This window comes from Pedobacter sp., from assembly GCF_031119335.1.
GTDB lineage: Bacteria > Bacteroidota > Bacteroidia > Sphingobacteriales > Sphingobacteriaceae > Pedobacter.
Map to the genome: position 1 here is coordinate 1 of NZ_JAVHXT010000005.1, position 115,343 is coordinate 115,343.

Here is a 115,343-nt window from a genome sequence, read left to right on the forward strand (position 1 = left end):
TGGATTAAATATTACGCGTTTTGGCTTGGTAGCTACAATATAATCGAAATATTCTGGTTGTGTGGCTGGACCTATATATAATGTAATCGTATCAACATCATTATATATAGCTGATGGTTTTTCGATAGACACACCCGCAACCTCGCCTTTCTTAATACCTACATTTACGATTTGGTGACCTCGTCCTGTTAACATGTGCGCTGCTTTGTAAGCATATCTGCTTGGATCTGGACTTGCTCCTATGATTAATGTCTTTTTCATTTTTCTTTGTATTGATTACACAGATTTTTGGATTATCTTCGATGAGCTCGCAAGCTTGGCTGCACAGATTAAACGAATTTGAAGAACTAATGTTTATGCTGATTTAGAATTGCATTTGCACAGTTGATCCCATCTATTGCTGCAGATACAATTCCGCCTGCATAGCCTGCGCCCTCAGCACATGGATAAAGGCCTTTGATTTGAGGATGTTGATAGGTTTCTTTATCGCGAGGAATACGGACTGGCGATGAAGTTCTGCTTTCTACTCCAACCAAAATAGCTTCGTTGGTGTAATAACCTCTCATTTTGCGACCAAATACGGGCAGTGCACCACGTAAACTCTCGGAAACAAACTCAGGAAGTACGTTATCTAGCATTGCACTTTTTGTTCCTGGCAGGTAAGAATTTTTAGGTAAATCTAACGACAGACGGTTTTCTACAAAGTCGACCATACGCTGGGCGGGCGCTACCAAGTTGCCTCCGCCTGCTTCGAAAGCTTTTTGCTCTATTTCTGCTTGAAAACGTAGCATCCGTAGTGGATCGTAACCCTGAACGTCATCTAAAGTTACCTGAACTACAGTACCTGAATTTGCGTAAGGGTTATTTCGCTTTGAGGGCGACCAACCATTGACTACGATTTCGTCTAAGCCTGTAGCGCAGGGAGCAATAATACCTCCAGGACACATACAGAATGAAAATACGCCACGACTTTTAACCTGCTCTACCAAACTATAGTATGCTGGCGGAAGGTATTCGCTCCTAATATCACAATGGTATTGCGCTTGATCGATGATATCTTGAGGGTGTTCTATCCTTACACCGAGGGCAAAAGGTTTGGCCTCTATTAAAATATTTTTACGATGTAAAAGTTCGTAGATATCTCTTGCCGAGTGCCCAGTGGCTAAAACAACTGACTTTGCGAATATTTTTTGATCGTTATTGACGATAATCCCTTGAACACTTCCATCTTTAATAATTAAATCGGTTAGTTTGGAATCGAAGAGCACCTCACCCCCCGCTTGGAGAATGGTTTCCCGAATGGCGGTAATGATATGCGGTAGTTTATTCGTGCCAATGTGTGGACGTGCATCGATAGTGATATCTTCGTCGGCGCCGTGTTGCACAAAAATTTGCAGTACCTTATTGATATCACCACGTTTATTTGACCGGGTATATAATTTACCGTCTGAGTAGGTTCCGGCGCCACCTTCGCCATAACAATAATTAGATTCTGTATTTACAACGCCTTGCTTATTTATGGCAGCCAAATCTCTACGACGTTGCTTTACGTCCTTTCCACGTTCTACTACTATTGGCTTTAAACCATTCTCTAGACACTGCAATGCAGCAAATAGCCCGGCTGGACCAGCACCTACAATGATTACTTTTTTGTCATCGCTTACTTTGGGATATCTGAATGTTTGTTGTTCCGAGGTGTAAGCTTCATCGATAAAAGCTCGAACTTGCATGCGATAAACAACTTTCCTAGAACGGGCGTCGATGGAGCGTTTTAGGATCTTGAAACTTGTGATTTTATTGGCACTTATGTTAAGTGCTTTGGCTAAGCTTTCTGTAATTGCCGTCTGGTTATCTACATTGTGAGGTACAATGGTTATTTCAATGTCTTTCTGCATATCATAGTCAAGTTTTTATCTCGAACAATACAAAATTAGGAATATTGTTGGATTGTTTTATTGTTAAATTGTCTGATTGTTGTACTAACAGATATTAGATGCTCTTATTTTATTTCTTATCTTGTGGTTAAATATGGCAAGTTGTCAGTTTTTTATCTGTTTTAGTAACAAGGAACGGATATTGATATCTAATCATCAAAATAAAAAACCTAAAAAGAAATAACATGAAAAAAGTTTTAATTGGAATTGTTGCGATTGTTGCAATAGTAGCTTTGTTTAGTGGCTGTGGATATAACAGTTTGGTAAAGCTAGATGAAGATGTTAAAACAAAATGGGGGGCTGTTGAAGCACAGTACCAACGTAGAGCGGATTTAATACCAAATTTAGTAAGTACCGTAAAGGGTGCTGCAAAATTTGAGGAATCAACTTTGACGGCTGTAATTGAAGCTCGTAGCAAAGCAAGCCAGATTACTGTAGACCCTAATAAGCTTACTGAAGAAAATATGCAAAAGTATCAACAAGCTCAAGGACAGATCACACAGGCTTTGGGTCGTTTGATGGTATTAACTGAAAATTACCCACAATTGAAAGCTACAGATCAATTTAGAGATCTGTCTGCACAATTGGAAGGAACCGAAAACAGAATTACTGTTGCCCGTACAGATTACAACAACTCTGTACAAACTTACAACACCAAAGTAAGATCGTTTCCTAATAACCTAACAGCTGGAATGTTCGGTTTTTCACAAAAAGCGGCATTTAAAGCTGACGCTGGTTCTCAAAATGCTCCTAAGGTAGAATTTTAGTTATAAAACCAACTTTTAATGGGGTAATGTATAAGTTCGCATTTGAATTATACATTACCCTTTACTTTTTAATTTATACTTATGTCTATTTTCACTACCCAAGAACAGGAGCAAATTGCCCATGCTATTACAGAAGCTGAAAAAGCGACTTCTGGAGAAATTAGGATTGCCGTTGAGAAATACTGCAAGGGAGATGCTTATGAGAGAGCGACGATTTATTTTCATGAATTAGGAATGGATCAGACTTCGCAACATAATGGTGTACTGATTTATTTAGCCACAGAAGATCATAAGTTTGCTATTATTGGTGACAGGGGGATTAATAAATTAGTTCCATCTGATTTTTGGGATACGACTAAAACGGCAATGAGAGCTCATTTTATGGCTGGAAATTTATGCGAAGGGGTTATTGCCGGAATTGCTTTAGCTGGAGAAAAACTATCGACTTTTTTCCCGAATAAAAATGATGATGTGAACGAACTTCCGAATGACATCTATTTTATAGACCAACACAAAAGCTAATTCAATTATTGCTATTTACTAATCATCACTTATTATATATACGGATGAAAAAAATATTTTTGCTATTCACGTTACTGCTCACCTATGCTTTTGGATTTTCTCAGGATTTCCCGAAGAAATCTAATACGCTCGTAAATGATTTTACCAATACCTTATCTGCCGATCAAGTAGCTAACTTGGAGAGAAAACTTGTAGCGTTTGACGATTCGACCTCAAACCAGATTGCTGTGGTGATCATGAAATCTGTTGGCGATTACGATATTAATGAATATGCCTACAAGCTGGGAAGAAATTGGGGCGTTGGCGGTAAAGAAAAGAACAACGGTGTGGTTTTGCTAGTTGCACTTGGCGACCGCAAACTATCGATACAGACCGGATATGGTCTAGAGGGTGCACTACCAGATATTTACACTAAACGAATTATAGAAAATGATATCAAACCCTTTTTTAAAGAAGGAAATTATTATGCAGGCATTGATGCTGGAACTAATGCTATCATTTCTTTAGTAAAGGGAGAATATAAAAACGATAAACCGAGAGCGAAAAAAAGTGTTGGTGGTGCTGGTTCTGGCATCATTATATTGATCATCATTATTGTGATTATCATTATCATGAAACGAGGTGGCGGTGGTAATGGCGGTGAAGTGATTGGTAGTCGTGGTGTTTCTGATGCTATTTTCTGGGGAATGCTACTTGGCAGCGGTCGTAGTTCTAGAGGTGGTTTTGGTGGCGGCTTCGGAGGTGGGAGCGGCGGCGGCGGTTTCGGAGGCTTTGGCGGTGGAAGTTTTGGCGGCGGCGGAAGCAGTGGAAGTTGGTAACTGGAGTTACGATTTAGAAACAAACGCCCAACGCTAAACGCAAAAACGATAAAAATGTACAGAAGAGATTTACTTACAGCAGAAATTGAAAGGCTTGCGCAAGTTTTAGCTAGAATTATGGGTTTGAAATTAGAGGGAGATTTAGCGCAAGCTGGTTTACTGTTAAACGAAACTTTAGAGACTTCTTTCAATTTACCGCCTTCTGTTCTAGAAAATAGCGAGCTATCTGTTTTTGAAAAATGGCTTAACGAAACTGGTATGCCAGCCGAAAAACTGGATACGCTGAGTGAGTTTCTATATTACGAACTAGGGATTAGTCCAGAGCGAAATGCCTTGATTGCCACAAAACTAAATCTTATCTATAAAGTTTTAGCAGAGAAACATAAAATTGTGCATTTGACAAACTTTCATAGACAGGAAATTATACAGCAGTATTTACCCTCTGCCCCCTAAAGGGGGTATCAGCAAAATGCACAAAAGCATACAACTTTACAACAATCTACATGGAAATAAAAAAATGGCAGAAACTTGCCTCAAAATATTTAGTACAAGAAAAATGGGCAACTTTAAGAGTAGACACCTGCGAATTACAAAATGGAACTGTTAAGGATGATTATTACGTGCTGGAGTACCCTAACTGGGTAAACGCCGTGGCTTTAACAAAAGACAACCAAATTATTATGGTACGTCAATATCGCTTTGCGGGAGATATCATTTCTTTGGAAATTCCTGGTGGCGTAATTGATGGCGATGAACTGCCTGAAGTTGCAGTTAAACGAGAGTTACTTGAAGAAACTGGCTATAGCTTTGACAGTTGCGAGCTCATTGCAACTTTGTACCCAAATCCGGCGACGGCAACTAACCAAACCTTTACTTACTTACTAAAAGGCGGCGTAAAAACTCATGAACAACATTTAGATGAGCATGAGATTTTAAATGTAGAACTTTATAGTATTGATGAAGTAAGGCAATTGCTTAAAGACAATAAGATTGACCAAGCACTGCATGTGGCTGGTTTGTTTTATGGGTTGGCGAGGTTGTAGAGAATACAAATTTTCTCGTCATTGCGAGGCAAGAAGCAATTTTAAAGCGATATATAGCCCTTCTAAAGTCGTAAGATTGCTTCGTACCTCGCAATGACGACTCTCTAATATCCACTCAACAATGAACATAAAAAAAGCTGAGCAAATTTGCTCAGCTTTTTTTTATGCGTTTGAAATAAATATTAACTCATTTTCAGCTTTTTCTGAATATCGTTTACGTATGCTTTAAACTTCTTGTCAGTTTCTATTAAATCTTCCACCGTTTGGCAAGCATAAATTACGGTTGAGTGATCTCTACCACCAAAGAATGCACCAATTGTCTTCAATGAAGATTTGGTATGGCTCTTAGACAAATACATTGAGATTTGACGAGCTTGTACAATTTCACGTTTACGTGTTTGCGATTTCACCATGTCTACTGGCACCTCAAAATATTCGCAAACCAATTTCTGTATATATTCCATCGAAATTTCTTTCGAAGTATTTTTGATAAAATTCTTTAACATCTGCTTAGCTAACGCTAAATCGATGTCTTTCTTATTCAGAGTAGACTGCGCAAGTAATGAAACCATTGCTCCTTCTAGCTCACGAACGTTATTATCAATATTGTGTGCCACGTATTCAACCACCTCGCCTGGCAATTCAATACCATCAGCATACATTTTCTTTTTAAGGATAGCTACACGAGTTTCTAAATCTGGCACCTGCAAATCAGCAGATAAACCCCATTTGAAACGGCTTAACAATCTTTCTTCTAAACCAGCTAAATCTTTAGGTGCTTTATCTGATGTTAAAATTACTTGCTTACCTGATTGATGTAGGTGGTTAAAAATGTGGAAGAAGATATCCTGAGTTTTTTCTTTACCTGCAAAGTTGTGCACATCATCCATAATGATTACATCCATTGCTTGGTAGAAGTTCACAAAATCATTAATGGTATTGTTCTTTAAAGAATCTACAAATTGTTGGCAGAATTTTTCGCAAGACACATAAATCACCAGTTTGTCTGGCATGTTGCGTTTAATCTCGTTACCAATAGCTTGGGCCAAGTGGGTTTTACCTAAACCAACTCCACCATATATCATTAAAGGATTAAAAGAAGTACCTCCCGGCTTTGCTGCTACTGCATAACCCGCAGAGCGGGCCAAACGGTTGCAATCTCCTTCTATGTAATTATCAAAGGTGTAATTAGCGTTTAATTGAGGGTCTACATTCAGCTTTTTTAAACCTGGAATAATAAACGGATTTTTAATGTCTTTATTAATTGAAACAGGTATAGGCATAGACTGTGTTTTAGCCTCTGCGCCATTTCCGTTAGACGGCATGTTTGTAGTATACGGAGAACCCGTGCTAGACGACTTGTCTACCACAATGTTGTACTCCAATCTACCCTCGTCTCCTAACTGCTTTTTTACCGTTTTTCTAAGCAAACCAACATAGTGTTCCTCAAGCCATTCGTAAAAAAATAAACTAGGCACCTGTATGGTCAAAACTTTGCCTTCTAGCTTAAGGGCAGATATTGGTTCGAACCAAGTTTTGAAACTTTGATTCGGAATATTATCCTTAATGATTTGAAGACAGCTATTCCACACTTCGGTACAAGTTTTTTCCATATCGTTTTCTATAATTTATTGGTTTTCAGCTCTAAATGGTACAGTTTGATACTGCACATTTGGGACTTCGAATATTCAAAAAATTATCAACATTCCGAATATTTTTTTGAATTATTTTGTAACTCCTTAATCAGCAACAGCATAAACAAGCCCACCTAAATAATTGATGTTAATAACTATTTTTCCACATCACTTTTAGGAGTGTTTTAGTACTCTCCAAACACTTCACGCATACAATTTGCTATTTCTCCTAAGGTAGCATATTCTTCTACAGCAAGCAATATAAAAGGCATTAAATTTTCAGTTCCTTTTGCTGCCCTTTTCAAATTTAAAAGTGCAGTTTCAACAGCTTCATTATTTCTATCTGCTTTTAATTTTTTCAGCTTATCTATTTGTATAGCTCTAATAGATTCATCTATATTAAAAACCTCATCAAAGTTCTCTTCTTTTTGAGTGAATTTATTTACTCCTACAATAACCCTATCGCCACTTTCTATTTCCTTTTGATATTGGTATGCCGCATTGGCAATCTCCTGCTGAATGTAACCATTCTCTATCGCATTAACCGAACCGCCCATCGCTTCTATCTTATCTATATATATAGTAGCAGCAGTTTCTATTTCATCAGTCAGTGTTTCTATAAAGTAAGAACCAGCCAATGGATCAACCGTATCAGTAACGCCACTTTCAAACGCAATAATTTGTTGTGTGCGCAAAGCGATTTTGGCTGCTGCCTCCGTTGGTAGCGACAAGGCCTCGTCATAACCATTGGTATGTAAAGATTGCGTACCACCTAAAACTGCAGCGAGTGCTTGGTTAGAAACCCGCATCACGTTGTTAAGCGGCTGTTGTGCCGTAAGCGTAGAACCGCCAGTTTGTGTGTGGAAACGTAGCATCATTGCTTTTTCGTCTGTTGCGCCCAAGTTTTTAACGATGTTTGCCCACATCCGCCTTGCGGCCCTGAATTTGGCAATTTCTTCAAAGAAATTATTATGGCAGTTAAAGAAGAATGATAATCGCTTGGCAAATACGTTTATATCCAAACCTTTTTGCAGTGCCGCATTTAAATATGCTTTCCCGTTGGATAGTGTAAAAGCCAATTCCTGAACTGCTGTAGAACCTGCCTCTCGAATATGATAGCCTGAAATAGAAATCGTGTTCCACTTTGGCAATTCTGTGCTGCAATACTCAAAAATATCTGTAATGATGCGCATTGAGGGTTTTGGCGGATAAATATAGGTACCCCTAGCTGCGTACTCTTTTAAAATGTCATTCTGAATTGTTCCTGAAATTTGAGATAGATCTGCGCCCTGCTTTTTTGCCAATGCAATGTACATCGCCAGCAAGATAGAAGCAGTAGCATTAATCGTCATCGAAGTGGTAATTTTCTGCAGCTCTATACCGTCAAACAAAATCTCGATATCCTTCAACGAATCTATTGCCACACCAACCTTTCCAACCTCGCCTTCGGCCATATCATCATCCGAATCGTAGCCAATTTGTGTAGGCAAATCGAAAGCTACGGATAAGCCCATCGTGCCTTGTGCCAATAGATAATGATATCTCTTATTGGATTCTTCGGCAGTGGAGAAGCCTGCATATTGGCGCATGGTCCACAATCTACCACGATACATATCTTTCTGTATCCCTCTTGTAAAAGGAAACTCCCCTGGTAATTCTTCCGGTTTGGAAACGGCCGGATATACATCCTTAATTTCTATTCCAGAAGTGGTTGTATGTTTCTTGTCCATATTTATTTTTGGTTAACTGGTTAATTGTTTGAATTGGTTAATTGCTGAAATTGGGCAACCGGTTAATTATCTAATCGGTTAACTTGCAACCTACCAATTGCTAATTGAAACCTCTATCGATTAACTAATTAAACAGTTTAAACGATTAACCTTTTTAAACAACCTAAAATAGTTGATGTATATCTTGCTTAATTAAGCCGATTGTTAGCTCGTAAGGATTTTCGGCTATCTCGCTCATGTGGTTCAGCACTCTCTTGCTCAATTCTACTCCAGAACTGTCTGAAGGTAAGTTTTTCACTGCATTGTTGATCATTGCAATGGTATCGTCCTTCAATTTTTGGATGACTTTCCAAGTAGCTGGTTCTAAGTAAAGCTGCTGCGTAATATTATGTTGAAATTCAGTTTTAATTTCGTTTACTGCTATGATTTGTAAGGCTGCAGTTTCAATTCCAGATTGATGCAAGCGCAATAATAAGTTCGATGGATTTATCCTATCTACAAAAATGATCATGCGTTCATGAGCTTGCAAGCGAAGGCTTAAAAAATCTGCTTTACTATCAGACTGCACTGGTTCTTTTCTGCCCTTTAAAAACGACATTATATCATTCCTTACCATGTAATAAGCTACTACCACAATGATAGTACCACCCAATGCTAGTGTTGCCGAGTTTAAAAGAAATTTGCTTAAATCCATTTTAGTTTTGTTTATACATCGTAATATTAGCCATAACGACAGGCAAAAATGTACATAAATATTTATATTTGTTTATCATAATTTTAAAATAAAGATGAGTAATCCTGTTGAAACAACTTTTGCACCTGTAACCTTTACTTTGGGTGCAGTTGCCGAATTAAATAAGCTTAAAGACCAACAAGAAATTGCTGACGACTTTGGGCTACGTGTTGGCGTTGAAGGTGGTGGCTGTTCTGGCATGAACTACGTTTTAGGTTTTGATCAAAAAAAAGAAGGCGATCAAGAATTTGTGATAGATGGCATCAAAGTATTTATGCACAAAGCACACCAAATGTATTTGATGGGCATGCAGATTGACTGGCAAGACGGCTTAAACTCAAGGGGTTTTACTTTTAACAACCCTAATGCGGCTAGTACTTGCGGCTGTGGCACAAGTTTCTCTGTTTAGAGGCCTCCCCCAACCCCTCCAAAGGAGGGGAGCGATAAAATCGGCATATAGTATTAAAAGTATACCATACTTTGTAACATTTTGCGATGTCTCGTTGTCTTAACAGCGAGACTTTTTATTTTTACATAGGCGTATTTTAAAAAGAAAGTGTAGCTTTCCTGCCTATTTAACATCCAATTACCAGCAATGAACTATAAAGAAAACGTACGATTAGCGATGCAATCTATTAAAAGTAACCGTTTACGTACTTTTCTTACAGCTCTCATTATTGCCATTGGTATTTCTGCGCTAGTAGGCATTCTAACCACTATAGATGCCATAGAGTATAAAATGACTGATGCTTTTTCTAGCATGGGTGCCAACTCTTTCACCATTAGAAACCGAGGTACAGGTATTAGAATTGGGGGTTCTGGAGAACGACCGAAAAGTTTTAAACCCATTAGATATGAGGATGCCCTTAAATTTAAAGAAAGGCTAAATTCACCAGCAGGCGTATCTGTCAGTGTTTTTGCTAGTGGAGGGTCTACCGTTAAATATGGACAAGAAAAAACCAACCCAAACGTTAATATTCGCGGTATAGATGAAAATGGGCTGCCTGCGCAAGGTTTGGAGTTAGCCCAAGGCAGAAGTTTCAACAATGCGGAGGCTTTGGGCGGACCAAATATTTGCATTATTGGTTCGGAAATAGCAAAAACACTTTTTAAAGGCGCAGATCCGCTAGATAAAGTTATCACTGCAGGTAACAATAGACTGAGGGTGATTGGCGTGCTTGCCGCAAAGGGTTCTAGTATGGGCGCAAGTATAGATCGTGCAGTTTATGTGCCTTTGTTTAAAGCCAAGCTAATCAATTCAAATGCTAACCCGTCTTACACCATTACCGTGTCGGTGCAAACGCAAGATTTAATAGATAACATTATTGGCGAATCTACCTCTACTTTTAGAGCTATCCGCAAGTTGAAAATTGGCGAAGCCAATAACTTCGAAATTACCAAAAGTGATGCTGTAGCCCAAACACTTTTCGAGAATTTAAAATTGGTAAGGTGGGGCGGTATCGCTATTGGTATCATCACCTTATTGGGTGCATCAATTGCATTAATGAACATTATGCTAGTATCGGTAACCGAACGCACCCGCGAAATTGGTATCAGAAAAGCCATTGGTGCCAACCCAGTGGTTATCAGGAAACAATTTCTTATAGAAGCTATTGTAATTTGCCTTTTAGGTGGTGTTATGGGTATTTTACTCGGAATAGCACTGGGCAATATTGTCTCTATGATGATGGGTGGCGGTTTCCTTATCCCATGGGCATTTATAGCTGGTGGTTTAGCGCTTTGTATTGTAGTGGGCATTCTTTCTGGTTATTACCCAGCACAAAAGGCATCCAAGTTAGATCCGGTAGAGGCGTTACGTTACGAGTAATAGTTCCTGTCGATTTTTTTGAAAAACAGGTGTTGGCAATGCTTGGCTTATGTAGCCCTTCTTTCCGCTGCAATCTTTTTGTTTGCTCCTGCACTGTCATTCTGAGCGCAGCGAAGAATCTGTTTGTTCAGTGCTTTATACTTTCAGATTCTTCGCTGCGCTCAGAATGACAAAAAACAAAAAGTATTTCCGCTACAATAAGGTTTATATTTTAAAGAGAGATGTTCTTGGCAAGTAAATTTCAGACTTACGAAGTTTTGAAACGGCGAAGCCCTCAGCTAACAATTGAATAACAATAATATTAAATTTAAACTTCGTAAGTCTAAAATATCTACAGCAACAAGTTATTCAACTGTCCTTGCGCTATCAACTTTTCTACCCTCGATGTATTTAAACTATCTTTTAATGCCCGTGCATGGCGCAAATGATGCATATCGCTCCCTAAAAAAGAAATGCAATTGTGATCTACCAAGTTTTCCGCAGTACTTTTTACACCTTTACCGTAATATCCGGTAAGCGAAATAGTGTTCAATTGCAAAAAGCATCCGTACTCTCTAATTTGCAGATAGTTTTCTATACTACCGTGATAATACGGATAGCGCTCCGGATGCGCCAATACCGGATAAAACCCAGCGTCTTGTATTTTAAACAATACGTCCAGCAAATTTGGGGGCTGATTGATGTAAGAAAGCTCAAATAACAAATATTTGTCACCAAAACCCAACACTTCCTTTCTATCCAGTTTATTAATAAAAGTTTCGTCAAAGTAGTATTCTGCAGCTGCTTCAACTTCTAAGTCAATTTCATTTTTCAGGAGGCCTTCTCGTAAAATATCTAACCCCCTATTGATGCTATCAGGCGTATTTCTATAAAAATCTGCCATCACGTGCGGTGTAGCAATCAGCTTTTTAAAACCAAGCGATACAAATTTTCTCGCCATTGCCAAAGAGGCTTCTAAATTTGGTGCGCCGTCATCAATACCAGGAATAATATGAGAGTGCATATCAGTACCTATCGAAGAAAAATCGATACTAGGTTCTTTACTGCGCTTTTTGAATAGACCAAACACTTGATGAAGTTAAAAGTAAAAATTTGAAATTTGTAGATGTAGCATCAAAATCAATCAATGTTTTTTGCTAGTCCTAAGTCTACAGCAATTTTGCCTATATAGCTTTCATGAACTTTACTTAGCAATTCGTTCACTAGTCCTTTTAAATCGAACTGCAAATCTTCATGGAGCTTTTGGAACTTACGCAATACAATTTGTATGGATTTCACCACGTAATTCGCCAATAATTGTTCGTGATTTTTTGAGAGAGAGTATACTTTGTACCTAAATTTCATGGGCGAAGCATTGAACAACAAGAGTTTTAATTCTATCTCCTCAAAATCTGCCTTAGTAACTTTATAGAAATGATTGATTTGCTTTGTTAATTTACGAAGCACCAACAAGGTATCTTTTGCACTAGTTTTTGGAGTGGTTTGCAGATCTTCCAAAACCGTTTCTATCTCATTTTTAATAAAAGCAACCCTATCTCTAAGGTTGCTTTCATCTTCAAGTAATAAGAAATGTAAATGTTCGGTAAGCACTTTATCTTTAGCCACCAAGCGTAAAAGCAATTTATCCTTTTCTTTTACAGGCAGCGCCAAGATTTCCTTTTTCAGATCTTTATGCTCACTTAATTTCATCTACAAAGGATTGTCTTTGATATATTTTTCCCACTCCCAAGCAGAACGCATCATTTCATTTAAATCTAGTTCTGTTTGCCAGCCCAATACATTTTTAGATTTGGTAACATCACCATAAATTTTTTCGATATCGCCTTCTCTTCTTGGTGCAATTTTATAATTCAACTTTTCACCGGTAGATTGCTCAAAAGCATTGACAATTTCTAAAACCGAAGAACCTTTTCCAGTTCCTAAGTTGAAAACATCATAGCCATCAACCTTTCCGTCTTCCAATCTTTTCACCGCAGCAACGTGAGCTTTTGCCAAATCCACTACGTGTATATAATCGCGAATGGCAGAACCATCGGTTGTATCATAATCATCACCAAAAACCTGAATTGGACCTCTTTTACCAATAGCAGACTGTGTAATGAAAGGTACCAAATTCTGCGGAACACCGTTTGGCAACTCGCCAATTAAAGCTGTTTTATGTGCACCTACTGGGTTAAAATAACGCAAAGCGATCACATTTAAACCTGCAGTAGCTTTAGCTGTTTCTACCAAAATTTCCTCAGCTATTTGCTTGGTATTTCCGTAAGGAGATTCTGCTTTTTTTACCGGGCTATCTTCCGTTACCGGCAATTGATCTGGCTGACCATAAACCGTACAAGAAGAAGAAAACACAAAATTAGTTTTCGGATAGGCCGTTAAAAGATTAATCAGTGTATAAAAGTTATTTTTGTAATATTTTAACGGTTGTTCTACAGATTCGCCTACCGCTTTGTAAGCCGCAAAATGAATAATACCAGTAATATCTTGGTTATCTGCGGCGAATTTATCTACAGCATTCGTATCCTGTAGGTCAAGTTCAACGAACTGAAAACGCTTTCCTGTGATTTTTTCCAATTGATCTAAAACTTTGATATTGGAATTAGAAAGGTTATCAACAATGATCACTTCGTAGCCTGCATTGTGCAATTCTACAACTGTGTGCGAACCGATGTAGCCGGTTCCGCCTGTTACTAAAATTTTCGACATATTATTTGTTATAGGTAGTAAAATCTTTATGGTCTATCTTCGCTAACGCTTCTGGCGATAACGATTTGAAATATTCGTAAGTAATTTTCAATCCCTCTGCCCTATTCACTTTTGGCTCCCATTTCAAAAGCTCTTTCGCTTTAGTGATATCCGGTCTACGCTGTTTGGGATCGTCTTGTGGCAAAGGTTTATACACAATTTTTTGATCTGTGCCGGTCAACTTGATGATTTCTTCACAGAACTGTTTAATCGTGATTTCATCTGGATTACCGATATTCACCGGACTAGCATAGTCAGAATGCAGCAAACGATAGATACCTTCGATCAAATCGTCTACGTAGCAGAAAGAACGTGTTTGGCTACCATCACCGAAAACCGTTAAATCTTCGCCCCTCAATGCCTGACCTATGAAGGCTGGCAACACTCTTCCGTCATTTAGTCGCATACGCGGGCCATAAGTATTGAAAATACGTACAATGCGGGTTTCCACTCCATGAAAAGTGTGATAAGCCATAGTTATCGCTTCTTGAAAACGCTTTGCCTCATCATAAACGCCACGTGGGCCAACTGGGTTTACGTTTCCCCAATATTCTTCTGGCTGTGGATTGATGTTTGGATCGCCATATACCTCCGAAGTTGATGCAATGAGCATCCTAGCGCCTTTAGCTTTTGCCAAACCTAATAAATTATGTGTTCCCAAAGAACCTACTTTTAAGGTTTGGATAGGAATTTTCAGATAGTCGATAGGACTTGCAGGTGAAGCAAAATGCAGGATATAATCCAACTTTCCGGGAACGTGGACAAACTTAGAAACATCGTGGTTATAGAACTCGAAATTCTCCAGCTTAAAAAGATGTTCGATATTGGCCAGATCACCTGTAATCAGGTTATCCATACCGATAACATGGTATCCTTCCTTGATAAATCTATCGCAAAGGTGCGAACCCAAAAATCCGGCTGCACCAGTTATTAATACCCTTTTACGCTCTCTACGCTCTTTACTTTCCATTTTAGCTAATGATTTTACGGCCGATACTGTTGTAATAATAACCCAAGTCTATCATTTTTTGAAGATCGAATAAGTTACGTCCATCAAAAACTACTTTGTTTTTCAATACCTCGTCCATTTTTTCAAAATCAGGATTACGGAAAACAGGCCATTCAGTTGCAATTAACAAAGCATCTGCACCTCCTAAGGCTTCATACTGATCTTTAGCATAGCTAATTTTATCACCCAATAATGCTTTCACATTCTCCATTGCTTCCGGATCGAATACAGTAATTTCTGCTCCAGCAGCTAACAAATCTTTAATGATATATAATGCTGGTGCCTCTCTAATGTCATCGGTTTCTGGCTTAAAAGCCAAACCCCAAAGTGCAAATTTCTTGCCTTTTATATCATCTTTGTAATACTTCAAGACTTTATCGGTTAGAACAACTTTTTGTTTTTCGTTTACGTCCATTACGGCCTTCAATATCTTGAAATCATATTTATGCTCTACCGCAGCTTTTTCTAGAGCCTGTACATCTTTAGGGAAACAGCTTCCACCGTAACCAATGCCCGGGAACAAAAATCTTTTACCAATCCTATCGTCTGATCCAATTCCCTTACGCACCGCATCAACATCGGCACCAACAATTTCGCAAAGGTTGGCTATTTCGTTCATGAAAGTGATTTTGGTAGCCAAGAAAGAATTGGCGGCATATTTTGTCAGTTCCGAAGAACGCTCGTCCATATAATAGATTGGGTTTCCCTGGCGTACGTACGGTGCATAAAGTTCACCCATTAATTTCTTTGCTTTTTCGCTTCTTGTACCAATCACGACACGGTCTGGCTTCATGAAATCATCAACCGCTACACCCTCACGTAAGAATTCTGGGTTAGAAACAACATCGACTTCAATGTTGGTGTGCTCTGCAAAAACCGCAGCAACTTTATCGGCAGTGCCAACAGGTACCGTAGATTTATTTACAATCACCTTATATTCGGTAATTAGCTTTGATATGTCTTTAGCTGCACCTAGAATATACGATAGATCAGCAGCACCGTCACCACCTGGAGGAGTAGGCAACGCCATAAAAATAATTTGCGCTTCTTTAATGCCCTCTGCCAAATTAGTTGTGAACGACAAACGACCTTGGGCAATATTGCGATGAAAAAGTACATCTAAGCCGGGCTCGTAAATTGGCAATTGCCCTGCTTTCATTTTATTTACCTTTTCTTCAACAATATCTACGCAAATTACATTGTTTCCTGTTTCGGCTAAACAAGTACCAGTTACCAAACCTACGTAACCAGTACCAATTACTGCTATCTTCATAAATTAATTCTAGATTTAATAGCAGCGAATATACTAAAACTTAGTAATAAGATGAGGCTGGAAAGAACCTACTTCTATAAAATTAATGTTGATCCTTTACGTCTGCTAGTGTCAGTAGTTTATCTAATTCGGCAATACGCTTGTCTTCGAAATAAGTAAGCTTGTGCATATTGACTTTTTTTAATAGGTCTGCTAAAGGCATGTAATCATTACCATCTACCAATACTCGTAAAACATGGGGCAAAGTATCTGATACAACCGTACATTTTAAGTTTTTCAATTCACCGTTCACCAATTCATCGTATAGTATTTGGAAGAAAAAGTAGTTGATGATTTGATCCTGTGTTTTCCAATAATGCAGAATTAGATCGACCATTGTAGCTATCAGCACGCTACCTTTTTTCGCAAAAATGATACTGTTTAACATTTTTACTCTGTATCTCGGATCCCAACTCCAATAGCTGGTATGAGGACCTGCCCAGAATGATTTATTTGGTTCATCATCACTACGCTGAAAAACAAAATAATCTTGATTGCTGAACTTTTCTGGCAGTGGGGCAGTAAGCAAAATAGTTGCATCTAGCCAAACACCACCGTAAACGTGAAGCAGCGCAAGCCTAAGTAGATCCGAAAAAAACACTTTCGAGAACTTGGTTTCGTCTTCTGTTTTCCAAACAAAGTCTGGGAAATCTAGATATTCTCGTATATTGCTATCATTTAGGCGAACAACCTGATAATCGCCTTTATATTTATCTACAGAATCAAAGCACCGCTGTACAACCGCTGGCAGCGGAGATCCATCGTTTAATTGTCCCCAATATTGCCAAATGACTTTTTTGCTAATTTGTTGCTTTGCTCTTAAAGAATTCTTTTTGATTTTTCCTTCGAAGTAATCTGTTATAAGAGGTTGCCAGAACTTAACAACTCGACCATGTTTACGGGCTACTATTTGATTGCGGATTAATCCCCAAACTTTATTAGGTATTGATTTAAGATCGAAATGGCTCTGCTGTTTACTCATATTCTTTCTGTTACTGCCATTACGCCAACTGCGCAACACAGTCTGAATGACCATTATGTTATCACAAACGTAGATAATTTTCTTTTATTTGTGCCGAAACAGTATGTAATTTATGTAGTTTTATCGCTGCAAAATACAGAAATAAGAGATAAACCACTTCATGTCAAGAAACGAATTTAAGGGCAAAACTATTCTCATTGCGGTTCCAGACTACATTGGACTTCCAAACAGGTTTAGGAAAAACCTAGAGGCATTAGGCTTTGTTGTTTTTAATATCTCAAGTGATGTAAATTTAAAAATTGGCTTAAAAAACACTCTTATTCATCTTTACAAGAAAATAGTTCTTGGAATAAAAACATATAAAAGAGAAAGAAAACAATTATTAGATTTTTTTGGGCAGTTGGAAAAATTAAAACAGCAAAATATCAATCAATTTGATTTTGCACTTTTCATTCGTCCTGATAACTTTTCTGATAAGCTAATAGAAACTGTGAGAGGACATTCTTCTAAGTTAGTTGCCTATCAGTGGGATGGTATGAACGTTTATCCCGAGGCTCACAAAAAGATCAAATTTTTCGAGCGATTTTTTGTTTTTGATTTTAACGATCTGAAAAATGAAAAGTTGTTACCTCTTACAAATTTTTATTTTGACGACATTAATCCGAAAGAAAATAAAAATGACGCTTATTTTATAGGAAATTATAAAGCAGATAGAATAGAACTGCTACTAAATATATCTAGGAAACTGAAAGATTTAGGATTGAAAACATCCATTAATCTATATGTTTATTCCGAAGATCAAGCTAATCAAGTGAGAGAAGAACCGATAAATATATTGAGTAATGAACTCACCTTTTCGGAAAATGTGCAGAATGTTTCTCAATCTAAAATAATTATTGATTTTGCGAATAATGTACATTCCGGACTTTCTATGAGACCTTTCGAAGCATTAGGTTATAAGAAAAAATTGATCACCAATAACGCTTTGATAAAAGAGTATGATTTTTATCGCCCAGAAAACATTTTTGTAATAGAAAACGGTAATCTTGATGGATTGGAAAAATTCATCTCTACTCCTTATAAAGATTTGCCAGAGGAAATTTACGAGAAATATAGTTTTACAAACTGGATAAAATATGTGATGGATGTTAAACCTCACCTACCTATAAATTTCCCTAAAAAATTATAAACTACTGATAGTAAAGACAATCTAATAATGAAATTTAAACTTAACCATCGACTAAGGCTTTACTTTGGCGTCTTGAGGCAGAGCACACCACGTTTTGATGGAAAGGTAAAACATTTCGTTTGGGGGTCTGGAGAAAAATCTAACACCACTGATAGCATACCTAAAGTCATTTGGCTTTACTGGAATGATGAAATCCTCAACTCGGCAACTGTTCAATTGTGTATAGATATTATCAACAACCTGCATGCAGACTATGAAGTTCATTTTATAAATAAAGCTAACCTCTTTGATTATCTTCCTAATTTTCCAAAGAAACTACTTGAGAAACCTTCCAATTTTGTTTCGGACATGGTTCGACTGATGCTTTTAGAGCAACATGGTGGAATTTACCTCGATGCCACAGTTCTGCTATCAAAACGGCTTGACTGGGCTTTAGGGCTTCAACAAACAGACCATTCTGAAGTTGTACTTTATTATACCGACGAAAATACTCGGGAAGAAAAATTCCCAATGATAGAAACCTGGTTTATTGCCGCACTACCCAAATCAGCTTTCATCAAGGCATGGCGGGAAGAATATCAGAACTGTATACTAAGTGCAAATTCGGATACTTACTACGAAAATAACGACGTATTACCTTTAGCTGATTTCCCCTTGGATGCCACATACTATGCCTCATATATGGCTGGACAAATTGTAATGCGCAAAAACCAACAATATAGACTTAGTTTGTTGAGGGCAGAAGATGATGCCTTTAGTTACGGCCTGGGCTTCAAGAAAAAGTGGGATGAAGTTGCAATGGCAGATGTGCTATTATTCAATAAAAAAGTAAATCTACTTCCTAACCTTATTAAGTTGATCCGCTTTGACAGACGACGCTTAGATTACTATATTGAACGGAAGTTTTACAAGAAACATTCTTGGCTAGGAGAGCTACTGTACACGCAAAATGCTAACGATTAGCCCAAAGATTTTTAACTTTCCACAACTTGTATGCTAACATGCCTGAGTTGACACCCGGAATGGAGAAATTATGTTTCTGGGCAAAATCAAGCATACGAGCCTTTGCATGAAGCCAATCTTGATGCACCTTTTCGCGGTGCGCCTTACTAGCTTTAGTCATAATGGAGTTCTCACGTTCGTAGTAGGTATAATCAGCGTCTGGAACCACTACCATCTTCTCTGCAAAATAAACCGCTGGCACAGAAAATACTAAATCCTCTATAAATCGCCCCTCTTCGAAATGCAAATTATGCTTTTGCAGAAATTCAGCACGGAATAGATACCTCCAAACGTAACCCCACCTGCCTACGTAGGTAACCTTTAGCTTTTCTTCGGTATTAGAATAGACTTTGCGTTGTTTAAATCGAATAGTTTTATGACGAAACTTTTGATTAACCATACCTCCGCAAGCTAGGTCGGCACCAGTTAGCACCAATGCCTCGGCCATATTCTTGTAGTAATCGATATTTATTGTGTCATCTACATCCATAAAATGGATATACTCTCCAGCGGCTGCTTTAACACCTACATTTCGAGCTGCAGAAAGGCCTCTATTTTGTTCTAAACGGATAATTTTAATGGGATATTTTTCGGCAATAATTCCAGACTGATCTTTAGACCCATCATCCACTACTATGACTTCGAGCTTCTTGTAAGACTGGCTCAATAGCATATCCAGGCAAGATTTCACATATTGCTCACCGTTGTATATAGGAACAATAACTGATACCAAAGGTTGGTTGCTTACTTCCATATCAATTTTACGATTTTACGTAAAACATAGGCTGCACGACCGGTATCCAAACCTGGAATTTTAATGTTATGCTGTTGGGCAAATGCTTTTCGATAAGCTTTTGCATGATTATGATCGTCACGACGTTTTTTACGATGCGCTTCGTCTTTTCTAGTCATAATAGAGTTCTCACGTTGGTAATACAAGTATTCTGCACCTGGAACCACCACTACCTTCTGAGCATAAAAAACCGCTGGTAAAGAAAACATCAAATCTTCAATAAAACGACCTTCCTCGAAACGAAGGTTATGCTGTTTTAGAAAATCCAATTTGAACAAATAACGCCAAACATAACCCCATTTGCCAACAAATGTAGCTTTCAATTTATCATTAGTAGATGTAAATACCTCCCGCTTTTTAAACAACCAAGTTTTGTAATTCTTCTTCTCATTTATCATTCCGCCACAGGCGATATCCGATCCAGTCTCTGTAATTGCATCAACCAGCGCCTTGTAATAATCTGTATTGATTTCATCATCTACATCCATAAAATGGATAAACTCACCTTTTGCAACATCTATTCCGGTATTTCTTGCAGCAGATAGTCCGCGGTTTTGCTCATGATTGATCAATTTTACCTGATAACCTTGTGTCATAGCGGCAGAATTATCAGCCGAACCGTCATTAACAACAATTATTTCCAGATTTTTGTAAGACTGCTTCATCATCATATCCAGACAAGGCTTTACATATTGCTCACCGTTATACACTGGAATTATTACAGAAACCAAAGGTTCGCTATTCATAGTTAAAATGTTTAAAGCTCGAAATTAGATTTTTCAGGTAATATACTCTCAAACGCATCTTCTACCCTTGCCATAGTTTGTTCATAATTTCTCATGTGCTCATTATCATTAATACAAACCAATGAGTAGCGCTGCTCCCTTATGGCTTTCATCGCTTTTTCTGCCTTAAACAATAGCGGGAACATTTTAGTATTTTGATAAGTATTGTAGGAATTGAAATTAGACCTACAAATTTGCCAAGTTCTAAAAAGCTCTTGCGTATAATCATTGGGGCTACGAAACCTGTTATGAGACATTTTTTTTAGCTCCTCACCTTCCTTTTCCCAAACTTCTTCAAAGGTAGCCTTTAGATAAGGCTGCGCATTATGTGGAGTTCTCAAAGTAATGAACTTATCATAAAATGATAATTGCTTGGTTAATCTACCTCTGCTGCCATAACTTTCATCATACCATTTATCACGATCTCTTTTCAACACTTCCTTCTTATCGAAATGCTTGTTGATTATTCTGATGTTATTTTTAAGACACTTACTCCACAAAGACAAACCAAAGTTCAGCCTGAAAGCAGCAATATCGTTAGGCAATCCGTTCTTAAAAAAACGTTCTGGCGTAATGTGATTAGTAATGAAAAAGTCATCATTAAAATAAACAAAGTGCTCAGAAAGATTTGGGATTTTATGAAGGTAAATTTCGATTAGACTAGAATTAAAAACAGGTAGAAACTCTTTGGGAATATAATCTTCATGATTTACCAAACGCAACTTCGGATGGTCGATGTTCATCCATTCGGGATGCTGACCGCAAGTTACAAAATGGATGTTTCTTACCCAAGGCGCAAACTTCTCAACACCTCTAAACCAATATTTAAGCAAACCATGATCACGGAAACGGGCTTGAGAGACCTCATTCTTAGTATTATCTATTTTACCTGAATATTTAGCGAAGTCCTGCTGCCATTTTGGATCGTTCATATCTACCCAGGTAATTACAAAATCTATTTCCATATCTGCCTTGCCTTGATTTAGTCAAATTTATAGCATGTAAAGATAGATAAATTCGTTAATAATGGCTTGCAAACACATCTTGTGCTATTAATTTATTAAACATTACCTCCGCGTCGTACTACTTACTATCAGTTAAATGGAACAAATTCTTTAGCCGTTTTCTTATCTTTGTAGCGAGTTCTAGGTAGTGTATGCAAATGGTGATCATTAAAATTAGCATAAACATCTATGACTTAAAGTACAAATAAATGAATAAGACAATTGTAAGTTTCTTAACATCATTCATTCCTAATAAAGCTAGAAAGGAAAAGTGGCATCAAATATTAACAAAAATTAATTTAGCTGATGTTACCAAAAAAGGATTTGCGGAAGTAATTGCAGGACTTATTCCTCATAAAATGACTAGAAATAGGTGGCGTGGAATTTTACGCTACGGACCATTTAACGCAATTAGTTTAAAATCCAAAATGCAGCGCAATAAAGAGGTTGCAACGCAGCATTATCTAGCAGTTTGTGCAATAGCAAAAAACGAAGGTCCTTATTTTGAAGAATGGATAGAATGGCATCGCAGCGTGGGTGTAGAAAAGTTTTATATCTATGATAATGAAAGCACCGACAATACCAAAGAAATTTTAACCCCCTATATAGAAACTGGTATTGTTGAATATACATTTTGGCCTGGAATGAAGCAACAGCTCCCGGCTTATGACGATTGTTTAGAAAAGCATCGATTGGATACACATTGGATTGCGGTTATTGACCTAGACGAATTTATTAAACCCGTTAAAGACAAGTCTATCCCAGATTTTTTAAAACGATTTGAAAGTTTCGCTGCCGTAGAAATTAACTGGCTAGTGTACGGAAGTGGTGGTGCTAAAACAAAAGAAAATGGAGGAGTGATGGAACGTTTTAGGAAACATTCATTGGCAAGTCATGGGGCAAATAGACATGTAAAAAGTATTGTCAACCCTCGCCGTGTGTTCTCATTTATTGGTTGCCATGAAGTGGCTAGATTAGACGGAAAAACTGCCGATTCGCACGGAAACATTGTAGAAAAACATTTTCGTGATAGAGAACCACAGCATGACGTTATTCGAATTAACCACTATGCTGTAAAATCTTACGAGGAGTTTCTGCAAAAGCGTGCTCGTGGGCGTGCCAGAGCATTGGAACAACGTGATTTGGGTTATTTTACTTGGCTTGACCTTAATGATGTTGAAGAAGCCACCGAAGTTGAAAAAGACTAATTGAGGAAGTTTACCTTACTAAATTTTATCTACCCTGACCCAATCCATTCCTGCAGCAATAGCTCCCTGAACACCTAAATCTGCATCTTCAAAAACAATACACTTTTTTGGATCTACGCCTAGAGCTTCAGCAGCTGCTAAAAAAGGATCTGGAGCGGGTTTACCTTTAGGGGTTTCGCCAGCGCAAACCATTACATCTATCAGATCGATTAAACCTAGTACAGTAAGCGTTTTGGTGACGGTTTTTCTGCTTCCGCCAGATACTACAGCTATTTTAACTTTACCAACATGATTTTTAAGATGTTCGGCAACATAAGAAATGGGTTGTGTTTTTTCGATGTATTTATCAATAAAGATTTGTGATTTTTCACTCGCAAAGGTGTCTGGCAGCGCTATTCCATATCTTTTTGTGATTTCGTTGGCAAAAATTGCAGTTGGCATACCTGCAAATTCATCAACCATGTTTAGATCCAAACCAACTCCGTAATTGGCGGCAACTTCTTCGTAGGCCAATTTATGAGCCATCATATTATCGGCAAGCGTACCATCGCAATCGTATAAAAAAGCTTTGTATTCGCCTTCGGTTCTTTTAGTTAAAAGCTCTAGTTTTTCTAAGTGTTTAGTATCCATTATTTAGACATTTCTGCAAGTGCATCAATAAATCTTGGGTCGTCGTTTAAGCTTTCTACCAACTGTACGTGCTCACCTCCCAGCTCCTTAAATTCTTCGTGGTATTCTACGGTAATTTCATATAGGGTTTCCAAGCAATCGGCCACAAAAGCCGGACTGAAAACCAGCAAGCGTTTTTTACCTTCTGAAGCTAATTTCTTAAGTGTATCGGTAGTATAAGGTTGTATCCAAGGTTCTTTACCTAAGCGAGACTGGTAGCAAACAGAGTAATTTTCTCTTGTTATTCCCAATTTTGCAGCTAAAAGTTTTGCCGTGTTGTGGCATTGTGCAGAGTAGCAAAATTTGTTCGCATTATTATAGTTATCACAACAGTTAGTAACCTTTAAGCAATATTTACCTGTATGATCCGATTTAGACATTTGTCTTTCTGGCAAGCCGTGGAAACTGAACAACACGTGATCGTAATTTTCTAAGCCGTGCTTTCTTGCATTGTCTGCAAAAATTTCCAACATCAAATCGTTATCGTGAAACGAATTAACAAAAGAAACTGGAGGTATAGTTGGCCATTTGCTAATTAGCTCCATTACCAGCTGCAAAACTGAACCTGTACTTGCCGAAGCATATTGAGGAAACAAAGGAATTACTTTGATACTGCTAACCAAACCAGCTTTTAACTTTTCTAAAGCGTTTTCGATAGATGGACTTTGGTAGCGCATTGCCAATTCTACCTGATATTCTTTACCAAGTTTTTCTTGCAACATTTTAGCTTGCAACTCGCTGTAATAGAGTAAAGGTGAGCCATTTTCGTTCCAAATTTCTTTGTAAAGCTTAGAAGTTTTTGGACTGCGGAAAGGTACGATGATACCTTTAACCAATAGTGTTCTATTTAATTTAGGGATATCGATTACCCGTTCGTCCATCAAAAATTGATCAAGATATTTTCTTACATCTTTAACTTCCGGACTATCTGGAGTACCCAGATTAACTAGCAGTATACCTTTCTTGGCCATTAATTTCTTATTTGCGGCAAATATAAGTCGATTTACGGTTTTAGAGGTACGATTTTAGATTTTAAGACAGAAAGCAGACAGAACAGTTGGCAGTTAGCAGTTGGCAGTTAGCAGTTTACAGTTTGCGACAAAATTTACGTAAATCAACTATTACCAACTTTCTAACTGCGACTTTACTTGCTCCATGAGCCACATTGGTGTAGATGTTGCTCCGCAGATGCCAATTTTATCGTTGGGTTTAAACCACGATTGATCCAACTCTTCTACGTTAGAAATGAAGTAAGAATTGTCGTTATGCTTCTTACAAACATCGTAAAGTACTTTTCCGTTAGAAGATTTTTTACCAGAAACAAAGACGATTTTATCAAAATCAGCAACAAATTTTTCTAAATCTTCGTAGCGATTAGAAACCTGCCTACATATCGTATCATTTGCTTTTACTTCGTAACCTCTGCTAATTAACTCGTCTTTGATTTGATAGAATTTATCAACGCTTTTTGTTGTTTGACTATAAAGCGTGAATTTACTTGGAAGCTCCACATTATCTAGCTCGGCGATATCCATAAAAACCGTTGCCTTGCCATCAGTTTGACCTTGCAAGCCAATAACTTCGGCATGCCCGTGTTTACCAAAAATTAGGATATGCTCTCCATCATCGTGTGTACTTTTGATGCGATTTTGCAATTTCAGTACTACGGGACAAGATGCGTCGATAAGTGTAAGATTGTTCGCCAAAGCCAACTCGTAAGTAGAAGGAGCTTCACCATGTGCCCTGATCAACACTTTTTCATTGCGCAGCTCTTTCAGATTTTCGTGATCTATAATCCGAAGGCCCTTAGCTCTTAAACGCTCTACCTCTTCGTCGTTGTGTACGATATCACCAAGACAATATAAATATTCTTCCTGGTCTAAGATATCTTCGGCCATATCGATGGCGTAAACTACCCCGAAACAAAAACCGGAAGATTTATCTATCGTAACTTTTAAATTATAGCTCATAGCGAATACAGAACAAAGGTACATAGAAGAAGTTTAAATTGATGAAAAATTTTTAATATCGGATAAAATAAATATATTTGTTAACGATATTAAAGGAGATGTGGAATTTTAATTTAGAAGACCTAGTAGAGTTACAGCCTCACGTAGATAGGCTGTACGAAAAAAAAGCAAAGATTGACCAATCAAGACCTTTGCCCAACTCGGTATTGTATAAAATTAAAGAACAACTAAATCTAGAATGGACATACAACTCTAATAGTATCGAAGGAAACACACTTAATCTAAGAGAAACGCAGCTTATTTTAGAAGAAGGCATTACCGTAGGCGGTAAATCTTTAAGAGAGCATTTTGAAGTTGTGAACCACGAAAAAGCGATAGACTATCTGTACAGCTTGGTAAATACTAGTTACACTTTAAGGAGTATTGATGTTTTAAATTTGCATAGTTATATCTTAAAAAATATAGAAGATGAATATGCAGGCAGGTTAAGAAATGGAGGCGTACGTATTGTTGGTGCAAATTTCACACCGCCTAGTGCCAAAAAAGTTCCAGATTTATTAGATGAGCTAGTTGCATTTGTAAACGATAATCCATTAAACGCAAATGATCTTGTGCTGGCAACACTATTTCACCACAAATTGGTTTGGATACATCCATTCTTTGATGGCAATGGCCGTACAGTTCGTTTAGCTATGAATTTAATTTTAATGCGAAAAGGTTTTCCGCCAGCTATCATCTTAAAAAACGATAGGAAGAAATATTATGATGCACTTAACCAAGCCAATAATGGCAATTACCATAAACTTTGTTTATTGATGCTACAAGCTACCGAGCGATCTTTAAATATGTACATTAATGCCATGCCGGGCAACAGCTACGATGATTACGAACCAATCTCCACCATTGTAGAAGAACCTAATTTCCCTTATGGGCAAGAATACATTAGCTTATTGGCCAGGCAAGGGAAAATTGATGCTTATAAAGAAGGTAAAAACTGGCTGACTACCAAAGAGGCAATAGAAAAATACGTGGTAAATAGAAAAAGAAAAAGGTAGGTTTTTGGAGCCTATCTTTTTCTTCAAAACATAATTTCACCCCTTTTCGGGGTTTTGAAATTTACAAAACCCAAGGCTATAACAATATCAGCCCTTCGGGCTTTAAACTACTTAATAAAAGCGCACCTAAGAGAGCTCGGTGTAACGCAGAAATCCAAATTTAACTCAAATAAACTCTATCCTCTTCTCCTTCCACATCCATAATTACATCTACATGCTCTTTAAGAACTGTAGCCAATTCAAGTCCGACAAAATCTGTTGCAATAGGGAATATTTTGTGACTTCTATCTACCAAAACCACTGTTCTTATTTTTTTGTGAGGAGTATTCAAGAACACGCCCAAACCATAAGCCAAAGTTTTACCGCTGTTCAGCACATCATCTACCAAAATAATTACTTTGTTTTTCCAATTGTTTTCTGGCAGGTCTGTTTTAGCAACAAGCTTACTGCTTTGCTTTTCAATATCAACACGCAACATCGTAATTTTAAGCTCCGAAATTTCTTTAAGCGTTTTTTCTAAACGCACGGCAAGTTTGTAGCCTCTATCCCAAATTCCGGCTATTACTATTTCTTTCTCATCTATATTATCTTCTAATATCTGATAGGCAATTCTGTTGATTTTTTGCTGTATTTGTTTCTTATCTAAAATAAGTACTTGATTTTGGGGCATCTTTCTGAGATTTATTACTACAAAAGAACGACTTTAAGCCTCAATATCAAACATTGATTTTTTTTTAATCGTTAGTGCAACGTTTTAACAGTACCGAACGTCTAATAGTTAAACCAATTATCGAAATATCATGAGAAATTCTTTCCTTTTAAAAATTAGCAGCTTGTTTATTGCTTGCTTTATAACTTTAAACGTAGCGGCCCAAAGCTCCAGAAGCGTAAGCGCAAAGAACTTTACCAGTATAGGCGTAAGTAGCGGAATAGACCTTTTCATTACCCAAGGGAACACAGAAAGCGTAGTAATACAGGGAAGAGAAGATGTAATTAAAGATGTGGTAGTGGAGCAAGATGGAAATAACCTTACCATTAAGTACAAAGAAGGCGTTAATTGGAGCCGCCTGTTTAGAAACACAGAAATCCACGTTCATGTTACTGTTAAAAAATTAACGGCTCTTTCGGCTTCTGGTGGTAGTGATGTAGAAACTAAAAACACTATCAACACTGAAAAAATTACTCTTAGATCTTCGGGAGGTGCCGATATGGATTTAAGTATTGTTTGTAAGGATATTACCATTTCTTCTAGCGGCGGTAGCGATATCAATTTAAAAGGCTCTGCAGAAAATATGATTTTAAATACGAGCGGTGGTAGCGATGTAGATGCTTTTGAGTTTAAAGTGAATTACGCCCAGGTTAATAGTAGCGGCGGTTCTGATGCAAACATCTATGTAAATAAAGGATTGACAGCGAACGCTACAGGCGGTAGCGATATCCACTATAAAGGAAATGCGGCACTAAAGAAAGTTTCAAATTCAAAAAGTGCAGACATTACCCATGTAAATTAAAGCCCCACCAACCTCCACAAAGGGGAGGCTTTGACAGAAGCCCAAAACTGGATTAGGCCTATGGTCAATAAAATATAAAAATAAATTTAGTTTAGTTAATAGTTAAAGCCAATACCGTGGATGCGATATTGGCTTTTTTGTTTGAATGGGTTCTTCACAAACCAGCAAACCCAAATTTATTTCTTTGAATAAGGATAATAAATGAAATTAGCTCCCTCTGGTACAATCACAAAAACGCACATAAAATCTTCAGGTTTTTTGTAGTTCTTAAGAAAATGCTCTTTCTTTTCTGGCTTTATAATGCCTTTCTCAATAAACTCTTCTAGGGTTGAAGCTTGTATCGTCCAATTGGTGTTTAGCTCTTCTCTATTTAAAATCATTTCTCCCAATTTAACTTCATGTTGGTGCGCAATAAAAATAGGCGTTGCAGAAATTCCCTCAACCATAATCTCTACGGCAACCTCTTTAATCGACTCGGCGTAAAACGATAAATCCTTTTCTAAACTTAACAAAGGGCTTTGTTTTTTCTCTTCCTTTTGCTCTCCTCCGTTCGGATTTATTCCACCTAATAGCTCTTCCGATTCCATTTCTTAAAACTTGATTTCTTTTTTATTAATTACAAACTTATCATCTGTCAAACTATCCGTAAGCAGATAATATTTATCATTATTTTTTTCTATACGTTTGGATAAAGGGTATTCATCAGCACAAAAATACATACTTCCATTTTTAACCATTTTCCAAGCGCCATCTTTCATGCTGAACAGGTTGACACTTGCCCAGCAACTGCTAAACCATTCTGGACGCAGCAACAATTCAGGTTTATTATCTCCATCTACATCCTCAACAAGAAACAAATCTGCACCAATAGCCTGCTTGAAATTTAACGTTGGCCATTTTTTATCGTTAAATAGAATATTTATTTCGAATACTTTCTTTTCCTGCAAGGTAGGGTCATCTGTTATCTTTGGCTTAATCACAAATGCAGTATCTTTTTCACTCAGCAATACGGTATCTACCACGGTTGTATCGGCATCAACCATAAATGTTTTTATAGTCACCTCTACTTCCTTTGTTTGCTTGTTTCTACAAGCGAAAATGACGCTTGCCAAGAACAGTAAAAAAAAATACTTCTTCATCTGCATATTAAAGCTATTGATAATCAATTCCTAACAGCGTCGAATTATTTAAGTTTTAGCAAAACCACATTTTCTACATGCTGCGTATGCGGAAACATATCGACAGGCTTGATGCGAACCACTTCGTATTTTTCGGTTAACAAAGCTAAATCTCTAGCCTGTGTAGCTGCATTACAACTTACGTAAACAATCTTTTCGGCTTCCATTTCCAACAATCTGTCAACCACATCTTGGTGCATTCCGGCTCTTGGCGGGTCTGTAATTACCACATCTGGTTTTCCGTGCACTGCAATGAAATCTCTTGTCAGGATATCTTTCATATCACCAGCGTAGAAAATGGTATTATCAATTCCGTTAAGCTTCGAATTGAATTTCGCATCTTCGATAGCAGATGGCACATATTCTACACCAACCACCTGTTTGGCACTATGAGCTACAAAATTGGCTATGGTTCCAGCTCCGGTGTATAAATCGTAAACCAGCTCATCACCTTTTAAATCGGCAAATTCTTTAGTAATACGATACAACTCGTAAGCTTGGTCGGAATTAGTTTGATAAAACGATTTGATACCGATTTTATACTTCACACTTTTGCCATTACCCAAAGACATTTCTTCAAAAATATGGTCGCGGCCTGCGTAGGTAATTACATCTTGGTCGAAAATAGTATCGTTCTTTTTGTGGTTTACAATATACTGCAACGAAGTAATTTCAGGGAAAGTGGCTTCCAAAAACTCCATCAAACCATCTATCTGCTCTTGTTCAGCGTAAGCAAAGACAACGCCCACCATAATTTCTCCAGTACTCGAAGTACGGATAATCAGGTTACGCATTTCACCTTCGTGGTTACGCAAATCGTAAAAACTAAGGTTGTGCTGCAGTGCGTAATCACGAACCTTTAAACGAATTTGGTTACTTGGATCGGCCTGCAAATAGCAATGATCAATTCCCAAAATCTTGTCAAAGCGACCTGGAACGTGAAAACCGAGAGCGTTTAGCGCATTCATTTCTCTACCTTCGGCTTGGTCTACCATATCAGCCGCATCTAACCAACGCTTATTTGAAAATGTATATTCTAATTTATTACGATAGTATTGATTTTGACCTGAACCTAAAATTGGTTCGATATTGCTCACATCTACCTTACCTAAACGCTGTAAAGCAGACTCTACACTTTTTTGTTTGTAAGTTAATTGCGCACTGTACTGCATGTGCTGCCACTTGCAACCGCCACAAGTACCAAAATGGCTGCAAAAAGCATCTTGGCGCAAAGCGGATGGCGTATGTAAGGTTTCGATTACAGCCTCTGCAAAGTTTTTCTTTTTCTTCACTAACCTCACGTCAACTACATCACCAGGAACTGCTTTATCCACAAAGATTACCAATTCATCGGCTTTGCCCACCCCTTTGCCTTCTTCGGCAATATCAATAATACTTAAACCAGAAATCCTGATAGGTTCAGTATTTTTTCTTTTTCTGCTCATTGCCGCAAATATACGACGTTTATTTAATGATTGAGTTTTGAATGATTGAATGAGTAAATGGAGAAGCAACAACTAAAGTTTAGGCAAAGCAATAGCTGGCAGGCGGTAGACCTGTGCTGTAGAATGAATTTCAGCTATGTAAATTAACCTTCAAAAATGCTTAGAATTAAACCCAAAACACCATCAGCAAGATTAAAATTTACGTCGAACTGCTCGTCTACCATTACAGAAATCTCTAACACTTCTTGACTCATAATTATAATGCTATCATTACAAATATAATATTTTTGAACCAAAAACCAAATCAGTATAATGTTATAATTTTGTTAATTATAAGTTACCCACAGTACTTGTCCCGAAAGTCGGGACAAGTACTGTGGGTAAAAACATATAAATGTTCTAAGGAATGATGTAACACATCTTCTAACATTCAAAGGTAATTTTGTGTTATAAAACAACAAGTCATGAAAGCCGAGACGCCAATATATATCCCATTAGAAAATGTAGACAGCGAACATTGTGCGCTTATTGTTGATAAAGGCTTGGCAGAAATCAAGGAAATCAGTTCTCACAAAATAGAATTGAATAATCGTAGAGCAATTGTTACGGCTAAGAAATATCCAGAAGAGGCGGTACAAGCGACAGTAAAACAGATTAGGGATTTAGGTTACGAGGTTACTACCGTTAAACAAACTTTTCCTGTAACCAATATGTCTTGTGCTTCTTGTGCAGCTAATACAGAGGCTACTTTAAACAATCAAATTGGCGTGGTAAAGGCGGAAGTAAATTACGCCAATACTTCGGCAAAAGTAGAATATATTCCTAGTTTAGTAACAGCGCAGCAATTAAAAGAAGCCGTGCAAGCAGCTGGTTATGATTTGCTGATTAACGACAACAACGAAGCCAAAGAGACGCTGTCTAATATTAAAGAAAAACAATATCAGGCATTAAGAAAAAGAGCAGTTGGTGCGCTAATTTTAGCTGCTCCATTATTTGTAATTGGGATGTTTTTTATGGATATCCCTTATGGAAATTACATCATGTGGATTTTATCTACCCCTATGGTTTTTATTTACGGTAGGCAGTTTTTTGTAGGTGCTTGGAAACAGGCGAAACATCGCTCTGCGAACATGGATACCTTGGTGGCAATTAGTACCGGAACAGCCTACATTTACAGTGTGCTGGTTACACTTTTCCCAGATTTTATGCTTCGCATAGGCATCCATTCTCATGTGTATTTTGAAGCGGCGGGAATTGTAATTGCCTTCATCCTTTTAGGAAAGTTATTAGAGGAAAAAGCGAAAGGTAATACCTCATCTGCTATTAAAAAACTGATGGGCTTGCAACCGAAACATGTAACTGTTGTACATGAAGGTGGGCATCAAATGCAAAGTGTTATTAGTGATGTTAAGGTAGGCGATGTTCTTTTGGTAAAACCTGGCGAGCGTATTGCTGTAGATGGCTCTGTGGTTAGCGGCAGCTCTTACATAGACGAAAGCATGATTAGCGGTGAGCCAATTCCTATCTCGAAAACTGAAGGATCTGCTGTATTTGCTGGCACGATTAACCAAAAAGGAAGTTTTCAGTTTAAAGCTGAAAAAGTAGGGAGTGATACTATTCTAGCCCATATTATTAAAATGGTGGAAGATGCACAAGGCAGTAAAGCGCCTGTGCAGAAATTAGTGGACAAAATTGCGGCTGTATTTGTACCAATAGTAATAGGAATTGCTATTTTCAGCTTACTGCTTTGGATAATTTCAGGAGGTCAAAATGGTTTGAGCCAAGGCATTGTTGCTTTTGTAACCGTATTGGTTATTGCTTGTCCGTGTGCTTTAGGATTGGCAACACCTACCGCAATTATGGTTGGTGTGGGCAAAGGTGCCGAAAAAGGCATCTTAATTAAGGATGCGGAAAGTCTAGAGCTAGCCAAAAAAGTGGATGCAATTATCTTGGATAAAACAGGAACTATTACCGAAGGCAAACCCAAAGTAACTGCCATTAAATGGTTCGAGGAATTTAATGAGCAATACCAAAACATTCTTTATAGCGTTGAAAAATCTTCCGAGCATCCACTTGCAGATGCAGTTACAGCACACTTAAAAGATAATTCGGCGTTTTTAAACGGAATTGTCATAGAAAATATCAGCGGACAAGGTATTGAAGGAAAATTTGAGCAACGTACTTACATTATCGGAAACGAGCTGCTGGCAAAAGATCGAAACATAGAAATATCTGCGGTAGCTAGAAAATGGGTTGACCAACAATTGTATGCGGCGCAAACCGTAGTTCTCTTCTGTGACGAAAAAAGTGTTTTAGCGGCTATCGCTATCGCCGACCAAATTAAGCCCACTTCGAAACAAGCAATACAACAACTTCAAAAAGAAGGCATTAAAGTTTATATGCTTACTGGAGATAATGAACAAACTGCCAATGCTGTAGTTAATGAACTTGATATTGACGAATATAGGGCTAACGTATTGCCTGCCGACAAAGCGGCTTTCGTTAAACAATTACAAGAAAAAGGTAATGTAGTGGCAATGGTAGGCGATGGCATTAACGATAGCACAGCACTTGCTCAGGCAGATGTAAGCATTGCAATGGGCAAGGGAAGTGACATTGCAATGGATGTGGCTAAAATGACTATCATTTCTTCTGACTTAGCTAAAATTCTTGAGGCAATACACTTATCAAAAAATACCGTAAAGGCTATTAAACAGAACCTATTTTGGGCTTTTATTTATAATGTTATTGGTATTCCAATTGCGGCTGGCATATTATTTCCAATTAACGGATTTTTATTAGACCCTATGTGGGCCGGAGCAGCAATGGCATTAAGCTCGGTTAGCGTAGTAAGCAACAGCTTGAGGCTGAAATGGACGGATTAATTGGTCGTTAATCGGTTAATTGTTTGAACTGATTAATCGGTTAATTGGCTAGATGTTAGATTCTATTCACTCATTCAAAATTCAAAATTCAATTATCATATAAAATGAATACATTAAAATTTAAAACAACAATAAACTGCGACGCCTGTGTTGCCAAAGTTACACCTGTACTTAACGAACAAGAAAACGTAAATAACTGGTCAGTAGATACAGAAAATCTTGATAAGGTTTTAACCGTTGAAGGAGAGCGCATTGACGAAGCAGATTTGGTGAAGTCCTTATCGAAAATTGGCTACAAGGCGGAGAGAATTTAGGAACAATTCCCGTCATTTCGACCGCAGCGAAGCGAGTGGAGAAATCTTTTGAGATATTGTTAAAATTCAAAGATCTCTCCACTTCGGTCGAGATGACGATTAGCACAAGGTCAGTCTGGCAGGGAATTTCTATTTAATCTCGGCTATCAAATTTGGATAATCAGTCACAATACCATCAACTCCTAAGTTTTTAGCGTAGTTGATATCTTTGACCGTGTTAACTGTCCAAGGAATAATTTTTATTCCGGCTGCGTGGCATTTATCTACCAAACCTTTACCAACCAAAGGAAAGTACGGACTGTAGATGGTAGGCTTAAAACCAAGGGCCTTGATGTTATTCTCAAAATCTTCCTTTTCATCAATCCCCAAAGAAGTTTGAATATGAGGATATTTTTCATGTAGATATTGTAAACTGCGGATATCAAAAGAATGTATCGTTACTCGATTTTCAATTTTCTTCGCTTTCACAATTTCCATAATTAGCTCTACATATTCTGCCGGGCTCGGTTGAAACTCTCCATCACCTTTACGGATCAGTTTAGTTTCTATATTGTAGTGCGGCTTGGCCATTTTCTTTTTCTTCGAAACAAAAAACTCAACTTTATCTATCAAATTCTCCAACAATGGTTTTTCTATGCGAAATTTTTCTTGGTAAGGAAAACGAGAATTTGGTTTGGAACCTACATCGAACTGCTTGATTTCCTCGTAGTTCATTTTATAGATATTGAACTTTTTTTCGTTCTTCAACGTAATAGCTTCGCCATTGGGCGACAAGCTGATGGAATGGTTAAAATAAGGTTCCTGAGAAACTACTACCTTTTTGTCTTTGGAAATCACTACTTCCATTTTCAATGTAGTTGCTCCAAGTTCTAAGGCTTTAATCATTCCAGGAATAGTATTCTCAGGCATTAAACCTCTTGCACCGCGGTTGCCCTGCACCTCGAAAACAACAGCTGTTTTTTTCTGAGCAAATGTTTGAGGAATAACCGCAGCCAACAATAAAAAGGAAAGGATAATTTTTTTCATATTCATCTTTAACAATAACGAAAAATGTGACAAATGCTTACAAGTATAGTGGTTTTAGTCTAAAATGGCTCACCTTAAAAACTAAAAAAGGATTTCAACAACTGTCGAAATCCTTAATTTATATTTGATACTTGGTTTCTAGTAAATGTCTTCGCTTCTTATCTTTCGGCAACAGTAAACACTTGAGCTATGATATTCCAATTTGCATCTGCTTGGCGCTCCCAAATAAAAACGTAGTTGAAGCTCTCACGCAAATCGGCTTTGTAATCTATGGTAGCTAAACCGTAAGTGTAAGCAAAATCTCCACCCAAAGCTTTATCCGCTTGCGTAGTTTTAAGGTTGATTTTATCAATCACTCGGTTGTTGAACGCCAAAATTCCGTCTTTACCGATAATTGCTTCCGTTCCGGGAAACAACAAACGAGCATCTGGATTAATGAAACCAGCGAAAGCCTGTACACCATGAGTTTTAAGCATGGTATTTAAGGTTTTTTCGGTGCTGTAAATAATTTCAGTAGCAGCTTTTAAATCTTTCGCAGAAGCAAATTTTGGACTGTAAGTTTCTTTAGGCTCAACAAAAAGCGCTTTAGGTTCTTTTCCTTTAATCGGTTTAATAGCTTCAGCTCCCAAATCAATCACCAATTCCCAATTTCCATCTTTTCCTCTCCAAATAGAAAGGTAATGTCCGAACGTCTTTTTATCGCTACCAGCAACATAACTACCCGATGTAAATCCCCAATCTCTGCTCTTAGAAAGACGAGCATAATTTGGCTCCCAACTCAACTCTTTAGTGTCGTTTGCGGTAGAAAAGAATTTTTTAGCATTAATAGGGTTAGGTCTAAAAACGATGCCATCTGGCGCAGAAAATTCTGTAAATGCAGCGTTAACACCATCTTTTCCTGCTTTCTGAGCAAATGCCTTTTCTGCATTTACTAATGATTTTACTGTGCCATCCGATTTTTGGGCATATACATTGGCACCAATTGCTAAAGCTAATATTGAAAGATATATCTTTTTCATTGTATAAATTGTTTAACGGGCTAAACCCTTTTCGTTTTTCTAGGTGTAAGTTGCGAATTTAAGGCTTGAACTGCTTTTGGCACAAAAAAGTATTCAACAATTGCACATTTGGTTGGGCTTCTTAGTTGATAGTTCATGGAAAATGGTTGATGATGGACCATAGCTGATGGCAGAGGGATTTATAGCTAATAGTTCATGACTATCAACTATCGACCATTCTACTATTGACTGCTAAATACCAATTATCCATTCAAATTATTGCGTGGGCTTTTCTCTATATATCGCTTCCAGCATCGTTTGTCCTACGGCTTTAAGTGTATTTCTGTCGATGTTGTTGAGGTTATCTAGCTGCGTGTGCCAATTGCTATAGAAGCCTGCAGCATCCGAATAATGAATTACATCTATTGCCGGAACACCTGCCTGGTTAATCCAATAATGATCATCAATAAGTTCACCCGAAGTTACATTAATGAAATAATTGCCATAACCAATTTCGCTGGCAATACTCCAAACCTTGCTTACCACACTTGGTGCGTATTGTCTAGATACTGCATCTTGCGTAAACTGTGCATTTGCACCACCTACCATATCTAAATTAATGGCATATAGCGGCTTGCTGCCTTTGATAGTCGGATTTTTAGCCCAATACTGTGACCCCAAACACCATGTAGTTTCACGAGGTGTTTCATCATTGGCACTGCCGTAATCTTCCAAATCCCAAAGAATAAAGTCCACACCAATATCTGGTGCCTTTTGCTGAATTTGTCGAGCCATTTCTAGAATGACCGCTACCCCACTTGCCCCATCGTTGGCTGCATCAAAAGGTTTATTTCTCATTCCCATGTTGGGATCTTCATCCGAAAACGGACGGGCATCCCAATGGGCAGTAATTAAAACCCGTTGTTTCTTCTCTGGATAAAAAGCAGCGATGATATTCTTCAACTGGTGAGTTTTTCCATCGTAGGTTTTCATTGGCGCTTGCTGTACAGAAACCTCTCCACCAAAAGATTTCAGCTTTGCTACCAAGTAATCTGCAGTTTTTGCATGTGCAGGTGTTGATGGAATACGCGGACCAAAATCTACCTGCGCTTTAGTGTAGGCATAGGCGCTATCAGCATCAAAATTTGGCGATTGCAGTTTTACTTCCGCAACGGTATTGCCTTCTGTTGGTTTATTTTGCTGGCAGGATTGGAGTAGTGCCAATACAAAAAAAGGGATAACTAACGTATGTTTTAATTTCATTTTTAGAATTATATAAAGATTAAACGGTTCGTCATTGCGAGGAACGAAGCAATCTTAAAGCAATTCGGATTTGTAAACCGTTGTAAGATTGCTTCGTTCCTCGCAATGACGACAAAACTCTAAAACTACGCCTTACTCCAAGTCGTACCTTCTTTGCTATCTTTTAATTGGATACCAATTTTCTGCAAACCCAAACGTATAGAATCCGAAGTAGCGTAGTCTTTATTCTCCTTTGCTGATTTACGAAGATCAATCACCATTTCCAAAATCTCATTCAGTTCCAAGTTAGAACTTTCTTCATCCTTCAAACCGAAAATCTCAAACACAAAATCATTGATCAAAGCTTTTAACTTCTCCAATTCCTGTGCAGTAATTTTAGCGGAACCATCGTAAACTGTATTAATAATTCTAGCAGCTTCAAATAATTCTGCAATAGCTACCGGACTGTTAAAATCGTCGTTCATGGCATTTACACACTTTTCACGAAGCGGCTCAATAGCAATGTTTCCATCAGCAGAAGCCACTAATTTCGGCAACAGCGCCACAGCATTCATCAGCCTTCTAAAACCTTTTTCCGAAGCATCTAAAGCATCATTACTAAAATCTAAAGTACTTCGATAATGCGCCTGCAACATAAAAAACTTCACCGTCATTGGGCTATAACCCTTACGCAATAGCGGATGTTCGCCAGTAAACAATTCACCAGGCAAAAAGCCATTACCTGCCGATTTAGACATACGTGTGCCATTTACCGTTAGCATGTTGGTATGCATCCAATATTTTGCTGGCTGATGACTAGAACAAGCCTCAGATTGTGCAATTTCGTTGGTATGGTGCGTTGCTGCCAAATCCATACCACCACCATGAATGTCAAACTCGGCACCTAAATACTTCTCGCTCATGGCAGAACATTCAATGTGCCAACCCGGAAAACCCATGCCCCATGGCGATTGCCACTGCATCAAAGTTTCTGGTTTCGCCTTAATCCAAAGCGCAAAATCTAAACGCCCCTTTTTATCATCCTGTCCGCTCAACTCTCTCGTGTTTTCCAACAAATCTTCGAGTTTACGATTGGTTAAAACAGTGTAATTATACTCCTTACTGTATTTCTCTACATCAAAATAAATCGTACCATCTATTTCATAAGCATAACCATTGGCAATAATCTGTTTCACCATTTCAATTTGCTCAATAATGTGTCCCGTTGCCGTTGGCTCAATGCTAGGCGGCAAAGTATTAAACATTCTCAGCACCTCATGGAAACCCAAAGTATACTTCTGTACAATTTCCATTGGCTCCAATTGTTCCAATTTAGCACGCTTTGCAAATTTATCATCACCCTCATCCCTATCACCTTCTAAGTGCCCAGCATCGGTAATATTGCGCACATAACGCACTTTGTATCCACTGTATTTAAGGTAACGGAAAATTAAATCGAACGAGATAAAAGTACGACAGTTACCCAAATGCACATCACTGTAAACGGTCGGACCGCACACGTACATACCAACGTGTGGTGCATTCAAAGGTTCAAAAACTTCCTTTTTACGTGTTAATGTGTTGTATAACTGTAAGTCTTGTATCATGTTGCAAATGTAAAATATTTACGCTGTATTAAATGTTAAGATACTGTCTAAATTTAAATCTTGAAAGGATGCGGAGATATGTCTTTAAATAGGGCATTACCTCTAACAATTTTCATACTTTTGTGCCTATGAAAAAAATGATTGATTTATTCGCTGGGTGCGGAGGGCTTAGCTTAGGAATGGAACAAGCTGGTTTCACTACAGTTTTTGCAAATGAAATCAACACATCTCTTTTCGAAACATACCTATACAACAGAGATTTACCTAAAGAATCTTATTTTACAGGAGATATAAATGAATTAAATAAAAACATCAAGAAATACAAATCGAAGTTTAATGATGTAGATTTAGTTTGTGGAGGGCCGCCCTGTCAAGGTTTTTCTATGGCAAATAGACAGAGAATGCTCGATGACCCAAGAAATACACTTTATAAAGCATTTTTAGAGTTTCTAAAAGAAGTAAAACCTAAGTTCTTTGTGATGGAGAACGTAAAAGGTATGTCTAAAAAAATTGATGAAATAATTATCGACTTCAAAGAATACCTCGGAGAAGAATATTCTTTTTCTCATTCTCTTTTAAATGCCAAAAATTTTGGATTACCTCAAAATAGAGAACGATTTTTTATTATTGGCAATAGGCTAAATGTCGATACCAATAATCTATTTGCAGAAATCAAAAATAACAAATTGAGAAACTCGTTTGTACTAAAAGATGCGATTAGCGATTTGCCCGAGCTTAAGCCTAATAGCACAAAAAACAATACTCGAATTGAAAATAAAGAAATTGGTTTTTTTGAAACAGATTATTTTTACCCAAAATCTACTTACGCAGATTTTATAAATAATAGAAAAAAGGTAGACAAACTTTACAACCACAAAAATCGGTATAATAACGATAGAGATATTCAAATTTTTTCCCTGCTTCCACAAGGTGCAAATTCATTACATAAAAGTATAGAAGATATTATGCCATATAAAAGCAGAAATCATATCTTTAAGGATAAATACTTTAAACTCGACGAAAACGAAGTTTGTAAAACAATCACTTCGCATATGAAACACGATTGTAATATGTATATTCATCCTAACCAAGCTAGAGGTCTATCTCCCAGAGAAGCTGCAAGGGTTCAGACATTTCCTGATTATTATATATTTAAGGGAACACCTAATTATTGGTATGCACAAATAGGTAATGCTGTCCCTGTAAAACTTGCAGAATTTATTGGTAAAGAAATTATCAAATACTTGTAAACATGAAACATCTTGAATTATTTGCAGGTATTGGGGGATTTAGAAAGGCCTTTGACATCTTTGGAGAAGACCTCAATCTGACCATGAATTGCGTGGGCTATTCTGAGCTAGATGTCTATGCAAACAAAACATACACTGCAAACTACAATACCGAAAATGAAACTATTTTGGGAGATATAGTTGAGTTCACCTCCCATAAAAAAAATATTGAAAAACTTGAAGATTTTGACATTTTGACTGGCGGATTTCCTTGCCAATCGTTCAGCATGATGGGAAAACAAAAAGGCTTTAACGATGTAAGGGGAAATGTTTTTTTCAATATCATTAAAATTCTTAAAGTAAAAAAACCTAAATTCATTTTACTTGAGAATGTAAAAAACATCATTACTCACGATAAAGGAAACACCATTAAAGTTATAGAGGAAGAAATTAAAAAGGCTGGATATAAAAATGTTTTTTTCAATGTTTTTAATACAGAGAATTTCGGTTTAGCTCAAAAAAGAAACAGAGTATTCATTTTTGCAACAACTGAAGACTTACCAAAAGATTTTGTTTTCAATGAGAAGGTAGTTATAGAAAATTTTAAAAACATCAAGAAAAGTAGTTTGCTAAAACAAAAAAACACACTTGATGTACTTGCAAAGGAAGTTGAAGAAAAATATTATCTCTCTGAAACCTTAAAACCAACCATTTTATCTAACGGTTCTAAAAATTTCAAATCGAAATCTGAAATAAATCAACTTGTTGCAAGACCTTTAACAGCAACTATGGTTAAAATGCACAGAGCTTGTCAAGACAATTACTTCTCTCACGAATTTTTAAACTCGGAAAAACCCTTAGAATATTTAAAAACAGAATATTCTAAAGAAGAACAAGCCAAACACAGAATAAGAAAGCTTACGCCACACGAAGCATTTTTATTACAGGGTTTCAACGGAAGCTTTGTTTCAAATGCAAAGGAGAAAGGCGTAAGTAACCACCAGCTTTATAAACAAGCAGGAAACGCAGTAAGCGTAAATACCGTTTATGCAGTATTGCACTATCTTTTCATCAAAAAAGACCTTATTAAATATGTTCTTTAAATTACATAGTGAAGGAAAAATCGGTTATAAAAAACTAACTAATCCAGATTTGGGGTTAAAGGGCTCTAGTCATCAATCCCACATAGGATTATATGATGACATTCTAACCTTTCTTCCTAATCAAAATTTCGAAGATTTGGGAATGTTTATATATAACAATAAAGTTGAAACATTAGGTTTTACTTTTGGTAGAATTCAAAATCCAAATGGAACATTTAGAAGTCCAAATTTAAAAACGGGCGGACGGGATGTCGTATCTATTGTATCTGTAATTAGGCAAAGTGCAAAAGAAGTAAATCAAGATCTTGATTGGCACCTAATTTGGTTTGGCTTACAAAGTGAAGAGGTAGTATTTTATCTTTTTAATGAACAGTCTTCCGATTTTGTGGATATTTCAAACATTATAGATTTAACAAAAAGTGGAAGAATTGAAAAAGGAGAACATAGTTTCGACCAGCTATTAATTTATTTAGAACAAAAAGTAAATGTAAGTGGAAAACCAATAATTGAAGATCTAGAAATTGCTTCTCAACTTGGGATTTCAAAAAAATATAGGCCTTTTGATTTAGAAAATGCGAACACATTATTTAAAGAAACAGGAAAAAGAGGAGAAGAAATAATTGCAAATTTTCTAGACTATCAAAAATCAAGAAATCAAATTTTCAATTACATTTGGTACAACAAAAGCATGGAAACGGGGCTTCCTTATGATTTTAGCATTCAACAAAATAATCAAAACGTTATTTTTATTGATGTAAAATCGACAAACTTTAAATTTGAACAACCTTTAATCTTTAGTAATCAAGAAATCGACTGTATTGCGCAAAATCAAAATTATCACATTTATAGAGTATTTGATTTACTAGGGGACGAAACGCCTAAATTAAGAATTTGCGAAAATAGCAGAACATTAGCCTCATTAATACAACCGCATATTTTACATTTTAACTCTTCACTAAACCAACAACAAGTTTTATTGCAAATGGCAAAAATGGTAATAAAACCAACTAATGAACTACTTGCCTTCAACAATGAAATTTCATTAATAAATAACACCTAAACTAATACCCTCATTACTAATAATCCTCATCACCTTCTCCCGCAAAATTCAACCTTAAATCGCTCCTAACTGGAAAATGGTCTGACAATTTATCGGTTGAAATATGATGATTGATCACATCAAAATCTTTAGTAACAGCAATATAATCTATCTGAAAATTAGGGAAGGCACCGTTGTAAGTTTTACCAAAACCGCTGCCTTTTTCTCTGAATGTACTTTTTAGCGAACTCGTGATTTGCGTAACACAATAAGACGCAGGTGTATCGTTAAAATCTCCAGCAATAATGAAAGGCAATTTACATTCCTGCATTTCGCTCTTCATTATTTTTACCTGCTCACTTCTGCGCTGAAAAGCCGCTTTCAACATTCCAGCTATTCTCCTCGACGATTTCATTTCTGGTCCCATCTTTTTCGCCACTTTATCTATGTAATCGTAATCTTCCTTTTGGAATGAAATAGATTGCAAATGCACATTATATACCCTAAAAATTTGCCCTTTTACATCTAGGTCTGTATAAATACTACCATTACCAGCTTGCTCGCCAAAGGAAACCGTTCCCTTATTTTTAATTGGATAACGAGAAAACACAGCTAAACCTGCAGCCTCGTAGTTATTATCTACCGATGGCACAAAGTAATAATGCTTTAATTTTAAGCGCTTCTTAATGCTATCGATAAGATCGTACTCACCTTTGCGTCTGGTAAAAAATTCCTGAAAACAAATTACATCTGGGTTTTGATCTTCAATTACTTTAATGATTTGGTCTTTGGTAGAAACATCGTTGTTTTCACCATACTTCTTAAACTGATGAACATTGTAAGTCATCATCCTTACGTAATGCTCGCTATCTTTAACGGTTGTACCTTCATCCCCAAAAAATTGATAAGTAGCATTCAAAGGTTTCCATCCTAGCGCAACAAAAACCAAAGTAGCCAACGCGAATACAAACTTTTTACGAAGTAGCCACAACACCGCAAAAACCACATTCCCAATCAGAAAAAATGGATAAGCTAAGCCAGCAAAGGCAATCCAAATGTTATTTTTCGGATCAGATTGCCCAGCCAACATTCCTAAACCTAGTGCAAAAGCCAACAGCACTGCAAAAAAAAGCAGCAATTTATCTAAAAAAGGAAGCTTTTCTTTTTTACTCATTAGTTCTTACTTGCGTCGAATAAAATCTGTTTTTCTTTTGTGGTCAACTTGTCATATCCGGTTTTAGAAATTTTATCTAAAATCGCATCAATTTCCGCTTGGTTTACTTGTTCGTTTCTTTTTTTAGGTTGCGCATTTCTCACCACCTTAAGTTTAGGTTTTTTAATTAGAAAACTACTTAAATCGGTACCGTTTTGCAACAATTTGATATAAGCAAAACCAAACAGCGCCCCACCTAAATGCGCAAAATTTCCGCCTATGTTTCCAGCTCCTTTAGAAACACCAATAATATCGATGACGATATAAACTAACACTAAGTATTTGAGCCTAACATCGCCAAAAAGCAATAACCTAATACTATAATTTGGGATTAAAGTTGCAATAGCACTAAAAACAGCCATCACCGCAGCACTTGCTCCAATCACCGTTGCGCCACCAGCATTTAAGTTAGGGCTTAAGTTAAAAATCAGTGTAAAAGCTAATGCTCCTACCATTGCTCCACCCCAATAAACCACTTGAAACTGTCTTGGTTTCAAGAAATCTAGAAACAAGTTGCCCATCCAATATAACCACAGCATATTGAAAAGGATATGGAAAACATCCTGATGAAGAAAAGCGTAGGTTACCAAGGTATAAAAACGGGTTGGCCATTGCATCACATCGGCAGGAAAACCCAAGTATGGCCTAACTGTTCCATTGATAAAATTACCCAAGCTTCCATTAACAGCAACGCCAGCAATTAACACCACCAAAAATACAATGATGTTAATGCCCAAGTAAAGCATTGCCGGGTTTCCCGACTTGAAAACCCTATTAAAGATATCTTTGAAACTGCTGTTATTCATAGTAATCGTAAAACCTGTCCTTATCTTTCCAAATCTTCACCAAAATAAATCCTATTAAAGCACCACCCAAATGTGCAAAGTGTGCGATAGAATCTCCTGGTATGCGGGCTACACCCAAAAACAATTCTATAACGATGTAAATAGGAATAAAATATTTCGCTTTTACCGGAAAAGGAATGAACATCAGCATTAATTCCATATTTGGGTAAAGCACTGCAAATGCAGTCATGATGCCGAAAACAGCGCCAGACGCACCAACCATTGGAAAGAAATAATTTGAATACAAGGTAGTCGCATCGTTTGTAGAAAATATAGCTGTATTGTATTCTCTATTGGCAAGAGCCTCTATAAATGGTTCGTTTTTATTTAAAAATGATCCTGTAATTTGATAAATCTCGATGCCCTGAACCAACCATTGTAACGCTAAAGCACCTAAACCAGTAATAAAGTAGAAATTGATAAACCTTTTTGGTCCCCATTTGTGTTCTAAAATACCACCGAACATAAATAATCCAAACATATTGAAGAACAGGTGCATAAAATCACCATGCATAAACATGTAGGTAATGGGCTGCCAAACTTGAAATCTAGGCGAATCGAAATAATGTGCACCTAAATATTCGGATAATCGTAAACCTTGCTGTTGGAATATCCAAGTTGCGAAAAAGAATATTGCGTTGATAATTAACAGATTCTTAACTACTGGAGGTATGTTGATTCCGTTCATCATTATTTTTCAAATTTTTGTGCCAACTCTGCCAAAGTAATGGTTTGTATAGCTGGCTTTCCGTTAATACTAAAATTAGGTGTTTTGCAGGCAAATAGCTCGTCAATAAGGGTGTTCATTTCCTGCTGACTTAAAGCCGTACCTGCCTTTATTGCACTGTTACGTGCCATGCTTCGTGCTAGCGCATCACGCTTAGTTAATTTCAATTCTTGCTGCGAGTTTTTAAAACCCTCAATTAAATGCTCAAAAAGTTGAGTTTCGTTGATATTGGTACTGCCCAAATCAACCGGAATACCTTCAATTACCAAAGTGTTTTTACCAAACTCACGAACATCGAAACCTAAACTCTTGATATCATCTAACAAACTTTTCGCCAATTCGAAATCACCGGGACTTAAACTTACCGTTTGCGGAAACAGACTTTGTTGCGACGCTCCTTTCCTATCTTCCAAATGCAGCAAGAAACGTTCGTACAAAATACGTTCGTGTGCAGCTTGTTGGTCTATCACCATTACGCCAGATTTGATCTGCGAAACAATGTAACGGTTATGAATTTGCATGTACTGCTTGTTCATTACCGCTGGCGCTTCTTCTTCCTTCTCATCATCGAGAGCAATAGTTGTTTGTTCAGGCTGCTGATAGTTGGCAATTTCATAAAGCGAACCCCAATTTTGGGCTACTTCCTTAGGCTTGTAGCTGTCCTTGAAATAACCTGAACTTTCGCTCTGCACTCTTGGTGCTGCTGCCGTTTTCGGTGTTCCAAAAGGATTAAAATCTGGATTAAATGCAATACTTGGCGGCACAATATCTTCATGCGCTTTTGGCGTAATCATATTACTAAAAGCCGTTTCTTGGTTAAAATCTAAAGTTGGACTGATATTGAACCTGCCCAAACTTCTCTTCACCGCCGAGTGGATAATAGCATAGATAGACTTTTCGTCCAAGTATTTGATTTCCGTTTTAGTTGGATGTACGTTCACATCAATCTTTGCAGGATCGATATCTATAAACAACACATACAGCGGAAAATTATCATCGGGCAGCAACTCTGCATAAGCTTTGTTAACTGCGTGATTTAGGTAGTTATCCTTAATAAATCTATCGTTCACAAAAAAGAACTGTTCGCCACGAGTTTTCTTTGCAAACTCTGGTTTTCCGATGTATCCTTTTAGGTTAATGATGGTCGTTTCTTCCTCTACCGGAATTAAACGTTCGTTATAATTGTTGCCAAATAAATGCACAACACGTTGTTTAATGGTTGCTGCCGGCAAACGATAAATTTCGTTACCATCGTGGTGTAAGCTAAAAGCGATGTGCGGTTTTGCCAGAGCTACCCGCTGAAATTCGTCGATAATGTAACGCATTTCTGTTGGATTGCTCTTGAGAAAATTGCGTCTGGCAGGTGTATTGTAAAATAGATTTTTAACAGAAATACTTGTGCCATTTGGTGCGGCAGTAGGTTCTTGCTTTACAATTACCGAACCTTCTATCTCTACTAAAGTTCCTACTTCGTCTTCGTAGCGTTTGGTTTTCATTTCAACCTGCGCAATAGCAGCTATAGAAGCCATCGCTTCACCCCTAAAACCCATGGTACGAATAGCAAATAAATCTTCCGCTTTGCGCACTTTTGACGTGGCATGGCGCTCAAAACACATTCGGGCATCGGTTACGCTCATACCACAGCCATTGTCTATCACTTGGATCAAAGCTTTTCCAGCATCTTTAACAATGAGCTGTATCTTATCCGCACCAGCGTCTAAAGCGTTTTCCAACAACTCTTTTACCGCCGAAGCTGGCCGCTGCACTACTTCTCCTGCCGCTATTTGGTTGGCTACGCTATCGGGTAAAAGTTGGATGATATCTGACATTTAATTCGCTTTGTAAAGCCGCTAATTTAAGGATTTTATTGTTGTATTGCCTTATTGCTTCATTGCTACAAAACATAATTCCTCACTTTATAACTTACACTGGAAGCTTTAAACAACATATATTCAAACCATTAACAGAACAATAAAACAATTCAGTAATTTAAAATACATCAACACGGTTTTGTAAAATCTTAACATACATCAATACAAACTCATTTTAAAATTAGATACCTTTACTTCAAAATAAATATTCAACAATGAAATTAAAAATCACCTCTATTTTAATGTTAGCTCTTGTAGCTAGCTTTTCTTTCTTTGCATTTAAGCCAAAGGCTGATGTTTACACTGTCGATGTAACAAAATCTACCATCAACTGGGAAGGCAAAAAATTCTCTGGTTCACATACTGGTACTGTTGCATTAACTTCTGGCAACTTACAATTTAATGGTAAAAAATTAGTAGAAGGCGGCTTTATTGCTGATATGACAACCGTTAAAACAATGGATGGTGATAAACCAAGCCCGAACTTAGACAAGCACTTGAAAAACGACGATTTTTTTGGTGTAGATAAATTCCCTGCTGCTAACTTCGTAATTAAAAAAGTTGAAGGCAATGGTACCGATGTAAAAATTACTGGCGATTTAACCATCAAAGGAAAAACCAACTCAGTTTCTTTCCCTGCAAAACTTACTTGGAATGCAGACAAAACTGTAACTGCTGTTGCCGAAAAAATCACTATCGATAGAACTAAATATGGTATCGAGTACAAATCTAAATCAATTTTTAGCAGCATTGGTGATAATTTCATTTACGATGATTTCACAATTGCCGTTAAATTGGTAGCAAAAAAATAATTCCTTATTAAATAGGTGTTTAGAAATCCGAGTTATACTCGGATTTTTTTTGTAAAAAATTTAGCGTACCTTTAGTAATCCACTTATGAAATATATACTTTCGCAGCGGTTAACTAAGTATTTCATAAAAGCAAGATGCAACGTACACCCTCTTCTAAAATTAACCTCTTGGTCATCGATGATGACGACATCAACATTTTCATCATAAGTAAAATCGTTGAAAAGACGGGGTATGATGTAGAAATTGTGGCAAAGCATAATGGTCAACTAGCCATTGATTACATCAAGGAATTAACGGCAAACAACGAAGCGCTACCGCACTTGGTTTTAATTGACATCAATATGCCTATCTTAAATGGATGGGAATTTATAGAAGCTTTCGAAGCGCTTAAACTTGATATAGACAACGATATGTATATGCTATCTTCATCGGTTTATGAAAATGATATCGAAAAAGCAAAAAGTTACAAATCGGTAAAAGGGTTTATTTCCAAACCGTTATCAATAGATAGGTTGAAGGAATTGCTAGCGGCAATTAATTAGAATTAGAATAACTTAAGGAATTGGATTATTAAGGTTTTTCTTCACTAATCTTCACTTCTTAATGTTTAATAAAAATGCTGCTGCTAAGAAAACTTGGAACTTAACTGGTTTACAAATTTAATCCCGCCGCCATTTCGACGAACGAAGGAGGAGAACCGAAGCTCTACAAAATAAATTAAAAATCAACGAAGTTAAATCCAACGACTTCAGTTAAACAAGACAAACATCCGCTTTAAGATTGCTTCGTAAACTCGCAATGACGACCGTTTTATTCTTTGCTCGTATCAACGTAAGTAATCCTATATAATCTTAAACTTATCATCATCTAACTCTACAAAAGCTTGTGTTTTTGATTTAGAATGATAAAAAAGGCACTTCCATTTTTCTGCAGCTGCCCTGCGCCCAAATTCGTCCCTTAATTCCATCGCTTTGCGGCCATCGTAATCGTATTTGGCTACAAACTTTCTAATCAGTTCTTCGGGTTCTGGCAAAACATCGCCGCCAAAAAATACTTTATCTTCTCCATCATCAATTAAAAATACTTGATGATACGGACAATGTGCTCCAGTAAATTCATAGCTGATTTCGTTGGTTAAAGTGCCGCTATCTTCTATCAAATGAATTTGTGCATTGCGCTGTATAAAATCGAAAATTTCTGTGTGGTAAGATGATGATTTGCTCGAAAAAGCAGTTTCCCATTCACCACGCTGCATTGCATAAGTAGCATTAGGGAAACTCAGTTCCATTTTGCCATCATGGTGATGCACCATCCCACCCGAGTGGTCAAAATGAAGATGTGACATCAATACCAATTCTACATCATCAGGTTCGAAACCTGCTTTTTTGATGTTCTCATGCAAGTGCAATTTGCCTTCATCATTGCTATATCCTAAACCTGTATCAAACAGTACCAAGCTATTTTCCAATTTTACCAGAAACGGCTGAACGTGAATAAATAACGAAGCGGGTCTATCCTTTGGATTGTCTTTGGCAGGGTCGAAAGGAATAAACTTCTTGCTTGCATCTACTGAATACGAACCTTCTGATAAGGTAAAAACTTGTATCGCCATCTCTTTTTACGTAGGAATTTTTATGATATATTTACGGGTTACAAATATACAACTATGGAGAAAAGATGGGTACATAATCAGAATGCAAATCGTGAAACAATTGCAGAACTTGCCCATCAGTTAACTATAGACAAAAGTTTAGCTGAAATTTTGGTGCAAAGAGGCATCAATACTTTTGAAGAAGCTAGGCATTTTTTCAGACCTCAAATTGAGCATCTTCACGACCCTTTTTTAATGAAGGATATGGAGACTGCTATCAACAGGATTGATTTAGCAATTACCAGTGGTCAGAAGATTTTAATTTATGGCGATTACGATGTAGATGGTACAACAGCTGTGGCTTTGGCCTATCAGTTCTTTCATCAGTTTACCGAAAATATCGCTTACTACATTCCCGACAGACATAGCGAAGGTTACGGAATTTCTACACAAGGAATTGATTACGCACACACCAATAGTTTCGACTTAATTATTGCTTTAGACTGCGGCATTCGTTCTAACGATAAAGTTACCTATGCCAGTGCTTTAGGTATCGATTTTATTATTTGCGACCACCATTTACCTGGCGTAGAAATCCCAAATGCAGTAGCGGTTTTAGACCCGAAACGTGATGATTGCGAATATCCGTTTAAGGAACTATCTGGCTGTGGCATTGGTTTTAAATTGGCGCAGGCTTACTGCATTGCCAAAGATTTACCAGACGAACTTTACGAACGATATCTGGATTTGTGCATGGTAAGCATTGCTGCAGATATTGTTCCCGTTGTAGATGAAAATCGGGTAATGGCTTATTATGGTTTGCTGAAACTGAACGAAAATCCATCTACAGGACTAAAGGCATTGATGCAGATTTCGGGCAAAACCGAAAACTACTCGATTATGGATGTGGTATTCATGTTAGCACCCCGCATTAATGCCGCAGGGCGGATGGCCCACGCCAACGAAGCAGTAAAAATGCTTTTGAGCGACGAGGATTTTATTGCCGATGAACAAAGTGCGCTAATTAATTTGCAAAATACCGAACGTAAAAGCTTCGATAAAGATATTACCTTAGAAGCATTGGCTATTATTGAGCAAGATGAAGTTTTAATTAACCGCAAAACTACCGTGGTGTTTCAAGAAAGCTGGAATAAAGGTGTAATTGGTATCGTTGCTTCTCGATTAACGGAAAAATATTATCGCCCAACTATTGTTTTAACTCACTCTAACGGAAATTACACTGGCTCGGCACGCTCTGTGGCAGGCTACGATTTGTACGAAGCTTTAGTTGAATGCAGTGATTTGCTCATCCAATTTGGTGGGCATAAGTTTGCTGCAGGATTAACCATTGCTCCAGAAAATTTGCAAATATTTGCAGATAAATTTGAACAAGTTGTATCAGGAAACATTGACCCAGCGTTATTAATCCCAGAAATTAATATAGACGCCAACATAGATTTTGTGCAAATAGATGGAAAGTTTTTTAGGGTATTATCGCAAATGGCACCTTTTGGCCCACAAAACATGGCACCTATATTTTGCACTAAAAATGTAAGCCTTGCTGGTACTGCACAAATTGTAGGTACAAATCATCTAAAAATAAATGTAAAACAACAAAATTCGACTATTTTTGAAGCTATAGGTTTCAACCTTGGCGAATTTGAAAAATTGTTAAAACCAAACCAGCTTTTTTCTATTTGTTATACGATAGAAGAAAACAACTGGAAAGACAAAAAGCGTCTACAACTTAATATAAAAGGAATAAAATTGTTGGAAGGTTAGAAATTGAAATGTTGAAATGTTACTATACATTGTGCTAAATATTTACTCATTCAAAATTCAATCATTCAATCATTAATTAGAAATAATGATTTTAAAAGCAGAGCATCTCATTAAAAAATACAAGCAGCGTACCGTTGTTAACGATGTTTCGTTTGAAGTTAGTCAGGGAGAGATTGTGGGTTTATTGGGGCCAAATGGTGCTGGTAAAACTACATCGTTCTACATGATTGTGGGACTGATTAAACCAAACGAAGGCAATATTTTTTTAGATGGCGAAGACATTACCAAAGACCCAATGTATCGTCGTGCTCAAAAAGGCATTGGTTATTTGGCGCAAGAAGCTAGCGTTTTCCGTAAGCTAACGGTAGAAGATAACATTATGGCCATTCTGGAAATGACCAAACTTAACAAAGAAGAACGCAAAGAGAAGCTAGAAGAACTAATTAACGAATTTAGCTTGCATAAGGTTCGTAAAAATCGTGGCGATTTACTTTCTGGTGGCGAACGTAGGCGTACCGAAATTGCAAGGGCGTTGGCTGCCAATCCGAATTTTATTTTGTTAGATGAACCTTTTGCCGGAGTTGACCCTATTGCAGTAGAAGAAATTCAAAGCATCGTGGCTAAGCTTAAAAAGAAAAATATTGGCATCTTAATTACCGACCACAACGTACAAGAAACGCTATCTATTACCGATAGGGCATATTTACTTTTTGAAGGAAAAATTCTAGAGTCTGGTACACCAGAAGTTTTAGCAGCCAACGAAATGGTGAGAAAAGTATATCTGGGAGCCAACTTCGTTCTACGTAAGAAAAACCTATAAAAACAATCGATGGCGATAGTAAATTCAATTTTTACATGGTATATGAAAAAGCGCATTCATCAGATTGAGCTTTTCATGAAATACCCACTAGATGTTCAGGACGAGTGGCTACACACCCTTATTTCTAGTGCCGAAAATACCGAATGGGGGAAATTATACGACTATAAATCGATTTTAACTGTCCAGCAATTTAAAGAGCGGGTACCTATACAAAATTACGATACGCTAAAGCCTTACATCGAGCGGATGTTGCAGGGCGAACAAAATATCTTGTGGCCCTCAGAAATTAAGTGGTTTGCAAAATCATCGGGTACTACGAGCGATAGAAGCAAGTTTATCCCAGTTTCTGAAGAAGCTCTGGAAGAATGCCACTTTAAAGGCGGCAAAGACATGCTTTCTATCTACTGTAACAATAGGCCAGATGCGCAAATGTTTACCGGCAAAGGCTTGGTTTTGGGGGGGAGCCATCAAATCAATCAGCTTTGCGAAGACATCCACTACGGAGATTTATCAGCCGTGCTAATCAAAAACCTACCCGTTTGGGCAGAATACTACCGAACGCCAGATATGTCTATTGCTCTAATGGATAATTACGAGGAGAAGATAGACCGCATGGCGGAGGCTACCATCAAGGAGAATGTGACCAACATCTCGGGTGTGCCTACTTGGACCATCGTTCTAGCAAAAAAAGTAATGGAAATTACTGGCACCAAAAATCTGTTAGAAGTTTGGCCAAACCTCGAAGCTTATTTCCACGGTGCGGTTAATTTTACACCTTACCGCCAGCAATTTAAGGAGCTTATACCGTCTGAAGACATGTACTACTTGGAGACTTATAATGCTTCGGAAGGTTTTTTTGGTATCCAAGATCAATCCTACTCAGACGAATTATTGTTGATGTTGGATTACGGCATTTACTATGAATTTTTACCACTAGAGCATATCGACGATGAAAATCCGAAAACACTATCGCTAGATCAGGTAGAACTGAATAAGAACTACGCTATTATCATCAGCACCAACGGCGGTTTATGGCGTTACATGATTGGAGATACCGTTCATTTTACTTCTCTATCTCCTTTTAGGGTAAAAATTACCGGAAGAACCAAACACTTTATCAATGCTTTTGGTGAGGAAGTGATTATAGACAACGCAGAAAACGCTTTAACAAAAGCTTGCGCACTTACCAACGCAAAAATTAAGGATTACACCGCCTGCCCTATTTACTTTAGTGGTGAAGAGGCTGGTGGTCACGAGTGGATTATTGAGTTTGAGCAACAGCCTACTGACTTTGAAAAATTCATTGATGTAATGGATGATACTTTACGCGAAGTAAATTCTGATTACGATGCCAAGCGTTTTAAAGACATAGCTTTGCGTAGGCCGAAAGTTCATAATGCACCAAAAGATACTTTCTACAAATGGTTAAAGGAAAAAGGCAAATTGGGTGGGCAGCATAAAGTACCTCGTTTAGCTAATAACCGAGAGTATGTGGATGATATTTTGAAGTTGCTTTAGTTTAGGTATACTTATTGATAGCCATTGTGATAAACATCGCAGATGAACATCAAAAAACTAATGTTTAGCTATTTTGCTTTTAGTAAAATTGCAGGAACTTTAATCAAAGATAAAGGCAAAACCTTAAGTAAAATTCAAGAAGGCTTTGCTAAAGCAAACGAAAACAAGGACGCTCTGGCTAATGTATGGGAACAATTACAACTGCTTTTTTCGCTAGCCAAAGACTACGCCAGTGGAGCTTACACAGCCATTCCCAAAACTACAATGATATCTGTTTTGGCGGCACTTCTTTATTTTATTTCTCCTTTAGATTTAGTCCCCGATTTTTTAGTTGGCCTAGGATTTTTAGACGATGCCTTCATTTTAGGTTTTGTTTTTAAAAAGGTAACCACCGAATTAGAAAAGTATCAAGCTTGGAAAGCGTTGAGCACTTCGAAAGACGACCCAAATAAAATCATACATATCTAGAAATCGCAAGAAAGCTGCTTTTAAAATTTCAAAGCCCGAAGGGCTGATATGATTTTAGCTAGCATCCCTTCGGGATTTCCACTTTTCCTTTAAATGCGATTTCTCTTGTAAGTTGGCGTAATAGTTTGGATGTGGATTTATTTTATTAAATTTAAGTAACTAAACAACAGAAGACTATGAAAACAGTTCAACAAATCTTCAACACCAAACCTTTAGAGATTTTTAGTGTAACCTCAAATACTTCAGTTTTGGATGCGCTAAAGCTAATGACAGAAAAAAACATTAGTGCATTGCTAATCATAGAAAATGAGCAATTACTTGGCATTTTTACGGAGCGTGATTATGCCCGTAAGATTGTTTTACAAGGTAAAGCTTCCAAAGATACGCCAATTAGCGAAGCAATGACAGCTAATCCAATTACAGTAACTACTTCTGACAGTATTGATTTGTGTATGCAAATTATGACCGACAAACACATCAGACATTTACCGGTTGTAGCAGAGAACAAAGCCATTGGTATGGTTTCTATCGGCGATGTGGTAAAATTCATCATCGCCGATCAAAAGCAAACCATCTCACAGTTAGAAAGTTATATTAATAGTTAATCGCCTTAAAGCTTATATATCTTTTTAGCCTCCGAATTCTTTTAGACTTATTTTTAGTGACTTTTACAACTGATGCTGAAATAAATTCAGCATGACGATGCATAAACGGATCCTCGCTCAAGTGACATGCTGCGAGATTTAACGTATGGCTTCCAACAGCTTAAGATAGCACTCTTTATAATCTTTCAATGTTGGCGCCTTACTTTCGTACATAAAAGGCCCTTTATATTTTACTTTGTCTAGGGCTTTCATAATTGCTTTCCAATCATTATCGCCTTTGGCATCGCAAGGGAAAAAGTGCTTTTCGGCTTTGCCATCACCATCTGCTACGTGGATAGTTTTTAACCGTTTGCCCATTGCCAACACCAATTTCTCTGGAGCAACAATATGGTTCAAATCAATTGCTGAATAAACGTCTTTTGGTAAGCGATTGAAAATCTCCACAGTTTCCTCTACAGTGCGCATTAAAGGTCGCTCACGTTTCCCATCTGCCATTACCAATTCAAAACCGGTCATGTTCTCAATTACCATGGTAGCACCCATTTTTTTAACAGAACGATTAAGTGCCACTGCCGATTTCAGCAACTGCTTTGTACGTAACTCACGCTCATTCAATCCTAAAAAATAACTGGGATGAAACAAGATAATTTTTGGCGAAATCAGTTCGCAAAAACGCAGTACCTTTTGATGCAATGCAATCACTGCTAAACGCTTATCTTCATCAGCAAGTGAAAGATCTATGTCTTTACTAAAAGGCATGTGCACCGACCAAATTTCTACGCCAGCTTCCAAAGCTGCTTTGTTTGCTGCTCTGCATGCCGTTTCAATTTCCTTATCAGATTTTAAAAAAGTAAGTTTCTCTTTATCCACAAATTGGCTTAAAGAAACCTCAATACAATCTATCCCCGCAGCTTTGGCTTCTTTCATACGTACTGAAGTAACATTGGTAATAGCTACCGAATAGCCTACTTTTAAAACATCAGATGCATTAGCAACGCTTAGCGTGATAGCGAATAATAGAATCAATAAATAAGTTTTCATATCTTAATTTTTTCAAGCTTTTTGGTCTTTCTACTTTTCTCTGCCATAAATCCCATGATATGGCTTTCTATAGAATCATCTATGGTAGAAGTAAGCATTTTTGGGTCCTGATGCGCCACCGCTTGTACAAAATCTTTTACCAAAAGCCAATCGCCACCACCGTGACCAGAGTTTTTATAGCCTTCTACATCTTCTGCCTGTGGTTTAAACTTCGTCTGTTTACCTGTTTTAAAATCAGTTACTACCAATTCTTCCATATCGCCAACCATATCGCCCATGGCGCCAAAAACACGGGTACGGCGACCATGATAAGCAGTAAAAGCTTCCATCGAAAAACTTGCCGTAACTGCATCTTCAAACTGGATATTTGCGATGTAGTGGTCTGGCTGGTCGTTATCCATTCGGTACACACAACGCCCATAATCAGATGTTTTTAGCTTTTCTAGAATGTATTTTTGTTTTTCACTTTTCTCCGTTAACTCATTTGGCACATCTAGTACGCTTATCCTTCCCATCTTATCATGATACTGCCTAATTGCTGAGTATGGGCATTCACGTTCTACCTTACAACCATCAGTACATCTATTTGTACTACCTGCGGGAGCATTTTCCGCTTTGAACCATGTTAAACCGCCCATGGCCACAATCTCTTTACTTGGCTTGTCTATCACCCATTTAATAATATCTAAATCGTGACAAGATTTTGCCAGAAGTATTGGTGTAGTTTTCTTGGAATTATGCCAATTACCACGTACGTAAGAATGCGCCATATGGGTGTGCTCAATAGGCTCTAAATGTTGCACGCTCATTATCCTACCAACTGCGCCTTTCGCAAGCAGCTCTTTCATTTTCACGAAATACGGAGCATAACGCAATACGTGACAAACCGCTACGATACGACCTTGTTTCTTTGCCAAAGCCAAAATATCTCTGCATTCCTTTTCAGTCGGCGCAATTGGTTTTTCTAAAAGGATGTCGTAGCCCATTTCCAACGCTTTCATACATGGATAGTAGTGCATATCGTCTGGTGTAGAAATGATGATAGCATCCGCAAACTTTGGACGCTTAAAAACATCCTCCCAAGTATTGAAACGATTATCTTGGGAAATGTTATGAGTTTTTGTGTACTTATCGTTCCTAAAAGTGTTAGGTTCTGCAACACCAACAATTTTTAGGTCGCTTGGAAATTTCACAGCATAATTGCTATACACAGTGCCTCGGTTTCCTGCGCCAAGCGTAATTGCAGTTACCGTTTTTTTTAATGGCTGATGTCTTGGATTTGCAGGCAATTTGTACAAAAACGTATCATCTGCAATTTTACCCAAGGTTTCGGTACTGATGATAGCACCTCCCAAACTGAGCGTTAAGGTTTTGATCAAATTTCTACGGTTCATCTGTGTTCTCAGTTATGTTAGTTTTTTTGTTGATTTGCTTTTTAGCAGTTTTATAAAAATCGGTCAGCATGGCACCATACTTTTGGTGTAGCTGCTTGGCTATGGTGATTGAGTTTCCACTAGGTTGCGTTGGAAAAGGATTGGTTTGGTTTACCCAGTTCCATTCCCAATCTTTCATGGTATTTTCAAAAGCTTTTTGGTCTATGTTTTTACCAGCTTGATGTTGTTGATTGGCATATTCGAAAAATCTTTGCCAACGTGGCTTGTAAAATGATGAAATTAGTCCAGACCATTGACGACAAGAATATTCATTCAATGTGCTGTTTTTATCGCCCCAAAGCGTAATTAAGTTTCTTGCATTTTTCTCGTAAAGATTTGCCTCCTCCGTGTTTGTTCCCATTCTACGGGCATCAGCTAACCATTTACCTAGCAAGAAGTCTTCTCGTGTAGCCAACAACTTGTCCAAATCATCCATAACGGTGATGAATTTTGCACCCAGTTGGTTAAACCTATCCATCTCCTTTTTTTGATGGGCATCTGCAAATTGGCGTTGTAAAGTATCTGCGTAATTGGCGAGCACTTGGCGAGTTACATCCACCAAATCATATTTAAAGCCTTCGGTATTTAATTGATCAGAGGCTTTAACCAATGCTGTCCAAGCCGGAATTAACTCTGACGGATTGTAGTTCTTCTTAGGCCTTGTACCTCTTGTCGTTTCCGCTAATGTCGGCCTGCCGGTAATCATCGATTCGGGACCACCAGGCAAAACTCCGCCAGTGTAAACAGTTCTATGCAAAATTTCCCAAGCTTTTTCAGCATTTTCATTTTTGGCTCCGTAGCGTTGTTTAGCATAGCTTTTTAACCAGCTGCTTACATCGATGGGTTGGTCTGTCCATACATTATCTAGCATGAGCTGATATAAAGCTGGATTTTGTTCTATCGCTTCTGGCGTTAATCCAATGCCTACCATTTTACCTGCATTTGGATCTTTCAAGCTTTTTGTTGGCGATGTAGCCACTTCGTCCATACGACCGTAAAGGCTAATATTACCGCCGAAGTTGTGCAGCATGTTCCAAATCCATGGTTTGCCATAATAAGCTTCTGTTCTTTGCCAAACAGGATGGTTTTCGCTCCACAAATCCAGAATAATCATTTTATCGTTAGGCACTGCGTTTAATAATGCTTTAATTTGGGTAGGTTTCCAGAACTTTGCACCGTGATGAAATAGCCAGCCCTGCATAATCCAAGTTGCTTTAGGATCTGCCATTGCCATAGATTGATAAACTTTTTTACTTACGTCACTTAGATATGTAGAATCGTTAGTTGGCGGTGTATTCTCGTTAAAAGTATCGGCGGTATAATAATGATCTGTACCAAAAGTTTTAGTTTGTTCTTCTATGAATTTCCTGCCAATGGTGGTAAACAATTCATCATTCGGATCTAAAATATAAACCGATGGAAAAGTAGTCCAGTTAGTTTTTTTTAATGATGCCTTAGGAAATTTATCCTTAAAAGCGGGAGGGACATGGCCAGTAAATGCAGGCAAAATCGGCTTCATGCCAAAAGACCTTTCACGCTCTAAAATTTTCTTCTGCAAAGCTTCGTGCCCTAATATTTGATTTTTAGGTAACGGACCTCCCCAGCCATCTATATTCCCCATGTAGAACCAATTGAAATAAGCAGGCCCCGAGAAGAACGTTTCCAAATCTTTATCAGTAAATCCTAAACTTTTGTAAACACGAGACCAAACCGCATTTTGTCCGGTAATGGCTAGCGGCATATTAATACCGTTAAGTGCCATAAAGTCTATTTCCCATTGCCAGCGCTCCCAATCCCACCAACTCATAGAATAATTGAAAGTGCAATAGTTAAGGTAATAGCGATATTTATAAGGTGTAGTTTTACTTATTTTGCTTGGTACTTTAGGCAATTTAGTAGGCAATTTCAAATTAGAGCCATTCCAAGAAATCAAGCAGTTGGCGTAATTTCTTAAGTAATGATTTAAAGCACTTGCTAAGGATACGTTGTTGTTTCCACTCAATACAATCTTTCCATTCTTACTTTCCAGTTCGAAAATATCGTTATCATTTGCGGCGCTTGCGATGTAATTAATTTCGAAGTTAGCGGCATGATTTTTTACGATGCGCTTAACGAAAGCTTCCGCAGCACTCTTGTCATTATTTTGAGCTGCAACATTTAAGGTAAAGCATAAAAACGAGAGGATTAGCAGATAATATTTAAAGATATGTCGCATAAATTTTAGTTGATTTTGAAGGTAGCAGTAATTGGTCTATGGTCAGAGGCGTAGGTTTCCGCAATAACATTGTAAGCTAATACTGGCCAATTCGCATTTTTAATAGCAATGTAGTCGATGGTTCTTTTAGGTTGGTCATGCGGAATAGTGCCTGGGCAATTATCAATGCAAGTGCGCTTAAACTGTTTGTCGAGCATATTGATGGCTTCAGAGCCTGCTACACTGTTTAAATCGCCACAAAGTATCACTGGCAGTTTAAAATCTTCGAAGTATTTAAGAATATACTCCATCTGTACGTTTCTGTTATCGTGTGTACGTGAAGCATCTAAGTGCGTATTTGCTAAAACAAATTCTTTGCCCTGTACAGTTAAAGTTACGTGCGAAAGAATACGTTTTTCGGCTACGTTTTTCTGCGGCAACGGAACTAATTTCGCCTCTTTTAATTCATGGCGGCTCAATATTGCCAATCCATATTCACCTCCATCATGATCTATTGCTCTGAAGAAATGATAATTCAATCCTATTTTCTCGGCTATCACTTTTGCTTCATCTACACCACTGCGTTTGGTCAATTTATCTACCTCTTGCAATGCAACCACATCGGCATCGGCATTTTTTATCACATTAACTATTGCATCAATATCAATAAGCCCAGTTTTTGAAGGAGGATTTGCATGATGTATATTATAGCACAATATCTTTAACTGACCAGAAGAGCTGGCAACGGTTGAGTTTTTCTTGACTGAGCAGCCAAAAAAAACTATTATAAAAATCAGGGCTATTGCTTTTGTATGCTTCATTTTTATCTTTTACTTAAGAAATCGGAAAAGCAAGGCAGCAAAAAGCCACCTTGCTTCTTTATTTTTGGATTACTCTACAACCTTTGTAGGCAATGTACCTGTTGGAAATTCTTTTTCCAATTCGTCTAATACAGAAGTTACGGTTAAGTCTACCCGGTTTTGTGCCCTAGCACTTACCCAACGACCTAAACGTATATTATACTCTCCACCAAGTTTATAGAAGAACCCTGCATTAGTTGGCGCTGGGCGAGTTAAACAAATGGTATTAGAACCTTGTTTGTAAAACGGCTGTGGCTCTAGGGTTACCGGATTTACAATATCGTACCAATCTGTATTTGCAATTCGCAAACCAGCTTCTTGGGCGATGTTTAATATGGCACCATTAAAACCAGTAATGATCACATCCATCGGGATCGTGGTTTTAGTTACAGTAGTTCCTTCGAACACGGCAATACCATCGGTAAAAGCACTTGTTCCGTTCAAAAGCAAATCTGCATTGGCATCGCCTATACCATCGCCAGCCACACTACCAGTGTTTCTAGCTACTATCCATTTTGCATTTGCAATGCTTGTAGAACCTACACCGTTTATCAGTTTGTTCGAGTTTCCTCCAATATAAAAGTACTGGCCTTTAGTAACCGTACCAGAAGTTAGGTTAAATTTATACGAACGTCTACCTGTGGTTGCCCAACCATTAAGCGGTACACCAGTTGGCAAATAAGCCGAATTGGTATTGTGTGTAACAATAGAAAATGGTGTAACTGAGAAGTCAATATCTCTTGTGGCTAGTAGCTGAATGTATTCGCCATTGGTGTTTGGCGTTCCTTCTGGCATAGGTAAATATCCAGAGATAATGATGGCGGCCCTGGTAACCGTAGAGCTTAAAACTGTTACATCTTCTGGCCTGCGCACACGTAAATGCGGCACATATTTACCACTGTTATCTTTAGTGTATTGCACTACACCAAAAAAGTTTGCCATTCCTGGCAGTGGCGTATTAGCAAAAGTAGCGGCAGCTTCGGTGTGCAGTGTAAAATTACCAAAGCCATCGTTCACCAATCTATCTCCGCTATAGGTATCGGTTGGAGCAGGGATTGGATCGAACCCTCCTTTCACAATTACCAATTCTGTACTTTCATATTTATCAGGATCGGCCAGCAAAAAACTACTTGGTACTCTATTTACGGGGATATTCTTACCTGATGCTACCTTGTTAACTACGCTTCCTGTTAAACCTGTAACTTGTAGTAAGCCATCAACACGTTTCATGGTACCTCCTACTAAATTTACAGTTACCGAATCGCCAGGAACGTATTTTTCTGCATCGGCACCTATGTTGATAGAAATACCTCTTAACTCATTTAGACGCATTTTATCTTGTACCATTAACAAACCCGATGTAAGGTTTTTACCTCTGTGATCAGAAACTACTACTCCCGTAACACTTGTGTAACCTAACATCGATTTTTCTGTCAATGCAAAATCGGCACCTTTATAAAAACTCCTTAAATCGTAAATGGCGATATATGGGCTTACGCTCGCTCCTGGAAAATTCCCGTTCTTATCGCAGCTCACCAGCACGGTTAATGCCGAGAATAGCCAAATGATATTTAGTATGAACCTTTTCATTTCTATTAATATTTCTTGATATGAACTTTTCTGTTAATTAGGGTTTTTGCCACCAAACCTGTGTATTGATATTATCGGCGCCCATGTTTGCTACAGCTTTGCTATAATTCGTTGGATTAGCAGCCTGCACATACACTGGGTAGTTTAATCTGGCAGGCATTCTTCCCCCATTTCTTAATCCAGTACCTTTAGGCAATATTGGATGTCCAGTACGCCTATATTCAAACCACTGCTGAAAATCTGTTTGGAACAAACTGAAGTACTTCTGCAAATGAATGCGCTCCATTTTACTGTCGCCTGTAGCAGATTCCAGTGGCAAAGCATCATTCCAAGACAAGCCCGCAGCAGCAATGTAATCTGTAAATTCTTGCCCAGAAATATTTGTACTAAAAGCCGGCACCCAATAGTTTATAGCATTGGCAATACCATTGTAGTAATGATTAGCTGCAGTACCTGCTATCCACCCTTTGGCTGTTGCTTCTGCCAAAATGAATTCTACTTCGGCATAGGTCATCATAATTCCAGTAAGCGGATTTTTTTGTAACGAAAAATCTGAAGCCCCCGAAGAATAGAAGTACGACTGTTTATTTTCTCGGTTACCAATTTCGTAACCACTTTCTACACCTACAAAACCTCCTGAACCTGCTGCTATGCCTAATCTGTTACGAGAGTTGGCTCCATATTTTGCGCTAATATCTATACGTGGATCGGTCCAAAAATTTAATTTAAGCATAAAGAAATTACAAAGTGATGTAATGGTAAAATCTGCCTCTCTAAGTGCGTTTACATATGGGCTGGTAAAAGGATCAGTAGTAACTGTTAGGCCCGTCCACTTTAACACTGCCGATTCAGCATTTGAATTAAATATGGGATACTTGGTTGGGTTGGTTTCGGCAATTTCCTTAATTTTTGCAATCATGGAACTGGCTACCTCAGCCTTGCCCGACAAGCGTAATAATAAGCGTAGATGTAAACTATTGCAGAACTTACGCCATAGGGTGATATTTCCTTTATAAACCGGGTCGCTTGCTACATCAATAGCTACGTTTTCCGAAAGCAAATTATTTGCTTCTTCTAGTTTTGCAAATAAAGCTTGATAAATATCTTTTTGCGGATCAAATGCCGGCTCAACCAAACCAGTCTTACCAAGATTTGCCTCTTTAAACGGCACATCACCATAAGTATCGGTTAAAAGAGAGAAAACCCAAGCTTCACACACCAATGAAATGCCTTTATAAGAATTATTTTGATATTGTGGCTGCGATGCTACTTCGTAGATATCTTTAAAATTCGTTAGTTCGCTGTACCAATTATTCCAAGTATAATCGGCTATATTAGGCCTAAAATCGTATCTAAATACAGCAAATTCATCTTCACTTTGCGCCACCGTTACTTGCATCAGTTCGTTATTAAAATTACGGTTACGCACCATGTTCGCTGTCAGCGTGTTCACCAATGCAGGCGCTAAAAGCTTATCTGGTGAGGTATTAATGATACGAATTGGATCGGTATTCTCCTTTTCAAAACCTTTGTCGCAAGCATTAAAGCCCAACATCACGAACAAAAGCGTAGTTATATATATGATCTTTTTCATGTTTTTCCTTAATTAATGCTTACCACTAAATTAAACCCATAGGTTCTGGTTGATGGGAATTGTCCTACCTCAAAACCTTGTACAATGTCGGTTCCGCTAAGTGTTCCAAATTCAGGATCGAAAACCGGCCATGTTGACCAAATGAATAGGTTACGTCCGTATACACCGATGGTAGCCCTAGATATTCGCAAAGATTTGGTTACCGAACTTGGGATGGTGTAATCTATTCTAGCTTCCCTAAGTTTTATGAAATCTGTTTTGTAAGTGGCTCCCTCGGCATTTGCTGTACCTAACATGTTACTGTAAAAAGTGGTAATGTCTTTTGCAATAATCGTATTTGGACTGTACGAACCATCAGCATTTTGTACTACACCGTTGCCAATAATACCGCTGTACCTACCAGGAAGCGTTACTGAAAGTTTCCCGAAATCGGCCAACCTACCATGCGTATAAGAATGTGCTACACCACCCTTTTGAGCATCAAACAACACATTCAATCGAAATTGCTTATACTTAAATTCGTTGCCAATACTGCCCCTATATTTTGGAATACTATTGCCCAAATAAACTGGTGTAGTGGTTAATTTTGGTAAGCCTGCATCGTTATAAACCACTTGTCCGTCAGGAGATCGCTCATAACCAATACCATACATATCGCCCATACTGCCGCCAACTTTAGCTACAATTTGAGCGCCACCTACTGCGCTAGAACGTAATAACACTGTTGTGTCGTTATTAGCCAATGCAACTATTTTGTTTTTGTTAGTAGAGAAAGTCATGAACGTAGTCCATTTAAATCCTTTACTAACATTTACAGGAGTTGCATTAATGGCCAACTCAACGCCTGAATTATTCACTTGCCCAGCATTAATAATTTGTCGGGTAAAGCCCGAAGATCTATCCACAATACGTTCTAAGATCTGGTTTCTGGTTTTACCAGTGTAATAAGCAAGGTCAAATCCTAAACGATTTTTAAACAACTTCACATCTGCACCAATCTCGTAGGTGGTTGTTTTTAATGGCTTAAGATCCGGATTAGGAATTGTAGTTGGATTTTGCAACGAACCATTTGGATAAGTTCCGTTAGAAGCTAAACCATATAAATAAGCCGTACGATATGGTGTTGTACCACCGCTACCCACTTGCGAAGCTGACAATCTCAATTTAGCAAAGCTGATGGTTTTTGGCAATTTGAAATAATCAGAAGCAATAAAACTCAAATTAGCCGATGGATAGAAAAATCCAACATTATCTGTACGGAAAGGTGTAGCTAAAGTACTGTTCCAATCGTTACGAGCAGTTATATCTAAGTATAAATAGTTTTTGTAAGATGTAGACAATAATCCATAAAAACTATTGATAGAGAAGCGAGCTGTATCCGGTACATAAACCAGTTGATTTGCAGCATTTTCTAAAGTGTAGACATTAGGCTCTGTTAAACCGTCAGCCCTAACTTCGTTTTTATAATATCTATTTTTTAACATACTGCCACCTACAGAAGCGGTAACATTAAAATCTTTATTAAGCTTTTTATCATATTTCAACAAGAAATCTCCAGTATACTCTCTCGATTCGATATCTTGTGTACGATAAGAGCCTGTTGCAAAACGTGCAGCTGTCCACGGTCTTTTTTGCTCACGTTTATCGTCAGTTTGATCAATTGTTGCTCTCAATTGCAAACTTAATTCTTTGGTAAAACTGTAATTTAGCTGTGCGTTTGCTGTAATTCCATCACGTTTAGAACCATTTATAAATTCATAAGAAATAGCATAAGGATTTTCTGGAGAAGTAGTGAAAATATCCTTCAATTCTCTAAACTCTTTACCGTTAACCCAGTAATTCCTTAACCAATTGATGTCTGCGTTGGGCAACCAAAACACATACCAATACATCACCGATTGGTTACCATAACCCATGCCAGGTAAGTTATCGCTTCGTCTGTTGGTGTAGTTTGCTTTTACAGATAGATTTAACTTTGGCGTAATTTTGGTGTTGGCAGAAAAAGACAAGTTTGTACGTTTGTAACCCGTGTTTGGGATAATCCACTCGTTATCTCCATGCGATGCAGATACACGATAAGTAGTATTTTTCTTGATATTTCCGTCTAAACTGATAGAATTAGTAAAAGTTTTCCCAGTTTCGAAAAATTCCCTTGCCTGGTTAACATAAGGTACCCAAGGTGTAGGCGTTGTTGCAGCTGCCTGCGTTACGGGATCATATTGAATGAACGATTGTCCGTTAAATCTAGGCCCCCAAGATAAACTGGTGTTGTTGGCACCATAGCTATAAGTAGCTGCACCATTTAATCCAAGTCCGTATTCGTACTGTAAATCTGGCCAACGATTAGCACTTTCCATTGCACCATTTGATGTCACTGTTACGCCAAATTTACGCTTAACACTTCCCGATTTAGTGGTGATGATGATAGCACCATTGGCACCACGCTGTCCGTACAAAGCAGATGCTCCCGGCCCTTTCAACACCGTAACACTTTCAATATCTTCTGGATTGATATCGTTAATTCCACTTCCGAAATCAGTAGGCTGTATTCCGTCAGAAGGAGCCGCTGCAGAACCTCCTGTGGCCGTACGTCTTCCACTACCAGTGCTTATCACCACACCGTCAACAACTACTAAAGCCTCGTTATCTCCAGTTAAATTGTTCTCACCCCTTAAGATAATCTTATTTGAACCTGCCGGACCGCCGTTCGAGCGAACCATATTTAAACCGGCAACCTTTCCAGAAAGAGCGTCTAACCAGTTGCCAGAAGGCGCATCGGTAAGCTGGTTGCTATCAATCTTGGTAACGGCATAACCTAATGCACGTTCTTCGCGTTTTATACCAAGCGCCGTAACCACTATCTGATTTAGGTCTTGCTGCTGTTCTAAAAGTGTAATATTAAAATTAGTTTTTGTGCCTACAGCTACTTCTTGGGTAACAAAACCTATAAATGAAAATACCAGAATACTCTTTGTATCAGGCACTCGAATGCTGAATGCCCCTTCTTGATCCGATGTAGCTCCTCCAGGTCTACCTTTAATTCTTACGTTAACGCCCTGTATGCCTACCCCTTTGTCGTCTGTAACCTTGCCCCTAATTTGAATTTCTTGGTAAGGCTTGCTTTTTAAGGTAACTGTTTTACCGTTAATTACGTAAGTGAGTGGCTCGTTCTCTAACAGTTTATCCATCACATCGGTAATAGATGCATTTTTAACCCCGATAGAAACTGGCTTAACTTTCTTTAGCAAATCTGCATTGTAAAGAAAATCGTATCCGCTTTGTTGTCTGATACTAATAAACACCTCTTCTATGGCTACGTCTTTTGTCTTAAGACTGATTTGAGCATAGCTTGATGCGCTCACTTGTAGCATCGAGGCAAGGATTATGACCACTATTAGTTTCATGGCACGAAAAATTTTCGAATAAACAAGGCGGTTCCTGCTGCAACTGAATGCAGTAATTTTTTTATACATTTGAATGTTAGGTTTAAATTTTAATGGTTGCGATATCAATTCGATTTATCCTGACTTAATTGCCCTGGGACGCTGCGAACGTTTCAGGGTTCTTTTTTTCAGGCAATCATTGTAGATTTTACTCCATAACGACTACCCTCCTTTCTTCTGACGAATTTCCTTCTTCTACTTTAAATCTAACTAAACCAGTAGCTTCCAAGCCTTTCAATAGCTCTTCTAATTTTTTAGATTTATCGTAAATACCTCCGAAGTGTTTACCATCAATTTTATCTTGATAAACTACCTGTAATTTGTACCACCGTGCTACTTGGCTCATTACTTCTCTAATGCTGTTATCCTTAAATAAGAAATAACCATTTTTCCAAGCCAACACTTCTTGCGCTCCTGCTTTTTTTATCAAAATGTCTGATGACTGTTCTTTAGCAATGGCCTGTTGCCCCGGCACTAATAATTTTTCTGTACCCAAATGCCTTAATTTCACGGACCCTTCCATAAGCGTAGTTTTAATATCATTATCATCCTCATAAGCCGAGATATTAAAATGAGTACCAAGCACTTGCACTTCAGTATCGTTCATTTTTACTTTGAAAGGTTTTTTAGCATTCTTTGCTACTTCAAAATATGCTTCTCCAACTAGAGAAACCACTCTTTCTGAGCCGTTAAACGCTGATGGATAGCTTAGAGATGAAGCAGCATTTAACCAAACTTTGGTGCCATCGGCAAGGGTAACTTTATAGGTGCTTCCCCTAGGGATAGAGATTTTATTTAACGAATTGGTGTTGTTAGCTAATTGTTCAGGAGTATCGTAGGCTAATTCGCCATTGGTAACTTTTCGTATTTCGGTACCTGCTTCGTTGGTAAGCAAGCCGCTACCTTTTTCATCTAGCGCAATGGTAGAACCGTCTGCCAATGTAAGTATCGGTGCATTAGAATTTGCATCAATAGACTTGCCATCGGCATTCGCTAACGTTTTATCACTTACAGATGGTTGCGAATTATAATTATTAGCGAAGAAAAACAAACCAGCAGTAACCAAAATGATAGCAGCTGCCGCATAAGCATACCACATTTTTACGGAGCGCTTCCTTACTGGATGTAGCTCGTCTTGTATACGCGACTGTATTTTAGCTTTTAGTTCTTCATCTCCAAGCTCTTCTTTTACCGACACCAACTTAAAATCATCCTTATAATCAAACAGTTGTCTTACTTCATCAGCATTGCATTTACCTTCTAAAAATTTTTGGTAGAGTTTGATGTATTCTTCTGACGTCATAAATTGTGTTGGTCTTTATTATATAGAGGTATTTAATTGGAGGCAACACACATCAAAATTTAATTTTTTTTAAATTATTGCAACTTTACTTTAGTTTCACATCAAATTAACATGCCGCATATAATTTTGTTGAACTTAGATTTTTGATTATCAGGAGTAAATATTTAATTTTAACTTAACCAACGAAATATATAGCCCTAAAATGTCCGAATGCCAGCAAAGTGACGAGGTTTTGTGGATTGCTGTTCAAAATAGCGATGATAAGGCATTCAATACCTTATACAATCGTTATTGGAAAAAGCTCTACGCTACCGTTTTGCACTATATTAATGATGCAGAAATTGCTGAACGAGTGGTGCAGGACGTGTTTGTGGTACTGTGGAAACGCAGGGCGCACTTAACAATCGAGAGTTTTGCTAAATACATTCACGCTACCGCACGTTATCATGTTTTTAAGGAAGTTAAGGCTAAAAAGAAAACCTTAGTAGAGTACACAGATAGCTATTTGCTGTATGACGATGCTGCTACCCAAAACAGCGGCGAGCTAAAATTAAGTTATCACGATTTCCAAAACCAGATTAGCAGTTATCTTTCTCCCCTACCTAAGCGTTGCAAAGAAATTTTTTGGCTGAGTAGAATGGAAAATCTAAGCAACGATGAAATTGCTGAAAGGTTTTGCATCTCTAAACGTTCAGTAGAAAATCAGATTACCATTGCATTAAAGCATATTAGAAGTTCTAATTTAGATATCGCTTCAATAGCGTTGGCAATTGCATTAATTACATTTACATAAGAATGGGGAGATTAATCTCCCCACTTCCATTCGCCAGCTATTTTTAGTGGCTCTTTTAATTTCTGGCTTTCTAAGAATGCTTTCAGTTCTGCATCAGAAAATCTGTTGACAGGAATTTTTGGTGTATTTGCTAAAGCGTAAATTAACATTGAAGAATAACGTACTGTATTTTTTAATCCTTGCTCGTCTACCAAATGGAAGCCATCGCCATCCGAATGGTAAAAAGGACCCGAGTTATTAGGCAATTTACTGCCAGCTCCAGTTCCAGTAGGAATGCCCTCTAACATAAACGGCTGATGGTCGCTGTGTAATCCGGCACCAGCGTGGAATAGATTTTTAAAACCTGTATCAATTTTCATCACTTCTGCACCCCAGCTCTTAAACAAAGGCTCCATTTCTTTTCTGGTTGCGGCATAACCTTTTTGGTCGTTGTTCATATCGTAGTTGAGCATAAAACGCACCTGATTTATGGTTTTGTCTTTCAAACCTTGCGCAACATAAGCTTTTGAGCCTAATAAGCCTTGCTCCTCACCCATAAACATCACAAACTCTACCGTACGTTTGGTTTGTAATTTCAGTTTTTTGAAGGTTCTAGCCATATCGATGATTGAAAAAGAGCCTATGCCATTATCGATAGCGCCAGTAGCTAAATCCCAGCTATCTAAGTGACCGCCAACTACAATTTTTTCGTTAGGCAAGGCTGTGCCTTTTAGTGTAGCAATTACGTTTCTGGCCTTAATCATTCCCGAGAAATTGGTCATATCGATCTGTGCAAATTGCGATGCTGATTTTAGTTTTTCCTTTAAAGCCATACCGTCTTCCAAACCAATACATACTGCAGGAATTGGAATTAACTTTCCAGTTACCGAAGCTGTTCCAGTAAGCAATACACCGCCTTCAACTTTGTTAATGATAACTACCCCAATTGCACCGTATTTAGTGGCGATGGCAGTTTTTTCTGAACGATGTAAAGAAGCTGTTCCAGTAGGAGAACCTGGCAGCACACCTAAGTAAATCAATGCAATTTTGCCTTTAACTTTTTCCTTTAGAGGCTGATAATCCACTTCTAAGCCATTACCAACATCTACCAATTCTCCTGTTACATTTGCTTTTACCGGCGAATGCGCTAAGGTTACCGCTTTAACAGTAGATAAATTTCCCTTATCACCTCCAATCTTTACCGCCAAAGTTTTTCTATCCCAACTTTCTACTTCAAATGGTTGATATCTTACATCAAAACCATAAGATTTGAAGAGATTGTAAGCTTGTTCTTCTGCCTTTGCACCGTTTGCAGAGCCTGTTAAACGATGTCCAATTTTTTCGGTAGACTCTTTTAAGTTTTGATATGCTTGAGAGTTAGATTGAACTTCAGTATTGATCTGTTTAAATGCTTCCGAAAAATTGTCTTGAGCTTTTACATTTAGCATCAAGGTAACAAGCGCAGCGGAAAGGATTAGTTTCTTCATTTATGGTTATAGTTTAGCTAGATTGAAGTTAGCAATTTAACGCAGGAACTAATCTGTATAGTTTAAATTTTACAATCACTTTCGTCATTTCGACCTTGTGGAGAAATCTTTTAAGTTCAATTCAAAGATTTTACTTTGTAGAGCCAGGTTCTCGGCTTCAATGCGTTGCGTTCGAGATGACGAGCACCTATCTTAATTACTTGGTTTGATAGCATTCATTGTAAGATTGCTTCGTCGTTCCTCCTCGCAATGACGAAACCACGAGCGTCATTGCGAGCTTTGCGAAGCAATCTATCTAGAAAGATACCTTTAATTACTTGGCGGCGGTAAAAAAGTTTTTTCACTTTGTTTCTTGGCATAATATCTAATCACAAAGAAAGCAACTACACCAGCCAAAACGAACATCCACAATCTAGATAAAAACAAAATAAACTCTTTGAAATACATCCAGCCATCAACTAAGTTTAAGCCTAGCCTTCTAAAGAAATCTGGTTTGTAATCGTAGATATTGTCATTAGCTACAATCATCGTTTTAATGGTATTGTCTTGATAGAAGCTTAAAGAAATAGTGCTGTACTTCACTCGTTTGTCGATGCTCAAATTCTCAATTTTTCTATCCACATAATCATCTTTGATATTAAGCGAAGTTTCTACATTGGCGCTTTTCTTTGTAGCAACTTTGTTGATTCGTTCCACCGCTTCTATCCTATTTTCAGCCTTCAGCTTGTTTTCTAGGTAATCCATACTCTTGTCTTCCATCTTTAGCGATTGATTATCTACGAAAACAGCCATGCCAGCAACCTGATTAGTAAAATTATCCAGTTGATCTGATGGAACACGAGCAACCATGTAACCATCCGTTCTATATGAAGTAATTTCTTTTAAGGAATCAGCACTAAATCTAACTTTCTCCGAATTTCGAATAGTACTGTTGATGTTGAACTCCATCACCAAACCGCCTTGCTTTTTGATGGTAGTACTTAAATCTTCTTTGGTGCGTTGCACATCTTTCACTCTAAACCGCATATCAGCAGTTTTGGTCATTTTTTCTACTAATTCTCCATTAGCAATAGCTTCAGCAGTGATGGTGTCGGTAGAAGCATAGTCTACGTTTTCAGCTTTATGTTCGGCATTACAGCCAGCAAATATGATTGCGGCCAAAGCCACAATGGCAAAATGTCTTTTCATCATCTTGTTAAAGGTTTTTAAGTTGTAAACTCATCCTTAACAACATTGTCTTAAGCATGCTAATTCCTTAAGGAAGACAATTTGTATAGAGGTTTTATGCTTAATGCTAAAAATCGTTTAAGGTAACCCATGACAGTTTTCAGTTGACGGTTTTCAATCGGCAATTTCAAAATCCTTAAGCATAAAAAAATCCCTTCACAACTAACTGCAAAGGGATTTTTCTTTTATAATTTGATTAAATTATTTTGCGTTCAAAATTTTGAAGGCAGTTACACAGCACATGATGAAACCTACCGCCAAAATTGCCCAAGATATGTACGAAAACAATACAGTATCGATAACGAAACGTAAAAATACGCCAATTACAGTAACTACTGTCCATAAAGCAAGTGAAGAATAGATAGCCGAATTATTGGCTGTTTTCATGCTGTTTTCTCTTTCTTTAGCATCCATGTTTTCTAATTTTTATTTTGTTGTGGCAAAAATAGTATTTCTTTGAGAAAAACCACTATGTTTTAATAACTTTTCAGCTTTTCTAAACGTTGTTTTGCTCTCTCCTGCTCGTCAAACTTTCCTTCTTTGTAAAGTAGCTTTTCCCAATCGCCGTACATAGGATTAGGCAGCACGATAAATTTAGTACCGAATAGATGTTGGTGCGCATCAACTTGCTCTTTGGTATCCTTTCCTTCACGATAGAAAACGTTAGAAAAATCACTCAAATTATCGCCACAAAGTAACAATACATTGTATTTCTCCAATATCTTATTTCTACGTTCCTGCTTATCAGATGTGGTACTTTTCAACAAAATATGTGCTTCATCCACATTAGGGAACCCCAAGCGTTTTAAATTCTCTACAGTACCTTTTCTATCTGCCTCATCACGATTGGTTACATAGAAAGTTTCTACGTTTTTACTAGCAGCAAATTTCAAAAAAGACAAAGCGCCCGGTACGGTATCAGCCATTGCTTTAGCAGTCCATTCGGTCCAGTGTGCAGGCACATAACTCACACCATGCTGAATTTCGTAGCCTTGAAACCGTGAATTATCTATAATGGTTTCATCAGCATCTACAATAATGCAGTTAGGTTTACCATTTTGGTTTTCCCATAAGGCCTCTTTTAAGGATAGCCGAGCGAAGTTATAAGCTTGAAAAGCCAAAGCTCTGTACTCGCCACTATATTGTTGCCATAACACGGCATTTGTCCAATCTCTTTCTGGCTTTACTTTCTGTGCTGAAGCTAAAGTGGGAATAGCCAACAAGGCGACGATTAAAAATCTAAATTTCATACCTGATAAATAAAATTCAAAAGTATAAAGTTAAATATTAAAACCCATACCTATATTCAAATGAATTGATAGTCAATTTGAAATAATTTTGGTTTACAAAAACTATGATTTCAAGAACAAACCCCTATCAACTTTTGAAACAAACATACTTGTTATGTTTTGATACGCTTGTGTAAATGTCACAGGAATTTTTGCCTTTTTATTTTCGTTCCATTTAAATTCTACAACAAATAGTTTATCTCCCTGCTGTTCAATATAATCTATCTCTTGTTGTTGTGTGGTGCGCCAAAAAAAGCATTTCGCTTCTATCTGATTTTGATGTAGATACTTTATCCTTTCCGAAATCATATAATTTTCGAAAAGAGCTCCCACATCATTTCTATTTGACATTGAATTAAAATTTCTGGTAATGGCGTTGATTATTCCAGTATCGTAAAAATAAATTTTCCTTCCTTTTTTGATTTCATTACGCACATTCCCAGAAAATGCCGGTAAAGAAAAAATCACAAATGTTTTTTCCAACAAATCAATGTAACGCTCAACTGTTTTTTGGTCTGCTTTTACCAACTGCGCCAGTTCCGAAAAATTAACTTCACTGCCTACTTGTAGTGCCAAAGCCTTCACTATCTTTTCAAAAAGTAATGGTTTCTTAACATCCTCCAAAGCAAATAAATCTTTATACAAATAACTATCTGCTAATAACTTCAAATGTTCTTCGGCATTTGGCATATCATTAATTACTTCTGGGTAAGAACCATATCGTAGTCTCTGCTCCAATAAACGGTCTTCGGTTAAAAAATCCGTCTCTTCAACGAGTTCTGCATAAGAAAAAGGCAACAGCATCATTTCGTACTTACGTCCTGTTAACGGCTCATTGATTTTTCCAACCAGTTCAAATGCTGATGAACCCGTCGCTATCACTTGTACATGCTTAAACCTATCTACAATAATCTTGATGAGCAATCCAACCTCGTTAATACGTTGGGCTTCATCTATAAAAAGTATTTCGAAACCTTCAAGCAACTGCGCTAATTGTGCTGCATTTGGTTTAGCTAAACTATCTCTTACATCGGCATCATCGCCATTAAGGAATAATGTTTTTTTATTAACCTTAGCCAATAATTGTTCTACAAATGTAGTTTTACCAGTTTGCCTAGGGCCAAATACAATAAAAGCTTTGCCCTTAAAAAGGCGTGCCATGGCATATTCTAGCTGTTTCCTTACAATCATTTTAAATCATCTAACATACAAAAGTATAATAATTTTGGATTACAATCCAAAAAAAACATAATAATTTTGGATTACAATCCAAAAAAAACATAATAATTTTGGATTTAAAAAAATCAACACATTAAAAAACCCTTACCGAAAAACGATAAGGGTCAGTATTTTTCAAGTCCCCTTTAGGGGATTTAGGGGTTTACCCATTCAATGCAGCCGCACCACTTACAATCTCAGTTAACTCAGTTGTAATTGCCGCCTGACGTGCTTGGTTATAAGACAATTTCAATGCTTTCAATAAATCACCAGCATTTTCAGTTGCTTTATCCATTGAAGTCATACGAGCACCATGCTCAGAAGCATGAGAATCTAATACCGCTTTATACAGCTGAATTTTGATTGACTTAGGGATCAATTGAGAAACAATCTCTTCTTGATTTGGCTCTAAAATATAATCAACATTAGAAGCCTTAACTTCTACCACTCCTTCTGTTTTAGGCAATGGCAACAATTGCTCGGTAGTGATAATTTGTACAGCAGCATTTTTAAACTGATTGTACACCAACTCTACCTTGTCAAACTCGCCTTTTTCGAAACCAGCCATAATAGCCTCGGTAATTTTAGTTACATTTTCGAAAGTAAGTGCTTGGTAAACATCGTTATTATTACCTATTACTTTGTAATTACGTTTCTCGTAAAAATCTTGAGTTTTCTTTCCAATAGAAACGATACTTACATTACCATTTTTAAGCTGCTCGCTATATTTTTCGGCAATTAAGTTATTTGTGGCCTTAATCACGTTCATGTTAAAAGCACCAGCTAATCCTCTGTTAGAAGATACAGCAACAATCAACACTTTATTAGGCACTCTTTCGTCAGTAAACGGAGAGGTAGAACCTTCTAAACTCGCAGAAAGATTTCCTAAAATCTCTTTCAACTTGGTTGCATAAGGACGTAATTGAATGATTGCATTAGTAGCACGCTTCAACTTCGCTGCCGATACCATTTTCATTGCTTTGGTAATCTGCTGAGTTGACTGCACAGAGGCAATACGATTTCTTACTTCTTTTAAATTGGCCATCTTTTAGTATAGTGTAATGAGTATTGCGTATTGCGGCTGATTTCTCAATACGCAATACGCTGTTCTCAATACTAAATTTTAGTATTTACTTGAAATTTCTTTTGCTACAGTTTCCAATACACCTGTAATTGTGTCATCAAATTTACCAGCTTTTAATGCTGCTAAAGTTTCTGGATGACGCAATTCTAATGCTTGTAAGTAGTCGTTTTCAAATTCTTTCACTTTGCTTGTAGGTACGCTACGCATCAAGTTTTTAGTACCAGCGTAAACAATAGCTACTTGTTTCTCTACTGTAAATGGAGAGAATTGAGCTTGTTTCAACATTTCTACGTTACGAGCACCTTTATCAAGTACAGATTTAGTAGCAGCATCTAAATCAGAACCGAATTTAGAGAAAGCCTCTAACTCACGGTATTGTGCTTGGTCTAACTTTAAAGTACCAGCAACTTTTTTCATTGATTTAATTTGTGCGTTACCACCTACACGTGATACCGAGATACCTACGTTAATTGCCGGACGGATACCAGAGTTAAACAAGTTAGACTCTAAGAAGATCTGACCATCAGTAATCGAAATTACGTTAGTAGGGATATATGCAGAAACGTCACCAGCTTGAGTTTCGATAATTGGCAATGCAGTTAATGAACCACCACCTTTAACGATACCTTTGATAGACTCTGGCAAATCGTTCATGTTTCTAGCGATATCATCGTTAGCGTTGATTTTCGCAGCTCTTTCTAACAAACGACTGTGTAAGTAGAATACGTCACCTGGATAAGCCTCACGACCTGGAGGACGTTTCAATAATAAAGAAACCTCACGGTAAGCCACAGCTTGTTTAGATAAATCATCATAAACAATTAAAGCTGGACGTCCAGTATCACGGAAGAACTCACCAATTGCAGCACCCGCAAACGGAGAGTAGAACTGTAATGGAGCAGGCTCAGCCGCAGATGCAGAAACAACTACTGTATATGGCATTGCACCATTCTCTTCTAAAGTACGTACAATATTTGCTACGGTACTTGCTTTCTGTCCGCAAGCAACATAGATACAGAAAACTGGCTGACCAGCCTCATAAAATTCTTTTTGGTTGATGATCGTATCGATACAAACCGCAGTTTTACCAATTTGACGGTCACCAATAACCAACTCACGCTGACCACGACCAATTGGAATCATCGCATCAATAGCTTTGATACCAGTTTGCAACGGCTCGTTTACTGGCTGACGATAGATTACCCCAGGAGCTTTACGCTCTAAAGGCATTTCGTAAGTAGCACCAGCGATAGGTCCTTTACCATCAATTGGCTCACCTAATGTGTTTACTACACGACCAAGCATACCTTCGCCAACTTTAATCGAAGCAATTTTCTTAGTACGTTTAATGGTATCACCTTCTTTGATCTCATCAGATGGGCCCAATAATACCACACCCACGTTATCTTCTTCAAGGTTTAATACAATTCCTTGCAAACCGTTTGCAAACTCAACAAGCTCACCACTTTGAACTTTAGTTAAGCCGTAAACACGAGCAATACCATCGCCCACTTGCAATACAGTACCAACTTCTTCAAGTTCAGCTTCTGATTTGAAGCCGGCCAATTGCTGTCTGATAATTGCCGAAACTTCGTCTGGTCTTACCTCTACCATAATTTTATGTTATTTTGATATCTTTTTGTAAATGTTTATTGTTTGGCGTTAAGCGTTTGGCGTTTTATCGCAATTCGCTCATCGCAATACGCAATACTTCTATTGCGCAAATTCCTTTTTCAACTTTGTTAAACCACTTGCAATGCTGGCATCAAATTGCTTATCGCCAACTTTCAAGATAAAGCCACCAATTAATGCTGGATCTACTTTTTCTTTTAATACAACCTCACTAGCAGCTAATTCTTTCTTCACTAATGCAACCACTTCTGCCCTATTAGCCTCAGTTAGTTCACCTGCCGAAGTTACCTCTGCAGTAACAATACCTTTAATAGCATTGTATTGTGCAATAAATTGCTCCGATGTATCATACAAGATAGAACTACGACCTTTGCTTACTACCAGTTTAAAGAAACTAGCGGTAATGGCGTGTACTTTACCTCCAAAAATCCCTTGCAAAATACCTTGCTTTTTATCCAAAGGCACAATAGGGTTTTTAAGGATAGCTTCCAACTCAGAATTATCGTCTACTATCTTTTCAAAAAACACCATATCATTCTTCACTTCCTCTACAGCGTTTTGCTCTTTAGAAAGATCTAACAATGATTTTGCGTACCTAGCTCCTGCTTTACTTGACATATATTTTTCGTTTAGCGTTGGGCGCATTGCGTATGGCGTTCAAAACGCTTATCGCTTATCGCCTATCGCAAGACTTTTAATTTAATTCAACGTCTTTTAACAAATTGTTAACCAACTCTTGTTGCTTAGCTTTATCATCTAACTGCGTACGTAAAACACGCTCAGCAATATCTAAAGACAAAGCAGAAACCTGACCTTTTAATTCTGCCAAAGCAGCTTTCTTTTGGTTCTCGATTTCGATACGAGCTTTCTCAATTAATTTAGCACCTTCTGCTTGAGCTTGATTTTTAGCTTCGTTCACAATGCTATCTTTTAAAGATTTAGCTTCTTTCAAGATTTGGTCACGTTCTTCACGAGCTTGCTTCATCAAATCCTCATTTTGAGCACTTAAACGAGCCATTTCTTGTCTAGCTAATTCAGCTTTGTTTAAAGCCTCATCAATGCTTTGCTCACGATCGTGGATACCTTTCATGATTGGTTTCCAAGCGAATTTGCCTAACAAAAACACTAATACTAAAAACGCAATAGTATTCCAAACTAACAGACCAACTTCAGGAATTAATAAATCCATCTTATATAATTAATAATATCTTTTAATGTTAAACTTTCTTTAAACAAGCACCTTAGCGGCAACCCCGAAAAGGTGCTTATTTAAAAATTTCTCTTTGATTATTTTGCGATCAAAGAAACTACTACTGCGAATAACGCAACAGCCTCGATGAAGGCAGCAGCGATAAGCATAGCAGTTTGAATTTTTGAAGCGGCTTCTGGTTGACGAGCAATAGATTCCATTGCAGATCCACCGATTTTACCGATACCTAATCCAGCGCCAATTGCAGCTAAGCCTGCGCCGATTGCAGCTAATGTTCCAGTCATTTTTCTGATTTATTTATTATTGTTTAACAATTATGTTCTAATTAATGGTGCTCTTCTACTGCCATACCAATAAACAGGGCAGAAAGAATAGTGAATATAAACGCTTGAATAAATGCTACCAAGAACTCAATTAAGCCAATGAACACTGCAAAGAAAATTGAAGCAGGTGCAACAGCGTAAGAGTTAAAGATGAAAATCAAGCATAGTAGCGACATTACCAAAATGTGACCCGCTGTAATGTTTGCGAACAAACGAATAGCTAGAGCGATAGGCTTTGTAAACATACCGAAAATCTCTACAGGGATCATCAATGGTTTTAACCACCAAGGCACTGGAGGGTTTAAAATGTGTCCCCAGTAATATTTATTTGCTTTAAAAGTTGTAATTAAGAAAGTAGCAGCCGCTAAAACCACCGTTAAAGCAATGTTACCAGTTACGTTAGCACCTCCCGGGAAGAAAGGAACCAAACCTAACATATTGTTTAACCAGATAAAGAAAAACACAGATAACAAATAAGGCATGAAAGCCGCATACTTATGACCTAAGTTTGGTCTAGCAATATCATCACGTACAAAAAGGATAATCGGCTCTAAAAAAGATTGAATTCCTTTTGGAGCTTTACCAGCTCTTTTCTTGTAACCAGCAGCAACTGTTGTAAATACAATTACCAATACGATAATTGACAACAACATACTGAATACGTTTTTAGTGATTGAAAAATCTAAAGGACGAGCGTTGGTTACATACGCTTCACCTTTCTCATCTGTTACATGAGAAACATAAGAACCATGTGCATCTGCCGTAGCATTTGCATAGTAAATTTTATTATGAGCAATAGCAAAACGTTGTCCGTTTTTCTCTACCACAACTTTACCAGCATCATCAAATTGAAAAGCAGATGAACTAAAGGTTACCAAACCGTTGTCTGTCCAAAGGATAATTGGCAAGTGCAGCGTTACACCGTGATCACCGTGACCGAAAATTGTAAAGAAGTGACTATCGCTAATGTGATGGAAAATAAAAGAAGTAATATCGAAGCCTTTTTCCTCTTTTCCGTGCTCATCACCATGTGCCACTGGAGCAGCAGCTTCGTGACCATGAGCAGCTACGCTATCAACTTGCGCAAAAGCAGTAGTGTTAAATCCTAAAAACGCAGAAAAAAGCGTAAAAACAACAATTAGCCTCTTAACTTTTGACACAAAAACTCGGTTATAATCCATTTACTCGCAGATTTTTACTATTTATTTTGGTGGCGCAAGTTACGTAACAAACCTAATATTTCAAAGAGGGTGAACAATAAATATAAAGAAAAAAAATTGAGGGCAAAAGCCATATCGCCCTTGGTTTGTTTTAAGCTGTAAATCAGCACAAAAGACATGGCAAATAACATCTTGATAATTACCGAGCCTAAAATTGCAAAAACACCAATTTGAGGATTTCTTTTGATCCCAATATCAGCCAAAATATAGGCAATCAGCGTTAGTCCTGCCAGAAAGCCAAATACCAGCCAAAATTGGCCCGCAATTGCCTCTGGAAAAAAATGTTTGATGGCAATAGATATGCCTGCTAGTAAAAGCGTATATAATAAATAGCTAACAATAAATTTTCCTAATCCCACGCTGTTGTTTTTTCACAAAGGTAGGTAAATACCTAGCAATAGGCTAGTTTTTATTAAGAGAACGTACCACTTGATAAAGCGATGCCCCCACACCAACAATTCCTAAAATGGCAGTAATGATGAAATTATCATTTTTATAATGCTCATCTATTTTATAGCCTATAAATGTAAATACAACAATTGTAGCCAACATCTGAAAGGCAACTCCAGTATATTTAATGTAATTAGAGGCACGTTTATTCAACGGCTTATTGTTTTCTTCTTCCAACATTTGGTAAATTATAGTTCAAACTTAGATAAATTGCTTTCTTATACAATAGAAGAACGGAATTACATATCAAAAGCAACTTATCGATCTCTCCTCTTCCATTGAAAATATGTTTTTATAGAGGAAATATTAAGATTATATTGCCGAATAAAATATTTTTGCAGATATATTGTTATATATAAATAACTGAAAACCACTTGAACACCTACAGTAAAAACATCTATCAAACGGCTTTGTTCAGCTTATTGCTGGCATTTATCTATGGCTGCTCGTCCCAAAGGGATACTGCTGCAAATAGAAAGCTCCAAAATCTATCCGCAAGATATAACCTTATTTATAATTCTAATGTTTTGTTAGATGAATATTTAGAAGGCGTAAACCAAAGCAGAAAAGACAATTTTGACAACTTTCTTCCTCCTTATCACGCACCTGCAATAGCGGATGTAAACAATGCTGGCACAAAAGTAAAGGAACTTGATGAAATTGAACAAAAGGCGAGAACAATTATTGCCGAGAAAAACTTTAGTAATTATATTGACGATGCCTACATCCTTTTAGGTAAAACCAATTTTTACCAAGGCAAGTACTATAATGCCAATGCTTATTTCGATTATGTAGCTAATGCTTATCAGAAAGATCACAAAACCTATTTAAACGCCCTTAATTGGAAGGCACGAAGTTTAATAGAACTAGATGATATTGCTGCCGCAGAAAAGGTGTTAGATACAATGGTTATTGAACTGGATTCGGTTAAACGCCACAAATCGGAGCCCTTAGCAACTTTAGCCCAGATGAATATCATTAAAGAGAATGATAAAGAGGCGATAGTATATTTAGAGCGAGCGCTAAAAGCTGGTCCTACTTCTTTAAATAGAATAAGGTGGACTTATACTTTGGCGCAACTGTACGAAAGTGAAAAGCAATACGAGAAAAGCTTGGCAGCGTACCGTAAGGTAGAAAAAAGCAATGCCCCTTTTGACATGTATTTTAATGCGAAGTTAAGCGGAATTAGGATTACCGAGCAACTGAGTGGTAAGGAATTTGACCGTAAGGCTGCGCTTACCAGAATGCTGAAAGACGATAAAAACTTCGATTTCAAAGATCAGATTTATTATGAAATAGCTGAAGATTATTATGCTGGCGAGGATTTTGGCAAGGCAGAAGAGTATTACAATCTTTCGGTTAGAAACAGCACTGCAAACAACGTTCAAAAAGCACTTTCTTATTTAAAAATTGCCGATCTGAACTTCAAGCATTTTAGTGATTACGTAACTGCAAAACTTTATTACGATAGTACTGCCTTATCATTACCTAAAACACATCCGCTGTACAATACCATTGCTAATAAGGCGCAAAACTTGGCTTACCTTCAGCAGCGATACGAAACGATTAGCCTACAAGATACTTTACAACGAATTGCATTATTGCCAGCTACAGAAAGGGAAAAAGCGCTGAGCAATTATTTTGCGATCAAAGATGAAAATCGAAACAATAATTCGAGCATTAATGATGCTGGATCAGCAAGTACACGTAGCAATAATTCTACTTTTGGAAATAGAAACACGGGGTCCTTCTATTTTGCGAACTCAACAGCAATAAGCAGAGGATATAATGAATTTAAAAAGCGTTGGGGCAACAGAAAGCTAGCGCCAAACTGGAGGCAAAGTGCTAAATCGCCATCGCAAAGCCAACAAGAGCAATTGGCTGCAGGAACTGTAGATATTGGTGCAATGCCCAATGATCCCGATGCGGCTTCTCCAGAAACACCCCAATCATCAGTATCCGTAGTATCTTACCTAGATTCGTTACCAACTACACCTGCGTTGCTGGAAAAATCGAACCAAAAAATTATTGCTGCTTATTTAGACATGGGTAGTTTCTATCAGCAGGTGCTAAATGACAAACCCGAGGTAATTAAAACATATCAAGCTCTGCTAAAAAGATTTCCAAATAATGGGAAATTAGACATGATCTATTACAGTTTGTATTTGGCCTATCAAGGTACTGACAATGCCAAATCTAACGAGTACAAAAATCTAGTGCTTAGCAAATATCCTAGTTCAGTTTTTGCGAAAACTATTTTAGATCCTAACTTCTCGATGAAGCAAAATCAATTGGAAGCTACTTTGAACAATGCTTACGAAGGGTTATTCGACAAATTGCAGAATAGAGCATTTAAGGAAGTAATAGCTGGAACAAACGAGATTAACCAACGTTTTCCAGGCAATACGATGGAACCTCAGTATGATTATTTAAAAGCCATCGCCGTTGGAAGAACAGAACATGTGGATCAATTGATCACTGCATTTCAGCAAATTTCTGAAAAGCACAAAACAGATAGACTGATTAAGCCACTTGTAGATCAGCATTTGCTATACATTAATGCTCATTTAATCGAGTTCAAAAAGAGGAAAATAGCCTTGCCAAGTTACGATCCTTATGAAATTCCATTTGCCGAAAATAAAACAAGCATCAGGTTAAATGAGCCAATCATTGCCAATGTGTTAGATCCAACTGGAAAAAAATCTACTTATGTAGCTCAACGACCAGCAGAAAAACCTGTGGAGCAAAAACCAATAGAAGAAAAGCCAAAGGTTGAGCCAAAACCAGAAGTTAAGACTCCTGTTGTAGAAGTTAAAAAGGATAGTGTAATTGTAACGAAGCCTACTGAACCGAAAAAAGATTCCGTTATTGTAGCAAAACCACCAGTAGAAGTAAAAAAAGATAGCGTAATCGTAGCAAAGCCTATTGAACCGAAAAAAGATTCGGTAATTGTAGCACCACCAATAGTAGCGAAAAAAGACAGCGTAATTGTTCCGCCTGTCGCCAAAATTGATTCTGTAGTTACGCCACCCGTTGTAAAACCAGAGCCTGTGAAAGAAACGTTGTTTAATCCGGCTTCATCAAGTAATTATTATGTAATTGTGGCGGTAAATTCTGCAAGCTTAAACTTAAGTTCTTCTCGTTTTGGTATCGGACAATTTAATCGAGGCAATTATTCTGGCAGCAATTTACGCCACCAACTTAGGGAATTAGCCGAAGATCAACTGGTTATTGTTGGCGATTTTACAAGTATAAACGATGTAAAACAGTACGAACAAGCAATTAAGCCACAATTAGGCAGAATTATGAAAGTACCTGCCGCTAATTATACTATTTTTGCAATCAGCAAAGAAAACCTAGAGAAGATTACCAATCGTGATACTTTAGAAAGGTACATTAGATATATCAATAGCAATGAACTATAGGAACAGAGTAAATCAACAATCACTACCTCCAGAATTAATCAGAAAATATAACTGGCGAATTTGGAAATTATTAATAGTAGGTATTCTAGCCTTCGCTATTTTTATTGTAATGATTGGCTTTGGCGTATTTGGAGAAATACCATCGTTTAGGGCAATTGAACATCCAAAAAGCAACGAAGCTACAGAGGTAATTTCCGAAGATGGCAAGGTATTGGGCACCTACTTCGTTAAAAACAGATCTAACGTAAATTATAGCCAAATTTCTCCAAATGTTATCAACGCTTTAATCGCTACTGAAGATATTCGCTTCCGTTCGCATTCTGGTATCGATTTTAAACGTACGTTTACCATTTTCTTTTATGCCATGGTAGGCAAAAAACAAGGAGGAAGTACTATTACGCAACAGTTGGCGCTTAATCTCTTCTCTGAAGAAGGAAGAGCAAAAAACTTCCTCAAACGTATTATCCAAAAATTTCAGGAATGGGTAATTGCCATTAAATTAGAGCGAAACTATACCAAAGAAGAAATCATTACCATGTATTTAAACACAGTTGATTTCGGAAATAACGCTTACGGCATCAAATCTGCGGCTAGGGTTTATTTCAACACTACACCAGATAAATTAACTGTGCCACAAGCAGCGGTGCTTATCGGTTTGCAAAAAGGTATCACACGTTATTCGCCTACCAAAAACCCGGAGCGTTCTTTAGATAGAAGAAATACCGTGATGGCTTTGATGGTGAAAGAAGGCTATATTACTGAAGACGAATTTGCTGGCGAGAAAGAAAAACCGCTTAACCTACGCTTTAACGCGGCTACAAATAACGACGGTATTGCACCATATTTTAGAGCTGTACTTAAAACAGAGGTAAGGAAAATTTTAGAAGAAAGATCTATCAATAAAGCCGATGGTACACCTTATGATTTAGATAGAGATGGATTGAAAATCTATACTACGATTAACTACGACATGCAGGTTTACGCCGAAGAGGCACAAAAGGAGTACATGAAAACGCTGCAAGCCCAGTTTACCAACAGCTGGAAAGGTAGAAATCCCTTTAAAGGTAAAGACCAGTTAATAGAACAGGGAGTAAAAAGATCTGACAGGTACAAGTCGTTAAAATTGGAGGGGAAATCTGATGAAGAAATTACCACCGACTTTAATACGCCAACAAGGCTATCGATATTCACATGGAAAGGCAACATCGATACCTTGATGAAACCTATCGACTCGGTGAGATATTATAAATTGTTGTTACGCAATGCGATGATGGCGATGGATCCAAAATCTGGTGACGTTAAAGCTTGGGTGGGTGGCATCAATTTCGAACACTTTAAATACGATCAGGTGAAAATGGGTAAAAGACAAGTTGGTTCTACGGCTAAACCGTTTACCTATGCAGTAGCTATAGAAAACGGTTATTCCCCTTGCTATAAAGTACTAAATGAGCCTGTAACTATCTCTAACCCTGGCAGCCCAGATTGGACGCCTCGTAACTCGGGCACACCACTGCCAGGAGAAATTACCTTACAAAAAGGTTTAGCTTATTCACAAAACTATATTGTAGCTTTCTTGATGAAACAGGTTGGTCCGGTTGCCGTAGCAAATGAGATTAAAAAGATGGGCATCACAAGCGATGTCCCAGCTGTGCCCTCAATTGCTTTAGGAACTTTCGATGCTTCTATTTATGATATGGTGGGTGCCTATGGCGTTTTTGCAAACAAAGGTGCTTGGACACAACCTAACTTTATCACTAAAATAGAAGATAAAAACGGCGTAGTACTTTACGAAAGTAGACCAATTATTAAAGTAGCTATGAACGAAGAAGTTGCGTATGTGATGACCCGAATGTTGCGTGGCGTAGTTACTGGTGGAACAGGTTCCCGCTTAAGTTACAAATACAAAGTAAATGGCCCAATTGGAGGGAAAACAGGCACAACGCAAAACAACTCTGATGGTTGGTTTATGGCCATTACACCAGATTTAGTGGCAGGTGTTTGGACAGGTTGTGAAGACCGTGCTTTTCACTTCACAAGTACCAGTTACGGAGAAGGTGCCAACTCAGCCTTACCTGTGTATGCAGGCTTTATGAAGCGTATTTATGCCAACCCGAACCTTAAAATTGGCAAAACCGATTTCGAACCACCTGCTAGTGGTGTTAACATTATTTACGACTGTAACCAGTATCAGCAACAAGAGCAGAATACTACTACTGAATTAGACAAGAAACTCGGATTTTAATCCATTTAGAACAATATGATCAGACAGACCCCGTAGTTTAAAAGCTCCGGGGTCTAATTTTAACAAAACATCTCCTATTTTTTAAATGCTTTTCCACACGGCACAGGCGTACGCTCAATGCCGTTAAGCTAAGGATTTTTAGGTGACCTCCAAGAGGTCAAATATTTATAGAAAAAATAGGCGAAACAACATTCGACCCCGATGGGGTCGAACAAAATCGACAATAATTCTGGGGCTATAAACATTAAAATCCTACGGATTTCCCTTAACTCAATGACATTGAACGTGCCCCTTCTGGTTTAGCTGTTCTGAAAGATCACTTAAATCTAGCTTAAAAACCAAGGTCTCCAGACCGAAATACAGCATACCCTTTCTTAATGCGTTTTACTATTGCAGGACGAACCTTCCGAACAATCGGAACAGGTAGTGCCGATGTATCCGTAGTCTTCGGTTCCATTTTAAGGTTTAAGTGGCCGCTGAAATAGCCAACCCTTAAACCAGTTACGGTTTTTTATGTAAATTTACACGCAGATATGAGCAGTTTCGATTATAAAAAAGCGTTAAAAGATATCCCACATAAACCTGGTGTTTACCAATATTTTGATGTAGACGATACATTAATTTACATTGGAAAAGCGAAGGATTTACGTAACCGGGTAAGCTCGTATTTTGTACAAGACAGGCAGCTGAATGGTAAAACTAGAGTGTTGGTTTCTAAAATCAGACGTATACAGTTTACCATTGTTGATACTGAAATTGATGCTTGGCTGTTGGAAAATAGCTTGATCAAAAAGCATCAACCTCGTTACAATATTATGCTAAAGGATGACAAGACCTACCCTTGGATTGTCATTAAAAAAGAACCATTTCCGCGAGTTTTTTCCACCAGAAGGATGATTAAAGATGGTTCTACCTACCTAGGCCCTTACGCGTCTGTAGGGATGATGCACACCATCTTAGATTTAATTAAAGAAACCTATACTTTACGCACCTGCAACCTGCCTTTAACTAAGGAAAACATTAACGCAGGCAAGTTCAAAGTATGCCTAGAATATCAAATTGGTAATTGTAAAGGTCCGTGCCAAAACCTACAAAGTTGGGAAGATTACGAACAGAACATTGCTGAGATTAAAGACATCCTTAACGGTAAAATAGGCAATGTAATTAAAGATGTAAAACAGGTAGTAAAGACCGCTGCAGAAGAGCTGAACTTTGAGCTGGCACACAGTTATCAGAAAAAATTGACTGTGCTAGAAAAGTATCAAAGTAAGTCTACTGTAGTAAGCAGCGCCATTACTAATATTGATGTGGTAAGCATTGCCAGTGATGAGCGTTATGCCTTTGTGAACTACCTGAAGGTAATGAACGGTGCTATCATCCAAACGCAAACCATCGAGATTAAAAAACGACTGGACGAAAGTGACGAAGAGCTACTTTCTATTGCCATTGCAGAGTTTAGAAACAGGTTCAAGAGTACTTCCAGAGAGATCGTTGTTCCATTTGAAATCCCTTTAGAAGACACTAACATTAAACTTACTGTACCAAAACTCGGTGAAAAGAAGGCCCTGCTAGAACTATCTCAAAAGAATGTGTTATTCTTTAAAAAGGAAAAGCTAAACCAATATGAAAAGCTAAATCCAGAACTAAAAACAGAGCGTGTTTTAACTCAAATAAAAAACGATTTAAGGCTTACGCAACTGCCTTATCATATCGAATGCTTTGATAACTCTAACTTTCAGGGAAAATACCCTGTTTCGGCCATTGTTGTATTTAGGGATGCCAAACCTAGCAAAAAGGATTATCGCCACTTTAACGTAAAAACAGTTGAAGGACCTAACGACTTTGCTACCATGCAAGAAGCCGTTTATAGGCGATATAAACGAATGTTGGACGAAAACCAGCCGTTACCTCAGTTAATTATCATTGACGGCGGTAAAGGTCAGCTTTCATCTGCGTTAAGCAGCTTAAAGAAATTGGGCATCGATAAGAAAGTGACGGTAATTGGTATTGCCAAAAGATTGGAAGAATTATATTATCCAGGAGATAGTTTGCCTTTATACCTAGATAAAAAATCAGAAACCTTAAAAATTATTCAACATTTAAGGGATGAAGCCCATCGTTTCGGGATTACTTTTCACCGTAAAAAACGTGATCAAGGCACGCTTAAGACCGAACTAGAAGAAATAGCAGGTATTGGAAAAAACACTGCCGACAAGCTGTTGAAACACTTTAAATCTGTAAAGAAAATTAAAGAAGCTAGTGCGGAAGAATTAGCTAAACTGCTTAATAAAAAGCAGATGCTTACGCTGCAGAATTACTTTAATGACACAGAAACCCCAAACCCCTAAAGGGGCTTTGCCTTCATGTCCTATAAAACCCAATTTCTAATAAACTAAAAAAGAGCAAACCTTATCGATTTGCTCTTTTCTATGCGTTATACTAGCCCTTCTCTTTGGGAAGGGTTGGGTGGGGCTTTTAATACTCCCAAAGACCTTGCTCCATATCAGCCATTTTCTTTTTGATACGCTCACTCTCCAACAAACGTTGCCTTGGGTCTGTGATCAAATCTTTCACCTTATAATCTCCCGCATTAGTTTCTTTTACAATGTGACTAGAGAAAAGTCTGTGGATAAAGAAATCGTCCATGCTTAAAGGTGAAGAATCGTTCAATGAATTGAACAGTCGTTTAGTAGCCAAAACATCTCTTGCTTCTTCATAAGCAATCCAAAAAACTGGTTGCCACTCCTTAGTTTGATCGTTAAGTTTCAAAGGAGCTAAAGCAATGATACGAGGTTCAAAAACACCTCTTTTACCATCAAAAACCCAATCCTCTTTAATTCTATACTTTAAAAATAATAATGGATTAAATTCGCCTGCTACTTGCGTAACGGTACCTGTCTTATTATTAGTTACGTTCACAACGCCATTAGCTAACCTTAATGCTTCAGTAGTATCTAAAGGAAAATCAAATCCGTCTACGTCGTCTAAAGTTTTTGGATCTTTAGGGTTATAAGCCGTAAGCTCTTCATTTCTTACGTGGTTAATCAAAACATCTATCAACCTAGCTTTCGGATAATTTAATACACCATTAATGGTATCGCGTAGGTCGATATCTCTCCACACACGTTTGGTGAAAACTACATCTTCATCCTTAATTACAGGCAAGAAAGCCTTTTCAGTTGCAGTATCCCTTAGTTCACGCACAATAGCGTAGCCATCTTTAGGCTTCACCTTTGGTGTTTTCTTTGCAGTTTTTACTGAATCTGTTTTCGGAGCGTTTTGCGCATTAGTAGTAGCGCTTTTTGTAGTAACGGTTGTAGTTCCTTGCTTATTATTTGCTCTATTTTGAGCAAAGCTAGCTATACTAACAGCAGTTACAAAAACCAACGACAACGTAATCTTCTTCATTTTCAATTATTTTACATTAAATACCAATGCTGGTAATACTTTTTGCCTACCGTCTGGACCTTGAGAAACTATCTGATCGAAAATTACTCTAGTTCCTGGTGAAACAGCATTAATTGCACTTCTTACTGCGCCAGAAAAGCTTCCTCCTTGTCCAGATATGGTAATCGCATCTGCACGAGGTTTAATCACTGTTAGTTCAAAACGCAAAATTTTAAATTTCACATCAAATGGGAAATCATCTAAATCAGCTTCAATTTCAGATTCGCTCTTTAATTGTACCGAAGCAATTTCACCACCTCCGTAACCGCCTACTTTAGCCACTGGCGCCGGAATGGCCTTTACCCTAAACTTAGGCGCTCCTAAATTTACAGATTTTCCATCGTTAGTTCCAGATACACTGATTGAAACCTCTTTACCTACTAAAGAACCTGGTACGTTAACTACATATTTACCGCTTGCTCCCGTTAAAGAACCACCGCCAGAAATAGTAGCATTGATATTAGGAAAACCAGGCGCAGAAATAGTAAATGGGTTTGGAATACCTGCGTAAATTACATTCAATTTATCAGATGAAACTGTTGCCGAAGGCGCAGCTACTTGATAAGTTTGAGGAGCAGTTTCGTAGGTTTTAATATTTCCATTCCTCTCTTTTACTCTAATAGTACCTTTCCAAGTGAATGTCCCCACGCTTCCAGTACCACCGGTATAAACACCTTTACCTTTATCAGTAGGTACTTTATTACCGTTTACGCTAATATCTGGTGATGACTTAGAATCGCTTGCAGTTAAATAAATCTCAGCTTTATACGGCTGTCCCTGAATTACATAAGAAGATGGCGCTACTGCAACAGCCTCAAATTGGTCAAGGACAACAATTGGCTTATCAGCTAAAATCTTATTGATGATATCAGCTTCCATGTTCTTCGCATCATTCTGAAGCATCGTTAAGATGGTTCTAAAAGCCGCCAAAGGAACACCTTCACCAAACATACTGCCAGTCCAAGTTTTAGGCTCGCCTGCTTTAGGTTTTACCGGATTTAAGGCTTGCAACGTGAAAGTTGGCTTACCTTCATCTGCTTGTAAAAGTGCTGCTAATTTCTTACCTGTATTATTAATTTCGTCTTGTAATTTTTTACCGGCTTTATGAGAAGCATCATTTCCCATAATGTGCTGACCGATATCCAAATTATTTTTTTGCTTCAATTCACCGTTTTCCTCAAAGCCGTCTTTTGCAATCTCTGCCTGAAGTTTATCAATATATTTAATTAAGTCTTCACCTAACTTTTGCGCTTGCTTTGCTCGGTTTAACTTTAACAAATTATCAGAACTTTCCTTTGCTTTGGTGTTTTCGTAATTTCTCAAAAGCTGAGAAATACTACTTTCAACGTTATCTTTAGAGGTGTTTAAACTATTATTGATATTGTTGAAAGCTCTCAGAACTAAGTCTGAAACGTTAATCGCAAGCATGGCCAATAGCACTAAATACATTAGTCCTATCATCTTCTGCCTTGCGGTTTCCTTACCTCCTGCCATATTATATAAATTTAGTTTTTAAGTTTTATAATATGACTAATTAAGCACGTGGTTGATTCATTGCCGTTAACATATTGCCATAAATAGCATTTAACGACGATAGGTTTTTAGCTAGTTTACCAACTTCTTCCTTAAACTGTTTTGAGTCTTCCATTGATTCGTTGAAGTTACCCATGGTTAAAGAAAGATTTTGATAAAATTTGTTCATTGATTTTAAATGAGCGCTTGAGTCTTGCAATTCTAACTCATATACGGCATTCAATGCCGATAAGTTTTTTGCTAAGTTATTTACTTGTTCGTGATACGCTTTAGAATCTGCATTACTAGCACCTAGTTCTGCTAGTTGTTCTGTTGCTTTATCGAAAGCTGTATTCATATTGCCTAAGCTATCTGAAGCGCCTTTAACTTTTGCGGTAAATTCATTCGTTGCCAAAGAAGCGTCAGCTACATTAGAAATGCTAGCAACCTTGTCTCCGAAAGTACGTAAGCCATTGCCTAAGCTCTCTATTAATTCTGTACCGATTTTTTCATTTACTAATTTATCTAAAGCGCCAGTTGAACCGCCGCCGCCTACAGCAGCTTGAGGAATAGCATCTTTAGGTGTAGGTTTACCGTCTTCACGTAATTGAGGATAAACTTTTTCCCATTCTACATCTGGATGCGGAGGAAAGAAGCCTAACAATAAGAATAATGCCGCTTCCACGCCTAGTCCAACACCGATCATAATACTGCCCCATTGCCCCCCTAAGTGAAGGATTTTAAATAATGCTCCAACAATTACAATTGATGCACCTACTGAAGTAGCAAAGTGTAATTTCGCATCTCTACTAGCAAATTTTCCGGCCATAGTTCTTGATAGTTAATTTTTAGTTTGTGGTTTGTGTTTATTTTGTTTCTATTTTTTACATAATACTGTTTCCAGGGTAGTGAGATACACATCTAAAACCGATGTAAGACCTAGGCACATCCTGATACTCGTGCTGAGCAACCGAGTTTTGAAGGAAAAAACCTACGTCTTTCCAAGAGCCACCTTTAACGGTTTTGCGTCGTCCCTTTCTGAAAATAGGATTTTTATCCTCTGGCAATGAAGTATTGTAAGAGTTCAAAGTCCACTCTGCTACGTTACCGGCCATATTGTACAAACCGTAATCGTTAGGCAAATAAGCTCTAGCTTCTACAGTATACAGAGCACCATCATCAGCGTAGTTACCCCTACCTACTTTAAAGTTTGCCTGTAAACAACCTTTGGCATTCATGATGTAAGGACCACCCCAAGGATATTTAGTTTGCGTTCTGCCACCACGTGCAGCATACTCGAACTCAGATTCTGTAGGCAAATCGTATTTTAACCTAGAGTTATTAGGCAATTTTCTTTGACGGGCTACATTCTCGTAGAATTGTGTACGCCAATTGCTAAAAGCTCTAGCTTGATCCCAAGTAACACCAACTACTGGATATTTGTCGTAAGAAGGGTGATTGAAATAAGCCTCAACCATAGGATCATTATACTCGTAGGTATAATCTTTTCTCCAAACCAAAGTATCTGGATAAACCATTACCGAAGGATGTTCATTTACTTTTCCAGGCGTTGGGTTATCTGTATAAATATCGTAATCGTCTATACGTTGTCTGTTAGGTGAAGAAGCATTTTCCAATGCCATATCGAGATTCTTCTCTACGTAAGCATAACGCAAAAGCTTAATATCAATATCCTTATCATTTTTACCGTGTGTAAAGTTTGATAGGTTATCATTGATATACATGGCTTTAAGCTTTGTCTGAACATCCTGCTTTTTATTCCTCCAAAGGTTAGAACCATTGCCTACCTTTTTCCAGTCGATTACCTTAAATTTCTGTGCACCAGCCGCCGCATTACCTTTTGGTTTAATGAAATAGTCTTGGATATCGCCTTTAGTAATAGCAATCGAATCTCTTACCCAGTTTACAAACTGCCTATACTCGGCATTGGTTATTTCTGTTTGGTCCATATAGAAAGGACTCACAGAAACCATTTTGCTCTGTTTACCCTGATAAAAGGTAATGTCTTCGTCAGTCATTCCTAAAAGGTTTCGACCACCAGGCACGTAAACCATGCCCAAAGGGATAGCAGTGTTTTTGAATTTTTTGTTATAGGCTCCTACCAATTCCCCTTGGCCTCCCTTTCCACAGCTCGAAAGCATCAAAGAAAGTAGGGCAATTGCAAGAAAGTAAAATTTCTTCATATGTTGTCTAAGCAATTTTATAGCAATTTTATCAATTAACATTGAGATTAACAACTATTCGCACAAAAAAATCCACACTTTTTGCAGCAAAATAATTTATTAACATTCGGTTTATCTTAAAACTACAGGTTTTAGATCATAAAAATTAAAGACTAAACTTCGATAATCATTTTCAAAAACCCACTTCAATCATCAAATAAAAGCATTTTAAAACACTTTTATCTAACAATCGGTACAAGAAAACGCTAACTGCGCTCGTTTATTATGCTATTGGCTAAAACATTAAATATTTTTCGCAATTTATAAGATAAAGAGTTGTTGGTCAATACCTATAAATGGGTATTTAGCTATTTACTTGTTAGATTTTTTGATGTAATTCTCTAAAGCCATAATCATAGATGGAGCCTCTGGATTTGGAGCCGCAATATCCACAATTAAACCTTTATCGGCTACCGCTTTCTGCGTATTTAAGCCGAAAGTTGCAATCCTTGTGTTGTTTTGTAGAAAATTGGGGAAATTCGTATACAGCGATTGAATGCTCGAGGGACTGAAAAATGCTAAGATATCATAAAACACGTCAGCAAGATCAGAAAGATCACTCACTACAGTCCTAAACAACACGGCAGGGGTCACATCATATCCATTCTTTTGTAAGAAATTCATGGTATCCTCAGTAGCCACATCAGAACAAGGATATAAGAATTTCTCTGTAGCATGTTTTTTCAATACCTCTGCTAAATCTGCTGCCGTTTGCTTGCCGAAGAAAATTTTACGCTTTCTATATTGGATGTATTTCTGCAAATAAAGTGCTGTTGATTCGGAAATACAGAAATACTTTAAGTTAACAGACACTTCAAACCTCATCTCTTCACAAATTCTGAAGAAATGATCTACTGCATTTCTACTAGTAAATACCACAGCTGTATAATCTGCTAAATTGACTTTCTCTTTTCTAAAGTCCTTAGCAGGCACACCTTCTACGTGGATAAATGAACGGAAATCAATCTTTAGATTATACTTTTTAGCTAAATCAAAATATGGGGATTTCTCAGTTTCTGGCTTAGGCAAGGTTACCAATATGCTTTTCACCTTGCGTAGTCTTTCGTCTTTGTTTTCTTGCATTTTCGTATTAGCACTTATAACCCTACCGCCTTGATTAATATCAATATAGGGCAAATTTCGAGGGTGCAAAAGTACAAAATTAAATACAATTTAGGAAACCTATATTGTGATAAAATATTTATTGCAGCTCTTATAAATTGAAAAACAAATATCAATACTAATGCCAATACCCCCAAAATAATATAGCCAGAGCCATATTTCTGATCTGATAATGCAAAAGCGATGATGATAGGAATAAATACTAAGGAGGCATTAAAATAACTTAAATATAATATAGATATGTATTGATGTAGTGGACGCTGTATATCGAAAACAAAACCAATTGTTCTTAAACACACTATCTTTAAGAGGTACAAAAAGATTACGCCAACGGAAACAGTTACAAAAAAACTAAATCCGCCTTGCGACACTTCTGGCAAACCTTGGTACTGTGCAACTAGATAAAAAAACATCCCAATAGTAAATCCAAATTGGATAAAGAGCAGCAGAAAAGACCAAGAGGTAACCAAGTTATCTTCTTTATTAAGGTTAGTTAACGCTCTATTGCTGTAAAAAGATTGCACTACGGAGCTTAACTGCTTTGCAAAAGTATTTTTCAATATGGCAAACAACACTAGTAAAAAACCTATAATGGCCAAAATCCAAACATCGCCCTTTGGCAACAGCTTACCATGCTGATAGTCAACTTTCTCTGACATGTTATTGGCTTGGTTAATTAAATGAGTTAAAGAAAAAACTCCAAATCCGTAACCATTATTTAAACTATCTAGCCATTTCGCATTGGTAAGCGAATCTCTAATTTTAAGTATTTCAGGTGTTAATGTATCGATTGTTTGTACTTCGATGCTATCAACAATTAAGCTATTTCGCAGTTTTGGAATAATAACACTATCTGTTTGAGCAACTTGCGCAGTAACCGTAAATAGCGAAAACACCGCAAAGAGAATAAACAAGATGCCTTTTTTTATCATACTTAAAATAGTGCGGTAATGCCGAAATGTATTTTACCTTGGCGCAAATTTAAGGGATTATTTTTTTGTTTGCCCAATGCATACGTAATTGACAAGATGCCCAGATTGGTTTCGAAGTTTACACCTGCACCAAAACCCATCGGAAAATCTGAATAATTGAGTTGCGCTGTTTTGTATTTAAGGTAGGCTTGGTTGTAGAATGCAAATAAAAAAGAGTTCTGTTCTAGCAAATATCGAACCTCTGCGTTACCGTAAGTGTAGGCATTAGCCAATAACGACAATTCGTTAAAACCACGAAGGCTCCGCTGCCCACCTAACCTAAAAACCTCATTTTCTAACAAATATTTACCGCTTAATACGCCTGTTTGATTAGCGACGGTAAAAACCAATTGTTTAGCTAAAGGAACATAATAATTGATTTGACTGAACCACCTGTAAGAAGTGCTATTCATAGGCACAGCCTGATATAAATTTTCGGGAATGGCTGCATTTCGCCTTATTTTCTTATTACCGACAGCTATATCTGCATTAATGCTATAACCCTTTTGAGGATTGTAGCGATAATCCAAATTCTCCATATTTAGGCCCAAACCGTAAAAAATCGTATTGGCATCTAAAATTGAAGGCAGTGCCGTAGCATTTTGATAAGCTTCTACAGAGGACAATCTGGTAGATCTATTTTCCACAAAAAACTGAAAGGAATTATTGCCTTTTAATAGGTAATTGAAACCCAGTTTAGTATCAACATTTAAAAATGAGGAGTCTTGTTTATAAAGGTACAGGCTGGGGTTTAAACCAAAATCGGTGTTGAGTAGATGCGGCACCACCGCCTTTACATCTAACAATTGACTTCGCCCAGCTAAACCCTGATAGTTGAAATTTAGTTGTTCGCCTCGCTTAAAGGCATTTTGTAAGTTCAGTTTTAAATTACCTACTAACTGGGTTTTTCCGGTGCTTCCGTTCTGCTGCAGTCCTACTATTCCATCGAATTGATTAGCATTTTTCTTGTTTACAAAAATCCTAACCAATGCTTTCTCATTAGAGAAACTGATTTCCAATGGTTTTACAACCTCTAAAAAAGGTAATTCCCGCAATCTGTTTTCTACTTGATTAACCAACCTCTCGGAATACGCTGCGCCGCTTTTAATTGAAAGGTAAGACTGGATGTACTTCTGCGCTATCTGTGCATTGCCTACCACCTGAATAGTATCAAACAACATTTTCTGGTTGGCTTTGGCGTTGATGGTTGCACTTATTTTAGCTCCCTCGAAACTAATCTGCTCCAAGTTTACACTGGCGAAGGGGTATCCACTGCTCTCATAATAACGAAGTAAGTTCTCAAAAAGCTGGCTCAGGCTTTGGGTATTAAATGGAGTTTGCCAATAGTTGCGCTCTCTAAACCCGACTGCTTGTTGCACCGTAAGCGGAAGATTACCTGCTGCCAAATTAACCCATTGGTACTGTTGGTTAGGCTGAATAGTTACCAAAACTTCCTTTTCTTGAAAATTTAAAGCAGTAATTTCTGCTAACAGATAACCTTTAAACTGTAACTGCGAAAGTACTTTCTCTGCTTCTTTATATACCGTAATGCTATCTTTTATTTCTTTGGGTAAGGAGATAGACTTAGAAAGCGATTTAGCATTTTCGGGGAGTACAATATTTAGTTGATAGCCTTGCTGGGCGAAAGCATTCACGCCGCAGCAACAAACCAAAAGCCAAATCACAAACCTCATATACTTTCTCAAAAGTAAACAAAAGCAACTGGGTTTAGCAACACACTATTGATACTTGCACAAATAAGAAACTGGCGCAGCAACTTTCACTTTGAATGATGAATTGGCAGCAACTTCAAATTTCTCGCCAGTAGCGTAGCTCTTCCAATCTGCAGCATTAGCTAATAACACCTTCATTTCTCCCTCTACCACAATCATGGTTTCGTGTGTAGAAGTACCAAATTCGTAATCTCCAGGTTCTATTACTCCCACGGTAGATTTACCATTGTTTTCGTAGCCTAAAGATTTAACGGCTCCATCAAAATATTCGTTTACAGTAATCATATTGCTAAAATAGCAACATAGCGAACAAAACAACATCTTTTAGACAATTTAAATCTTAATTAAGGCTAACTTTGCGAAATGGCCGGCATTTATATCCACGTTCCTTTCTGTAAAAAAGCTTGCACTTATTGCGATTTCCACTTTACCACCTCTACTAAATACTTAAATGAGATGGTAGATGCCATTTGTAAGGAAATTGTTCTTAAGAAGGATCGTTTGGCGGGCCAGCAAATTGGGAGCATCTATTTTGGAGGCGGTACACCATCGGTTTTACCAAGCTATTCACTACAAAAAATATTTACCACGCTAGAACAGCATTTTTCTATCGCTTCAAATGCGGAAATCACTTTAGAAACCAATCCCGACGACCTTACCGCAGCAAAAATTGCAGAACTGAGAAAGTTACCAATCAACCGTTTCAGCATAGGTACACAATCTTTTTTTAATGAAGATTTGGTTTGGATGAATAGGGCGCACAATGCGGAAGAAGCTACAGACTGCATTAAACGCAGCCAGGATGCTGGCTTTGAAAACCTGACCATCGATTTGATTTACGGCTACCCATTACTTAGCAACGAAAAATGGAAGACCAATATACAGATGGCAATGGAACTCCAAATACCTCACCTCTCTGCCTACTCACTTACCGTAGAGCCACGAACAGCACTTGCTCATGCCATAGAAAAGGGGAAGCAGCCAGACGTTAACGATGACCAAAGTGCCGAACAGTTCTTGATGTTGATTAATGTTGTTACCAATAATGGCTTTGAACACTACGAAATTTCTAATTATAGCTTATCAGAAAGATACGCCGTTCACAACACCAATTATTGGAAAGGTGTCCCCTATTTAGGTATTGGCCCATCAGCCCATGGTTTTAATGGACAAGATAGGTATGTCAACATTGCAAATAATGCCAAATATTTAGAGAGCATTGGTAAAAATCAACTACCAGAAACCGTAGAGAAATTAAGCAAAGCTGATAGATTTAATGAATATATTATGACCTCCCTAAGAACGATGTGGGGAACAGATCTGGAGAAAATTGAAAGAGATTTTGGAAACAGAAGTTCCGATTTTGTTAAAAAGGAATTAATATCGCTGGTAGCTGAAGGCAAAGTGTTCCTATCGGAAAATAAGATTTATCTTAGCAATGAAGGTAAATTATTTGCCGATGGCATTGCAGCCTCACTTTTTATAGACGACGAAGAATTTAATTAAATGAAAGATAAAGTTATATGGATTACTGGCGCTTCATCTGGAATTGGCGAGGCCTTAGTTCACGAATTAAGCGCTGCTGGCGCAAAGCTGATCATTTCTTCACGCAACCGCGATGAACTTTTTCGTGTAAAGCAGAAATGCCGTAACCAAATAGACTTACATGTACTTTCTTTAGATTTAGAAGACAGCGAAAGCTTACCTAAAAAAGCTGAAGAGGCTATCCGTATTTATGGCCGCATTGATATTCTAATTAACAGTGGGGGCATTAGTCAGCGGGCTTTGGCATTAGAAACCGATCTTAAAACCGAAAAACGTTTTATGGACGTTAACTTTTGGGGAACCGTAATTTTAAGCAAAGCAGTACTTCCTCAAATGATAAAACGAAACACAGGCAGCATTGTGTGTGTAAGTAGCTTGGTTGGCAAGTTTGGCACAAGGTTCCGTTCCGCTTATTCAGCCTCTAAACATGCGTTGCACGGTTATTTCGAATCGTTAAGAATAGAAGTAGATAACCCAAATATTCAAATTCTGTTGGCTTGCCCCGGCTTCATTAAAACTAAAGTAACTATAAATGCACTAACTGCAGATGGTTCTGCGCAAGGCACAATGGACCAAGCGCAAGAAAACGGAATGCCTGCCGAAGAATGCGCAAAACAAATTATCAAGGCAATAGAAAAAAAGAAAGATGAGGTTTACATTGGTGGCAAAGAAGTAAAAGGTGTGCTGCTAAAAAGATTATTTCCTTCTTACTTTGCTAAAATCATTAAAAAAGCAAAAGTTACCTAAGTTGATAAGTTTAGCCACAGATGCACAGATATAAATATGAATTATTTTTACAAAGCTGATATACAGAGTTAAATCTATGCATCTGTGGCGCCTAAAATAAACTGATTTCTATCATTTTATTCTCAACTTTTATACAATACACATACACCTTAACGTTTTTTATTACAACTTTGTACCGATTAGTTTCTATAAATTAATCCAAAGTTTATAAATCAAACAAATGAGCTTTAATTTAAAATCGGTAGATATCGTCGAGAACATCACTCCCGAAGATTTTAAAAAAAACTACCTAAAACCTAAACGTCCGTTAGTAATTAGAGGCCTAACCAAAGATTGGCCTGCTAGAGAAAAATGGACTACCGAATATTTGAAAGAGATTGGCGGCGAGCTTGAAGTACCTTTGTACGACAACTCGAAGGCAGATCCGAGTAAACCAATTAACGCCGCTACGGCGCACATGAAATTTGGCGATTACCTAGACCTAATCAAGCGTGAGCCAACTGAATTAAGAATATTTTTCTTCAATTTATTTAAGAAAGTTCCAAGCTTAATTAACGATATAAAAATCCCTAAAGATTTAATGGGCGGCTTTATCGAAAGCATGCCTGCTATGTTTTTTGGCGGTTCAAATTCGGTAACTTTCTTACATTACGATATCGATTTACCACATATTTTCCATACGCACTTTGGTGGTAGAAAGCATATTATCTTGTTCGATTACAAATGGAAAGACAGGTTATATTGTTTGCCAAATGCTACCTACGCACTAGAAGATTACAAAGTAGACAACCCTGATTTCGAAAAATTCCCTGCTTTAAAAGGCGTAGAAGGTTATGAAGTTTTCTTAGAGCACGGTGATACTTTATTTATGCCCACAGGTATGTGGCACTGGATGAAATACGTTGATGGCTCATTCTCTTTAAGCCTACGTGCTTGGGACCAATCTATTTCTCGTAAAGTAGCGAGCGTTTGGAGTTTATTTAGACATGGCGCCGTAGATAGCTTGATTAAAATGGCGTTTAAAGAAAAATATGCACATTGGCGAGAGAAAAAAGCTGTTGTAATTGCAGAAAAAGCAATGAAGAACGGCACGCCAAGATAATCTATATAGCTTGTCCCCTTTAGGGGATTTAGGGGTAAAGCAAAACAGCGGGGCTATCGTAACCGATGCCCCGCTGTTTGTTACAATCTTTTTGCCAACTTTTGTATGCACAACGGTCGTCTTTGCGAGGAGGAACGACGAAGCAATCTTTATCGTTATAAAACAAAAAGTATTTTCACTTCAATCGAGTTTATTAACCAATAACCTATACAAATCTTTGCGTTCTTAGCGTAGCTCTTGCTGTACTTTGCGGTTAACTTTAACGCAAAGGTTAAAAGTGTTCGCAAAGAACGCTAAGGTCAAGTAATCTCAGAACTGCAACCAACGTCTGCAAAAAACACCTAAATCTCATAAACGCAAAAATAATTGCGGCTTAGCAAAGTGCTAAGTAATTTCGCAGCATCATGGAAGAAAATAAACTTAGCGAAAAAGAAAAAATGTTGGCCGGCAAAGCCTACCAAGCTGGTGATAAAGAATTGGCCAACGACCGTTTAAAAGCCCGTGAAATTGTTTTCGAATTCAATAATCTTCCACCAAAGCAAATTAAGCAGCGCAAGCAACTCATCAAAAGGTTATTCGGCAAAACCGAAACCATGTTTTACTTAGAACCTCCTTTTCGTTGCGATTATGGCTATAATATCGAAATTGGCAACCATTTTTACAGCAACTTCAACTTAGTTATTTTAGATTGTGCGAAGGTATCCATTGGTAACCACGCTTTTTTCGGGCCAAACGTAGCCATTTACACCGCTGGCCATCCCCTACATCCACATCTGCGTAACCAAGAACACGAATGGGCACAACCTATTACCATTGGCGATAGCGTTTGGCTGGGCGGAAACGTAGTCATCAATCCAGGTATTACTATTGGTAGCAATGTCGTTATTGGATCTGGCAGCGTAATCACCAAAGATATTCCCGACAATGTTTTTGCAGCAGGCAATCCTTGTAAAGTAATTAGAGCAATTACAGATGCCGACAAAGATTTTTATTATAAAAACTTCAAGCTAGGCGAATAAGACTTACGAAGTTTTAGAAACTTCGTAAGTCTATCCCAATAAATCCAATTAAAGCTAACTTCCGTAAGTTCTTTCAATATACTCATGAACCCACACATAGAAAACATCAACACAGAAATTGCAACGCTCAGAAGTAAAATTGTAAACCACAATGTTTATACACAAATTAGCGATTTGCCTGCACTGCGCATTTTCATGGAGCATCATATTTATGCCGTTTGGGATTTCATGTCGCTGTTAAAAGCCCTACAAATTAACCTTACCTGCACTACCCTACCTTGGTTTCCAGTAGGCAATGCTAAAACCAGACAACTTATTAATGAGATTGTAGCAGGTGAAGAGTCTGATTTGGATGAAAAAGGCGAAATTAAAAGTCACTTTGAGCTTTATTTAGATGCCATGGAACAAGTTGGAGCAAACACCCAACCCATCCGTACTTTTATTCGTTCTTTACAATTGGGCAAAACCTTTGCAGAAGCTTACGAAATTGCGAATGTTCCATTAACAGCTCAGGCTTTTATGGACAGCACTTTTGCAATCATCAATTCTGGAAAAAATCACTCAACCGCAGCAGCATTTACTTTCGGTCGCGAAGATTTAATCCCGAATATGTTCCACAGCATGGTGAACGATTTGAACAGTAAACATCCAACTCGGGTTACTATTTTTAAGTATTACCTAGATAGACATATTGAAGTAGATGGCGACCACCACAGTCATTTGGCTTTGGAAATGACTAGCGAACTGTGCGAAGATGATGAAAATGCCTGGAATGAAGCTACGATAGCCGTTAAAGATGCCTTACAACAGCGTATCAATTTGTGGGATGGTGCGCTGGAGGAAATTGAAAACCAAGCCATTACGGCTTAATACTCCTAAATCTTTGACTTGTAAAACAATTAGGTTATCTTCAAATTAAGATTAACCTTTTATGAGCCAAACAAATACCAGCAAATCCGCAAAAACTGGACTTTATGCTGCTGTAGTGGTCTTTTTAGCCTACACGATGATTTTCGGTTACCGCAAAACCTTTACCGTAGCCACTTTTGATGGACTGACCATTGCTGGCTATAGCTACAAAACTATCTTGGTGATTAGCCAAATGTTGGGCTATTTGCTGGCTAAGTTTTACGGCATCAAGTACATCTCGGAGCTAAAACGAACTGGCAGAGGAAAAATCATTCTATTATTAACCGGAATTTCTTGGCTCAGCTGGTTACTATTCGCAGTTGTCCCCATACCCTATAATATCCTTTTTCTTTTTGTAAATGGCTTCCCATTGGGGATGCTTTGGGGCGTAGTATTTTCTTATGTAGAAGGCAGAAGAAGTACCGATTTTATTGGCGCAACCTTAGCTGTGAGTTTCATCTTCGCTTCGGGCTTTGTAAAATCTGTAGGTGCTTGGATAATGGCAGAATTTGGTATTTCTGAGTTTTGGATGCCCTTTTACACGGGTTTAGTGTTTTGCATTCCTTTGGCGCTTTTTGTCTTTCTGATGGAGAAAATACCGCAGCCCGATGAAGAAGACATTAAGTTTAGAGCAGAACGTGTGGCCATGACTGCCGAAGACAGGAAGAAGTTTATCCGTGATTTTTTAGGTGGTATTATCGCCTGCGTTCTTATTTACGGTTTCGCTACCATTTTTCGGGACATTAGAGATAATTTCAGCGCAGAAATGTGGAAGGAAATGGGATTTTTTAATCAGCCTGCCCTATTTTCTAAAACAGAAACACCAATTACCATTATTGTACTGGTATTAATTGGCAGCATGGTAATGATTAAAAACAATTTCCTTGCGCTCAAAACTGCCCACTGGTTTATCGTGATTGGTTTTGTGGTGGCTGGAGTTTCTACTGTAGTTTTTAAAGCAAATCACTTAAGTCCAATTGCTTGGATGACTTTAGTGGGTTTAGGCTTGTACATGGTTTACATTCCATTCAATGCTATTTTCTTTGATCGGTTGATTTCTACTTTCAAATATGCCAGTAACGTTGGTTTCCTCATTTACATTGCCGACGCTTTTGGCTATGTGGGCAGTATTGGCGTGTTATTAAGCAAAGAAATTTTCAAAGTAAAACTGAATTGGGTTACTTTCTTTTCGAGTAGCGTTATGATATTGTCAGTGGTTGGGGTAGTGCTTACTTTTTATTCGCTGTACTACTTTTCGAGAAAGTATAGGAAGATGATACAATAGACTGTTCATCATTAACTGCTCTTCGGGATTTGTAATCCCGAAGCATTATCGGCGGGTCTCTGACCCTTACTTTAAGACGGATTAAAAATCCGACGATACGGAGTTCGACATTGCAAATATCGAACAGCAAAAGTGCTCCAAATATTTGATAGATTGCTTCACCCCTTGCTTTCTCTCACACTTCAGTTCGCAATGACGCACCTATTTCCGTCATTGCGAGGAGAGAAACGACGCGGCAATCTATTACGTAAAAGCAAAACTTGAACCTTTCTAGCGATTATAGCTCTATCAACATATTACTTATCCATTTTCACCCCCTAAGAACTATGATCAACCACTACTTTCCACTCGCCATCAATTTTCCTCAGCAACAAAGTAAAATAACCTTTAGGCTCATCTTTTTCTCTTTTCAAATTCCAGCTACCCAGAACAAAAGCTTTATCTTTCGCTAAAAACTCCACTTTCTTAATTCCGAAAGTTAAAAAGCCCATAGCGCTTTTATCGGGGTAGCCTTTCTTGTAGTTATCTAATGTTTTTTGCCAGCCATAGGTCGGGCCGTTTTTACCTACAAACAAAAGGCTATCGCTCTTCCAGTAGCCTTGCATGTAATCGTCCATATCGCCTTTATTCCATCCTTGGCGTTGGTTTTCTAAAACCTTTAAAATTGCTGCTCGGTCTTGAGCATTTTGCGCCATCGCTGTTGTTGACAAAACTACCAGCAAAAAGAATATAATTTTTTTCATCGTTTTCGTTTAATTCAAAATCTAGATTAAATTAGTTTATTAATTCTACCTCACCAAATGGAGAAACATCAAAATATTTTCAGATTTCATAAAAACAGCTTTCTGATTGCAGTAATTATATTCATTGTCGAAGTTTTAATTGCGCTTTACATCACAGACAATTTTGTGCGCCCTTACGTTGGCGATGTATTGGTGGTTATTCTAATCTATTATTTTGTGAAGGCCTTTGTACATGTTCCTGTTTGGCCTTTGGCAATTGGCACCTTGTTGTTTGCTTACCTAATAGAAACTTCGCAATATTTTCAACTCGTAAAACTGATAGGCTTAGGCGATAATCATTTCGCAAATGTAGTGCTTGGGAATTACTTTGCTTGGGAGGATATTTTAGCGTATACAGTTGGAATAGCTTTTGTGCTAGTGATAGAAACTTACTTCGCTAAACCCAAAAACCATTTACCATGAACGACTTTTATGAAAAATTCAGAAACAGAGCCAACTTTGATGAACATGCAGAAGCAATTGCTGACCATTTAGACAAGTACTACAAATCTGGAGAGATTACCGTTTTCCACGAAATATTTTCCCCAGATTTACACCTCGATGTTTATTTTGTACAATCGGAAAAACACAATTTTAATATCTTACTCACTGCAGGAATGAGTACTTTGCAAATGAGCGTTCCAGCAGCTGTAGAAAACCCTAAAGATTATCAGTTTGCAGAGCTGATGTTGTTGTTGCCGAAGTCTATCACCTTTGGAAAAGTAACTGGCGATAACCCTAACGATTGGCTCATTGCCATGCTGAAAGAAGCAGCTCGTTTTCCGCATCACTACGATACTTGGTTGTCTATTGGACATACACTACAAGCCACTGCAGATATGGAACCTTATGCTGAAAACACCAATTATACAGGTGTAGTCATTTTACCATCAGTAACTTTTGATGAAGAATTTACATCGATACAAGCTGGAGAAAACCTAATCAATATCTACTCTGTGTTTCCATTGTATGCTGATGAAATGAATTACAAAATAGAAAATGGGTATAACGCACTTTTGGATAAATTAATCGAGAAGAACGCAAAGGAGATTTTCGATGATACCAGAGCGAATTTATTAAGTTAACTGAGCAAAACTTTGTCAATCTTTTATGCGAACTGTCGATCAAGATTGACAAAGTTGACACAGGCTTTTGTTCATTAAACCTGATGGAAGCGAAAATCCTTTTTTGATGCGTCATTTCGAAGGAGGTACGACTGAGAAATCTGTTTGTTAGAAGCAATATCTTACAGATTTCTCACATGCGTTCGAAATGACGGGAACAAGTCGCAAAAAGATTGCAGCGAACAGCAGGGCTTTCGGTTGCTACGAAAAACTGGCTTACATTTTCAAAATATTATGACATCTACCTTAAAAAACTAAACCTGCCAAACCATTAACTTAGTTGCTACGTTAATTTAAGAATGAAAGGTTATCAGTTTTCTAAGTTTTTACCCAATGAATTGCCAAAAGGTGGTTTCGACGAGTTGTTGAAGTTATTTACGCAACTGCTAAACTACACCGCTGGCGATGCAGGTGAAGCTTTGGCTTGGATGAACGAACTTGACAAGCAGTACAAGTTCACCAACAAAGATTACGGCATGGGCGATTTTATTGAAGACCTGAAGGAAAAAGGTTGCATCAGCGAGGAGAATGGGGAAACTAAAATAACGGCTAAAACAGAACAGACTATTCGTAAATCTGCCTTGGAAGAGATTTTTGGAAAGTTAAAAAAGGCTGGGAAAGGTAACCACAACAGTAATATTTCGGGCATTGGCGAAGAAAAAAATGCGGATAGACGGGAGTTTAGTTTTGGCGATAGTTTAGACCAAATTGACATGACGGCTTCTATCCATAATGCGCAAATTAATCACGGTATTGGCAATTTTACCCTTACCGAACGCGATTTGGAAGTAGAAGAAAAGGATTACAAAACTTTAACTTCTACGGTACTGATGATTGATATTTCGCACTCGATGATTTTGTACGGTGAGGATAGAATTACGCCTGCCAAGAAAACGGCAATGGCTTTAGCAGAGCTAATTAAAACGAAATACCCAAAAGACACCTTGGACATCGTGGTTTTTGGTAACGATGCTTGGCCAATAACGATTAAGAATTTGCCTTATTTGCAGGTTGGTCCGTACCATACCAATACTTTTGCTGGTTTAGAATTAGCTACCGATTTGCTGCGCAGAAGAAAAACACATAACAAGCAAATCTTTATGATTACCGATGGCAAGCCAACTTGCCTGAAAGAAAACGGCAGATATTATAAAAACAGCGTAGGTTTAGATAGAAAAGTAATTGGAAAAACCTTGAATATGGCGGCGCAGTGCAAAAGATTGAATATTCCCATCACTACGTTTATGATTGCCAAAGACCCTTATTTGCAACAGTTTGTAAGACAGTTTACGGAAGTGAACGGCGGCAGGGCTTTTTACAGCTCACTCAACGGCTTGGGCGAATACATTTTTGAAGATTATATTAAAAATAGAAGAAAGACATTTAGAGGAAGCTGAAAGACCAAAGCTTAAAGACTAAAGCGAAGTATTAAACACTGTCCTCAAAGTCCTCCCTTTTGGGGAGGATTTAGGTGGGGCTATTACAACATTTACAATAAATGACAAAAGCAACAACACTAGGCGAATTAAAAGCCACCTCATACCAATCTTTAAGCGTTAAAGACGAATTAAGAAAGAATTTAATCACTCAACTACAAAACAAAGAAGCAGGTTTTGAAGGTATTTTGGGTTACGATGAAACAGTAATCCCAGAATTGCAGACGGCAATATTGGCTCGTCATAACATATTGCTTTTAGGCTTACGCGGACAGGCGAAAACCCGTATTGCCCGTTTAATGGTGAACTTGCTAGACGAATACATTCCATACATTGCTGGTAGCGAGATTTTCGACGACCCTTTGAACCCGATTTCGTGGTTTGGTAGAAATGAGATTGAAACTAAAGGTGATAAAACACCGATTGCTTGGCTACACCGAAGCGAACGCTACACTGAAAAATTAGCTACCCCAGATGTAACCGTGGCAGATTTAATTGGCGATGTGGACCCGATTAAAGCTGCCAACTTAAAACTGACTTATAACGACGAGCGTGTAATCCATTTTGGCTTAATCCCGAGAGCGCACCGCAGCATTTTTGTAATTAACGAATTGCCAGATTTGCAGGCTCGTATCCAAGTGGCATTGTTTAATATGCTGCAAGAAAAGGATATCCAAATTAGAGGTTTTAAATTGCGTTTACCTTTGGATATCCAGTTTGTGTTTACCGCAAACCCTGAAGATTACACCAACCGTGGTAGCATTGTAACTCCGTTAAAAGACCGCATTGAAAGTCAGATTTTAACGCACTACCCTAAAACGATTGAAATTTCTAGAAAAATTACTTTCCAAGAAGCAAAACTAACCGATGAACAACGCTTAATAGAAGCGGATGGATTGGTGAAGGATTTGGTAGAGCAAGTGGCTTTCGAGGCTCGAAAGAGTGAATATATCGACCAAAAATCGGGTGTTTCTGCTCGTTTAACTATCTCTGCTTTCGAGAATTTAATTAGTAACGCAGAGCGAAGAATGTTGGTAAGCAGAGAAAAATCGACCTTTGTACGTATTTCAGATTTTAGTGGAATTATTCCGGCGGTTACTGGGAAGATTGAGCTGGTTTACGAAGGAGAATTGGAAGGGCCAGCAAAAGTAGCCCATACGTTAATTGGCAAAGCGATTAAGCATTTGTTTGCAAGATATTTTCCAGACCCTACGAGAGCGAAGAAGAGCAAAACCGCTAATCCATATACTGAAATTACCGAATGGTTTACCGAAGGCAATACCATTGATGTGGATGATAACCTTACTTTAACGAATTATAAAAAAGAACTGCAAAAGGTTAATGGATTAGAGGCTTTGGTAAAGAAATTCCATCCTAAATTGAGCGAAAACCAAACTTTGTTATTAATGGAATTTGTGCTGCATGGTTTATCGGAATACTCGCAACTGAACAAAAACTATTTAAATGGCGGTTTCGGTTTCTCTGATATGTTTGATAGTTTGTTTAACGCAGATATGGAAGATGACGAGCAGGATTTTGGGTAATATCTCTATCGTCATTTCGACGAGGAACGAGGAGAAATCTAACGACTTGATACCACCTTGCTAGATTTCTCTCCCGAAGAAAAATCGGGATCGAAATGACGAGATGCCTAATAGAAGACTTACGAAGTTTTCGAAACTTCGTAAGTCTAAAAAGCAAAATTGAAACAAATCCATCAACAAAACATCTAACAAAAACACATTAATTTTACACCCCACATGGGAAGAACATTATTTCTAACAATACTCTGCTTCGTTATCATCTTACTCGACTTTTACTGCTATTACGCAATTCTAGCTGTATTCAAAAAATGGAAAGATAGCACCAAACAATTCTTTAAAAAAGCTTGGTGGACAATTAACATCGCTTTAATTGTAGGTGTTTTCTGTGCTATCTACTTAAATCTATTTTTATCCGCAAGAGCAATTATTTTAGTCGCCTTTTTCTTAATTAGCACAGGTAAAATAGTAATGTTGCCATTTTTGCTAGTGGATGATTTAAGAAGGTTTGGCATCAAATTCTTCAAGTTATTGAAGAAGAAAAAAGAACCGACCGAAGCGGCAAAAGAAACTATCAAAGGCGAACCTATCAGTCGTTCTTCTTTCTTGGTAAAGGCAGGCTTAATTGCTGGAGCTGTGCCTTTAAGTTCTTTAAGCTGGGGCATTATTTCTGGCGCTTATGATTACCAGATTAGAAGAGTTAATCTAAAGCTACCGAACCTACCAAAAGCTTTTGATGGCATCACTTTAGCACAAATTACAGATATCCACTCGGGGAGTTTCTACAACAAAACTGCCGTAAAAGGTGGTGTAGATATGTTATTGGCAGAAAAACCTGATTTAGTTTTCTTTACAGGAGATTTAGTGAACAACCTAAGCAGCGAACTCAAAGACTATCAAGATATTTTTAGCAAGGTAACTGCTCCTTTGGGTGTTTATTCTGTACTGGGCAACCACGATTATGGCGATTATCATTTCGGTAGAGGAACATCACCTGCAAAAGTTAAAAATCTACAAGATATGGTTGCTTCTCATAAAATTATGGGCTGGGATTTGCTGATGAACGAAAACCGACGCATAAAAATTGGAGGAGAAGAAATTGGAATTGTTGGGATAGAAAACTGGGGCATGGGGCGTTTTCCCAAATACGGAAAAATGGAACTGGCCACACAAAACATGGAAGATTTGCCTGTGAAGCTTCTACTGTCTCACGACCCCTCACACTGGCGTGGCGAGGTTTTAGAGAAGTACAAAGACATTGATGTTGCCTTTGCTGGTCATACCCACGGAATGCAATTTGGCGTAAGGTTAAAAGATACGCAATGGAGCCCCGTACAATACATCTACAAAGAATGGGCAGGCTTGTACCAAGAGCAACAGCAACAATTGTACGTTAATGTGGGCTATGGCTTTTTAGGCTATCCAGGGCGTGTTGGTATGTTGCCAGAAATTACGATATTTACTTTAAGCAAGGGATAAGCGATTGGCGTAAAGCGAAGTAAGTCTGAAATTAAAATAAAGTCCCCTTTAGGGGATTTAGGGGTTTATGCTCAAAAAACTAGGTTCATCCATCTTAGATTTTCTACTGTTCAGCAATTTATTTATTGCTATCTGTGCAGTTGCCCAAGGTTTGGTCACCTATCATTTATTGAAAGCTAAGCCAAGTGAACACGTATTGGCTTTTTTGTTCTTCTCAACCTTATTGATTTACAACTTGGCGGTGTTGCTTTCCAAACCGAAAGAACCTCAAAATTCACCGTTTAAGAGGGTTAGATGGATTTTCGCCCATCATCGCTTAACAATATCCACCACATTAATTTCGACATTATGCCTAATTCCGCTGGGCTTGCTATACCTCAGTTTTGAAGCAAAATTATTGATGGTATTTGTGGGTTTATTGGCTGTTGCCTATAACATACCTTTTCTAACCTTAAACGGTAAAAAAATTGGTCTGCGCAACATTCCCGGCATTAAATTATTTCTAATTGCTTTTGTTTGGGCAAGTAGTTGTGTTTTGTTACCAATTGTAGAGCTAGAGAGCGTTACCAGCACACATCAAATTAATGTGCCTTTAAGTGAAACAGTTTTATTGGTGGCCAAAAGATTTCTGTTCATTTGCGCTATCACGGTGCCATTTGATATCAGAGATTTATTTCAGGATAAGCTGTACGAACTCAAAACCATTCCGGTGGTTCTGGGTGAAAAAAAAGCCTGGATTTTCTGCCAAGCTTTATTAGCAATTTACTTATTGCTTTTAATTTTATTTACCCAAGGCATCAATATCGATGTAATTGGATTAACATTAACCGTAATACTAACAGGTTGGCTCATTTTTAAATCGAACATTAAAAGAAACGAGTATTTCTATTTCTTTTACCTTGATGGAACCATGTTATTGCAGTATGTAATGTTGGTACTTTTTGGTTTGCTGAGCACCATTCTTTAGAGGGTCGTCATTGCCAGCTCGACTGGCAATCGTAATGCGATAAAATAAAATATTTCGCTTTAAGATTCCCGTTTTCACGGGAATGACGCAACAATGAAAAGTAATTAGCTCTACTTAACTCCCTACATTAAACCTATAACCAACGCCCCTTACGGTTTGCAATAACTGCGGATTATCTGGATTTACCTCAATTTTTTTACGTAAACGTACAATGTGCATATCCAAAGTACGGGTATTCACATCAGAGTTGTAACCCCAAACTTCCAGCATTAAATCTTCTCTGCTAATCACCTGATTTGGATTGCGTAAAAAGTAAAGCAAAATCCTATTTTCTAAGATAGTCAGCTCAATTTTTTTACCATCACGGAATAAAGTGTGGATATTTGGATGATGCTCCATATTACCAAAACGATGGATTTCTGACTTATCGCTGTTAAGTAAAAACTTCACCTTACTATCTAACATCGCTATCAACACTTCTGGATTAAATGGCTTTGTAACATAGTCTGAAGCTCCAAATTGATAAGCATCAATCTTATCTACGTCTTGCGCTTTGGCAGTCATCATAATTATCAAACCTTCAAAGCCTTGTTTACGCACCTCTTCGCAAACCTCAGAACCCTCTTTGCCTGGCAACATCCAGTCCAACAATACAATGTCAGGTTTTTCATCAGTAATAGTTTGTACAGCAGCAATACCGTCTGCTTCTTCTATTACTTGGTATCCTTCTGTTTTTAAACGCATTGCTGTTAAAAAACGCAGGTTTTCATCATCCTCAACAATTAATATTTTGATATCTTTTGACATATTTTTTGAATTTTGAATGAGTAAATGAGTGAATGAGTAAATTACCCCTCACACGAATCTCTTCACTCCGTTAGCATTTATTTAATCATTTATTCCTTTACTCATTTCATCATTGAATAAAAGGTAGTACAATCTTAAATTCTGTTCCTTTATTTACAACGCTGCGAACGCTGATATCGCCTTTCATAAAATTAACAAGTTCCTTACAAAAAGCCAAACCCAAACCCACACTTCCTGCCTGGTTATACTGATTTTGTACGCGATAAAATTTCTTAAAGATATTGTTTATTTCTGAAGCGGGAATACCAATACCCGCATCTTTGAAACGTAAAACAACTCTATCTTTTATTAAACGGGCGGTGATATGTAATTGTTTTTTATCTGGCGGAGAGTATTTATAAGCATTCTCCATCAAGTTATCAAACAAACTGCCCAACAAAACCGGATCTGTAGTGAAATGAATTAAGTCGGTAACTTCATAAGTCAGCTTAAAATCTGGATGCTTTAATTGATGAACGTCTATGGTACTTTCGATAAACTCGGTGATATTAATCCGATCTTCATTAAGCTTTATGGCTTTGTTTTCAATTTGCGTAAACGCAAGTAACTTATTCATCAAACCATTCAGCTTATCGGCTTCTTCATCTAATATTTTCCCATAAAGCTTTTGTTCGCGTTCCGAAATACTTACCGCACTCTTGATGTTATTTCCGGCAATTTTGATTACACTCACCGGTGTTTTAAACTCATGCGTTAAATTGGTGATAAAATCGTACTGTAGTTTAAACATTTTATGATTAATGTTCAGGTTTCTATAGATTAGAAATGCTACCAAAAGCAACAAACCATAAAAAAGCAATATCAGCGCCGCTATTGGCAAAAAGTAACTAAAAATCTCCTTCTTAATAAAAGATTTGGCAGAAATAAAGTAAAGCTTATAGGCTGAGAAAGGACCTCCTAAAGTAATTTCACCTGTTACATATTCCGAAGAAGTTTCCAAGGGATCGTAGGTTACAGGCTCTATGCGTACAGATTGATAAAGCAAAGGACGATTATTCTTAATCTTCATCTTCATTGGATCTAGCTCAAAAGAAAGCATATCTTGCTGATAAATTGGTTCCGAAATCAGTTTCTCATTTATCATCTGCTTATAAACCTTCAAATCTTCAAACCTCGGAATATTAAAATAATCAATTCTATTGGGTTTGATGTTCGAAAAATTACTGAACAAATCTTCCTGCGTAGGCATTCTTGCCGTGTCTAACCTATGCACAAACGTATATAGCTTTAGTGCCAGTTCGTTGAAATTTTCGAGTGTTGCGTTGGAAGCAATAGAGTTCGTTCCAAAAATTTTTACCGAATCTGCCGGAATATAGGTGCCAAATTGATAAACGCTTTTCATTCCGACAGAAAAATTGCCTACGTTCAAACCATTCTCTTCATATCTCGAATTACGAACTTCTGCATCAAAAAACACCACTCTTTTAACAAAAGGATATTTCAATAAAATTGTATCAACAAACTTGGAGGCCGTAGTCGAATCCAGATAACCATTGTAGTAAGAAATTTCAGGAATTTTGTTCAGAAAGAAATCGTTGTAAGGTTTGATACTTTCTTCGAGTACATTCGTTTTTGCAGAAACAAAATCGCCCTCTATTTTCTTTGTACTAAAATTAAAAGCTAGAAAAAGTGATAGGACGAATAGAACTGAAATTAATCCAATGAACGTAGCGATAAGGGAGAAATTTTTGCGGTATCCGCTTTTTTTTACTGTTTCTATAGGCATACCAATGCTCTCGCTCTAACGTTTTCTAAGATTATCTTGCAAGAAAAGCTCTAAGGCTGCGTACGATTTTTTCCGTGCTTCTTCCCTACCCAAAACAGTTTTGGTTTCTTCCTTCTCTAAATACGTTACTGGAAGATTTAACTTCCGCAATTCTTTTACAAATTGTACCGCATCGTTGCCATTTATACGAGGGTCTTTAGAGCTCTGCGTTATAAATATCGGAATTTTCACTTTATCTGCATGAAAAACAGGCGAAGCCTGTCGCATATATTCTGCGTCTTTAATTGGGTTTCCTACAATTTCGTAAAACATCTGCAAGTTAGACGTTAAAAACGGAGGTATTGTTTTTAAATAACTGAAAAGGTTAAGCACACCAGCACTAGAACCTGCACATTTGTACATTTTAGGATTGTTAACCGCACTATTGATCGCTATTAATCCTCCAAAGCCATATCCATAAATCGCCACTCTTTGCGGATCGGCAATTTTCTGTTCTATTAACCATTGCACACCAGCATCAACATCTTGTTGGATTTTTTGTCCCCACTCTTTAAAGCCTGCAGCGTAAAACTCTTTACCGTAACCCGTAGAACCTCTATAGTTAACTTGCAGCACCGCATAACCTCTGTTGGCCAAGAACTGTACATCAGAATTAAACCCCCAACTGTTTCGCTGTCCAGGTCCATTATGTGGTATCACTACCACTGGCAAGTTTTTAGGTTTTAAACCTAAAGGAAGTGTTAAATAACCATTTATTTTGAAACCATCGGCAGTGGTATAGGTAATTGGCTTCATCTCGCACATTTCTTCTTCCTTAAGCGTAGGATTAAGATCGCTCAACTTTTTTAACTGATTATTTTCAGCATGATAGATGTAATATGCCCCCGGACTACGATCGGTAAATGTTCTCACAATAAAATGCTGTTCGTTTTTATCGTTATGAATAATTCTATATTCGGCATCGGGAACAAATTTTTCTAAAGCACCAAACAAACGTTTTGCATCTTCATTTAAATAGTGTTTTTCCTTTTTCCAAGTTTCGTACACTACATAATCCATTTTACCACGACGCTTAGAATACTGCGCTTCTACCACATTCAAGGTATCATCAGCAAAAAGCACATTTTTCTCTTTTCCTGTGATACAATCTATCTCTACCAAGGCATTTTTATCTCGGTTTACGTTAGAAATCGCGTAAATGGTGTTAGGTTTATTTTCTGAAAAAGCTACCGGCCACAATGTAGTTTTAAAGTTATTGGTAATGATTTTTTTGAAATCCTTGCCTTCGTTTTCTCTGTACCACAACGATTCATTAACGCCATCGGTAGAAATTGCCATACGTAACTTGCCTTTGCTATCGGTAAGCCAATTAGTAAAATTACCTGGGTTTTTAGCAGCAATAATCATCTGACCATTTCTTACGTTCAAACGATACACATCAAAAACGGTAGAATCCCTCTTATTGCTGGTAACTAAAAGGAACTTATCGTCTATCAATTGATCTTCCAGTAAGCGCACCTTACTTTTTTCATCAGCATTTAAAAGTCGTTCTTCAGTGCCATTTCTGTGTACAATATACAGATCTGTTTGAAACCTACTGGCTTCTTTTTCCTTGTAGTAAATTAATTCATCGTTACTTACCCAACAATAAAAATTGATATTTCTCTCTTCCAATTTAGATACTTCGGTAACTTTTCCCTGCTCTAAATCTTCTACTACTAGATGTTGCTTTTTATCTTTAAGCGTTAAATACGAGATGTATTTGCCATTGGGCGATAAGCGATATAATGCCCTGTCTTGTGTCTTGAAAAAATCGTTAACTGGCACTTGCCTTACTTTCTCGCCCTCATTACAAGCAAAAAGCACCGCAACCACCAATAACCACATATATTTTTTCACAGCCGTCATCATATCACAAAATTACACAACACTAATTGCGGTAAGCAATAATCATTAACATTGTTACTTAGCATTGTCTTTGCAGTTAATCAAATAAAACAAATTTTGTTGTTTAGTAAAAACAAAGCAGCGTAACATTTAAAATACAGTGCTTATTACTACTTTATTTTAATTGAATACCATAATTATAAGTTAAAAAATTTAATTTTAGCAAAGCTGATGCTTGGGCAACACCGAAATTAGCTTTTGATAAAGAACTTCCGAAATAGATGAAACATATCTTGCTCC

The 115,343-nt window shown here is 37.7% G+C and carries 105 protein-coding genes (1 of these 105 running past the window's edge); 41 read left to right on the forward strand and 64 right to left on the reverse strand.

The annotated features are described in order from the left end of the window. Together REI64_RS06930 and REI64_RS06935 are read right to left on the reverse strand one after the other, a co-directional pair. Positions 1-261, reverse strand: a 261-nt coding sequence (locus REI64_RS06930) for a CoA-binding protein (RefSeq protein WP_308849384.1), incomplete at its 3' end; no start/stop codon positions are given. Between the two features lie 86 nt (positions 262-347). Then, on the reverse strand, positions 348-1,895 hold the full coding sequence (locus REI64_RS06935) for an FAD-dependent protein (protein WP_308849385.1): 1,548 nt from the start codon (positions 1,893-1,895) through the stop codon (positions 348-350). A gap of 224 nt (positions 1,896-2,119) precedes the next feature. Here REI64_RS06935 and REI64_RS06940 point away from each other — a divergent pair, with 224 nt between their 5' ends. From REI64_RS06940 to REI64_RS06960, 5 genes are all read left to right on the forward strand, one after another. Next, the gene (locus REI64_RS06940) at positions 2,120-2,701 is read left to right on the forward strand and encodes a LemA family protein (protein WP_308849386.1); all 582 of its coding nucleotides are present in this window, start codon (positions 2,120-2,122) and stop codon (positions 2,699-2,701) included. Positions 2,702-2,782: 81 nt separating this feature from the next. After that, a complete protein-coding gene (locus tag REI64_RS06945) occupies positions 2,783-3,223 on the forward strand; it encodes a TPM domain-containing protein (RefSeq protein WP_308849387.1) in 441 nt (146 codons plus the stop codon). A 44-nt stretch (positions 3,224-3,267) separates the two neighbouring features. Further along, a complete protein-coding gene (locus REI64_RS06950) occupies positions 3,268-4,041 on the forward strand; it encodes a TPM domain-containing protein (RefSeq protein WP_308849388.1) in 774 nt (257 codons plus the stop codon). Positions 4,042-4,095: 54 nt separating this feature from the next. After that, complete coding sequence (locus tag REI64_RS06955) at positions 4,096-4,494, forward strand: hypothetical protein (RefSeq protein ID WP_308849389.1); 399 nt, start codon at positions 4,096-4,098, stop codon at positions 4,492-4,494. Positions 4,495-4,544: 50 nt separating this feature from the next. Next, on the forward strand, positions 4,545-5,084 hold the full coding sequence (locus REI64_RS06960) for an NUDIX hydrolase (RefSeq protein WP_308849390.1): 540 nt from the start codon (positions 4,545-4,547) through the stop codon (positions 5,082-5,084). Positions 5,085-5,266: 182 nt separating this feature from the next. On the opposite strand, the gene dnaA is transcribed toward REI64_RS06960, so the two are convergent. The 3 genes from dnaA to REI64_RS06975 form a co-directional block, all read right to left on the reverse strand. Further along, positions 5,267-6,697, reverse strand: a complete 1,431-nt coding sequence (dnaA, locus tag REI64_RS06965; protein WP_308849391.1) for a chromosomal replication initiator protein DnaA — start codon at positions 6,695-6,697, stop codon at positions 5,267-5,269. A gap of 206 nt (positions 6,698-6,903) precedes the next feature. After that, positions 6,904-8,448, reverse strand: coding sequence for a methylmalonyl-CoA mutase family protein (locus REI64_RS06970; RefSeq protein WP_308849392.1), 1,545 nt, complete (start codon positions 8,446-8,448; stop codon positions 6,904-6,906). A 163-nt stretch (positions 8,449-8,611) separates the two neighbouring features. Then, on the reverse strand, positions 8,612-9,142 hold the full coding sequence (locus REI64_RS06975) for a hypothetical protein (protein WP_308849393.1): 531 nt from the start codon (positions 9,140-9,142) through the stop codon (positions 8,612-8,614). A 94-nt stretch (positions 9,143-9,236) separates the two neighbouring features. On the opposite strand from REI64_RS06975, the gene REI64_RS06980 reads away from it, so the two are divergent. Next, positions 9,237-9,590, forward strand: a complete 354-nt coding sequence (locus tag REI64_RS06980) for an iron-sulfur cluster assembly accessory protein (protein ID WP_308849394.1) — start codon at positions 9,237-9,239, stop codon at positions 9,588-9,590. Positions 9,591-9,776: 186 nt separating this feature from the next. Then, on the forward strand, positions 9,777-11,009 hold the full coding sequence (locus REI64_RS06985) for an ABC transporter permease (protein ID WP_308849395.1): 1,233 nt from the start codon (positions 9,777-9,779) through the stop codon (positions 11,007-11,009). A gap of 331 nt (positions 11,010-11,340) precedes the next feature. Here the strand turns inward: REI64_RS06985 and REI64_RS06990 are convergent, their stop codons facing one another. From REI64_RS06990 to REI64_RS07015, 6 genes are all read right to left on the reverse strand, one after another. After that, entirely contained in the window at positions 11,341-12,078 is a 738-nt protein-coding gene (locus REI64_RS06990) for a CpsB/CapC family capsule biosynthesis tyrosine phosphatase (protein WP_308849396.1), read from the reverse strand. A gap of 50 nt (positions 12,079-12,128) precedes the next feature. Beyond that, positions 12,129-12,698 (reverse strand): hypothetical protein, encoded by a 570-nt coding sequence (locus tag REI64_RS06995; RefSeq protein WP_308849397.1) that lies wholly within the window; start codon positions 12,696-12,698, stop codon positions 12,129-12,131. Further along, positions 12,699-13,715: a UDP-glucose 4-epimerase GalE gene (gene galE, locus REI64_RS07000; protein ID WP_308849398.1), complete on the reverse strand. Its 1,017-nt coding sequence runs from the start codon at positions 13,713-13,715 to the stop codon at positions 12,699-12,701. A 1-nt stretch (position 13,716) separates the two neighbouring features. Next, positions 13,717-14,724, reverse strand: a complete 1,008-nt coding sequence (locus REI64_RS07005; RefSeq protein WP_308849399.1) for an SDR family oxidoreductase — start codon at positions 14,722-14,724, stop codon at positions 13,717-13,719. A gap of 1 nt (position 14,725) precedes the next feature. After that, a complete protein-coding gene (locus REI64_RS07010; protein WP_308849400.1) occupies positions 14,726-16,036 on the reverse strand; it encodes a UDP-glucose/GDP-mannose dehydrogenase family protein in 1,311 nt (436 codons plus the stop codon). An 82-nt stretch (positions 16,037-16,118) separates the two neighbouring features. After that, the gene (locus REI64_RS07015; RefSeq protein ID WP_308849401.1) at positions 16,119-17,111 is read right to left on the reverse strand and encodes a capsular polysaccharide synthesis protein; all 993 of its coding nucleotides are present in this window, start codon (positions 17,109-17,111) and stop codon (positions 16,119-16,121) included. A gap of 106 nt (positions 17,112-17,217) precedes the next feature. Between REI64_RS07015 and REI64_RS07020 the strand changes: the two genes are divergently transcribed. Further along, on the forward strand, positions 17,218-18,246 hold the full coding sequence (locus tag REI64_RS07020; protein ID WP_308849402.1) for a hypothetical protein: 1,029 nt from the start codon (positions 17,218-17,220) through the stop codon (positions 18,244-18,246). Between the two features lie 72 nt (positions 18,247-18,318). Then, entirely contained in the window at positions 18,319-19,209 is an 891-nt protein-coding gene (locus REI64_RS07025) for a capsular polysaccharide synthesis protein (RefSeq protein WP_308849403.1), read from the forward strand. On the opposite strand, the gene REI64_RS07030 is transcribed toward REI64_RS07025, so the two are convergent. The 3 genes from REI64_RS07030 to REI64_RS07040 are packed head-to-tail and all read right to left on the reverse strand — an operon-like array spanning position 19,199 to position 21,791. Beyond that, positions 19,199-20,002 (reverse strand): glycosyltransferase family 2 protein, encoded by an 804-nt coding sequence (locus REI64_RS07030; protein WP_308849404.1) that lies wholly within the window; start codon positions 20,000-20,002, stop codon positions 19,199-19,201. The two genes, REI64_RS07025 and REI64_RS07030, sit on opposite strands and share 11 nt — an antisense overlap. After that, positions 19,993-20,787, reverse strand: coding sequence for a glycosyltransferase (locus REI64_RS07035; RefSeq protein ID WP_308849405.1), 795 nt, complete (start codon positions 20,785-20,787; stop codon positions 19,993-19,995). The genes REI64_RS07030 and REI64_RS07035 overlap by 10 nt, the downstream gene beginning before the upstream one ends. 11 nt (positions 20,788-20,798) lie before the next feature. Further along, entirely contained in the window at positions 20,799-21,791 is a 993-nt protein-coding gene (locus tag REI64_RS07040) for a Stealth CR1 domain-containing protein (RefSeq protein WP_308849406.1), read from the reverse strand. Between the two features lie 248 nt (positions 21,792-22,039). Between REI64_RS07040 and REI64_RS07045 the strand changes: the two genes are divergently transcribed. After that, positions 22,040-23,038, forward strand: a complete 999-nt coding sequence (locus tag REI64_RS07045) for a glycosyltransferase family 92 protein (protein ID WP_308849407.1) — start codon at positions 22,040-22,042, stop codon at positions 23,036-23,038. Positions 23,039-23,056: 18 nt separating this feature from the next. Here REI64_RS07045 and REI64_RS07050 read toward each other — a convergent pair whose 3' ends face one another. The 3 genes from REI64_RS07050 to REI64_RS07060 all read right to left on the reverse strand — a co-directional run bounded on the left by REI64_RS07050 (position 23,057) and on the right by REI64_RS07060 (position 25,677). Continuing rightward, entirely contained in the window at positions 23,057-23,668 is a 612-nt protein-coding gene (locus REI64_RS07050) for an HAD family phosphatase (RefSeq protein WP_308849408.1), read from the reverse strand. Then, positions 23,668-24,678, reverse strand: coding sequence for a ferrochelatase (gene hemH / locus REI64_RS07055; RefSeq protein ID WP_308849409.1), 1,011 nt, complete (start codon positions 24,676-24,678; stop codon positions 23,668-23,670). Before hemH ends, REI64_RS07050 begins: the two co-directional genes overlap by 1 nt. Before the next feature lie 150 nt (positions 24,679-24,828). Beyond that, entirely contained in the window at positions 24,829-25,677 is an 849-nt protein-coding gene (locus tag REI64_RS07060) for a 4-hydroxy-3-methylbut-2-enyl diphosphate reductase (protein WP_308849410.1), read from the reverse strand. A 77-nt stretch (positions 25,678-25,754) separates the two neighbouring features. On the opposite strand from REI64_RS07060, the gene REI64_RS07065 reads away from it, so the two are divergent. Continuing rightward, the gene (locus REI64_RS07065; protein ID WP_308849411.1) at positions 25,755-26,732 is read left to right on the forward strand and encodes a Fic family protein; all 978 of its coding nucleotides are present in this window, start codon (positions 25,755-25,757) and stop codon (positions 26,730-26,732) included. A gap of 160 nt (positions 26,733-26,892) precedes the next feature. Here REI64_RS07065 and REI64_RS07070 read toward each other — a convergent pair whose 3' ends face one another. Beyond that, positions 26,893-27,402, reverse strand: coding sequence for a phosphoribosyltransferase family protein (locus REI64_RS07070; RefSeq protein WP_308849412.1), 510 nt, complete (start codon positions 27,400-27,402; stop codon positions 26,893-26,895). Positions 27,403-27,532: 130 nt separating this feature from the next. Between REI64_RS07070 and REI64_RS07075 the strand changes: the two genes are divergently transcribed. After that, positions 27,533-28,243 carry a head GIN domain-containing protein gene (locus REI64_RS07075; RefSeq protein WP_308849413.1) on the forward strand — a complete coding sequence of 237 codons (711 nt, stop codon included), beginning with the start codon at positions 27,533-27,535 and terminating at the stop codon, positions 28,241-28,243. 176 nt (positions 28,244-28,419) lie between these two features. On the opposite strand, the gene REI64_RS07080 is transcribed toward REI64_RS07075, so the two are convergent. The 4 genes from REI64_RS07080 to REI64_RS07095 all read right to left on the reverse strand — a co-directional run bounded on the left by REI64_RS07080 (position 28,420) and on the right by REI64_RS07095 (position 31,120). Continuing rightward, positions 28,420-28,830, reverse strand: a complete 411-nt coding sequence (locus tag REI64_RS07080; RefSeq protein WP_308849414.1) for a hypothetical protein — start codon at positions 28,828-28,830, stop codon at positions 28,420-28,422. Positions 28,831-28,833: 3 nt separating this feature from the next. Continuing rightward, on the reverse strand, positions 28,834-29,382 hold the full coding sequence (locus tag REI64_RS07085; protein ID WP_308849415.1) for a hypothetical protein: 549 nt from the start codon (positions 29,380-29,382) through the stop codon (positions 28,834-28,836). A gap of 44 nt (positions 29,383-29,426) precedes the next feature. Next, complete coding sequence (gene rlmD / locus REI64_RS07090; protein ID WP_308849416.1) at positions 29,427-30,866, reverse strand: 23S rRNA (uracil(1939)-C(5))-methyltransferase RlmD; 1,440 nt, start codon at positions 30,864-30,866, stop codon at positions 29,427-29,429. A 143-nt stretch (positions 30,867-31,009) separates the two neighbouring features. Beyond that, a complete protein-coding gene (locus tag REI64_RS07095) occupies positions 31,010-31,120 on the reverse strand; it encodes a phenylalanyl-tRNA synthetase subunit alpha (protein WP_138722808.1) in 111 nt (36 codons plus the stop codon). A gap of 210 nt (positions 31,121-31,330) precedes the next feature. Here REI64_RS07095 and REI64_RS07100 point away from each other — a divergent pair, with 210 nt between their 5' ends. Both REI64_RS07100 and REI64_RS07105 read left to right on the forward strand, forming a co-directional pair. Beyond that, positions 31,331-33,751, forward strand: a complete 2,421-nt coding sequence (locus REI64_RS07100; RefSeq protein WP_308849417.1) for a heavy metal translocating P-type ATPase — start codon at positions 31,331-31,333, stop codon at positions 33,749-33,751. Between the two features lie 104 nt (positions 33,752-33,855). Further along, entirely contained in the window at positions 33,856-34,065 is a 210-nt protein-coding gene (locus REI64_RS07105) for a heavy-metal-associated domain-containing protein (RefSeq protein WP_308849418.1), read from the forward strand. 129 nt (positions 34,066-34,194) lie between these two features. Here the strand turns inward: REI64_RS07105 and REI64_RS07110 are convergent, their stop codons facing one another. The 4 genes from REI64_RS07110 to cysS form a co-directional block, all read right to left on the reverse strand. Further along, a complete protein-coding gene (locus tag REI64_RS07110) occupies positions 34,195-35,091 on the reverse strand; it encodes a glycerophosphodiester phosphodiesterase family protein (RefSeq protein WP_308849419.1) in 897 nt (298 codons plus the stop codon). Between the two features lie 158 nt (positions 35,092-35,249). Further along, the gene (locus tag REI64_RS07115; RefSeq protein ID WP_308849420.1) at positions 35,250-36,110 is read right to left on the reverse strand and encodes a DUF4440 domain-containing protein; all 861 of its coding nucleotides are present in this window, start codon (positions 36,108-36,110) and stop codon (positions 35,250-35,252) included. Between the two features lie 255 nt (positions 36,111-36,365). Continuing rightward, positions 36,366-37,352, reverse strand: a complete 987-nt coding sequence (locus REI64_RS07120; RefSeq protein WP_308849421.1) for a M28 family peptidase — start codon at positions 37,350-37,352, stop codon at positions 36,366-36,368. Between the two features lie 125 nt (positions 37,353-37,477). Next, on the reverse strand, positions 37,478-38,938 hold the full coding sequence (cysS, locus tag REI64_RS07125; protein ID WP_308849422.1) for a cysteine--tRNA ligase: 1,461 nt from the start codon (positions 38,936-38,938) through the stop codon (positions 37,478-37,480). A 128-nt stretch (positions 38,939-39,066) separates the two neighbouring features. Between cysS and REI64_RS07130 the strand changes: the two genes are divergently transcribed. From REI64_RS07130 to REI64_RS07140, 3 genes are read left to right on the forward strand one after another with little or no spacing between them, the layout of a single operon-like run. Continuing rightward, the gene (locus REI64_RS07130) at positions 39,067-40,188 is read left to right on the forward strand and encodes a DNA cytosine methyltransferase (RefSeq protein ID WP_308849423.1); all 1,122 of its coding nucleotides are present in this window, start codon (positions 39,067-39,069) and stop codon (positions 40,186-40,188) included. A gap of 2 nt (positions 40,189-40,190) precedes the next feature. Then, complete coding sequence (dcm, locus tag REI64_RS07135) at positions 40,191-41,270, forward strand: DNA (cytosine-5-)-methyltransferase (RefSeq protein WP_308849424.1); 1,080 nt, start codon at positions 40,191-40,193, stop codon at positions 41,268-41,270. Then, positions 41,260-42,330, forward strand: a complete 1,071-nt coding sequence (locus REI64_RS07140) for a DUF3883 domain-containing protein (protein ID WP_308849425.1) — start codon at positions 41,260-41,262, stop codon at positions 42,328-42,330. Before dcm ends, REI64_RS07140 begins: the two co-directional genes overlap by 11 nt. Positions 42,331-42,346: 16 nt before the next feature. Here REI64_RS07140 and REI64_RS07145 read toward each other — a convergent pair whose 3' ends face one another. The 4 genes from REI64_RS07145 to mutL are packed head-to-tail and all read right to left on the reverse strand — an operon-like array spanning position 42,347 to position 46,923. Continuing rightward, on the reverse strand, positions 42,347-43,483 hold the full coding sequence (locus REI64_RS07145; protein WP_308849426.1) for an endonuclease/exonuclease/phosphatase family protein: 1,137 nt from the start codon (positions 43,481-43,483) through the stop codon (positions 42,347-42,349). After that, positions 43,483-44,328, reverse strand: a complete 846-nt coding sequence (locus tag REI64_RS07150) for a rhomboid family intramembrane serine protease (RefSeq protein WP_308849427.1) — start codon at positions 44,326-44,328, stop codon at positions 43,483-43,485. Before REI64_RS07150 ends, REI64_RS07145 begins: the two co-directional genes overlap by 1 nt. Further along, positions 44,321-45,055 carry a rhomboid family intramembrane serine protease gene (locus REI64_RS07155; protein WP_375141994.1) on the reverse strand — a complete coding sequence of 245 codons (735 nt, stop codon included), beginning with the start codon at positions 45,053-45,055 and terminating at the stop codon, positions 44,321-44,323. The genes REI64_RS07150 and REI64_RS07155 overlap by 8 nt, the downstream gene beginning before the upstream one ends. A gap of 2 nt (positions 45,056-45,057) precedes the next feature. Further along, on the reverse strand, positions 45,058-46,923 hold the full coding sequence (gene mutL, locus REI64_RS07160) for a DNA mismatch repair endonuclease MutL (protein ID WP_308849429.1): 1,866 nt from the start codon (positions 46,921-46,923) through the stop codon (positions 45,058-45,060). Positions 46,924-47,180: 257 nt separating this feature from the next. On the opposite strand from mutL, the gene REI64_RS07165 reads away from it, so the two are divergent. Together REI64_RS07165 and REI64_RS07170 are read left to right on the forward strand one after the other, a co-directional pair. After that, positions 47,181-47,777, forward strand: a complete 597-nt coding sequence (locus tag REI64_RS07165) for a YceI family protein (protein ID WP_308849430.1) — start codon at positions 47,181-47,183, stop codon at positions 47,775-47,777. Between the two features lie 135 nt (positions 47,778-47,912). Further along, on the forward strand, positions 47,913-48,320 hold the full coding sequence (locus tag REI64_RS07170; protein WP_308849431.1) for a response regulator: 408 nt from the start codon (positions 47,913-47,915) through the stop codon (positions 48,318-48,320). Positions 48,321-48,619: 299 nt separating this feature from the next. On the opposite strand, the gene REI64_RS07175 is transcribed toward REI64_RS07170, so the two are convergent. Continuing rightward, positions 48,620-49,390, reverse strand: a complete 771-nt coding sequence (locus REI64_RS07175) for an MBL fold metallo-hydrolase (RefSeq protein ID WP_375141993.1) — start codon at positions 49,388-49,390, stop codon at positions 48,620-48,622. A 54-nt stretch (positions 49,391-49,444) separates the two neighbouring features. Between REI64_RS07175 and recJ the strand changes: the two genes are divergently transcribed. The 5 genes from recJ to REI64_RS07200 all read left to right on the forward strand — a co-directional run bounded on the left by recJ (position 49,445) and on the right by REI64_RS07200 (position 54,562). Continuing rightward, positions 49,445-51,151 carry a single-stranded-DNA-specific exonuclease RecJ gene (gene recJ / locus REI64_RS07180; RefSeq protein WP_308849432.1) on the forward strand — a complete coding sequence of 569 codons (1,707 nt, stop codon included), beginning with the start codon at positions 49,445-49,447 and terminating at the stop codon, positions 51,149-51,151. Positions 51,152-51,236: 85 nt separating this feature from the next. Further along, positions 51,237-51,971 carry an LPS export ABC transporter ATP-binding protein gene (gene lptB, locus REI64_RS07185; protein ID WP_308849433.1) on the forward strand — a complete coding sequence of 245 codons (735 nt, stop codon included), beginning with the start codon at positions 51,237-51,239 and terminating at the stop codon, positions 51,969-51,971. Between the two features lie 9 nt (positions 51,972-51,980). Continuing rightward, complete coding sequence (locus REI64_RS07190) at positions 51,981-53,489, forward strand: GH3 auxin-responsive promoter family protein (RefSeq protein WP_308849434.1); 1,509 nt, start codon at positions 51,981-51,983, stop codon at positions 53,487-53,489. A gap of 42 nt (positions 53,490-53,531) precedes the next feature. Beyond that, positions 53,532-53,957 carry a YkvA family protein gene (locus tag REI64_RS07195; protein ID WP_308849435.1) on the forward strand — a complete coding sequence of 142 codons (426 nt, stop codon included), beginning with the start codon at positions 53,532-53,534 and terminating at the stop codon, positions 53,955-53,957. A 176-nt stretch (positions 53,958-54,133) separates the two neighbouring features. Next, entirely contained in the window at positions 54,134-54,562 is a 429-nt protein-coding gene (locus tag REI64_RS07200; protein WP_308849436.1) for a CBS domain-containing protein, read from the forward strand. A 138-nt stretch (positions 54,563-54,700) separates the two neighbouring features. Here the strand turns inward: REI64_RS07200 and REI64_RS07205 are convergent, their stop codons facing one another. The 8 genes from REI64_RS07205 to REI64_RS07240 form a co-directional block, all read right to left on the reverse strand. Further along, positions 54,701-55,603 carry a TIM barrel protein gene (locus tag REI64_RS07205; protein ID WP_308849437.1) on the reverse strand — a complete coding sequence of 301 codons (903 nt, stop codon included), beginning with the start codon at positions 55,601-55,603 and terminating at the stop codon, positions 54,701-54,703. After that, positions 55,600-56,997: a Gfo/Idh/MocA family oxidoreductase gene (locus REI64_RS07210; RefSeq protein WP_308849438.1), complete on the reverse strand. Its 1,398-nt coding sequence runs from the start codon at positions 56,995-56,997 to the stop codon at positions 55,600-55,602. Before REI64_RS07210 ends, REI64_RS07205 begins: the two co-directional genes overlap by 4 nt. Continuing rightward, on the reverse strand, positions 56,987-59,251 hold the full coding sequence (locus REI64_RS07215) for an alpha-N-acetylglucosaminidase (protein ID WP_308849439.1): 2,265 nt from the start codon (positions 59,249-59,251) through the stop codon (positions 56,987-56,989). The genes REI64_RS07210 and REI64_RS07215 overlap by 11 nt, the downstream gene beginning before the upstream one ends. A gap of 5 nt (positions 59,252-59,256) precedes the next feature. Continuing rightward, the gene (locus REI64_RS07220; protein WP_308849440.1) at positions 59,257-60,051 is read right to left on the reverse strand and encodes an endonuclease/exonuclease/phosphatase family protein; all 795 of its coding nucleotides are present in this window, start codon (positions 60,049-60,051) and stop codon (positions 59,257-59,259) included. Positions 60,052-60,120: 69 nt separating this feature from the next. Then, positions 60,121-61,680, reverse strand: coding sequence for a DUF5689 domain-containing protein (locus tag REI64_RS07225; protein ID WP_308849441.1), 1,560 nt, complete (start codon positions 61,678-61,680; stop codon positions 60,121-60,123). A 37-nt stretch (positions 61,681-61,717) separates the two neighbouring features. Then, positions 61,718-63,274 (reverse strand): SusD/RagB family nutrient-binding outer membrane lipoprotein, encoded by a 1,557-nt coding sequence (locus tag REI64_RS07230; RefSeq protein ID WP_308849442.1) that lies wholly within the window; start codon positions 63,272-63,274, stop codon positions 61,718-61,720. Positions 63,275-63,282: 8 nt separating this feature from the next. Then, positions 63,283-66,645, reverse strand: coding sequence for a SusC/RagA family TonB-linked outer membrane protein (locus tag REI64_RS07235; RefSeq protein ID WP_308849443.1), 3,363 nt, complete (start codon positions 66,643-66,645; stop codon positions 63,283-63,285). A 220-nt stretch (positions 66,646-66,865) separates the two neighbouring features. After that, complete coding sequence (locus tag REI64_RS07240; protein ID WP_308849444.1) at positions 66,866-68,020, reverse strand: FecR domain-containing protein; 1,155 nt, start codon at positions 68,018-68,020, stop codon at positions 66,866-66,868. A gap of 202 nt (positions 68,021-68,222) precedes the next feature. Here REI64_RS07240 and REI64_RS07245 point away from each other — a divergent pair, with 202 nt between their 5' ends. Beyond that, complete coding sequence (locus REI64_RS07245) at positions 68,223-68,813, forward strand: sigma-70 family RNA polymerase sigma factor (RefSeq protein WP_308849445.1); 591 nt, start codon at positions 68,223-68,225, stop codon at positions 68,811-68,813. An 11-nt stretch (positions 68,814-68,824) separates the two neighbouring features. Here the strand turns inward: REI64_RS07245 and REI64_RS07250 are convergent, their stop codons facing one another. From REI64_RS07250 to REI64_RS07310, 13 genes are all read right to left on the reverse strand, one after another. Continuing rightward, on the reverse strand, positions 68,825-70,279 hold the full coding sequence (locus REI64_RS07250; RefSeq protein WP_308849446.1) for a M28 family peptidase: 1,455 nt from the start codon (positions 70,277-70,279) through the stop codon (positions 68,825-68,827). Between the two features lie 309 nt (positions 70,280-70,588). Further along, positions 70,589-71,470 (reverse strand): DUF4349 domain-containing protein, encoded by an 882-nt coding sequence (locus REI64_RS07255; RefSeq protein WP_308849447.1) that lies wholly within the window; start codon positions 71,468-71,470, stop codon positions 70,589-70,591. Between the two features lie 237 nt (positions 71,471-71,707). Beyond that, positions 71,708-71,920 carry a hypothetical protein gene (locus REI64_RS07260; protein WP_308849448.1) on the reverse strand — a complete coding sequence of 71 codons (213 nt, stop codon included), beginning with the start codon at positions 71,918-71,920 and terminating at the stop codon, positions 71,708-71,710. 62 nt (positions 71,921-71,982) lie between these two features. Further along, positions 71,983-72,756 (reverse strand): 5'-nucleotidase, lipoprotein e(P4) family, encoded by a 774-nt coding sequence (locus REI64_RS07265; protein ID WP_308849449.1) that lies wholly within the window; start codon positions 72,754-72,756, stop codon positions 71,983-71,985. Positions 72,757-72,858: 102 nt separating this feature from the next. Next, positions 72,859-73,986 carry an ATP-binding protein gene (locus REI64_RS07270; RefSeq protein WP_308849450.1) on the reverse strand — a complete coding sequence of 376 codons (1,128 nt, stop codon included), beginning with the start codon at positions 73,984-73,986 and terminating at the stop codon, positions 72,859-72,861. 190 nt (positions 73,987-74,176) lie between these two features. After that, the gene (atpG, locus tag REI64_RS07275) at positions 74,177-75,058 is read right to left on the reverse strand and encodes an ATP synthase F1 subunit gamma (RefSeq protein ID WP_308849451.1); all 882 of its coding nucleotides are present in this window, start codon (positions 75,056-75,058) and stop codon (positions 74,177-74,179) included. 78 nt (positions 75,059-75,136) lie between these two features. Beyond that, a complete protein-coding gene (gene atpA / locus REI64_RS07280; RefSeq protein WP_308849452.1) occupies positions 75,137-76,711 on the reverse strand; it encodes a F0F1 ATP synthase subunit alpha in 1,575 nt (524 codons plus the stop codon). 99 nt (positions 76,712-76,810) lie between these two features. Beyond that, entirely contained in the window at positions 76,811-77,347 is a 537-nt protein-coding gene (gene atpH, locus REI64_RS07285; protein WP_308849453.1) for an ATP synthase F1 subunit delta, read from the reverse strand. A 76-nt stretch (positions 77,348-77,423) separates the two neighbouring features. Further along, positions 77,424-77,918 (reverse strand): F0F1 ATP synthase subunit B, encoded by a 495-nt coding sequence (locus tag REI64_RS07290; protein ID WP_308849454.1) that lies wholly within the window; start codon positions 77,916-77,918, stop codon positions 77,424-77,426. 98 nt (positions 77,919-78,016) lie between these two features. Continuing rightward, the gene (gene atpE / locus REI64_RS07295; RefSeq protein ID WP_010601523.1) at positions 78,017-78,223 is read right to left on the reverse strand and encodes an ATP synthase F0 subunit C; all 207 of its coding nucleotides are present in this window, start codon (positions 78,221-78,223) and stop codon (positions 78,017-78,019) included. Positions 78,224-78,264: 41 nt separating this feature from the next. Further along, positions 78,265-79,443 carry a F0F1 ATP synthase subunit A gene (gene atpB, locus REI64_RS07300; protein ID WP_308849455.1) on the reverse strand — a complete coding sequence of 393 codons (1,179 nt, stop codon included), beginning with the start codon at positions 79,441-79,443 and terminating at the stop codon, positions 78,265-78,267. A 17-nt stretch (positions 79,444-79,460) separates the two neighbouring features. Next, a complete protein-coding gene (locus tag REI64_RS07305; RefSeq protein ID WP_308849456.1) occupies positions 79,461-79,841 on the reverse strand; it encodes a hypothetical protein in 381 nt (126 codons plus the stop codon). Between the two features lie 43 nt (positions 79,842-79,884). Further along, positions 79,885-80,112, reverse strand: coding sequence for an AtpZ/AtpI family protein (locus REI64_RS07310; RefSeq protein ID WP_308849457.1), 228 nt, complete (start codon positions 80,110-80,112; stop codon positions 79,885-79,887). A 194-nt stretch (positions 80,113-80,306) separates the two neighbouring features. Here REI64_RS07310 and REI64_RS07315 point away from each other — a divergent pair, with 194 nt between their 5' ends. The 3 genes from REI64_RS07315 (at position 80,307) to uvrC (ending at position 87,947) form a co-directional block, all read left to right on the forward strand. Next, on the forward strand, positions 80,307-83,357 hold the full coding sequence (locus REI64_RS07315; RefSeq protein WP_308849458.1) for a gliding motility protein: 3,051 nt from the start codon (positions 80,307-80,309) through the stop codon (positions 83,355-83,357). Beyond that, a complete protein-coding gene (locus REI64_RS07320) occupies positions 83,347-85,599 on the forward strand; it encodes a transglycosylase domain-containing protein (protein ID WP_308849459.1) in 2,253 nt (750 codons plus the stop codon). The genes REI64_RS07315 and REI64_RS07320 overlap by 11 nt, the downstream gene beginning before the upstream one ends. A 533-nt stretch (positions 85,600-86,132) precedes the next feature. Further along, complete coding sequence (uvrC, locus tag REI64_RS07325) at positions 86,133-87,947, forward strand: excinuclease ABC subunit UvrC (RefSeq protein WP_308849460.1); 1,815 nt, start codon at positions 86,133-86,135, stop codon at positions 87,945-87,947. Between the two features lie 127 nt (positions 87,948-88,074). On the opposite strand, the gene gldN is transcribed toward uvrC, so the two are convergent. The 8 genes from gldN to REI64_RS07365 form a co-directional block, all read right to left on the reverse strand. Further along, complete coding sequence (gene gldN / locus REI64_RS07330; RefSeq protein ID WP_308849461.1) at positions 88,075-89,007, reverse strand: gliding motility protein GldN; 933 nt, start codon at positions 89,005-89,007, stop codon at positions 88,075-88,077. A 6-nt stretch (positions 89,008-89,013) separates the two neighbouring features. Then, the gene (gene gldM, locus REI64_RS07335) at positions 89,014-90,540 is read right to left on the reverse strand and encodes a gliding motility protein GldM (RefSeq protein WP_308849462.1); all 1,527 of its coding nucleotides are present in this window, start codon (positions 90,538-90,540) and stop codon (positions 89,014-89,016) included. Between the two features lie 40 nt (positions 90,541-90,580). After that, positions 90,581-91,387, reverse strand: coding sequence for a gliding motility protein GldL (gene gldL, locus REI64_RS07340; protein ID WP_308849463.1), 807 nt, complete (start codon positions 91,385-91,387; stop codon positions 90,581-90,583). Positions 91,388-91,442: 55 nt separating this feature from the next. Then, on the reverse strand, positions 91,443-92,762 hold the full coding sequence (locus REI64_RS07345; protein ID WP_308849464.1) for an SUMF1/EgtB/PvdO family nonheme iron enzyme: 1,320 nt from the start codon (positions 92,760-92,762) through the stop codon (positions 91,443-91,445). 351 nt (positions 92,763-93,113) lie between these two features. Further along, positions 93,114-93,884: a uroporphyrinogen-III synthase gene (locus tag REI64_RS07350; RefSeq protein WP_308849465.1), complete on the reverse strand. Its 771-nt coding sequence runs from the start codon at positions 93,882-93,884 to the stop codon at positions 93,114-93,116. 14 nt (positions 93,885-93,898) lie between these two features. Further along, on the reverse strand, positions 93,899-94,855 hold the full coding sequence (locus tag REI64_RS07355) for a DUF4271 domain-containing protein (protein ID WP_308849466.1): 957 nt from the start codon (positions 94,853-94,855) through the stop codon (positions 93,899-93,901). 2 nt (positions 94,856-94,857) lie between these two features. Continuing rightward, positions 94,858-96,588 (reverse strand): POTRA domain-containing protein, encoded by a 1,731-nt coding sequence (locus tag REI64_RS07360; RefSeq protein WP_308849467.1) that lies wholly within the window; start codon positions 96,586-96,588, stop codon positions 94,858-94,860. Positions 96,589-96,633: 45 nt separating this feature from the next. Next, positions 96,634-96,912 carry a pyrimidine/purine nucleoside phosphorylase gene (locus REI64_RS07365; RefSeq protein ID WP_308849468.1) on the reverse strand — a complete coding sequence of 93 codons (279 nt, stop codon included), beginning with the start codon at positions 96,910-96,912 and terminating at the stop codon, positions 96,634-96,636. Positions 96,913-96,990: 78 nt separating this feature from the next. Here REI64_RS07365 and hemW point away from each other — a divergent pair, with 78 nt between their 5' ends. The 6 genes from hemW to REI64_RS07395 all read left to right on the forward strand — a co-directional run bounded on the left by hemW (position 96,991) and on the right by REI64_RS07395 (position 103,234). Further along, the gene (gene hemW, locus REI64_RS07370) at positions 96,991-98,133 is read left to right on the forward strand and encodes a radical SAM family heme chaperone HemW (protein WP_308849469.1); all 1,143 of its coding nucleotides are present in this window, start codon (positions 96,991-96,993) and stop codon (positions 98,131-98,133) included. Beyond that, entirely contained in the window at positions 98,134-98,919 is a 786-nt protein-coding gene (locus tag REI64_RS07375; RefSeq protein ID WP_308849470.1) for an SDR family oxidoreductase, read from the forward strand. A 220-nt stretch (positions 98,920-99,139) separates the two neighbouring features. After that, on the forward strand, positions 99,140-100,021 hold the full coding sequence (locus REI64_RS07380) for a cupin-like domain-containing protein (RefSeq protein WP_308849471.1): 882 nt from the start codon (positions 99,140-99,142) through the stop codon (positions 100,019-100,021). A 404-nt stretch (positions 100,022-100,425) separates the two neighbouring features. After that, positions 100,426-101,040 (forward strand): sugar O-acetyltransferase, encoded by a 615-nt coding sequence (locus REI64_RS07385; RefSeq protein ID WP_308849472.1) that lies wholly within the window; start codon positions 100,426-100,428, stop codon positions 101,038-101,040. An 84-nt stretch (positions 101,041-101,124) separates the two neighbouring features. Then, on the forward strand, positions 101,125-101,910 hold the full coding sequence (locus REI64_RS07390) for a DUF3050 domain-containing protein (protein ID WP_308849473.1): 786 nt from the start codon (positions 101,125-101,127) through the stop codon (positions 101,908-101,910). Positions 101,911-101,971: 61 nt separating this feature from the next. Then, entirely contained in the window at positions 101,972-103,234 is a 1,263-nt protein-coding gene (locus tag REI64_RS07395; protein WP_308849474.1) for a DUF5690 family protein, read from the forward strand. 317 nt (positions 103,235-103,551) lie between these two features. On the opposite strand, the gene REI64_RS07400 is transcribed toward REI64_RS07395, so the two are convergent. Next, entirely contained in the window at positions 103,552-103,977 is a 426-nt protein-coding gene (locus tag REI64_RS07400; protein WP_308849475.1) for a DUF4440 domain-containing protein, read from the reverse strand. Positions 103,978-104,034: 57 nt separating this feature from the next. Here REI64_RS07400 and REI64_RS07405 point away from each other — a divergent pair, with 57 nt between their 5' ends. The 6 genes from REI64_RS07405 to REI64_RS07430 all read left to right on the forward strand — a co-directional run bounded on the left by REI64_RS07405 (position 104,035) and on the right by REI64_RS07430 (position 110,563). Then, positions 104,035-104,439: a DUF2809 domain-containing protein gene (locus tag REI64_RS07405; protein ID WP_308849476.1), complete on the forward strand. Its 405-nt coding sequence runs from the start codon at positions 104,035-104,037 to the stop codon at positions 104,437-104,439. Then, positions 104,436-105,101, forward strand: coding sequence for a suppressor of fused domain protein (locus tag REI64_RS07410; protein ID WP_308849477.1), 666 nt, complete (start codon positions 104,436-104,438; stop codon positions 105,099-105,101). The genes REI64_RS07405 and REI64_RS07410 overlap by 4 nt, the downstream gene beginning before the upstream one ends. 338 nt (positions 105,102-105,439) lie before the next feature. Continuing rightward, on the forward strand, positions 105,440-106,537 hold the full coding sequence (locus tag REI64_RS07415) for a VWA domain-containing protein (RefSeq protein ID WP_308849478.1): 1,098 nt from the start codon (positions 105,440-105,442) through the stop codon (positions 106,535-106,537). Positions 106,538-106,638: 101 nt separating this feature from the next. After that, positions 106,639-108,120 carry a sigma 54-interacting transcriptional regulator gene (locus tag REI64_RS07420; protein WP_308849479.1) on the forward strand — a complete coding sequence of 494 codons (1,482 nt, stop codon included), beginning with the start codon at positions 106,639-106,641 and terminating at the stop codon, positions 108,118-108,120. A gap of 216 nt (positions 108,121-108,336) precedes the next feature. Next, a complete protein-coding gene (locus tag REI64_RS07425; protein ID WP_308849480.1) occupies positions 108,337-109,596 on the forward strand; it encodes a metallophosphoesterase in 1,260 nt (419 codons plus the stop codon). 67 nt (positions 109,597-109,663) lie between these two features. Further along, entirely contained in the window at positions 109,664-110,563 is a 900-nt protein-coding gene (locus REI64_RS07430) for a UbiA family prenyltransferase (RefSeq protein ID WP_308849481.1), read from the forward strand. A 114-nt stretch (positions 110,564-110,677) separates the two neighbouring features. On the opposite strand, the gene REI64_RS07435 is transcribed toward REI64_RS07430, so the two are convergent. From REI64_RS07435 to REI64_RS07445, 3 genes are all read right to left on the reverse strand, one after another. Continuing rightward, the gene (locus tag REI64_RS07435; RefSeq protein WP_308849482.1) at positions 110,678-111,370 is read right to left on the reverse strand and encodes a response regulator transcription factor; all 693 of its coding nucleotides are present in this window, start codon (positions 111,368-111,370) and stop codon (positions 110,678-110,680) included. A gap of 109 nt (positions 111,371-111,479) precedes the next feature. Next, positions 111,480-113,156 (reverse strand): HAMP domain-containing sensor histidine kinase, encoded by a 1,677-nt coding sequence (locus REI64_RS07440; RefSeq protein WP_308849483.1) that lies wholly within the window; start codon positions 113,154-113,156, stop codon positions 111,480-111,482. A 15-nt stretch (positions 113,157-113,171) separates the two neighbouring features. Continuing rightward, entirely contained in the window at positions 113,172-115,067 is a 1,896-nt protein-coding gene (locus REI64_RS07445) for a prolyl oligopeptidase family serine peptidase (protein WP_308849484.1), read from the reverse strand. Between the two features lie 257 nt (positions 115,068-115,324). On the opposite strand from REI64_RS07445, the gene REI64_RS07450 reads away from it, so the two are divergent. Continuing rightward, positions 115,325-115,343 carry the start of a tetratricopeptide repeat protein gene (locus REI64_RS07450; RefSeq protein WP_308849485.1) on the forward strand. 1,784 nt of this gene lie beyond the right edge of the window, so only the first 19 of its 1,803 coding nucleotides appear in the window; it begins with the start codon at positions 115,325-115,327; the stop codon falls past the right edge of the window.

Excerpts from the sequence above, each read along its gene's own strand:
- REI64_RS07215 (WP_308849439.1), bottom strand. The coding sequence starts at position 59,251 with ATGCGACATATCTTTAAATATTATCTGCTAATCCTCTCGTTTTTATGC.
- REI64_RS07250 (WP_308849446.1), bottom strand. The coding sequence starts at position 70,279 with ATGAAGAAACTAATCCTTTCCGCTGCGCTTGTTACCTTGATGCTAAAT.
- REI64_RS07400 (WP_308849475.1), bottom strand. The coding sequence starts at position 103,977 with ATGAAAAAAATTATATTCTTTTTGCTGGTAGTTTTGTCAACAACAGCG.
- REI64_RS07070 (WP_308849412.1), bottom strand. The coding sequence starts at position 27,402 with ATGCCCCAAAATCAAGTACTTATTTTAGATAAGAAACAAATACAGCAA.
- REI64_RS07140 (WP_308849425.1), top strand. The coding sequence starts at position 41,260 with ATGTTCTTTAAATTACATAGTGAAGGAAAAATCGGTTATAAAAAACTA.
- REI64_RS07110 (WP_308849419.1), bottom strand. The coding sequence starts at position 35,091 with ATGAAAAAAATTATCCTTTCCTTTTTATTGTTGGCTGCGGTTATTCCT.
- REI64_RS07225 (WP_308849441.1), bottom strand. The coding sequence starts at position 61,680 with ATGAAAAGGTTCATACTAAATATCATTTGGCTATTCTCGGCATTAACC.
- REI64_RS07005 (WP_308849399.1), bottom strand. The coding sequence starts at position 14,724 with ATGGAAAGTAAAGAGCGTAGAGAGCGTAAAAGGGTATTAATAACTGGT.
- hemH (WP_308849409.1), bottom strand. The coding sequence starts at position 24,678 with ATGGCCAAGAAAGGTATACTGCTAGTTAATCTGGGTACTCCAGATAGT.
- REI64_RS07175 (WP_375141993.1), bottom strand. The coding sequence starts at position 49,390 with ATGGCGATACAAGTTTTTACCTTATCAGAAGGTTCGTATTCAGTAGAT.
- REI64_RS07395 (WP_308849474.1), top strand. The coding sequence starts at position 101,972 with ATGAGCCAAACAAATACCAGCAAATCCGCAAAAACTGGACTTTATGCT.
- REI64_RS07270 (WP_308849450.1), bottom strand. The coding sequence starts at position 73,986 with ATGATTGTAAGGAAACAGCTAGAATATGCCATGGCACGCCTTTTTAAG.
- REI64_RS06980 (WP_308849394.1), top strand. The coding sequence starts at position 9,237 with ATGAGTAATCCTGTTGAAACAACTTTTGCACCTGTAACCTTTACTTTG.
- REI64_RS06940 (WP_308849386.1), top strand. The coding sequence starts at position 2,120 with ATGAAAAAAGTTTTAATTGGAATTGTTGCGATTGTTGCAATAGTAGCT.
- REI64_RS07445 (WP_308849484.1), bottom strand. The coding sequence starts at position 115,067 with ATGATGACGGCTGTGAAAAAATATATGTGGTTATTGGTGGTTGCGGTG.
- REI64_RS06935 (WP_308849385.1), bottom strand. The coding sequence starts at position 1,895 with ATGCAGAAAGACATTGAAATAACCATTGTACCTCACAATGTAGATAAC.
- REI64_RS07200 (WP_308849436.1), top strand. The coding sequence starts at position 54,134 with ATGAAAACAGTTCAACAAATCTTCAACACCAAACCTTTAGAGATTTTT.
- REI64_RS07360 (WP_308849467.1), bottom strand. The coding sequence starts at position 96,588 with ATGAGGTTTGTGATTTGGCTTTTGGTTTGTTGCTGCGGCGTGAATGCT.
- REI64_RS07190 (WP_308849434.1), top strand. The coding sequence starts at position 51,981 with ATGGCGATAGTAAATTCAATTTTTACATGGTATATGAAAAAGCGCATT.
- lptB (WP_308849433.1), top strand. The coding sequence starts at position 51,237 with ATGATTTTAAAAGCAGAGCATCTCATTAAAAAATACAAGCAGCGTACC.
- REI64_RS07365 (WP_308849468.1), bottom strand. The coding sequence starts at position 96,912 with ATGATTACTGTAAACGAATATTTTGATGGAGCCGTTAAATCTTTAGGC.
- REI64_RS07105 (WP_308849418.1), top strand. The coding sequence starts at position 33,856 with ATGAATACATTAAAATTTAAAACAACAATAAACTGCGACGCCTGTGTT.
- mutL (WP_308849429.1), bottom strand. The coding sequence starts at position 46,923 with ATGTCAGATATCATCCAACTTTTACCCGATAGCGTAGCCAACCAAATA.
- REI64_RS07040 (WP_308849406.1), bottom strand. The coding sequence starts at position 21,791 with ATGGAAATAGATTTTGTAATTACCTGGGTAGATATGAACGATCCAAAA.
- galE (WP_308849398.1), bottom strand. The coding sequence starts at position 13,715 with ATGTCGAAAATTTTAGTAACAGGCGGAACCGGCTACATCGGTTCGCAC.
- REI64_RS07170 (WP_308849431.1), top strand. The coding sequence starts at position 47,913 with ATGCAACGTACACCCTCTTCTAAAATTAACCTCTTGGTCATCGATGAT.
- REI64_RS07245 (WP_308849445.1), top strand. The coding sequence starts at position 68,223 with ATGTCCGAATGCCAGCAAAGTGACGAGGTTTTGTGGATTGCTGTTCAA.
- cysS (WP_308849422.1), bottom strand. The coding sequence starts at position 38,938 with ATGATACAAGACTTACAGTTATACAACACATTAACACGTAAAAAGGAA.
- REI64_RS07310 (WP_308849457.1), bottom strand. The coding sequence starts at position 80,112 with ATGTTGGAAGAAGAAAACAATAAGCCGTTGAATAAACGTGCCTCTAAT.
- REI64_RS07355 (WP_308849466.1), bottom strand. The coding sequence starts at position 94,855 with ATGATAAAAAAAGGCATCTTGTTTATTCTCTTTGCGGTGTTTTCGCTA.
- REI64_RS07320 (WP_308849459.1), top strand. The coding sequence starts at position 83,347 with ATGAACTATAGGAACAGAGTAAATCAACAATCACTACCTCCAGAATTA.
- REI64_RS07060 (WP_308849410.1), bottom strand. The coding sequence starts at position 25,677 with ATGAGCTATAATTTAAAAGTTACGATAGATAAATCTTCCGGTTTTTGT.
- REI64_RS07260 (WP_308849448.1), bottom strand. The coding sequence starts at position 71,920 with ATGGATGCTAAAGAAAGAGAAAACAGCATGAAAACAGCCAATAATTCG.
- atpE (WP_010601523.1), bottom strand. The coding sequence starts at position 78,223 with ATGACTGGAACATTAGCTGCAATCGGCGCAGGCTTAGCTGCAATTGGC.
- REI64_RS07115 (WP_308849420.1), bottom strand. The coding sequence starts at position 36,110 with ATGAAAAAGATATATCTTTCAATATTAGCTTTAGCAATTGGTGCCAAT.
- REI64_RS07165 (WP_308849430.1), top strand. The coding sequence starts at position 47,181 with ATGAAATTAAAAATCACCTCTATTTTAATGTTAGCTCTTGTAGCTAGC.
- REI64_RS07085 (WP_308849415.1), bottom strand. The coding sequence starts at position 29,382 with ATGAAGAAGTATTTTTTTTTACTGTTCTTGGCAAGCGTCATTTTCGCT.
- REI64_RS06955 (WP_308849389.1), top strand. The coding sequence starts at position 4,096 with ATGTACAGAAGAGATTTACTTACAGCAGAAATTGAAAGGCTTGCGCAA.
- REI64_RS07075 (WP_308849413.1), top strand. The coding sequence starts at position 27,533 with ATGAGAAATTCTTTCCTTTTAAAAATTAGCAGCTTGTTTATTGCTTGC.
- REI64_RS07155 (WP_375141994.1), bottom strand. The coding sequence starts at position 45,055 with ATGAACGGAATCAACATACCTCCAGTAGTTAAGAATCTGTTAATTATC.
- REI64_RS07145 (WP_308849426.1), bottom strand. The coding sequence starts at position 43,483 with ATGAGTAAAAAAGAAAAGCTTCCTTTTTTAGATAAATTGCTGCTTTTT.
- REI64_RS07255 (WP_308849447.1), bottom strand. The coding sequence starts at position 71,470 with ATGATGAAAAGACATTTTGCCATTGTGGCTTTGGCCGCAATCATATTT.
- REI64_RS07230 (WP_308849442.1), bottom strand. The coding sequence starts at position 63,274 with ATGAAAAAGATCATATATATAACTACGCTTTTGTTCGTGATGTTGGGC.
- REI64_RS07350 (WP_308849465.1), bottom strand. The coding sequence starts at position 93,884 with ATGCAAGAAAACAAAGACGAAAGACTACGCAAGGTGAAAAGCATATTG.
- REI64_RS07045 (WP_308849407.1), top strand. The coding sequence starts at position 22,040 with ATGAATAAGACAATTGTAAGTTTCTTAACATCATTCATTCCTAATAAA.
- REI64_RS07345 (WP_308849464.1), bottom strand. The coding sequence starts at position 92,762 with ATGAAGAAATTTTACTTTCTTGCAATTGCCCTACTTTCTTTGATGCTT.
- gldN (WP_308849461.1), bottom strand. The coding sequence starts at position 89,007 with ATGAAGAAGATTACGTTGTCGTTGGTTTTTGTAACTGCTGTTAGTATA.
- REI64_RS07035 (WP_308849405.1), bottom strand. The coding sequence starts at position 20,787 with ATGAATAGCGAACCTTTGGTTTCTGTAATAATTCCAGTGTATAACGGT.
- REI64_RS07010 (WP_308849400.1), bottom strand. The coding sequence starts at position 16,036 with ATGAAGATAGCAGTAATTGGTACTGGTTACGTAGGTTTGGTAACTGGT.
- atpA (WP_308849452.1), bottom strand. The coding sequence starts at position 76,711 with ATGGTAGAGGTAAGACCAGACGAAGTTTCGGCAATTATCAGACAGCAA.
- REI64_RS07425 (WP_308849480.1), top strand. The coding sequence starts at position 108,337 with ATGGGAAGAACATTATTTCTAACAATACTCTGCTTCGTTATCATCTTA.
- REI64_RS07150 (WP_308849427.1), bottom strand. The coding sequence starts at position 44,328 with ATGAATAACAGCAGTTTCAAAGATATCTTTAATAGGGTTTTCAAGTCG.
- REI64_RS07050 (WP_308849408.1), bottom strand. The coding sequence starts at position 23,668 with ATGGATACTAAACACTTAGAAAAACTAGAGCTTTTAACTAAAAGAACC.
- REI64_RS07405 (WP_308849476.1), top strand. The coding sequence starts at position 104,035 with ATGGAGAAACATCAAAATATTTTCAGATTTCATAAAAACAGCTTTCTG.
- REI64_RS07435 (WP_308849482.1), bottom strand. The coding sequence starts at position 111,370 with ATGTCAAAAGATATCAAAATATTAATTGTTGAGGATGATGAAAACCTG.
- REI64_RS07375 (WP_308849470.1), top strand. The coding sequence starts at position 98,134 with ATGAAAGATAAAGTTATATGGATTACTGGCGCTTCATCTGGAATTGGC.
- REI64_RS07390 (WP_308849473.1), top strand. The coding sequence starts at position 101,125 with ATGAACCCACACATAGAAAACATCAACACAGAAATTGCAACGCTCAGA.
- REI64_RS06975 (WP_308849393.1), bottom strand. The coding sequence starts at position 9,142 with ATGGATTTAAGCAAATTTCTTTTAAACTCGGCAACACTAGCATTGGGT.
- hemW (WP_308849469.1), top strand. The coding sequence starts at position 96,991 with ATGGCCGGCATTTATATCCACGTTCCTTTCTGTAAAAAAGCTTGCACT.
- REI64_RS07080 (WP_308849414.1), bottom strand. The coding sequence starts at position 28,830 with ATGGAATCGGAAGAGCTATTAGGTGGAATAAATCCGAACGGAGGAGAG.
- atpG (WP_308849451.1), bottom strand. The coding sequence starts at position 75,058 with ATGGCCAATTTAAAAGAAGTAAGAAATCGTATTGCCTCTGTGCAGTCA.
- REI64_RS07420 (WP_308849479.1), top strand. The coding sequence starts at position 106,639 with ATGACAAAAGCAACAACACTAGGCGAATTAAAAGCCACCTCATACCAA.
- REI64_RS07380 (WP_308849471.1), top strand. The coding sequence starts at position 99,140 with ATGAGCTTTAATTTAAAATCGGTAGATATCGTCGAGAACATCACTCCC.
- dcm (WP_308849424.1), top strand. The coding sequence starts at position 40,191 with ATGAAACATCTTGAATTATTTGCAGGTATTGGGGGATTTAGAAAGGCC.
- REI64_RS06985 (WP_308849395.1), top strand. The coding sequence starts at position 9,777 with ATGAACTATAAAGAAAACGTACGATTAGCGATGCAATCTATTAAAAGT.
- REI64_RS07130 (WP_308849423.1), top strand. The coding sequence starts at position 39,067 with ATGAAAAAAATGATTGATTTATTCGCTGGGTGCGGAGGGCTTAGCTTA.
- atpB (WP_308849455.1), bottom strand. The coding sequence starts at position 79,443 with ATGGATTATAACCGAGTTTTTGTGTCAAAAGTTAAGAGGCTAATTGTT.
- REI64_RS07100 (WP_308849417.1), top strand. The coding sequence starts at position 31,331 with ATGAAAGCCGAGACGCCAATATATATCCCATTAGAAAATGTAGACAGC.
- atpH (WP_308849453.1), bottom strand. The coding sequence starts at position 77,347 with ATGTCAAGTAAAGCAGGAGCTAGGTACGCAAAATCATTGTTAGATCTT.
- rlmD (WP_308849416.1), bottom strand. The coding sequence starts at position 30,866 with ATGAGCAGAAAAAGAAAAAATACTGAACCTATCAGGATTTCTGGTTTA.
- dnaA (WP_308849391.1), bottom strand. The coding sequence starts at position 6,697 with ATGGAAAAAACTTGTACCGAAGTGTGGAATAGCTGTCTTCAAATCATT.
- REI64_RS07410 (WP_308849477.1), top strand. The coding sequence starts at position 104,436 with ATGAACGACTTTTATGAAAAATTCAGAAACAGAGCCAACTTTGATGAA.
- REI64_RS07290 (WP_308849454.1), bottom strand. The coding sequence starts at position 77,918 with ATGGATTTATTAATTCCTGAAGTTGGTCTGTTAGTTTGGAATACTATT.
- REI64_RS07205 (WP_308849437.1), bottom strand. The coding sequence starts at position 55,603 with ATGAAAACTTATTTATTGATTCTATTATTCGCTATCACGCTAAGCGTT.
- gldL (WP_308849463.1), bottom strand. The coding sequence starts at position 91,387 with ATGGCCGGAAAATTTGCTAGTAGAGATGCGAAATTACACTTTGCTACT.
- REI64_RS07195 (WP_308849435.1), top strand. The coding sequence starts at position 53,532 with ATGAACATCAAAAAACTAATGTTTAGCTATTTTGCTTTTAGTAAAATT.
- REI64_RS07210 (WP_308849438.1), bottom strand. The coding sequence starts at position 56,997 with ATGAACCGTAGAAATTTGATCAAAACCTTAACGCTCAGTTTGGGAGGT.
- uvrC (WP_308849460.1), top strand. The coding sequence starts at position 86,133 with ATGAGCAGTTTCGATTATAAAAAAGCGTTAAAAGATATCCCACATAAA.
- REI64_RS07240 (WP_308849444.1), bottom strand. The coding sequence starts at position 68,020 with ATGACGTCAGAAGAATACATCAAACTCTACCAAAAATTTTTAGAAGGT.
- REI64_RS06995 (WP_308849397.1), bottom strand. The coding sequence starts at position 12,698 with ATGAAATTAAGTGAGCATAAAGATCTGAAAAAGGAAATCTTGGCGCTG.
- REI64_RS07030 (WP_308849404.1), bottom strand. The coding sequence starts at position 20,002 with ATGGAAGTAAGCAACCAACCTTTGGTATCAGTTATTGTTCCTATATAC.
- REI64_RS06950 (WP_308849388.1), top strand. The coding sequence starts at position 3,268 with ATGAAAAAAATATTTTTGCTATTCACGTTACTGCTCACCTATGCTTTT.
- recJ (WP_308849432.1), top strand. The coding sequence starts at position 49,445 with ATGGAGAAAAGATGGGTACATAATCAGAATGCAAATCGTGAAACAATT.
- REI64_RS07235 (WP_308849443.1), bottom strand. The coding sequence starts at position 66,645 with ATGCTACAAGTGAGCGCATCAAGCTATGCTCAAATCAGTCTTAAGACA.
- REI64_RS07415 (WP_308849478.1), top strand. The coding sequence starts at position 105,440 with ATGAAAGGTTATCAGTTTTCTAAGTTTTTACCCAATGAATTGCCAAAA.
- REI64_RS07265 (WP_308849449.1), bottom strand. The coding sequence starts at position 72,756 with ATGAAATTTAGATTTTTAATCGTCGCCTTGTTGGCTATTCCCACTTTA.
- REI64_RS07220 (WP_308849440.1), bottom strand. The coding sequence starts at position 60,051 with ATGAAGCATACAAAAGCAATAGCCCTGATTTTTATAATAGTTTTTTTT.
- REI64_RS06945 (WP_308849387.1), top strand. The coding sequence starts at position 2,783 with ATGTCTATTTTCACTACCCAAGAACAGGAGCAAATTGCCCATGCTATT.
- REI64_RS07440 (WP_308849483.1), bottom strand. The coding sequence starts at position 113,156 with ATGCCTATAGAAACAGTAAAAAAAAGCGGATACCGCAAAAATTTCTCC.
- REI64_RS07020 (WP_308849402.1), top strand. The coding sequence starts at position 17,218 with ATGTCAAGAAACGAATTTAAGGGCAAAACTATTCTCATTGCGGTTCCA.
- REI64_RS07430 (WP_308849481.1), top strand. The coding sequence starts at position 109,664 with ATGCTCAAAAAACTAGGTTCATCCATCTTAGATTTTCTACTGTTCAGC.
- REI64_RS06960 (WP_308849390.1), top strand. The coding sequence starts at position 4,545 with ATGGAAATAAAAAAATGGCAGAAACTTGCCTCAAAATATTTAGTACAA.
- REI64_RS07015 (WP_308849401.1), bottom strand. The coding sequence starts at position 17,111 with ATGGTCATTCAGACTGTGTTGCGCAGTTGGCGTAATGGCAGTAACAGA.
- REI64_RS07120 (WP_308849421.1), bottom strand. The coding sequence starts at position 37,352 with ATGAAATTAAAACATACGTTAGTTATCCCTTTTTTTGTATTGGCACTA.
- REI64_RS06970 (WP_308849392.1), bottom strand. The coding sequence starts at position 8,448 with ATGGACAAGAAACATACAACCACTTCTGGAATAGAAATTAAGGATGTA.
- REI64_RS07385 (WP_308849472.1), top strand. The coding sequence starts at position 100,426 with ATGGAAGAAAATAAACTTAGCGAAAAAGAAAAAATGTTGGCCGGCAAA.
- gldM (WP_308849462.1), bottom strand. The coding sequence starts at position 90,540 with ATGGCAGGAGGTAAGGAAACCGCAAGGCAGAAGATGATAGGACTAATG.
- REI64_RS07095 (WP_138722808.1), bottom strand. The coding sequence starts at position 31,120 with ATGAGTCAAGAAGTGTTAGAGATTTCTGTAATGGTAGACGAGCAGTTC.